Source organism: Kribbella sp. CCNWLW201 (genome assembly GCF_037203805.1).
Lineage (GTDB): Bacteria > Actinomycetota > Actinomycetes > Propionibacteriales > Kribbellaceae > Kribbella.
On the sequence record NZ_JBBCBQ010000003.1, the window covers coordinates 389222 to 489483 of the forward strand.

The following is a 100262-nucleotide window of genomic DNA, read 5'->3' on the forward strand; positions in this document are numbered from 1 at the left end:
CGGGCCGGAGCACATCGCGCGGCTGGACCTGGTGCGGGAGCTGCAGGCGCACGGGTTCACGTTGTCGGCGATCGAGGGGTACCTGGAACGGATCCCGGCCGACGCGACGCCACAGGACATCGCGCTGCACCGGACGCTGCTGACGCCCTGGATGCGCGACCTGCCGGAGACCCTGGACCGGCCTGCGCTGGTACGTCGTACCGGACGCGAACTCACCGATGACGACATCGAGATGCTGGTCGCCCTCGGAGTGGTCGAGCCGACCCCGGACGAAGACGTCTTCCAGGTCGCGACCGCACACCTGAGCCTCGGCGTCGAGCTGCTCGACCTGGATCTGCCGGTCGAGGCGGTGCTCGACGCCGGCCGCATCTTCACCGAGCACGGCCGGGCGATCGCCGAGGAACTCACCGAGGTCTTCCGCACCAAGGTCTGGCCGCACTACCGCGATTCAGGCGGTCCCCCGGAGCACATCCAGCAACTGGTCGAGCGTTTCAAACCTGTCACCATCCAGGGCCTGATCCTCGCCTACGAACGAGCCGTAGGCGAGACCCAGCGCGACACCATCCGCCGTACTGGAACCAGACCACCCCGCCGCTAGGTCCGCCGCGCGCCCACCATTTCAGGGGTCAACCCCTTGGTTTGTGGGTTGCGGAGACAGATTTTGCCTCCGCAACCCACCACATGAGGGGTTGACCCCTCAAATGGCGGGCGGCGGGGGTGAGCCCGTCCTACGCGCGGCCGTGAGACGTTCGGGTACGGCGGGCCAGTGAGTCGACGCCCACTGCGAGCAGCAGTACGACGCCGGTGACGAAGAAGCGGTAAGAGGAGTCGAGGCTAAGCAACGTCAATCCGCTGGAGATGGATTGGATCACCAGGACTCCCAGGACGGCGGCGAAGGCGGTGCCTCGGCCGCCGAACAACGACGTACCGCCGATGACGGCTGCGGCGATGGCGTTGAGGTTGACGTCGCCACCGCCGCTCGCCTGGTTGGCTGCGGCGAGGCGGGCGGCGCCCAGGACACCACCGTAGGCGGCGAGCGTCGTACAGATGGCGAAGGTGGACGTGTAGACGAGCCGCACGTTGATGCCGGCCCGGCGTGCCGCCTCGACGTTGCCGCCGACCGCGTAGACCGCCTTGCCCCACTTGGTCGAGGTCAGCGCATAGTGCAGCACCAACGCGAGTGCGACGAACAGGACGAACATCCAGCCGATCCCCCGCGTCCGGTTCAGGTACCAGACCGCGAACCCGAGACCCAGCGCGAGTACGCCGCTCCGCACCAACAGGAACTGGGTCGATCGGGCGGACAAGGACGCCGTACGACGTTTGCGCGCGTGCAGGAAGCCGACGGCGAAGAGCACACCCGCTGCCAGCACCACGAGGACGTAGGACAACCAGGCGGGGACGAACTGCAGTTGCGCGAATTGCACCAGTCCGGAGTCGTACGGCAGGTTCACCGACCCGATCGCGCCGAGCGCCTTCAGCTGCAACCCGAGGAACGACAACAGCCCGGCCAGCGTGATCACGAAGGTCGGAATCCCGACCCGGTTGAAGATCTCGGCGTACAGGAACCCGATCGCGCACCCGGTGACCAGCGCGAGCAGCACCGCCGCCCAGGCCGGCCAGCCCTCCTTGACGAAGAGAATCGCCATCAGCGCAGCCGACAGTCCGCTGATCGAACCGACCGACAGGTCGATCTGGCCGACCAGCAGGACGCAGACGATGCCGAGGGCAATGATCCCGACCGGGACGCATTCCATCAGCAGGTTCACCAGGTTGGTGCTGGACAGGAAGATCGGGTTCATGATCTGCAGCACCACGCAGATCACCAGCAGCCCGGCGACCACCGGGAGCACCCCGAGCTCACCGGCCCGGACCCGGTCCACCAGGGCCGTTACGGACCCGCGCAGTCCGGACGCCTGCCGGAGCCGCTCGTCGGTCAGATCGGCTGCGGTCACTGGTCGACTCCTTCGATGCTGTCCTGAACCCGGGCGGCACGTTGAGCGACCACGTTGTCCGCAGCGCCCGTGATCGCGGCCACGATGTCTTCTGACGACGTACTGCGGGCGTCGAACACCCCGTTGTTGCGGCCGAGGCGCAGTACGACGACCTGATCGGCGACTGCCCGGACGTCGGCCATGTTGTGGCTGATCATGATCACGCCGTGGCCGTTCTCGCGGAGCCGGTCGATCAGGTTCAGCACCTCGGCGGTCTGGGCGACGCCGAGGGCGGCGGTCGGCTCGTCCAGGATGATGATCTTCGGGTCGCCGAGCAGCGACCGCGCGATCGCGACCGTCTGCCGCTGACCACCGGACAGTGCCGCGACCGGCAGCCGGACGGCGGGCAGCTTGGCCGACAACTGCCGCAGCAGTTCCCAGGACTTGACCTCCATCGCGACGTGGTCGAGCCGGTACGGGCCGACCTCCTGGCCGAGGAAGAGGTTCTCGATCACGTTGAGGTTCTCGCACAGCGCGAGGTCCTGGAACACGGTCGCGATCCCGAGCTTGTGCGCCGCCGCCGGGCCCGGGATCGTCACCTCCCGGTCCTCGAAGACGATGGTGCCCGCGTCCGGCGCATGGACGCCGGACAGCACCTTGACCAGCGTGGACTTGCCCGCGCCGTTGTCGCCGACGATCGCGACCACCTGACCGGCGTCCACCGTGAGGTCGACGTCGGTCAGGGCCGCGACGGCACCGAAGTGCTTGCTGATGCCGTCCAGGTGCAGCGTCGCCATCAGCTCAGGCCCAGCTCCGTGCAGGCCGCCTTGTACTCCGCCGTGCAGACGTCGGCAATCTTCACCGCGAACCCGGGCTCCTTGAGGATCTCGGCGATGTTCTCCTTGGTCACGACAGTCGGCGTGAACAGCTCGGACGGCGTGTCGAACAGGGTCGTCTTCCCGGCCGGCTTGTTGCCCTGGGCAAACTCATGGGCGACCACCGCGGCCGCGTCGGCGACGATCTTGATCGGCTTCGAGATGGTGTTGTACTGGTCGCCGGCGATGACCCGCTGCAGCGCCGCCAACTCGGCGTCGTTGCCGGTCACCGGCGGGACCTTGGCACCGGCCGCCTTGAAGGCCGCGATCGTCGCGCCGCCGGTGCCGTCGTTCGCGGCGACCACGCCGGCGATCTGGTTCGGGAACCGGGTGATCTGACCGCTGACCCACTCCTGCGCCTTCGGCGGCGCCCAGCCCGGGGTGTCGAACTCGGAGAGCAGCCTGTAGCCACTCGGGTCGACCGCGCTGTGGATGCCCTTCTTGATCAGGCCGGCCGCGGCGTCGGTGGGCGATCCGTTCACCTGCAGGATGCCGCCGGTCGCCTTGGTCGCCTTCAGGTGGTCGACCAGCGACTGGGCGATCAGCTGGCCGATCTTCTCGTTGTCGAACGAGATGTAGTAGTCGGCCTTCTTGTCCGGGATCGGCCGGTCGTACGCGATCACCGGGACACCCTGGCTCTGCGCGGTCTGCACGATCGAGGCGGCCGCGGCGGAGTCGACCGGGTCGATCACGATCGCCTTGACGCCTTGGGCCAGCATCGAGTTCGCCTGCTGTTGTTGCTTGGCCGGATCGGCGGCGGCGTTCTGGTAGAGCACGGTGCACCCGGCGCAGAGCTCCTTCATCTTCGCCGTGAACAGCGGCGCGTCGAACAGCTCGTACCGGGTCGAGGCGATGTCCGGCATCAGGAAGGCGATCTTCGCGTCCGAACCACCGCCCGCCGTGCCGCCCTCGTCCGCACCGCACGATGCCGACGCCAGCGCCACCAGCCCAGCGACCGCCAACACCATGAACCGCCTCATCTGACCACACCTCTCAACCGATCCTGTTAACTTCGCACCAGATCGTGTTACAAAACCTCAGGTGTGTGCACGCTGTCAAGATCCAGCCACGTAAAGAAACCCCAGCCAGTCCCTGGCTGGGGTTCTCAGTGATTGCTTCAGACGGTGATCACGAAGCCGGTGTGGCCGCTCGGCCGCTCCTCGACGACGTCGACCCGCTCGACCCGGGCGTACGTCGGCCCGTGCCGGACCCACTCGACCATTCGCTCGACGTCTTCCTCGGCTCCCTCGAAGAGCGCCTCGACGGTGCCGTCAGGCGCGTTCCGCACCCATCCGCGGACGCCCGCCCGCCGCGCCTCTCGACGGCAGCTGTCCCGGAAGAACACTCCCTGGACGCGCCCGTGCACGACAACGCGACGACAGATCACTCGTTGGGCACCTTGAGGTAGGTGAGGCCACGCAGGTCCAGATAGGTGTCGGTCGGCGTGGTGACGACCCGGAGGAGTACGCCGTCGCAGCCGACGCAACGGGCGACCAGCCCAGGTGCATCGACGTACAGCCTCGTGTCGGCGAACACACCGGTCTGGCCGCACCCGGCGCAGCGAGCGATCGCCGCGGTGATGTCGACCGCGAAGAGTTCGCTCAGGGCACCCGCCGCCGCGTTGCCGTCGAGATACCTGACTTCGGTCATCGCGGGCCTCCTGTCGGGCCGAAACGTTCGGTTCTCACTCGGGCCGGGTCGTGTCCGGCCGCGACCAGCAGGTCCGCCACCGTTTCCACGAACGGCGTCGGGCCACACACGTACGTCGTCGGCGACTCCGCCGGCGTGAAGGCGAACTCCTCGATGTGGTCGGCGTCGATCCGCCCGATGCGCGGCTCCCCCGGCGGCGCTTCCCGCGTGTACACGAGGCGTACGTCGACGTGGTCCCCCGCGGCCAGCGTCTTCAGGTCGTCCACGTAGATCACCGAGGTGGGACGTCGTACCGAATAGAGGAGGCGGACGGGCGTCGTACTGTCCGCCTCTGCATGGGTGCGCAGCATTGCCATCAGCGGAACGATCCCCGATCCCCCGCCGATCAGCTGCACCGGCCCCTCCTGCTCCGGCTTCCACACGAACCAGCCGCCGACCGGCCCGCGGATCTCCAGCGGATCGCCGACCTTCAGTACATCGACCAGGTACGGCGAGACCTCGCCGTCCGGCACCTGCTCGACGGTCAGCTCGATCGTGTCACCGGTCCACGCGGACGCGATCGAGTACGACCGGGAGGCCCGATAGCCGTCCGGTGCGGTCAGCCGCACGTCGAGGTGCTGACCAGCCAGGTGCCCAGGCCACTCCGGCACGGCGAGAACGAGTGTGCGAGCGGTCTCCGTCTCACGCCGTACGTCGGTCACCGTGGCAACCTGCCAGGTCAGTCGCCGGCGTATCGCTGTTCTTTCCATGGATCTCCGTACTCGTGGTAACCGGCGGTCTCCCAGAAGCCCAGGTCCTCGCTGTCGGACAGGACAAGCCCGCGGACCCACTTGGCGCTCTTCCAGAAGTACAGATGTGGCACGAGCAGGCGGGCCGGACCACCGTGTTCGGGATCCAGCGGCTCGCCGTCGTACTCGTAGGCGATCCAGGCCTGGCCGTCGAGCAGGTCCTCCAGCGGCAGGTTGGTCGTGTAGCCGCCGTAGCTGTGCGCGAGCGCGAAGTCGGCGGCGGTCTCGACGTCGGCGAGCAAGGTGTCGAGCGAGACGCCCTTCCAGCTCGTCTCGAACTTCGACCACCTGGTCACGCAGTGGATGTCCTTGGTGATCTCCTCGGCCGGCATTCCGAGCAGGCCGGCCCAGTCCCACCGGTACGCCTCACCCGTCTCTGTCGTGACAGTGAACTCCCAGTGCTCGGTCCGGATGTGCGGTGTCGGCCCGGCGGACAGCACCGGGAAGTCCTGCGTCTGATACTGCCCCGGCGGAAGATCCGACCCACCCCGCCGACGCCCGGTGAACCCCGGCGACACGATCCCCATCGCGACCTCCCTCTTCGCACCTGAGGGAAGTCAATCACGACTCGGCCGGATGTCCAGCCCTCCGACAGGCGCGATCGACAGGCGGCGAGCGCGGGAGCGAACTAGAATTCTGGTCTCCAGACCTCGGCGGCCGCGGCTGCCGGGAGGGAAGCGCTGATGAGCGAATGGTTCGCTTTACGCCCCACTGTCGTCACCGAAGCACCGGTGCCCAAGCGAGCCACCGAGCCAGTGCCGCCGGCGGATCCCGACGCGGAGGTGACGCCGCCGAGCGAGGACGCCCCGGCGGACGAGTGACGGCTACACCCCCATCGTCCGCCCGATGATCTCCTTCATGATCTCGGTGGTGCCGCCGTAGATGGTCTGGATGCGGGTGTCGAGGTAGGCCTTGGCGATCGGGTACTCGGTCATGAAGCCGTAGCCGCCGTACAACTGCAGGCAGCGGTCGACCACCCTCTTCTGCAGCTCGGTGGTCCACCACTTCGCCATCGCGGCCTCGGCCACGGTCAGCGTGCCGGCGTTGAGTTCCTGGATGCACCGGTCGACGAAGACGCGGGCGATCTGGGTCTCGGTGGCGATCTCGGCGAGCACGAACCGGCTGTTCTGGAACGAGCCGATCGGGCGGCCGAACGCTTTGCGGTCCTTCACGTACTCGAGCGTCGTGGCCAGCAGGTTCTCGCACGCCGCGGCCGCGACCACCGCGATGGCGAGGCGTTCCTGCGGCAGCTTCTCCATCAGGTAGACGAAGCCCTTGCCCTCCTCGCCGAGCAGGTTCGCGACCGGTACCCGGACGTTGTCGAAGAACAGTTCGGCGGTGTCCTGCGCCTTGAGGCCGATCTTGTCCAGGTTGCGGCCGCGCTCGAACCCGGGCATCCCGCGCTCGACCACGAGCAGCGAGATCCCTTGAGCGCCGGCCGCCGGGTCGGTCTTCGCGACGACGATGACCAGGTCGGCCAGGATCCCGTTGGAGATGAACGTCTTCTGGCCGTTCAGCACGTAATGGTCGCCATCGCGCCGAGCCGTGGTCTGGATGCCCTGCAGGTCGCTGCCGGCACCGGGCTCGGTCATCGCGATCGCGGTGATGGTCTCACCGGAGCAGAACCCGGGCAGCCAGCGTGCCTTCTGCTCGTCGGTGGCATAGTCGAGCAGGTACGCCGAATTGATGTCGGTGTGGATCGCGAAGCCGACCCCACTCGCGCGGGCCCGGGTCAGTTCCTCGATGACGACCGCGTTGAACCGGAAGTCGCGGGCACCGCCACCGCCGTACTCCTCCGGCATCATGAAACCGAGCAGCCCCGCATGGCCGGCTGCGGTCCAGACCTCGCGCGGGACGATGCCCGCCTCCTCCCAGGCGTCGTGATGCGGCACGATCTCCTTGTCGCAGAACGCTCGCGCGGTCTCCCGGAAGGCATCGTGATCGGCGTCGAACAGCTGACGTTCCACGGGCGGTTTCCTCTCAGTCCTGAACGGCCGCGCCGGCGTTCAGCAGGTCGTCGATATCGGTGATGCCCCAGTCGGCGAGGGCTTCGCGGGTGTGTTGGCCGGCCCGGGCGGGCGGTCGGTCGAGGCTGGTCGGCGTACGGGAGAAGCGTGGGGCGGGGGCGGCCTGGCGGACGCCGTCCTTGTCCACAAAGGTGCCCCGGGCAACGAGATGGGGGTGGTCGGCGGCGAGTGGGAGAACCGGAGTGACGCAGGCGTCCGAGCCGTCGAACACGTCTGCCCACTCGGCCTGGGTGCGCTGCAGGAACGTCTCGGTCAACACCTTGCGGAGCTCGGGCCAGTTGGCCGGGTCGTTGCGATCCGGGACGGTGATGCCGAGCTTGGCGATGAGCTCGTCGTAGAACGGCTGCTCCAGGGCGCCGACCGCCACGTGCTTGCCGTCCGAGGTCTCGTACACGTCGTAGAACGGCGCACCGGTGTCGAGCAGGTTCGTGCCGCGTTCCTGCTTCCACGCGCCGGCCGCGAGGGCGCCGAGCATCATCGTGGTCAGGTGGGCGGAACCGTCGACAATCGCCGCGTCGACAATCTGACCACGGCCGCTCTGCTCTGCTTCGTGCAGTGCGGCCAGTACGCCGATGACGAGGTACAGCGAGCCACTGGCAAAGTCGCCGAGCACGTTGGCCGGCACCTGCGGCGGACCGCCCGCACGACCGATCAGGTGCAGAGCACCCGACAGCGCGATGTAGTCGATGTCGTGCCCGGCGGACTGAGCCAGCGGACCGTCCTGACCCCACCCGGTCATCCGCCCGTAGACCAACCGAGGGTTGATCGCGTGCAGGTCGTCGGGTCCGAGCCCGAGCCGCTCGGCGACTCCGGGCCGGAACCCTTCGACCAGTACATCGGCCTGCGCGACCAATCGCCGTACGACGTCGATCGCGGCCGGATTCTTCAGGTCCAGGGCCACGCTGCGGCGACCGCGGTTGACCAGGTCGAGCTCGGGCGGCCCGAAGGACAGGCCGCCGCCGGGCCGGTCGATGCGGAGGACCTCGGCGCCGAGCTCGGCCAGCATCATGCAGGCGAACGGCCCCGGGCCGATCCCGGCCAGCTCGACGATCTTGACCCCCTGGAGTGGACCCATGCCCGCTATTGTGACAGTCCTACTGTCACAGTCGTCAAGTCATCCTGCGCGCCACGACGAGAGCGCTCGCCGGAACGAGCACGCTCAGCGTGGTGACCGCGGCCAGCACGGCCGACCAGCCGGGCGAGTCACCCTCGAGGTGGCCGAGGTGGAAGAACAGGTGCGGGACCGCGAACGCCAGGTACGCGAGCAGCGCGACGACCGTGAGCAGCCGGTCGAACCGGACCGCGGCCGCGATCAGCACGATCGCCAGGCCGAGCGTCGCGCCCCCGAAGTCGCGGAACAGATGCTCGCTGTACGGCGGCGTCCAGTCGACCGTCGGCAGCTTGTAGAACTCCGCGGGGAAGAACGTCAACGCCAACCCGAGGACCACCTGGTACGCCGCGAACACGACCAGGACGGACCGCACATAGCCCCTCATCCGACGTACTCCTCGAACGTGATCCGACCGTACGACGGCCCGTCGACCAGCGCGGCACCGGACGCATACGCGCGGAACACCTTGCCGGGCACGCGGACCCCGACCACCGGTCGGCGAGAAGACCGAGCGGCCTTCCAGACCCGGGCGAGGTCAGCGACTCGCCGTCGCTCCGGACCACCGATATCGGGCGCGCGACCGTTGACCGGCAGATCGGCGACGAGTTCGGTCAGACGGACGGCGACATCCTCGACCGCGATCGGCTGCAGCGTGACCGAAGGAGCAAGAAGTACTGGAAGTCGCACGCTGAAGATCCGGTCGATCAGGTTGTGGAACTGGGTCGCCCGCAAGATCGTGTACGGCGTCCCGGAGTCCGCGACCAGCCGTTCGACCTCGAGTTTGTACCGGTAGTACGGCAGCGGGATCCGGTCGATGCCGACAATCGACATGACCACCACGTGAGTCGACGCCGGCGTGACCTGGAGCAGGTTGCGCGTCTGCGGCACGTCCCGCCGGCCGAGTGCGGTCGCGAGATGCACGATCGTGTCGACGCCATCGACAGCAGCCGCGATACCGCTGCCGCGCGTCAGGTCTCCGGTGATCACCCCCGGTCCCGTCGTACGACTGAGGACGCGGACGTCATGACCGGCCGCGCGAAGGTGTTCAACGGTGGGCCGGCCAAGGGTGCCGGTACCACCGGTGACGAGAATAGTTGCCATCTGGTGTCCTTTCGGGTTCACCAGTCCAGATCCCGCAGCCCTCCGATTCGTGACAGCTGACCGAGTGCGAACGTGAGCTTGTCCGGATTCATCACGAACTCCAGCTCGCTGACCTGGTCGCCGGCGAACTCGATGAAGCAGACCGCCTCGACACCTTCGGGGCTGACGGCAACGAGTGCCGGCCGGCCGTTCGCCTCGCCGAACCGGGCTTCGATGCCCTGGCCGAACCGCTGGAGCACGCCGACCAGGTACCGGGCGACGCGGTCGCGGCCGGTGATCGCGTTCCGGGCCGCGAACGTCTTGCCGCCGCCGTCGGCCCGCGACACGACGTCCTCGGCGAGCAACGCCTCCAGCTCGCCGATCTCACCGAGCCGGGCGGCCGCGATGAACCGCTCGACCAGCTTCCGCCACTCCCCCGGATCGACCTCGCGCTCCTGCGGTTGCTCGGCGGCCACCCGCTTGGCCGCACGGGACGCGAGTTGCCGGGCGTTGGCCTCGGAGGTGCCGATCAGCTCGGCGACCTCGCGATGGCTGTAACCGAAGGCCTCCCTCAGGACGTACGCCGCTCGCTCGGCCGGAGTCAGCCGTTCGAGCAGGAGGAGCAAGGCGAACGACACCGACTCGCGCTCGGCAACCAGCTCCAGCGGGCCGAGCTCGCTGAAATACCGGCCGGTGAGCACCGGCTCCGGTAACCACTCCCCGACGTACGTCTCCCGCCGTACCCGAGCCGACGTCAGCTGCTTGATCGACAAGTTGGTGACCACCTTCGCCAGGAACGCGCCGGGATCCTTCACCGCCTCCTGGTCGACGCCCTGCCACCGCAGCCACGCCTCCTGAACGATCTCCTCGGCATCGCTCGCCGTACCGAGCATCCGATACGCGATCCCGAACAACCGTCCGCGCACCCGCTGGAAAGCCGTCAGCCCGTCACTCACCCCACCAGTCTTGCGGATCACTCCGTCGAGGGCCGACGGGCCAGCCGCTCGTCGGCCACCGCGTCCGCTGCGAGGCGAGCCCGTGGATCACAGCCCAAGGCGGCCAGGAAGGCGTCCCGGTCCAGGGTTCGGGCCGAGACGCGCGACGTCGCGGTCGCCGTCGCGGTCCGCGGCGTGTCACGAAGCAGCGCGATCTCACCGAACGCGGCGCCGGTCTCGAGTACGTTGATGACAGCGCCTCCTTGGCTGAACGTCACGGTCCCGTCGGCGATCAGCACGTAGCGGTCGCCGTACTCCCCCTCGGCCATGATCACGTCGCCCTCACTGAACTCGGCCCGCCCCAGCCGCGTCCCAAGGTTGTCCAGCACCGGAATCGGCAGGCCGGCGAACAACGACTGCCGTCGCAACAGATCCACCTCGACATCATGCCGTTCCAGCCGCGCGTCGAACCGGCGCAGCCACGGCACCGCCACCACGGCGGCAACCGGCAGGAACACTCCGATGCTCACCAGCGCACCGCGGACGCCGATCAGGTCGACGAGCACTCCGGCGAGCGCGGCCCCGAGCGCCATCCCGACCTGGAACAGCGCCTCGAGCAGGCCGAACGCCTTCGCCTGGGCGTGGTCGGGCACCGCACGCGGCAACGCGCTGAACGCGCTGACATCGAGCAGAACGTTGCCGACACCAACGATCGCGAACAGCACCGCGGCCACGGCGAAATGGGGGAACGCCGCTGCCAGGGCGAGGGGCGTACCCCAGAGCACCAGGCCGATCCCGAGCGAGCGGTACAGCCGGCCGACACCGGCGATGGCGAGCGCCGCGGGCAGGCCAAGCATGCCGCCAACTCCGATCGCGCCGAGCAGCAACCCGATCGCGCTGTCGTCGAGGTGCAAGGACTCGATCACGAAGACGACGACGATGACGTTCAGGGCACCGCGAACGATCGTCTGGCAAGGCACCAGTACGGCGATCACGGCAGCCTCCGGCTTGCCGAACAACGCGCGGACCGCAGCCGCCCGCCGCGGGGTCTCGGCAGCGGGAGCCAGCATGGCCGGTGCCTGCAGCCGTCCGGCCAGCAACCCGGCAGCGATCAGCAACACCGCGGTGACGGCGATCGTCCACATCGGCCCGCCGACAGCCAGCAGTAAGCCGGCCAGCAGCGGACCCAGCAGAGTCGTCGCACCGTCCAGGAACCCGGCCGCCGCCGTACAGGCGACAAGCTCGGACGGTTTCGTCACCAGGCACGGCATCAAGGCCGAGGTGACCGGCCGGAACGACCCGTCCGCGACGCCGATCAGGGCCGCCAGAGCGAGGAGCACCCAGAGTGGACCGTCCGCGATCATCGTCACCACGACGCCGATCGAGGCCGCCGCCGACAGCCCGGCCATTGCCCGCAGCAACGGACCGTGGCCGAGCCTCCCGGTCAGAGCGGTGGCGATCGGCACGCCGACCGCGGGTACGACGGTGCGCAACACGCCGTACACCGCAACACCGCCCAGGCCGTTCTGCTCGAACAGGTACGCCGAGATGGCCACCAACTGGGCCAGGTCCGCGGTCCGCACCAGCGCCAACGAGAGTTGGCAGTTCCGTAATGAGCGGCTGGCGAACACCACCCGGACCGACGCGAACCGACGACCGGAGACCCCCAGCCGACGGATCGCCATGTGCTGATAGTGACGCGGGCAAGCGGTTTCGGCAACCGTTACCATCGTGCCCAGGATCGCGGTGAGGGGAGGGGGCGCGGTGTCCGCACTCAATCAGGAGACTCGTCTGCCTCCAACCGGTGTGGTCACCTTCCTGTTCACCGATATCGAAGGCAGCACCAGGAACTGGGAGCGGCATCCGGACCAGATGCGCACCGCCCTGGGCCGCCACAACGCGTTGCTGCGTACGGCGATCGCGGACAACGACGGCCTCGTCTTCGAGACCGCGGGCGACAGCTTCGTCGCGATCTTCGAGCGGCCGCTCGACGCGGTCCAGGCCGCGGTCGATGCCCAGAGCACCCTGCTCGAGGCCGAGTGGCCCGAGCCGATCGGCCCGCTCAAGGTACGGATGGCAGTGCACACCGGGCCGGCCGAGCAGCAGGCCGACGGGTACTACGCACAGCACACGCTGTCCCGGCTGTCACGGATCCTTGCCACCTGCCACGGCGGACAGATCCTGCTCTCGGCCGTGACCGAGGCACTGGTCCGCGACGCGTTGCCGGAGGCCGTCGAACTGGTTGCCCTCGGCGAGCACCGGCTGCGGGACCTGATCGCACCGCAACAGGTCTTCCAGCTCAACGCCCCCGGGCTTGCGGACTCGTTCCCGCCGCTGCGCTCTCTCGACATCCGGCCGAACAATCTGCCGGTGCAGCTGACCGCGCTGATCGGCCGGGAGAAGGAAGTCGACGCGGTGGTCACGCTGCTGTCGCGACCCGAGGCGCGCGACACCCACATCCTGACGCTGACCGGGCCGGGCGGCACCGGCAAGACCCGCGTCGGCCTGCAGGCAGCGGCCGAGCTGATCGACCGATTCGACCACGGAGTGAGCTTCGTCAACCTGGCGCCGGTCACCGACGCCGAGCTGGTCGCGCCGGCGATGGCGCTCGCCCTCGGGGTGAAGGAGGTGGCCGGCGAGCCGATCATCGACACCTTGAAGACGAATCTGCGGGACAAGCGGATGCTGCTGCTGGTCGACAACTTCGAGCAGGTGACCGCGGCGGCTCCGCAGGTCGGCGAGCTCGCCTCGGCCGCGCCCGGCGTCAAGGTGCTGGTCACCAGCCGGGTGCCGCTGCGCATCACCGGCGAGAACGAGTACCCGGTCCCGCCGCTCGCGCTGCCCGATACCGCCCGGTTGCCGGCACCGGCCGAGCTGACCCGCTGCGAAGCGGTCCGGCTGTTCCTCGAACGGGCCACCGCGATCAAGCCGGGCTTCCGGCTGACCGCCGAGAACTCGGCCGCGATCGCGGAGATCTGCGTCCGGCTCGACGGTCTCCCGCTGGCAATCGAGCTGGCCGCGGCCCGAATCCGGCTGCTCACGCCACAGGCGATGCTGGCCCGGTTGCAGAACCGGCTGAAACTGCTCACCAGCGGCGCCCGGGACGCGTCCGACCGGCAGCGAACGTTGCGTGGCGCGATCAACTGGAGCTACGAGCTGCTCTCCCCACCCGAGCGGCAGCTGTTCCGGCGGCTCGCGGTGTTCACCGGTGTGCGGACGCTGGAGGCGATCGAGGCAGTCTGCGCCGACGGCCTGGAGATCGACGTACTGGACGGGGTCGAGTCGCTGGTCGAGAACAACCTGGTCAACCACCACGAGAGCGCGGACGGCGAGCCCCGGTTCACCATGCTCGAGACGATCTACGAGTTTGCCCGGGAGATGCTGACCGGCAGCGGCGAGCTCGCCGAGTTGCAACGCCGGCACGCGGAGTACTACGCCGAGTTCGCCCGGAACGCCCGGTTGGAGCCAAGTGGGAAGCCGGGCGAGGGCGACGACCTCGAGCTGCTGGAGCTCGAGCACGACAACTTCCGCGGCGCACTCGAATGGGCTGTCGCAGACATCGAGCGGGCTGCCCTGGCCGCTGGACTCGCCCAATCGCTCAGGCGGTTCTGGTACGTCCGGGGCCACTGGGCCGAAGGGGCGGAGTGGCTCGCGAAAGCACTGACCGTCACCGCCGGGCAGGACATCCCGGTCCGGGCCGAGCTGCTGTACGGCGCGGGAGTGATGGCGGTGGAACGCGGGGACCACCTCGCCGCCCGCCGCTTTCTGGAACAATCCCTGCAGGCCTACCGCGAGCAGGGTGACGAACGCTGGGTCGCGGTCGCGCTGACCAAACTCGGGGACGCGTTCTACGCCGGTGGTGACTACGACACCGCGCGCCGGCTGATCCAGGAAGCCCTCGAACAGTCTCGCCGGCTCGGCGACCTGTCGCACGCCGGCCGGGTCCTGACCAATCTCGGTGAGGTGTTCCGGGCGCAGGGCGAGCATGCGGCGGCCCGAAAACTCTACGAGGAGGCGATCGCCGCAGGCGTGGCCGATCAGACCGGGTCGACAGCCGATATCGTCGTCCACTCCAACCTCGGCTTCGTGGTCCATCGGCAGGGCGAGCTGCAGCTGGCGATGACGCTGTTCCGGGACGTGCTGACGAAGGCGGAGAGGTTGGGCTACCAGCAGAGCATCGCGCTGTCGTTCGTCGGACTGGCCGGGGTGGCGGCCTCGTTCGGCACCGCGAACCGGGCCGCGCGGTTGATCGGCGCGGCGGACCGGCTGCTCGACGAGATCGGCGCGAAGCTGTGGCCCGCGGATCGGCTCGCCTACGACCACAACGTCGCCGCCGTCCGCGCGGAACTCGACGAGGCCGAGTTCCGCCGGCAGCACGACCTCGGGCGCGCGATGACGACCGCGGAGGCGGCCGACTACGCCCTCAACCGCTGAGGCTCAGCGGAACGTCTCGGCAGCGCGCTGGATCTTGGTGTAGAAGTCGGTCCAGGCGGCTTCGTCCATCAGGTCGGCGTCGCGGCCGCCCTGACCGTCGATCATTTCGCGGACGATGTCGGCGTGACCGGCGTGGTGGGCGGTCTCGTCGACGACCCGGACCAGTAGAGCGCCGAACGTCGTACTGCGCTTGCGCTCGGCCCAGTGCGGGACCTCGGCCGGGGTGTCCAGTGGGAGCTCGGCGATGCTGCGGTCGCTGTGGGCGCACGCGGCTCGGTAGAGGCCGGTGATGTACTCGGTGCTCTCGGACGGCAGGGCCCACATGTCGGCGCCTTCCCACACCGTGCCGTCCTCTTCCCACGGCAGCAGCTTCTCCGGCGGGCGGCCCACGCTGGTCCCGAGGTAGACGTACTCGATCCCGACGAGGTGCTTGACCAGGCCGAGCAGGTTGGTCCCCGACGGCACCAGCGGGCGGCGCCGGTCGTACTCCGACAGCCCGTCCAGTTTCGCCAGCAGCAACGCGCGCGTGTCCTGGAGGTACTTCTGCAGCTCGGTCGCCAGAGGATCCGTCATGCCGAGGACAGTAATAGGACGCTCAGACAGTTTTCGGCGCACCCGGTGGGATGAAAGGTGCCCCAGTCGGGCCGCCCTCGATCAGCTTCATCAGAGCGCCCGTGTCGACGTGTGCGTCGATGGCGTCCGCGAGCCGATCGAGGCGAGACTCGCGAAGCGCGGCGAACGAAACCGTGCCGTCGGGGGCGGGTTTGCCGGTCAGCTCGGCGACCTCGGTCAGGAACGCATGCCGCGCCGCATCGTCATCGAGCAGCCCGTGCCAGATCGTGCCCCACGCGTTCCCAACCCGGCATCCACCCGGGAAGTCAGCCGCCTCCCCCGTGACCGTCACGACGCCGTGATGGATCTCGTACGCCGTCGGCGCCGGCCGAGCCAACACCTTCTCAGCGGCAAATACCGTTGCTACCGGCAACAGCTCGAGACCGGTGTGCTCGCCACCATCCTCGACACCGTGCGGATCCGAGATCGCACCACCCAGCAACTGATACCCACCACAGATCCCCAGCACCGGCCGCCCGGCGGCAACCCGAGCGGCCACCGCATCCGCCAGACCGTGCTCCCGCAACCACTCCAAGTCCGCCACGGTCGCCCGCGACCCAGGGAGTACGACGAGATCCGCGTCCCGCACCTCGGCCGAGCTCGTCGTGAAGAACACATTGTTGGTCGGCTCGACCGCGAGCGCATCGAGATCGGTGAAGTTGCTGATCCTGGGGAACCGGACCACGGCGACCGTGAGTACGTCGGCCGAGGTGGTCCGCCGTACGGGGATGTCCAACGCGTCCTCGGAGTCCAGCCACAGCTCGGGCAGCCACGGGAGCACGCCGTACGTCGGCCGGCCGGTCACGGTCGTCAGCATGTCGATCCCCGGTTGGAGCAGCGACACGTCACCGCGGAACTTGTTCACCAGGAACCCACTGAGCAGCGCCTGATCAGAGGCATCCAGCAGCGCGACCGTGCCGAACATCGACGCGAACACTCCCCCGCGATCGATGTCGCCGACAACGACCACCGGCGCCTGGGCATGCTGCGCGAGCCCCATGTTCACGTAGTCGGACTGCCGCAGGTTGATCTCCGTCGGGCTGCCCGCGCCCTCGCTGATCACCACGTCGTATCTCGACGCCAGATCGTCGTACGCCGCGAAGGCCGCCTTGGCCAGCTCGGCCCGCTCGGTCAGGAACCCGCGCGCGGTGAGCTCACCCCACGGCTCCCCCATCAGGACGACGTGGCTGCGGCGATCGCTGCCCGGTTTGAGCAGCACCGGATTCATCGCGGCCTCCGGCTCGGCACCGGCGGCGACGGCCTGGATCCACTGGGCCCGGCCGATCTCGGCGCCGTCGGCACAGACCATCGAGTTGTTCGACATGTTCTGTGCCTTGTACGGCGCCACCCGCACACCCTGACGCGCCAGCCACCGGCACAGCCCGGTCACCACGGTTGTCTTGCCCGCGTCGGACGTCGTACCGGCAATCAGGAGTGAACCCACGCGGGCTACCTTAATGCGCGCATCACCAGGGCCAGATAGAGCCGGAAGCGGCCGTTGGGATTGCCGAGTTCGAAGCCGAGCACGCTCTCCGCGTGCTCCAGGCGGTAGGCCACGGTGCTGTGATGGCGGTAGACGAGCGCGGCGGCCTTCCGGACCGAGTCGGTGAAGCAGTACGCGCGCAGGATGGCGAGGAGGTCGTCACCTCCTGACTCGGCCGCGATGCGGTCGAGAGCAGCCACGTCGGGTGAGGCCGCGATGTCCTCCGGACGCAACCGCTCGGCCAGGACCAGGAGACCGCCGAGATCATCGGTCCTGATCACGGGCTCCTCGGGCGACGCGAGCCGCAAGGCGGTGCACGCGTCCCGCCAGGACTCGGCCGCGTGGATCGCAGGCAGGGCCGGCCCGATCCCAGTCCGAACCCCGGTTGCCGCCGAGACTGGTACGTCGCCCGGCCACAGGCTCACCACCTGGTCACCGACGACTGCCGAGACCGAGCGCATCGCGGGCGGGCCGGTCGAGACCGCCACCCGAAGTGACGCGGTCGGCGCGATGCCGAGCAGGTGCAAGGCGCGGGAGCGTTCGGCGATGCCGGCGGAGGCCGAGACGACCAGCGCGACCAGGGCCGGATCACCGACCGCCGGGAGGCTGCTCACGGTCCGGTCGAGCAGGATCGACCCGGCCAGAGCGAACCGCTCGAGCACGATCTCGTCGAGTGACAGCGAGGCTCCGTCCCGGGCCAGCCAGAACGACGCATCGCCGTACTCACGCATTTGGGCGACGGCGGGCGGTCCGGCGATGTCGATGGCGCCGGACGGGTCGGCCCGAAGCACGAGGCCGCGACCGGCCGCCTCGATCCCGACCGGGCACTCGGCCAGCGCCGCCGTACTCTTCAGCAGGGTGGTCAGATCGGCCTTGCCGGTCATCAGGGCGTCGAAGAACCCGATCACGCGGACGGCACTCTCCGCATCGGCGTCCAGACCGGACAGCCGCAGTAACAGGCCCTTCATGAATCGAGGCTACCGGGCCGGACCCGGTCCGGCGTCCTCCGACGTACGGCGGAATCCGGGGCCTGGATCCCCGCCAACCGGCGGCTGCGGCGTGACATGGTGGAAACGCATGCTCGACTCACCTCGAGCAAGGAGACAGCGCGATGACTGACTACCCGATCGACCCCGAACTTCAGCCCTGGGTGGCGATGCTGCCCGAGATCAACCTGGCCGACATCGTCGCCAGCCGCGACCAGGCCACCGAGCTGGTCAGTCAGCTTCCGCCCGTCCAGGTGCCTGACAGCATCGAGATCCGCGAGGTCTCGATTCCCGGTCGCGACGGCGCCCCCGAGGTCCGGGCGCGGATCTACGCGCCGATCGAGCCGTCGAGCACGCCGCGGCCCGGATACGTGCAGATCCACGGCGGCGGTTTCGTACTGGGTGACCTCGACACGTTCGAGCAGGCGCCGGTCGACATCGCGGCGGGATTGGGCGCCGTCGTGATCGCTCCCGACTACCGGCTCGCGCCGGAGCACCCGTTCCCGGCCGGCCTCGAGGACTGCTACGCCGCCCTCGAGTGGCTGGCCGCGAACGCCGGTGAGCTGGGCGTCGACACCGACCGGATCGGCGTCGGCGGGGAGAGCGCGGGTGGCGGACTCGCCGCCGGCGTCGCCCTCCTCGCCCGCGACCGGAACGGCCCGGCGCTCCGCTTCCAACTGCTCGACATTCCCGAGCTCGACGACCGGCTCGACACTCCGTCGATGATCGAGTTCGTCGACACTCCGCTCTGGAACCGGCCCGCCGCCGAGCTGAGCTGGAAGTACTACCTGTCCGGTACGCCGGACGACCTCGGACTCAAGTACGCCGCTCCGTCCCGCGCCGAGGACCTCACCGGCCTGCCGCCCGCGTTCGTGTCGACGTGTGAGTTCGACCCGCTGCGCGACGAGGGCCTGATCTACGCGCAGCGCCTGGTCGCGGCCGGAGTCCGCACCGAGCTGCACCTCTACCCGGGCACGTTCCACGGCTCGTCGATGGTCCACGGCGCAGCCATCACCCGCCGGATGGAAGCCGACAAACTCGACGCCCTCCGCCGAGCTCTCGGCTGAGCCGCGGGTCTGTCAGCTGACGGGTGAGGCGAGCTGTAGTACCTCGGCGGTCGGGAGCTTGGCGAGGTCGGCGCCGTCGACGAGCAGCTTGGACCCACGGATGCCGCTGCCGATCACGACCGGTCCGGCATCCGCGACCGCCTCGTCGACCAGGATCGGCCAGTCCGCGGGCAGTCCGATCGGCGTGATCCCGCCGTACTCCATCTTGGTCGAGCTGACCGCGTCGTCCTGGGCGGCGAAGGAGATCTTCCGGACGCCGAGGTGCTTGCGGATCACGCCGTTCACATCCGCCCGGTGGGTGGCAAGCACCATCACCGCGGCGTACGTCGACTCACCTGCCCGTTTGCCGTGGACGATCACGCAGTTCGCCGACGCGGCCATCGGTACGTCGTACTCCGCGCAGAACGCGGCCGTGTCCGCGAGACCGGGATCGATCGCGGCCGCGTACCCCACGAGCGACCCGAGGCCGTCACGCACCGGCTCCGCGAGCAACTCCGGCACCTCGGCAGCCGGCTGCCAGTCAAGCTTGCCCAGCACCGGCCCGCTCACTCACCCTCCCGCTTCACGAGGTCGGCGTACTGGGGGTTCTCCTCGAGGAAGTCCTGGTAGAACGGGCAGGCCGGTTTGACCCGCAGCCCGAGCGCCCGTGCGTCGTCCAGCGACTTCGTGGCGATGTCCCCAGCCACCCCGCGACCGCGGAAATCGGGCAGCGTCTCGGCATGCAGGAAGGTGATCACCCCGGGGTACAGCTTGTAGTCGACGAAGCCCATCAGGTTGCCCTCGGAGTCGACCGCTTCGTACCGGCTCCGGTCTTTCGCGTCCACCACGTTGATCTCGTTCTCCATGCCCGCCACTGTAGCCAGGCCGCCCCGGCCGTGCCCTAGTGTGCCGCGGTGCACAACTCACCACCTGGGTTCGCGGAGCTCCCTCCGGCCGCGAGCGGTCCTGACCAGTTCCTGACGGCACTGCGGAACGCCGACTGGTCTGCGTTCGAGCCCTCTCGTGACCTGCCTCCACTGCGCACGGCGCTCGCCGAGCTCCAGCAGGAGTACGGCGTGACGGACGCGCACCGGTTCGCGACCGAGCAGATCAGGTCGGCCGGTGCGGTACTCCGCCACCCCGACGGTCATCTGGTCGAGATCGACGCCCTGGCGTTGAGTCCCTGCGGGCGCTACCTCGCGGTCGGCTCGTGGGTCGGCGACGACTACGACCGCGGAGGTGTGCTGCAGGTCTGGGAGCTCGACACCGGCCGCTGTGTCAACAAGCTGGACGGAATCCCCGGTGGCGTGGGCTGGCCCGGGTACGCGCGCAGCATTCAATGGTCGCCGGACGGACAGCGGGTCGCGTTGGCGTTCAACACGAACATGGTGGGGTTGTGGGACCCGTTCGGTGCGGACGGCGAGGAGCCGATCGGCGATGCCTCCGTGACCGACGGCGGTTCGCGTCCGCCGGACTTCGCGTTCGCGCCCGACGGAACGCGCGCCTACATCGGGATGCGGGCGCCGCGCGAGGTACACGGCTGCATCGCGCCGCTAGAGGAGAGACATTTCTTCTACAACGCGTACGACGAGCACGGTCTGCAGCCCACGTGGCTGGCCGAGTCCCTGCCGGCATCGATCAAGGAACAGCTCGGCGATAACGAACTCTTCTTCGAGCAGGTCTTCTGGTCACGGGACGGATCGCGGATCTACGGCTACAGCCGGCGCAAGTGGGCGGCGTCGATCGACGTTCGCAGCGGCCAGGTGGTGTGGCTCGAAGGCGCCGAGACGCACGGCCAGGCTCCGGCCTGGAGCCTCGACGAGCGCCTGCTGGCGGTTCACCTGGACGGGCGCCTGCTGATCGCCGACGCCCAGACCGGTGCGCTGATGGCCGAGCTCCCCGGAATGCCGGGGGCCCAGCTGAGCTGGGGAGCCCGTGGCCGGCTGGCCGTGGTCCTGACCGACCGCTACTTCCCTCGCGTCGTTGTGCACGACCCCGACGGACGCAGCCACCACCTCCACGTGGCGCCGAAGGAGGCGGACTGGGAGCTTCCCGACGTCACCCCGTGGGCCTGGTCGCCGGACGGCGATTTCGCCGCCTGCCTCACCTCGGCCGATCAGATCGAGATCTGGTCGCCTGGGGAACATCCGGAGTGCGTGGACGTCTTCGACGTACCCGAGGACATCGCCGGTGTGCTCTGGGGCGCCGACGGCGTGATCGTCGCGGCCGGCCGGACCAGCCTTCGATTCATCGAGGCGTCTACTGGCGACGTGCTCGGCGACTTCCGCTTCCTGCGCGAGCCGTACGCCTCGCGTCCGCTCGAGCTCGACGGTGACGACATCGGCGCTGACCTCCAGTACGAGGAGCACGGAGACCCCTCGTTCGTCCTCGACGAGGACACCTGGGCGGCGGCGTTCGCACCGGGACTGGTGATCGCCCCCGATGACCGGCGCGACGACCTGGACGAGCTGCTCGCCTGGGTGGTCGACCGGCGGTACTCCTGGCCCACGTGGTGGGGCGAGCTGGACATCGTTCCGGACGCGGAGACCGCGGCCGGTCGTCTCGGAGCGCCGTACGACGACTATCTCGAGCCATTCGTCGGCGCACCCGAACCCGCGCCCGCCGAGACCTGGCCGCCGCCGAACACAGCGACCGTGGAAGACCTGTTCCAGCTCGCATTGGAGTCGGTCCGGCCGTTGCACACGGGCTGGGATCACCATGTCAGCGAGAGCCTCCGCTACGCGGCCCGGTTGCGCGCGCGGCGCGGTGAAGCGCAGGGCGCGATGGAACTGCTCGCGGCCGTTCCCACTCCGAGCCAGCGGCTCCGCGGCACGGCCGACGTCGCGCTGATCCTGGCCGCCGCCGGCCGGCTCGACGAGGCTCGGGCCGTCTTCACCATCACCGACGCCGACACCGACGCCGTACTCGACGAGTACAACGTGGCGTTCATCGCGTCGTCGATCGCCGGTGCGTACACCGCGCTCGGCGACACCGCCCGAGGTGATGCCTGGTTCGCCCGGGCCGCGATCGAGCCCGAGACCAATCCGGGCGAGCATCGCCTGGCCGTTGCGTGGGCGCTGGTCGAATGCGGCCGCGTCGACGAGGCCCGCACCGTCTGGCAGGGCGTAACCACCACGCCGTCGACGTTCTTCAGCACCCCCTTCCTGGCGTACCTGGTGCGAACCGGACGAGACGACCTCGCCCGGGAACTGTTCACCCTCAAGACCACGTCGGCTTCGGACTACGTCTCCTACTCAAACGACGGCGCGCAGGAATACCTGGGGCACCTCGAGGAGGGCTGGTACGACGGCTGGGAAGGCGTGCAGGTGCTCGCGGCCCTCGGGCGTCCGGACCTGATTCGTGACTGGGCGCGGATCTTCGGCGATGGATACGCGTACGAGGACGTACTCGAAAAGGCCGAGGCCAAAGCGCGCGACCGAGGTCCCCGGCCGACGCCGGCCGAGATCTCCGGGCTGGTGGACGAGTACGGCACCCTGCTGAAGACGCCGCGTGCCAGGCGTGGGCACCCGACCCAGGTGCTCGTCCGGCAGGCCGCCGAATGCGGTCACCTCGGCGCGGTGCTGAACCTGATCCCGGCGTTGCCGGACGACGACTTCAACGGTCGAGCCGGATCCGCCTTCCGTGCCCTCTGGATCGCGGCGACGGGCGCCGACGTCGAACCCTGGTGACCTACCGCGAGTAACTTGTGGACGGCTTACCGCCTGTTGCCGTGGACAGGCGGTAGCATCGCGGGCTGAAATGGGTGAGTGGACGGGTGCGGGGCTTCGGCTCCGACCCCGAGTGAAGCGAGGGTGTGGGCTTGACGGTGGCTGGTGGAGACGGCGGACCGACCGCTCTCCGGATCATGCTCGGCGGACAGCTGCGGCGGATGCGGGAGCAGGCCGGGATCAGTCGCGCCGACGCCGGCTGGCAGATCCGCGCCTCCGAGTCCAAGGTCAGCCGGATGGAACTCGGCCGGGTCGGGTTCAAGGAACGCGACGTCAGTGACCTGCTCGAGCTCTACGGCATGCAGGACGAGGACGAGCGCTTCCGGCTGATGGAGCTGGCCCGGGCGGCCAACAACCCCGGCTGGTGGTCCCGGTACGGCGACGTGATGCCGAGCTGGTTCACCAACTACGTCGGCCTGGAGGTCGCGGCGACGCTGATCCGGACCTACGAGGTGATGTTCGTCCCGGGGCTGCTGCAGACCGAGGAGTACGCGCGGGCCGTCGTACAGATGGGCAAGGCGTACCTGCCGGCCGAGGAGATCGAGCAGCGGGTCGCCCTGCGGGTGACCCGGCAGCAGGTCCTCAACCGGGTGAACCCGGCCCGCCTCTGGGTGGTCATCGACGAGTCCGTGCTCCGCCGGCCGGTCGGCGGCGAGGACATCATGCGGGCGCAGATCGAGCACCTGATGAAGTGGGCCCAGCAGCCGAACCTCACCCTGCAGATCATGCCGTTCAGCAGCGTCGGGTATCCGGGCGCGGGCGGCGCGTTCAGCATCCTGCGGTTCCCCGAGGGCGACCTGCCCGACATCGTCTACATCGAGCACGCGGCCAGCGCGCTGTACCTGGACAAGCTGGAAGAGGTCGACGAGTACGTCGCGATCATGGAGGCCCTCACCATCGCGGCGGCACCGGTGTCGCAGACCGAAGCCCTGCTGCGCGAAGCCCTGGCCCGGATGGACTGAACCCCCGGGACCCTCAGGTTCCCAGGGGTTCATCGCGTCTCGGTGACGCTCAGGCTTTGAGGCTCAGGCGACCTTGAGGTCGACCTTGATGTTGCCGCGGGTGGCGTTGGAGTACGGGCAGACGTCGTGGGCCTTGGCCACCAGCTCCTCGGCGACGGCGCGGTCGATGCCGGGCAGGCTCACCTCGAGCACGACCTCCAGGCCGTAGCCGGTGCCGCCGTTGATCGGGCCGATGCCGACCTCCGCGGTGACGGTCGAGCCGTCGGAGTCCTGCCGGGCCTTGCGGGCGACCAGCTTGAGCGCGCTGTGGAAACAGGCTGCGTAGCCGGCCGCGAACAGCTGCTCCGGGTTGGTGCCCTGACCGCTGCCACCCATCTCGGCCGGCGGTACGACGACGACGTCGAGCTTGCCGTCGTTCGTCGCGACCTTGCCGTCACGACCGCCGTGGGCGGTGGCCTTCGCGGTGTACAGAACCTTCTCTACTGCAATGGTCATTTTCGAAGTTCTCCTGGGAGGGATCAGCGGGTGGGGTCGAGCACGAGCTTGCCGACGGTCCGGCGGGCTCGCAGGTCTTCGTGGGCGGTGGCGATGGCGGACAGCGCGTACTCGCCGCCGACGATCGGGGTGAGCTTGCCGCTCGCGGTCAGATCGAACAGCTCGGCCAGCGGGTCGGCCAGCAGGGCCGGGTTCTGGAAGCAGTCGGCCAGCCAGAAGCCGGCGATCGTCTTCGAGCCCTTCATCAACCGGCTCGAGTCGATCGGCGCAGCAGCCTGGCGGGACGCGGCACCGAAGGTGACCAGGCGACCGAAGCGACCGAGCGCCGCGAAGGACTCGTCGAACGTCGGTCCGCCGACCATCTCCAGCACGATGTCGACCGGCTTGCCACCGTTCGCCTCGAGGATCCGGGCCTTCAGACCTTCCGGCTCACCGTCGATCGCCACGTCGGCGCCGAGCTCGAGCACCTGCTTGCGCTTCTCCTCGCTGGACGCGGTCGCGATCACGCGGCCCGCACCCCACAGCTTCGCGAGCTGCACGGCGAGAGACCCGACACCACCGGCGCCGGCGTGCACCAGCACGGACTCACCAGGCTGCAGACGCGTAGACGTCTTCAGCAGGTGCCAGGCCGTGGTGCCCTGCAGTACAAGCGCGAGCGCCTGACCGTCGGTGACGCCTTCCGGAACATCCCACGCGTACGGCGCGTGCGCGACAGCCTTCTCGGCATAGCCACCGGATCCGAGCAGCGCGACCACCCGACGGCCGTCGCCGGTCCTGCCGACGACCTCGCCACCGGGGATCAACGGGAGCACGGTCTTGGACAGGTACGAGTTCTCGACCTGGTGCGTGTCCGCGTAGTTGATGCCGGCGCGATCGACCGTGATCAGCACCTGCCCGTCACCGGCAACCGGCTCCGGCACGTCGCTGACCTTGAGGACCTCGGGCCCTCCGAACTCAGTGATCTCTATCGCTCGCATACACCGTACTATACACTGTACGTTATGGATGTCGAAGGGAGGTGCGTCACATGGCGAGGACACCACGCAACACGCTCAGCTCCGAGCTGATCGTGCGTACCGCGCTGGACGTGATGGAGTCGAAGGGCGCCGACGCGTTCAGCCTGCGCGGCCTGGCCGCCGAGCTGGGCGTCGGCCCGATGGCGCTCTACACCTACTTCCGGAACAAGGACGACCTGTACGACGCCGTCCGCAACCACCTGATGGCTCTGCTGCCCGCCGTACCGGAGGATCTGCCGTGGCCGGATCAGGTGCGGGCGGTGTGTCGCGGGCTGCGGCTGCTGATGCTGCAACATCCTTGCCTTGCGCAACTTCTGGCCGGCCGGCCGCTGAGCGGGCAGGAGACGGCCCGGGTCGCCGAAGGGCTGCTCGGCGTCCTGCGGAAGGCCGGGTTCGACCCGGAGACGGCGGCGCGGACGCACACCACGTTGTTCACCTACGTGCTCGGGGCAACGTCCTGGGAGATCCAGATGGCGGCCGAGCGCCGGGACCCGGAAGCCTGGCGACGGTTGCGGACGACGATGGAGTCACTGTCGGCACGGGAGTTCCCCACCGTCGTCGACCTCGCGCCCGAGTTGGCCCGGACGACGGGCGGCGACGAGCAGTTCGACTACGGTCTCGACCTGCTGCTGGCCGGGCTGAAGGTCAGAACACCATCGTGACGATGGCGACGATGCCGATGCAGACGATGAGCGCGCGGAGTGCGACCGGCGGGAGCTTGCGGCCGTAGCGGGCGCCGAGGAAACCGCCGATGGTGGAGCCGACCGCGATCAGGCCGGCGGCCAGCCAGTCGACGTCGGCGACGATGATGAACAGCACCGCGGCGACGGTGTTCACCACCGTGGCCAGCACGTTCTTCAAGCCGTTCATCCGCTGCAGGTTCGAGTCCAGGCCCAGACCCAGGATCGCCATCAGCAGTACGCCCTGGGCGGCACCGAAATACCCGCCGTAGATGCCGGTGGCAAACACTGCGGGAATCACCCACCACGCGCCACGGTGCAGATGCGACGGGGCACTGATCCACCGCGACAGCCAGGGCTGGAAGGCGACCAGCACGCACCCGAGCAGGATCAGGACCGGTACGACGGCGTGGAACGCGGAGTCGGGCAAGGTCAACAGCAGGACTCCCCCGACGACACCGCCGAGCAACGACGCGGGGACCAGGCGGATCATCCGGCCGCGCTGCCCTTCCAGCTCACGCCGGTAGCCGATGGCTCCCGCCGCCGTGCCCGGCGCGAGGCCGACGGTGTTGCTGACGTTCGCGAGCACCGGCGGGATGCCGACGGCAAGCAACGCGGGGAAGGTCAGCAGCGTGCCCGATCCCACCACGGCGTTGATCGTGCCCGCGCCAACCCCTGCCAGCAGGACGAACAGCGCCTCGAACCATGTCATCGCTGCCAGACTTTACGCACCTGACCGGTCGCCCCGCTCACCCGTCCGTCCGTTGAGCAGACAACCTTGTCGTGCGCAACGCAGAAGGCCCTCCGAGGTTTCCCTCGGAGGGCCTTGTTTTCAGCGTGTTTCAGCGCTCGAGCGGAGGCTCCGGCGACGGCGGGACCGGGGGCTCCGGGTTCTGGCCGACGGCCGGCGTGGCCGGCTGCTGGCTGCGGGTGCTGACGGCCGCGTTCTGCGCGGCGGCGATCGCCTCCGCGACGGCATTGTCGGCCTCGGCGACCGCTGCGTCCGGCGTGCTGTCCGAAACGCCCTCGATCTCGGGCACGTGGCCGTCGGCGAGCTCCGGCGCCTGCCAGGAACCCTCGGCCTTCTGCGGGATGCCGGCCACCTGGCCGACCGCACTGCCGAGACCCTTGAGCGCGTCGCCGATCTCGCTCGGCACGATCCACAGCTTGTTCGCGTCGCCCTGAGCGATCGACGGCAGCATCTGCAGGTACTGGTACGCGAGCAGACCCTGGTCCGGCTTGCCGGCGTGGATCGCGTTGAAGACCGTGGTGATGGCCTGCGCCTCACCCTGCGCCTTCAGGATCCGGGCCTCCCGCTCGGCCTGTGCACGCAGGATCCGGGACTCCTTGTCACCCTGGGCGGTCAGGATCGCGGACTGCTTCTGGCCCTCGGCCGACAGGACGGCGGACTGCCGCATACCTTCGGCGGTCAGGATCGCGGCGCGCTTGTCGCGGTCGGCGCGCATCTGCTTCTCCATCGAGTCCTGGATCGACGGCGGCGGGTCGATCGAGCGCAACTCGACCCGGTTGACCCGGATACCCCACTTGCCGGTCGCCTCGTCCAGCACATAGCGGAGCTTCTCGTTGATCTCCTCACGCGAGGTCAGCGTCTGCTCCAGGTCCATGCCACCGATGATGTTCCGCAGCGTCGTCATGGTCAGCTGCTCGATCGCCTGGATGTAGTTCGAGATCTCGTACGTCGCCCGGACCGGGTCGTTCACCTGGAAGTAGATGACGGAGTCGATCGACACCATCAGGTTGTCCTCGGTGATGACGCCCTGGGGCGGGAACGCGACGACCTGCTCGCGCATGTCGATGGTGTAGCGGACCTTGTCGACGAACGGCGTCAGCAGGTTCAGGCCGGGCTGCAGACCCGTCTTGAACTTGCCGAACCGCTCGACGATCCCAACGGTCTGCTGCTGCACCACCCGGACCGACTTGACCAGCGTGACGATCACCAGCAAGGCGACCAATGCCAGCACTACGAGGAACGCGGTCACTTTTGACCCTCCACTCGACAGAACCCTCAGGACGGACAGTCTTTCCTATCGACGGTCCACTCGCCGTACCGGTTCCCCGGCGCGTCGGCTGCCTGATCGCGCAGGTACTTCTGTCGTCCTCCCGCCACCGACACTACTGTGAACTCACCCCCGCACAACCGAGGGTCGCCGTACGGCGGTATCGGCTGTGTATCAGTTCTGCGGCGGGTCGGTGGGCTTCGGATCCTGGCCGGGTTGCGGGTTGCCGGGATGCGGGAGTTGGTGGAGAGAATCGCCGACCGGATAGACGACCGCGGTGGCGCCGTCGATCGACATGATCTCGACCCGCGTCCCCGGGGCGATCGTGGACACCTCGTCGAACGGGCGGGCCGTCCACAGCTCGCCGCCGATCTTGATCGAACCGCCGCCGTCGGGGTGGATCTCCTTGACCACGGTGCCGGTCCGGCCGATGACGTGCGCGGAGCCGGTCTTCAGCTCCGTGCCGTGGTGGAACTTGCGGGCCAGCAACGGACGGATCGCGACCAGCATCGCCGCGGAGGTGATCAACCCGACGACGATCTGCAGCCACAGCAACCCCGGCACGACGGCACTCACCCCGGCGGCGGTCAGCGCACCGGCCGCCAGCATCAGCAGGGTGAAGTCGAGCGACGCCAGTTCGGCCAGACCGAGGACGGCGGCAACTGTCAGCCACGCCGCCCAAATGTTGTCCCGCAGCCAGTCCATCATCTGCCAAGCCTATCCAGGTTGAGGGCCCCAAGCAGGCCAACAACCTGTCGGACGCACCACGACTTCCGCCGGATCCGACCCCGCGCTGGTGGGTTAGCCAACCAGAGTGTGGGTTGGCGCCCCGGATTCCGGGTGTTCAACCCACACTTTGGTGGGCTGACCCACTCGAGGGGGTGGTGGTGGGGTCAAAGGGCTCGGGCGGTGTAGCGGCCGTCTTCCTGCTTGAGGGAGAGGGCCAGGTCGAAGGTCTCGCTGAGGGTTTCGGAGGTGAGGGCTTCGTCCATCGGGCCGGCCGAGACGATCCGGCCCTGCTTGAGCAGCAGGGCGTGGGTGAAGCCGGGTGGGATCTCCTCGACGTGGTGGGTGACGAGGACCATCGCCGGTGCCCCGGCCGCGGTCGCGATCGAGCTGAGCGAGCGGACCAGTTGCTCGCGCCCGGTGAGGTCGAGACCGGCCGCGGGCTCGTCCATCAGCATCAGCTCGGGGTCCGTCATCAGCGCGCGGGCGATCTGGACCCGCTTGCGCTCCCCCTCGGACAACGTGCCGAACGTCCGGTCGCCGAGGTGGCCGATGCCGAGCTCGGTCAGCAGCTCCTTGGCCCGCTGGTGGTCCAACTCGTCGTACTCCTCACGCCACCGGCCGAGTACGGCGTACGACGCGGAGACCACCACGTCCGACACGCGTTCGCCGCGCGGAAGCCGGTCGGCGAGGGCTGCACTGGTCAGGCCGATCCGCGGCCGCAACTCGAACACGTCGACCGCTCCAAGCACCTCGCCGAGCAGGCCGGCAACTCCGGAGGTCGGGTGGATGTGCGCCGCGAGGATCTGCAGCAGCGTCGTCTTGCCGGCGCCGTTCGGGCCGATCACCACCCACCGGTCGGCTTCGTCGACGGTCCAGTCGATCCCGTCGAGCAGCCGCGCCTCACCACGAACGATCGACACCTCGGCCAGCTCCACCACTGCAGTCATGCCCCAAAACCTACGGGGTCGCTCCCCCACTCCCGCCGCCCACCCTGCTGATGTCGTACGGCGACCAGTGGGGTGGGAGACTGGCGGGCGTGTTGACGACCTCCGCCTCGGTTCGGTTCACCGTGTGGACCAACGCGATGCTGACCGGTGCCTGCGACCCGGACACGGCCGCCTTGAAGATCCTGGCTGACGATGTCGGCCACCACGTCGCGGGCCTGGCCGCGCATCCGGCGCCGGCGACGTTGCCGGTCGCCCTCAACCTGTTGCGCGCGGCTGGTGCGACCCAGGCACACCTCGCGTTGCCGATCCCAGGTGATCCGATCGGTCTGGCCGGGCCACCGACCTTCAACGAGGCCGCGCTCGAGTCGGGTGAGGCCGTCGTACTGACGGGCGCTGAGATCGGCCTCGTTCCGGCGTACGTCGGTCCGGCCGTGCAGTGGACCGTGATGGCGGCGTCGAGTCCGCTGCCGGCCGACTTCGGTGAGGCCGACCGTGGACTGCGGCTGGCGTTGATCGAGGCGGCCGAGTCGCTCGCGGCCCTGGACGTCGCCCGCTGGAAGCCGGAGATCGCGGACGCGCTGATCGACATCCGCAAGATCGGCAGTGGACGCAACGACGACCTTGCCCCCGGCTACCAGCCCCGCGCGGTCAAGGCCGCGGCCACCGCTCGGCGCTGTCTCGCCATCGCCGACGCGGCCCTCGAGGACGACGGCGCCGCGGTCACCGGCGCCGAGGCCGACGCCCGGCGGCGCGCGCTCACGGATCTGGCCGCCGCCGCCCGCCGTGCTCTCGTCGCGGCATGTGGACCGCCCGTCCACGACTGACCCGGTTTAGGTAGCGTTCGTGCTGCCATGACTGGACAGGCTGAGTTCGAGACGCATGCATCCGATCGCCCGACGCTGCTGGTCACCTTGACCGGTACGGACCGCCCGGGCCTGACTTCCGCTGTGCTCTCGACGCTCGCCACCCGCGGGCTCGAGGTGATCGACGCCGAGCAGGTGGTCCTCCGGGGCCGCCTGGTCCTCGGTGTGCTGGTGTCCGCACCGCGCGATCACAAGAACCTCAAAGAGGAACTGAAGGCGCTCGAGGCGGTCCTCGACGTCGACATCTCGGTGAAGAAGGGCATCGGCGACAACGAGCCCCGGCGCAAGGGCCGTAGCCAGGTGACGGTGATCGGGCACCCGCTGACCGCTGCCGGACTGGCCGCGATCGCCGGCCGGATCGCCGACACCGGCGCGAACATCGACCGGATCAGCCGGATGGCGCGCTACCCGGTGACCGCGATGGAGATCGCCGTCTCCGGCGCGGATCCGGATCAGCTCCGGACCGTGCTCGCGCTGGAAGGTGTCCGGCAGGAGCTCGATGTCGCCGTTCAGGCCGGCGGGTTGTACCGGCGGGCCAAGCGGCTGATCGTGATGGACGTCGACTCGACCCTGATCCAGGGCGAGGTCATCGAGATGCTGGCCGAGCACGCCGGCCGGCTGGCCGAAGTTGCCGCGGTCACCGAACAGGCGATGCGCGGTGAGCTCGACTTCACCGAGTCGCTGCATCACCGGGTCGCCGAGCTGGCGGGCCTGCCGGAGTCCGCGCTGGACGAGGTGTACCACGCGATCCAGTTGGCGCCCGGAGCGCGCACGCTGGTGCGGACGCTGAAGCGGCTCGGGTACCAGTTCGCCATCGTCAGCGGCGGGTTCAGCCAGATCACCGACAAGCTGGCCGCCGACCTCGGCATCGACTACGCCAAGGCGAACGAGCTGGAGATCGTCGACGGCAAGCTGACCGGCCGGGTGATCGGCGACGTCGTCGACCGGGCCGGCAAGGCCGTCGCACTGCGCGAGTTCGCGGGGAAGTCCGGTACGCCGCTGTCGCAGACGGTCGCGATCGGAGACGGCGCCAACGACCTCGACATGCTCGCGGCCGCCGGGCTCGGTGTCGCCTTCAACGCCAAGCCAGTCGTGCGCGCGGCGGCCGACACCCACCTGAGCCACCCCTACCTGGACACGATCCTGTACCTGCTGGGCATCAGCCGCGAGGAAGTCGAGGCGGCCGACGCGGACAACCCGGCCTGACTCAGATCATCGCGCGGGTGCGCGATGATCTGACGCATGCTGCCTCACGGGTTCACGAGCCGTTCCGCGACGATCGATGACGCAGACGCGATCTACCGGCTGATGGCCGCGGGCGAGATCCGCTGGCATGGCCAGGCCGAGATCGTGCCGGATCGGGTCGCGGCGGATCTGCAGCGGCCCGAGCTGGACCTGTCGCGCGACACCCTGGTCGTCGAGGCGGCCACCGGTGACCTCGCCGGATCGGCCTGGATCCACCGGGGTAAACGCGCTCAGATCGACGTGCATCCGTCGTACCAAGGGCTCGGGATCGGTACGGCGCTGCTCGACTGGGCGGAAGGGCGGTCGCGCGAAGAGGGCAGCGAGTGGCTGGCGCAGACCGTGGATGACGCGGACAAGGCCGGGACCGACCTGGTCCGGAGCCGCGGGTACGAGGTGCTCGCGACCAACTGGCTGCTCGAACGCCCGATCACCGCGCCCGAGCCGCGCACGCTGCCGCCCGGCATCAGTCTCAGTCCGTACGACGAGGCGCGGGCGCATGCGGTGCACGAGCTGATCGAGGCGGCTTTCGGCGAGTTTCAGCAGCGACAGAAGCCGTACGACGAGTGGGCCAAGCTGACCGTGGAGCGGCCGACCTTCCGGCCGAACGCGTCGACGCTGGCGTACGCGGGTGACGAGCTCATCGGTGCCGTCATCGCGTTCGACCTGCCGGAGACCGACGAGGGGTACGTCGAGCAGCTCGCCGTCCGCTCGGATCAGCGGGGCAAGGGCGTGGCGCGAGCGATGCTCGACGACACCTGTGCCGAGTTCCACCGGCTCGGCCGGCGCGACTGCATCCTCTGGACGCATTCCGGCACCGGCGCCCTCGGGATGTACGAACGCCTCGGCATGCGAGTCAGGCGCAGTACGACGGTCTATCGCAGTACGCGCTGAACTCCGGCTGTGACGAGCTGTTGACACTCGGGCATGAGAGCGCTCCCATTGGGTAACCCCTGAAGGAGGTCAACCAATGCGTTCCGCCCCGAACCGCTCCCGACGCCGTACCCTCCTGGCCGCATTGCTCGCCCCGGTGCTGGTCGCCGTACCCTTGACCATCGCAGCTCAAGCAAGCGTCCCACCGCCTCCGGCCGGCTGGTCGACCGTCTGGAGTGACGACTTCGACGGACCCAGCAATACGCTGCCGTCGAGTGCCAACTGGATCATCGACACCGGCCACGGCTACCCGGGCGGCCCCACGAACTGGGGTACCGGCGAGATCCAGAACTACACGAACAGCACGAACAACCTGGCCCTCGACGGCACCGGCAACCTGCGGATCACGCCGCGCCGGGACGCGGCCGGCAACTGGACGTCGGCCCGGATCGAGACCCAGCGCAGTGACTTCAAACCGCCGAGCGGCGGTGTGCTCGCGATCGAGAGCCGGATCCAGATGCCGAACGTCACCGGCAACGCGGCCCTCGGGTACTGGCCCGCGTTCTGGGCGCTCGGAGCGCCGTACCGCGGCAACTACTGGAACTGGCCCGGCATCGGCGAGTTCGACATCATGGAGAACGTCAACGGGATCAACTCCGTCTGGGGTGTGCTGCACTGCGGCGTGAACCCGGGCGGCCCGTGCAACGAGACCAGCGGCCTCGGCGCCAGCCGTGCGTGCCCGGGCTCCAGCTGCCAGTCCGGGTTCCACACCTATCGGTTCGAGTGGGACACGAGCATCTCGCCGAACCAGTTGCGTTGGTACGTCGACGGGCAGCAGTTCCACTCGGTCAGCCAAGGCCAGTTGCCTGCCGACACGTGGACGAACATGACCTCGCACGCCGGCTACTTCATCCTCCTGAACGTCGCCGTCGGAGGTGCCTTCCCAGACGCCCTCAACGGACCGACTCCACGCCCTGAGACCGTCCCGGGCCACCCGATGATCGTCGACTACGTCGCGGTGACCTCTCGAGGTGGCGGTACGACTCCCCCGACCACGCCGCCTCCGGGTGGCGGCAGCGCCTACAGCACCATCCAGGCCGAGTCGTCCAGCCAGCAGTCCGGCATGGGCGTCGAGACCACGACCGACACCGGTGGCGGTCAGAACCTGATGCAGGTCGGCAACGGCGACTGGGCGCTCTACCGCGGACTCGACTTCGGCAGTACGGCGGCCACACAGTTCGTCGCCCGGGTCGCGTCCGGTGCGGCTGGCGGGGTCAGCGGGCTGGTCGAAGTACGCCTCGACAGTCGGTCGAACGCCCCGATCGGCAGCTTCGCGATCGCCAACACCGGCGGCTGGCAGTCCTGGCGAACCGTCCCGGCCAACATCAGCGCCGTCACCGGCGTCCACGACGTCTACCTCACCTTCACCAGCGGCCAACCAGCCGACTTCGTCAACCTCAACTGGTTCACCTTCGGCCACTAACACTCGTCGACGCGGTGCCGGGCTGACGAAGCCCGGCCCCCGCCGTACCGTCGGAAGGGTGTTGGCTCTCACGAAGGCAGGGTCGTCGGTCGCGTTGGCGACCGTCCCCGACCCGGTGCCGCTGTCGCACGAGGCGATCGTGCGGGTCAACACCTTCTGCCTGAACCGCCGGGAGTTGCTCGACCTCGCGAAGCTGCCGGATGGCTCGGTGCCCGGGTCGGACTTCGCCGGCACGCTCCGGGAGTACCCGGCCGTCATCGGTGACACGGCCAAGCTCAGAGCAGTCCAAGGCGCGCGCGTTGTTGGCACGGTTCGACAGGGTGCGTGGGCCGAGCTGGTGGCGGTGCCTTACACCCGTCTCGCCGGGATCCCCCACAACGTGGCCGACGTACAGGCCTCGACGCTCCCAACCGCAGGGCTGGCGGCACTGCGCTCGTTGGAGATCGGCGGTTTCCTCATCGGCAAACGAGTGCTCGTCACGGGCGCGAGAGGTGATGTCGGGCGTCTCACTTGCCAGCTGGCCCACCTCGCGGGCGCTCACGTCACCGCCTTTGTGCGGCCGGAGGAACGGGCTCCACGCAGTTACCGGCCGTTGGACCAGGTCCCCGGTGCCGACCTGGTCACGGAGCACCTCCCGGGTCGCTTCGACCTGGTCATCGACACCGTCGGCGGTGAGATCCTCGGTGAGGCGATCGAGTGGCTCGAGCCGCAAGGTGTCCTGGTCGCGGTGGCGACGCCTGAACTCGACGGGCGGGTGAGCTTCCGGACCTGGCGCGCCGACCACTCTGCGGGTGTCCGGATCCAGTTTCTGGACGAGTTCGACGAGGTCACCGCTCATGACCGCATCCATACCGATCTGATGCGGCTGCTCGAGCTGGTCTCCACCTTCAAGCTGGACGTCGGCGTCGGGCTCGAGGAGCCGTGGCAGAACGCCCCGGAGGTGATCCAGGCGGTCCTTGACGGCCGGATCACCGGCCGGGCCGTGCTGCGGGTTCGGACGGTCGGGCTCTGACCGGATTACGGGTGGACCCGGGGGCAGCACCTATCCTTCGGACTATGTCTGAACAGCAGGGTGGGGTGAGCAGCGGGCCGGGGGCCCTGTTCGCCATCGGTGGCGCCGAGGACAAGCTGAAGAAGCGGACGGTGCTGCAGGAGTTCGTCGAGGCGGCCGGCGGGTCGAAGGCGCGGATCGTGGTCGTGCCGACCGCGTCCGCGCTCGGCCCGGACGTCGTCGACGTCTACCACGCGCTGTTCGCCGCCCTCGGCGCCGAGAGCGTCGTCGGGGTGCGCCCGGAGAACCGGGAAGACGCCGACGACCCCGCCTTCATCGAGCCGCTGCACAACGCCACCGGCATCTTCATGACCGGCGGCAACCAATTGAAGCTGGCCGGTGTCGTCACCGGTACGGCGTTCGGCCAGGCGGTCACCGCCGCCCACGCGCGCGGTGCCGCGGTCGGAGGTACGTCGGCCGGCGCGAGCATCCTGGCCGAGCACATGATCGCGTTCGGCCGGTCCGGTGCGACCCCGCGGCAGCGGATGAGCCAGTTGGCCGGCGGCCTCGGCCTGGTCCAGGGTGCGATCGTGGACCAGCACTTCGCCCAGCGGAACCGGTACGGCCGGCTGCTGTCGCTCGTCGCCCAGTCCCCCGGCCTGCTCGGCATCGGCGTCGACGAGGACACCGCCGCCGTCGTACGCGGAACTCATCTGGAGGTCGTCGGCCGTGGTGCGGTGACGATCTTCGACGGCAGCCGGATCACGTCGAACGCGCACCACGCCAAGCGGTCCGAGCCGATCCTGGCGTCGGGCGTCGTACTGCATGTGTTGCCGGCGACCGCGACGTTCGACCTGCGAGACCGGGTGCTGCTGTCGTACGGGCCGCAGCCGCCGGCCGAGGAGATCGCCGAGATGCAGGCCGCCGAGGCGGATCTGCGCAAGCTCGCCAAGGAGATCGCCGCCGAGGGGGTGTCACCCAAGTACTACGCGGACCGCAAGCGGCGGGCCGGACGCCGGACCGCGGCCGCCACGTCGAAACGGTCCACCGCCGCCGGGGAGTCCAGACCGGAGGCGACCGAGCCGATCACGGCCGGCGCCGAACTCGACTCCCCCGACCGCACACAATCAGGCAGTGAGACCGCATGACCGAAACGCACGGCACCCCCAGCCCGGACCTGAAGATCATCGAGACCCGCGTGTACCGCGGGCCGAACGTGTGGAGCTACGACCCGGCCATCCACCTCGTCGTCGACCTGGGTTCGCTGGAGAACTTCCCCTCGAACACCATCCCCGGCTTCAGCGAGCGGCTGCTCGAATACCTGCCCCGGCTCGACCAGCACCACTGCTCGCGCGGCCGCAAGGGCGGCTTCATCGAGCGGCTGCACGAGGGCACCTGGCTCGGCCACATCGCCGAGCACGTCTCGCTGCAACTCCAGCAGGAGGCCGGGCACGACATGCGCCGCGGTAAGACGCGCCAGGTCAAGGGGATCCCGGGCCGCTACAACATCACTTACGCGTACGCCGACGAGTTCGTCGGACTCGCCGCGGGTGAGCTCGCCGTACGGTTCGTGAATCATCTGGTCCAGCCGGACCCGGCGTTCGACTTCACCACCGAGCTGGAGAAGTTCATCAAGCAGGCCGAGCGGACCGCGTTCGGTCCGTCGACGCAGGCGATCGTGGACGAGGCGGTGTCCCGCGACATCCCGTGGATCCGGCTGAACAAGGCCAGCCTGGTCCAGCTCGGCCAGGGCGTCCACGCGAAGCGGATCCGGGCGACGATGACGTCGGAGACCGGTTCGATCTCGGTCGACATCGCCAGCGACAAGGACCTGACCACGCGACTGCTCGCGTCAGCCGGCCTGCCGGTGCCGCGGTCGGAGTCGATCCGCACGGTCGAGGAAGCGGTCTCAGTCGCCAACAAGATCGGCTACCCGGTGGTGTGCAAGCCGCTCGACGGCAACCACGGCCGGGGCGTGTGCCTGAACCTGCAGAACGCGGACGCCGTCCGGGAGGCGTTCCCGACCGCGGCCGAGCAGTCGCGTCGCGGCTGGGTGATCGTGGAGAACTTCGTCACCGGCAAGGACTACCGCTGCCTGATCATCAACGGCCGGATGGAGGCGATCGCCGAACGCGTGCCGGCGCACGTGGTCGGCGACGGCATCCACACCGTGGCCGAGCTGGTCGACATCACCAACGCCGACCCGCGCCGTGGTGTCGGGCACGAGAAGATCCTGACCCGGATCACGATCAACAACGCCGCCCGGGAGCTGGTCCGCGGCCAGGGGTTCGAGCTGGACGACGTACCGCCCGAGGACACCATGGTCAAGCTGACGCTGACCGGGAACATGTCCACCGGCGGGATCTCGATCGACCGGACCTTCGAGGCGCACCCGGAGAACGTCGAGATCGCCGAGGAGGCGGCCCGGATGATCGGGCTGGACATCGCCGGGATCGACTTCATCTGCCCGGACATCACCCAGCCGGTGCGCGAGACCGGCGGCGCGATCTGCGAGGTGAACGCGGCGCCGGGGTTCCGGATGCACACGAACCCGACGATCGGCGAACCGCAGTACATCGCCAAGCCGGTCGTCGACATGCTGTTCCCGCCCGGTGCGACCAGCCGGATCCCGATCGTCGCGGTGACCGGGACGAACGGCAAGACCACCACCGCGCGGATGATCAGCCACGTCTTCAAGGGCATCGGCCGCAAGGTCGGGATGACGTCGACCGACGGCATCGTGATCGACGAGCGGCTGGTGATCCGCGCCGACGCGTCCGGGCCGAAGTCCGCCCGGATGGTGCTGCAGAACCCGCGCGTCGACTTCGCGGTGTTCGAGGTCGCGCGGGGCGGGATCCTGCGTGAGGGTCTCGGCTACGAGCGCAACGACGTGGCCGTCGTACTGAACATCCAGCCCGATCACCTCGGTCTACGTGGCGTGGACACGCTCGAGCAGCTGGCCGACGTGAAGGCGGTGCTCGTCGAGGCCGTGCCGCGGACTGGGTACGCCGTACTGAACGCTGACGACCCGTTGGTCCGCAAGATGCGGCGGAAGTGTTCCGGCCAGGTGGTGTGGTTCAGCATGGCCGAGCCGGGCAGTGAGGTGCGCGACTACATCGAGGGCCACTGCCGGCGTGGTGGGCGGGCCGTCGTCCTGGAGCGGTCGGATCTGGGCGACATGATCGTCGTCAAGCACGGCCGCCGGTCGATGCAGCTGGCCTGGACACACTTGCTGCCGGCAACGTTCGGCGGGCGGGCGATGATGAACGTGCAGAACTCGATGGCCGCCGCGGCAGCCGCGTTCGCTGCTGGTGCGCCGCTGCACGACATCCGGCAGGGCCTGCGGACGTTCAGTACGTCGTACTACCTGTCTCCCGGCCGATTGAACGAGATCGACGTGGACGGTCGGACGGTGATCGTCGACTACTGTCACAACGCGCCGGCGATGCGGATGCTCGGTGACTTCGTCGACCGGCTCGGTGAAAGCCTGAACGCGTCCTCGGAGCTCGGCCGGCCATCGCGAATCGGCGTGGTCGCGACCGCTGGTGACCGGCGCGACGACGACATGCGGGAGCTCGGTGAGGTCGCCGCCCAGCACTTCGACGTGGTCATCGTCCGCGAGGACGTCCGGCTGCGTGGGCGCAAGCGCGGTGAGTCGGCGGCGTTGGTGGCGGCGGGTGTCCGGGCCGCGATGGAGAACGGCGCGCGCTGCCGCCAGGTCGATATCGAGCTGGAAGAGCTGGCGGCGATGCGGCATGCGCTGGCCCGGTCCAACCGGGGCGACCTCGTCGTACTGTGCGTCGATCAGCATCAGACCGTGCTCGCGGAGCTCGAGTCGGTGTCGCATCTCGCACAGGCGGGCGCTCGCTCGGGTGACGAGGGTGGCGATCCCGACTTCGTCAAGCCCGACGAGGAGTCCACCGACGATTAGGGGGAACTTGCCCTGGGCAAGGCTCGTTGGCTTTCCCGTGAAGCTGAAGTTGCTGACGGCCGCGGCCACCTCCCACGACCTGACCGTCCCGGTCAAAGCGTTCACCGAGGAAGAAGAGCACTACCACCCGAGCGAGACACCATCCGCCAAGTGACTAGTAGGCCTTCCAGGCGGCAGCTCTTCGGGTACGCCGGAGCAGCTGCCGCAGGTGCGGCTGTCTCCGGCGGTGCGGTGGTCGCCCTCGACAACGACAAACCCCAGCAACAGCCCGTATCCCGGCTCATCAGCCCGTACGGCGACCACCAACCGGCAATCACAGCTCCGTCGCCGCGACACGCTGAGCTGGTAGCGCTGAACCTGCTGCCCGGGACGGACAAGGCGGCACTCGGGCGGTTGATGCGGTTGTGGAGCAACGACATCGTTGCTCTGGCCAACGGGCGGCCGGCACCCGGCGACACGGCGCCGGAGCTGGCGGTGGCGAATGTCGCGCTGACCACGACCGTCGGCTTCGGTCCGCGCGTCTTCGAGCTGACCGGAAACAAGCCGGCCGGGCTCGACGATCTGCCCGTGATGAAACACGATCGGCTCGACCCGGCCTGGTCCGGTGGGGATCTGCTCCTGATGGTCGGCGCGGACGACGCGGTGAGCGTCGTGCACGCCGTACGACGGCTCGTCGCTGACGCGAAGCCGTTCGCCACCCCGCTCTGGCGGCAGACCGGGCTCTGGAACGGGACCGGCTCCGACGGCCGACCCGTGACCGGCCGGAACCTCTTCGGCCAGGTCGACGGCACGGGCAACCCAACCGTCGGTACGCCGGAGTTCGACAGCACGGTGTGGTCCTCCGACGGCCCTGACTGGTTCCGCGGTGGTACGACGCTCGTCGTACGGCGGATCCGGATGAACCTGGACACCTGGGACGAACTGACCCGATCGGAACAGGAACGCGCGGTCGGCCGGACCCTCTCGAACGGCGCACCTTTGACCGGCACCGCCGAGCACGACGAACTCGACCTGGAGGCCCGGGACTCCGACGGCCGACTCGTGATCGCCGAGAACTCCCATGCCCGGCTCTCACATCACTCGGAGAACGACGGCCGCCGGATCTTCCGAAAGGGCCTCAACTACGTCCAGGACAACGGCCCCAGCCGTGAGTCCGGGCTGATCTTCCTCAGCCACCAGGCCGACGTCGCCGGCCAGTTCCTCCCGCTGCTCGCCCGCCTCGACGCGGCCGACGCCCTCAACGAGTGGACCACCACCATCGGCTCCGCCGTCTTCGCGCTCCCACCCGGCTTCCAGCCCGGCGGCTGGCTGGCGCAGAAACTTCTCGGCTGACCTGTCACCCTGGGACGCTGATGACGGCGTTCTAGGGGGTGACAGAGAGGATGCCGATGAGATCAAACCCCGGCGGCGAGGACTTCGACGCCTTTGTGCGGGCTCGCTGGACCGCGACGGCGCGGCTTGCCTATGCGCTCACCCTGGACCACCAGAAGGCCGAAGACCTCGCTCAGGAGGCCTTCACCAAGCTGTGGTTCCACTGGCGCAAGGTGAGCGGTGGGAACCCCGAGGCGTATCTGCGCAAGATCGTCACGACCACGTTCCTGTCCGCGCGCCGCCGCCGCTGGATCGGCGAGCGCCCGACAGAGACGCCACCCGACACCGCGGTCGGTCCGGCCACCGGGCAGGTGGATGAGCGGCTCGCTCTTCGCGCGGCGATGGCGCGGCTGAGTGCACGGCAGCGCGCCGCGGTCTACCTGCGGTACGCCGAGGATCTGTCCGAGAAATCCGTCGCCGACCTGCTCGGCTGCTCGGTCAGCGCCGTCAAACAGCACACCCGGCGCGGCCTGGACGCGCTCCGCACCAACCAGAACTTCACCGCACCCGACGAACTGGCCGATCTGGCCGGAAGGGGGATCTCATGACCGACGACCTGAGCACGAAGCTCGCCGTACTGACCGACGACCGTCCGGAGCCGGCCGACCCGGCCGCGCCGATCCGCCTCCGCATCAAGCGCCGCCAACGCCGCCGCCGCGGTGCCGCGGTCGTGGTGGCGACCGCCGCGGCCACAGCCGCCGTCCTCGCCGCCGGTCCGGTCCTCAACAACATCCGATCGGCCGGCAACGAACCCGGTGTGGCCGGCTTCAATCCCTCGATCCCGATGCTGACGGCAGCGCCCACGGTTCTGCCGCCGCCTTGGTCGGACGAGGTCTTCACCAAGCTGCCGGTCGCGAATTCCTACAAACCGAAGGCCTACTACGTCGCGAAGGGCACGATCCCGACCGAGAGCTGGGCGATGCTCGCCTTCTCGGAGTACGGCTGCATGGTCAGCTACGAGGTCCCGGCGAACAGCTTCGGCCGCCCGTGGGTCTGCTTCAACGAATGGAAGCCCGGCCAGCGCGTCGACCATCGTGTCATTCAGGGGCACTTGAAGGAGAAGGACGCCCCCAAGATCGACCAGACCCTCGTGTTCGGTGCCGTCTCCGCCGATGCGCGCAAGGTCGCGATCAAGGCCGGCGGGAAATCCTACACCGCCGACGCGGTCGGCACCCCGGCCACCGACCGGCTGCGCTTCTTCGCTCTGGTGATTCCACGCAGGGATCTGCAGGTGACCGAGGTGACGCCACTCGACGCGGACAACAAACTCGCCGACGCACCTACCGGAGTCCCCACCGCCATTCCGTGCAACCCTCCAGACTGCGCGATCGCTACACCGGTCAAATAACTGGATCTCGCCTCGGGAGGAGTCGGCGCTTCGGCTCCTCCTGGTCGATCCAGTCGAGGTCGTCCGAGAGTACGGCGTCGTTCGAGCGCTCGGCGTACGGGTCGGGCGGCGGCGGGGGTGTCGGGAGGGCGCGGAGCTTGAGCGCGGTCATCGGGACCGCGAGCAACACCGCCAGCACCAGCCAGGGCCAGTACTCCCGCAGCATCGGCTCGAAGGATTCGAAGAACGCTGCGGTCGCCGCGTCGGCGGTCTGGTCTGTCGGCTGGCCCGACGGCGCGCGGCTGATGGTCCGGATGCCGGCCACGATCCCGAAGGAGGTCAGGTAGAAGCCCGCCAACGGAACCCAGGAGTACGCCGATCTCCAGCCGCGCCGCCAACAGGCGACGTACAGGAGGATGGCCAGCCCCGCCGCGACCAGCAGACCGTTCAGTTGCCAGAGCCAACGCCAGTCCTGCAACTGGTTCGCCGGGCGGAGCGCCAGCCAGGCGAACGGGATGGCCAGGGCGAACGCGGCGACCACCGAGCTCCTGGCGCCCCAGGCACCGAACAGGCCGCCGACAGCGCTTGCCACCAGCAACGTGATCAGGAACGCCTTGTCGGTGAACGAGTTCCCGGTCAGCCACCACATGCCGGTGGCAACGACCAGGACAAGCGGAAGAGTGAACCGGATCCGGCCGACGAACAGCCCGGCCGTGACCCCACCGGCGAACCCGCCCAGCACGAGCAGGTCCAGCCTGGCCGGCACGAACAGCGTCGTACCGTCCGGGAGTCCCTTCAGGTACGTGGCGGCGAAACCCGCCACGAACCAGGCGACGACCGCGGACGGCACCGTCCACAAGTAGCGCATGTCACCCCGTTCCCGCCCCAACCGCGGGCGGGCGGGGCTAGTGCTGGGCTCTCTCGACCTTGGCCTTCAAGGTCTCCGGTGTGTCGACGGTAGCTCCCTCGGCCCGCAACCAGGCGTCAAGACTCGCCCGATCCTGCAGAGACATCACCGCGACCACGTCCCCGGGCTTCGCCTCGCCCACCAGCGCCTGCGCCGCCTCGAGTTCGGTCGGGTACGCCGGTACGTCGTCCACGCCGACAGATGCGGCGCCCTCGCGGAACACCGCCTCGAGCTCCGACGGCGGCCGGCCGCGCAGGTACTCGCTCTTGTGGCCGATCATCACCCGATCGGCACCGCGGGCACCGATCGCACCCAGCGCGGAGACCATGTCGTCGGCCCGGTCCCCCGGCGAACCGAGGGCCAGCAGCAACCGGCCGCCCGGCTCCCGGACGCCGTTCATGATCTCGAGCAGCGCCTCCAGACCGGCCTCGTTGTGGGCGAGGTCGATCACCACGGTGAAGTCGCGCAGCGAGTACATGTTCATCCGGCCGGGGTTGTTCTCGTTCGGGGCGAACGAGCTCAGCCCCTCGATCACCGCAGCCCGCGGCAGCCCGAGCCCGAGCGCCGCCGACGCCGCGGCCAGCGCGTTCTCCAGGTTGTAGTGGGACAGGCCGGACAGGGTCATCGGTATGTCGACGACCTTCAGCAACGGCTCCGGATCGCTGGCCTGGTCGAGCACCGTGATGAACCCGTCCAGCACCGTCGTCGCCCGGCCGCCCTCGTCCAGCACGGTCCGGATCGACGGCGAGTCGGCATCGCGGGAGAACACCCAGCACTTGGCCGGTGAGCCGAGCCGCATCGCGAACGTCCGCGGGTCGTCGCCGTTCACCACGCACCAGCCGCGCGGCTTGGTGATCTGGGTGATCACGGCCTTCACCTCGGCCAACTGGTCGACGGTGTCGATCCCGCCCAGGCCGAGGTGGTCCGCGGTGACGTTGGTGACCACCGAGACGTCGTTCGAGGCCACGCCGACGCCGCGCCGGAGGATGCCGCCACGGGCGGTCTCGGTGACCGCGAGCTGGATCCCCGGCTGGGACAGCACCTGACCGGCACCGCTCGGACCGGAGAAGTCCCCGTACTTGACCAGCTTGCCGTCGAAGTAGACGCCGTCGGTACTGGACCAGCCGACGTGCAGGCCGGCGGCGCGGCCGATGTGCGCGATCATCCGCGAGGTCGTGGTCTTGCCATTCGTCCCGGTGACCGCGACCACCGGCACCTTCGGCCGCAGGGTCGGCGGCGCGTTGCCCGGCGGCTCGTTCCGGACCCGATCCCCGACCGACGCGATCAGCTCGCTGAGGTCGTCCGCGCCGAACGCGTCCAACACCTCCACGATCGCTGCGCCGAGCGCCCGGGCCCGGTCCTCGTGTGCCCACGGGAAGGCAACGACGAGACGTCGTACGTCGGACTCCGGGCGGACCCGGACGCCGATCCGGCCGATGCCGGCCTCGCGCGCGATGCGTCGTACGACGTGACCTACGACCCGGATCGCGTACCGCTGCCGGAACCCGGAGCCGATCCGGCCGGGCCGGGTGGAGCCGAGACCGATGGCCTGGGCGAACGCCTTCGCGGCCGGAGCCGGGGCGTCGACGAGTGCGGACACGTCGAGCGTGAGCTTGACGGCAGCACGACTGAAATAGAGGTTGGCGCCGTCCAGGACCCGGAGCTCAACCAGAGATGTGGCCAACCCCTACGCTCCCATCGCGTGGTAGCCGCCATCGACGTGCACGATCTCGCCGGTGGTCGCGGGGAAGAAGTCACTCAGCAGGGCGACGATGGTCCGCCCGGTGGGCTCGAGGTCGGACGGGTCCCAGCCCAGCGGGGCGCGGTCCAGCCACGGCTCCTCGAACTTCTCGAAGCCCGGGATCGCCTTGGCGGCCAGGGTCTTCAGCGGACCGGCCGAGACCAGATTGCACCGGATGCCCTGGGCACCGAGGTCGCGAGCCAGGTACCGGTTCGTCGACTCCAGGGCGGCCTTGGCCACCCCCATCCAGTCGTACCCGGGCCAGGCCACGGTCGCGTCGAACGTCAGCCCGACGACGCTGCCGCCGCGGTTCATCAACGGCGCGCAGGTGACCGCGAGCGCCTTCAGCGAGTACGCCGAGACGTGGACAGCCTGCGCCACGTCCTCCCACGGACCGTCCAGGAACTTGCCGCCCAGGATCGTCTCCGGGTTGCCGTAGGCGATCGAGTGCACGACGCCGTCCAGGCCGTCGACATGCTCGCGTACGGCGTCCGGCAGCGCCGCGAGGTGGTCGGCATTCGTGACGTCCAGCTCCAGCACGGGAGGCTCGACCGGCAGGCGTTTCGCGATCCGTTTGGTGATGCTCAGCGCGCGGCCGAAGTTCGAGATCAGCACGGTGGCGCCTTGTTCCTGCGCCACTTTGGCGGTCGCGAAACCGATCGAGGAGTCGAGCGTGACGCCCGCGACCAGGATGCGTTTACCGTCGAGGATGCCCACCGGCATGCCCTCCTAAGAATCGAACACAGTCAGTCAAGAGGTGAGTTAGTTGCCCATGCCGATGCCGCCGTCGACCGGGATCACCGCTCCGGTGATGTAACCGGCCTCGTCGGAGGCGAGCCAGCGGACCGCGTTGGCGATCTCCTCGGTCAGGCCGAACCGGCCGAGCGGGATCTGGCTCATGTACTGCTTCTGGGTCTCTTCCGGCAGCACCGCGGTCATGTCGGTCTCCACGAAGCCGGGGGCGACCACGTTCGCGGTGATGCCGCGGCTGCCGAGTTCCCGGGCGATCGACCGGGACATCCCGATCAGGCCGGACTTGCTGGCCGCGTAGTTCACCTGGCCGGGCGAGCCGAGCATGCCGACGACCGAGGAGATGAAGACGATCCGGCCGCGGCGCAGTCGCAGCATCCCCTTGGCGGCCCGCCGGGCGACCCGGAAGGAACCGGTGAGGTTCGTGTCGATCACCGAGGACCAGTCGTCGTCGGACATCCGCAGCAGCAGCGTGTCGCGGGTGATGCCGGCGTTCGCCACCAGCACCTCGACCGGGCCCTGCTCCTCCTGGATCTGGTCGAACGCCGCGTCCACCTGCTCGGCGTCGGTGATGTCGCACTTCACCGCGAGAAAGCCCTCCGGCGGGGGGCTGCTGTTGTAGGTGACCGCGACCTGGTCACCGGCCTCCCGGAACGCGGTTGCGATCGCCAGCCCGATCCCCCGGTTGCCACCGGTCACCAACACCGACCTGCTCACAAGCCCTCCTCACACGACACCAGTCGGACGAACGCTATCGCGGCCGGCCATCCCCATCGTTCGAGGGGTTATCCCCTCGAACGATGGGTTCTCTGTCCGTGTACGAGGGGAGAACCCGGCAGTCGCGCGGATATCCCTCGCAGATCAGGAGTCTTCGAGGCGGAAGCCGACCTTCATGCCCACCTGGTAGTGGTCGATCTGGTTGTCGACGATGTGGCCGCGGATCTCGGTGACCTCGAACCAGTCGAGGTGCCGCAGCGTCTCGCCGGCCCGGCTGATCCCGTTGGTGATCGCCTCTTTCACGCCTTCCCTCGACGTCCCCACGATCTCGGTCACGCGGTAGGTGCGGTCGGTCATTCGCCCGTCCTCTCAATTCAACGCAGCCCTTCCATCCTGGCTGCGCCCGTGCCGCAGGCACGGCGTACCGTTGGTCTTGGTGAGGAGGATAGATGTCGAAACGCCGTGAGCGGGCCGACGAGGCCGTCATCTCGGTGACGAGTGCGCAGCCGGGCCGGTCCGAGGATCTGGAAGGCCGGATCGTTCGCTACGCGTGGATGATGTCGATCCGGATCGTCTGCTTCGTGCTCGCCGTCCTCACCCCGTCGCCGTGGCGCTGGATGTTCATCGTCGCGGCCGTGTTCCTGCCCTACATCGCGGTGGTGCTGGCGAACGCACAGCGGACCACGACGGTGTCCAGCGCCGCCCCCTTCATCGCCCCCGCTCGCACTGCGATCGGGTCGCATCCCGGTGTCGTCACGCAGCCGGATCCAGACCCCGAACCGGACCTTGATCCGGGTGCGAAGATCGACACCGAAAAGTGATCGGTGCCGGGACTGGATTCTTCTGCGCCATCCGTGTCAGAATCTCCCGCGTGCTCTGAAGTTCATGGCTGAAATTCAGGGACTTGATGCGGCGTCGGACGGCTCCCCCCGTGGCTGTCCGACGTCGCTTCATTTCCCCATCGTTTTGATTATTGAGTGGTCAGGAACAATTCCCCTGCACCCTCAGGAATGGTTCGCGTGATGACCGAAGAGCCCCTGCCGTCCACCTGCTCTGCCAGGGGCTGCGGCGCGCCGGCGCAGTGGGCGCTGCTGTGGAACAACCCGAAGATCCACACGCCGGACCGGCGCAAGACCTGGCTGGCCTGTGACGAACACAAGGACAGCTTGTCCGACTTCCTCGCCCGCCGGTCATTCCTGCGCGAGGTCGAGCCTTTCTCCGAGTAAAGGCCCGGCACCGAAAAAGCACATTTCCGGATTGGGCCGGTTTGGCGTTCAGCCGCCGATCGCGGACATCGGCCGGGTCGGCTGCAGGAAGCTCGGGTCGTTGATGCCATGGCCGGGAAGTTTGTTCCGCATCGCCCGGCGCCACCGGTCGGCCAGTTCCTGGTCATCGGCGCCGGAACGCAACGCCGTCCGCAGATCCGATTCGGTCCGGGCAAAGAGGCAGTCGCGGACCTGGCCGTCGGCGGTCAGCCGGACCCGGTCACAGTCGCCGCAGAACGGCCGGGTGACGGACGCGATGATGCCAACGGTCTGCGGCCCGCCGCGGACCGTGAACGACTCGGCCGGCGCACTCCCCCGGGCCGCCGCGTCGGTCGGCTCGAGCCCGAACGGCTCGGACAGCTCGGCGAGGATCTCGTCGGCGGTGACCATGGTGGCGCGGTTCCAGCCGTGCTGGGCGTCCAGCGGCATCTGCTCGATGAACCGCAGCTCGTAGTCGTGCTCGAGGCAGAACTCCAGCAACTCCGGCGCCTGCTTGTCGTTCACGCCGCGCATCAGCACCGCGTTGACCTTCACCGGGGTCAGGCCGACTGCCTGGGCCGCTTCGAGCCCAGCCAGCACGTCCTTGACCCGGTCCCGCCGGGCGAGCTGCTGGAACGTGTCCGGCCGAATCGTATCGAGGCTCACATTCACCCGGTCCAGACCGGCGTCCTTGAGCGCCTGGGCCTGCCGGGCCAGGCCGATCCCGTTCGTGGTCAGCGACACCTGGGGTCGTGGCAGCAGTTGCGTCGTACGGGCGATGATGCCGACCAGGCCGCGGCGGAGCAGTGGCTCGCCGCCGGTGAAGCGGATTTCGTGTACGCCGAGTAGCCGGACCGCCACGGAGACGAGACGAACCACCTCGTCGTCGGTGAGCAGCTCCGGCTTGGCCAGCCAGTCCAGGCCCTCCTCGGGCATGCAGTAGGAGCAGCGCAGGTTGCAACGGTCCGTCAGGGACACCCGCAGATCCGTGGCGACGCGGCCGAACCTGTCCGCCAGGCCCAGCTGAGTCACCTCTTCAGTCGCTGTCACGGCTCCAGCCTACGTGCCGGGCACCGACTGTTTCAGGGGATGGCTTAAGTTCGAGATGTGCGTCGTCTGATGAATGTCCGCTGGATCGCCACCGCACTGGCGGTTCTGGTGCTCGCGGGAGTGTGCGTCCAGCTCGGTCGCTGGCAGTTCCACCGCCTCGACGAGCGCAAGGCGCGCAACGACGTCACCCGTACCAACCTGGCCGCGCCGCCGGCGCCGATCGACCAGATCGTCGGCCAGGACGGAGTCGTCGGCGACCAGCACGCCTGGCGGACGGCGGTCGTCACCGGCCGGTACGACGCCTCGAAGCAGATCGTGCTGCGATACCGGAACGTGAACGACCGGCCCGGGTTCGAGATCGTCACCCCGCTGATGCTCCCCGACGGCAAGGCCGTGCTGGTGGACCGAGGGTTCCTGGCTCGCCAGGGCGCTGAACTCGCGCCGCTCAAGATCCCCGCCGTACCGACCGGCGAGGTGACCATCACCGGCCGCCTGCAGCGCAGCGAACGCGGCGGGCACACCACCGGCGGTACGCCGGACGACGGTACGGCGCGACTCATCAACGGACCCGACTTCGCCAAGGCCCTCAGCCTGGACCTGTACGACGGCTACCTGACCATCGACAAGCAGGAGCCGGCGAACGACCCGGCGTTCGGCGCGTTCCCGGGTCCGGAGATCGACGACGGGCCACACTTCTTCTACGGGCTGCAATGGTTCTTCTTCGCCCTGCTCGCCCTCGGCGGGCTGGTCTACTTCTCCCGACAGGAAGTACGCGGTGGTGACTCCTCCGAAGGCGACTCCTCCGACACCGCCCGCCCCGAAGTCCGTGCCGGCGCGGCGGATTGAGGACTATGCGCTGATCGGCGACACCCAGACCGCGGCTCTGGTGTCGAAGCAGGGCTCGATCGATTGGCTGTGCTTGCCGCGGTTCGACTCGCCGGCCTGCTTCGCCGCGCTCCTCGGCACCGATGACAACGGCCACTGGCGGATCGCTCCACGCGATGCCGACGCGCGGAGCAGTCGCCACTATCGCGGTGACACGCTCGTCCTCGAGACCGAGTGGTCGACGTCGACCGGCTCGGTCCGGGTGATCGACTTCATGCCACCGCGTGACAAGGCGCCGGACGTCGTACGCATCGTGCAAGGCCTCAGCGGGCGGGTCGCGATGCGGTCCGAACTGCGGCTGCGGTTCGACTACGGACAGGTCATCCCGTGGGTCCGCAGGGTCGACGGTCAGGTGGTGGCGATTGCCGGTCCGGACGCGGTGTCGTTGCGGTCCGACGTACACCAGTACGGGCGGGACTTCGCGACGTACGCGGATTTCGAGGTGTCGGCCGGCGACCAGGCCTGGTTCGTCCTCACCTGGCATCCGTCGCACGAGCCGGTACCGAGGGCGATCGACGCAATCTCCGCGCTCCAGCCGACCGAGACGTACTGGACCGAGTGGATCGCCGACTGCACCGAAGCGAGCGGGTTCGAGGAGGAGGTGACCCGGTCGCTGCTCACGCTGAAGGCGCTGACCTACTCGCCGTCCGGCGGCCTGGTCGCGGCGCCGACCACCTCGTTGCCTGAGGCACTCGGTGGCGAGCGCAACTGGGACTACCGGTTCTGCTGGTTGCGGGACGCGACGATGACGCTGACCGCGATGCTGCGATCCGGGTTCACCGAGGAGGCGAAGGCCTGGCGCGACTGGCTGCTCCGGGCCATCGCGGGCTCGCCGAACGACCTGCAGATCATGTACGGCGTGACCGGCGAACGACGGTTGACCGAGTTCGAGGTGGACTGGCTGCCCGGATTCGGCGGCTCCAAGCCGGTCCGGATCGGGAACGCGGCCGCGGATCAGCTGCAACTTGACGTGTTCGGCGAGGTGATGGACGTTCTCGCCCTCGCCCGGGAGACGCAGATCGGGCCGAGCGACGACCAGTGGGCGATGCAGCGCGGCCTGATGCGGCACCTGACCACCGTCTGGAACCAGCCGGACGAAGGCATCTGGGAGGTCCGCGGCGGCCGGCAGCACTTCACCTACTCGAAGGTGATGGCGTGGGTCGCGTTCGACCGGGCCGCGCGGGCGGTCGAGCGATTCGGGATGACCGGTCCTGCCACGCAGTGGCGAGCGACCGCGGACGAGATCCACAGGGAGGTCTGCGAGAAGGCGTTCGACTCCGACCGCGGCACGTTCACCCAGGCGTACGGCAGCAAGGCGCTGGACGCAGCGGTGCTGCTCATCCCGCAGGTCGGGTTCCTGCCACCGGACGACCCACGCGTGATCGGCACCGTCGAGACGGTGCAGAAGGAACTCGCGTACGACGGCTTCGTCCGCCGGTACATCACCCAACACGTCGACGACGGGCTGGCCGACGACGAGGGCACATTCTTGATCTGCTCGTTCTGGCTGGCCGACTCGCTGGCGCTGATCGGCCGGGTCGGCGAGGCTCGTGCGCTGTACGACCGGCTCGTTGCCCTGCGCAACGATGTGGGACTGCTGGCGGAGGAGTACGACCCGGTCAGCGGCCGGATGCTGGGCAACTTCCCGCAGGCGTTCTCCCATCTCGGGCTGGTCAACACCGCCTGGCATCTGAACAGCACCGAGACTCCGTTGCGTCGGTCGGCGTACTAGTGCCTCGTCAAAGAACTTGCCGTCGGCCACCAACTGGCCGTCGGCGTGCGAGATCGGGTGTGGTGAGGCAGGATGGTGCCCGTGGACCTCGGACTGCGCGATCGCACGTACATCGTCACCGGCGCCAGCGCCGGCCTCGGCTTCGCCACTGCGAAGGCCCTGGCCGCGGAAGGTGCCCGGCTCGTCATCTCCAGCCGGAACGAGGAGTCGATCACGCGCGCCGCGGCCGAGCTCGGCGAGAACGTGGTCGGCATCTCGGTCGACAACGCCGACCCGGAGAGCGCCGAGCGACTGGCCGCGACCGCGATCGCCAAGTGGGGTGCGCTGCACGGCGCCCTGATCAGCGTCGGCGGCCCCCGCCCCGGGACGGCCCTCGACACCGACGAGGAGGACTGGCGGAACGCCTTCGACAGCGTCTTCCTCGGCGGACTGCGGATCGCCCGCTCGGTCGCCCGCGCCGGTTCGGACGGTACGTCGATCGCCTTCGTCCTGTCGTCGTCGGTGAAGTCCCCGATCCCCGGCCTGGCCATCTCCAACGGCCTTCGCCCGGGTCTGGCGATGGTCGCGAAGACCCTGGCCGACGAGCTCGGCCCGAACGGCATCCGCGTCAACGGCCTGATGCCCGGCCGGATCGCCACCGACCGCCTCAAGGAACTCGACGCCAAGGGCGGCGACCCCGAAGCCTCCCGCCGCGCCTCCGAAAAGACCATCCCCCTCCGCCGCTACGGCACCCCCGACGAATTCGGCCGCGTAGCCGCCTTCATCCTCTCCCCCGCCGCCTCCTACATCACCGGCGCCATCCTCCCCATAGACGGCGGCGCCCTCCGCAGTATCTAGGGGCAGTCCTAGGGCGCGATCCGGTTGCCTTCGTCGTCCCAGTGATCGGCGACCTTCTTGCTCGGCTGCACACGCGGCGGCTCACCCGGCATCTTCGGGTAATCCGGCGGGAAGTTCAGCTCCCCGCCCGGCAGCTCCTCCCACAGCCGCAGCAGCGGGTCGAGCGAGTAGGCCGTCTCGTCCATATCCGCCCACGGGTCACCACCAGTGAGGTACTCCGGGACGGTGTGCAGGTTGAATGCCCGCGGATCGTCGACCTCGGCCAGCCGCTCCCACGTCATGGGCGTACTGACCGGCGCACCGGGCCGCGGCCGGAGCGACCACGCACCGGCGACCGTGCGGTCGCGCAGGTTCTGGTTGAAGTCGAGGAACACCGCAGCGTCGCCGCGCTCCTCCTTCCACCAGGCGGTGGTGACGCCGTCGTCGCGGCGCTCCAGCTCCCGTCCGAGGCCGATCGCCGCGTGCCGGGTCTCGTCGAACGACCACTCCGGCCGGATCCGCACGTAGATGTGGATCCCCCGGTTGCCGCTGGTCTTCGGATACCCGCGAAGACCCAGCTCCTCGAGCAACTCACGGGCGATGCCGGCTACCCGCCGGGCGTCGGCGAAGGTCGCCCCCGGCTGCGGGTCGAGGTCGATCCGCAGCTCGTCCGGATGGTCGAGATCGCTCTTGCGCACCGCCCACGGGTGGAAGGTCAGGGTGCCCATCTGGGCCGCCCACACCGCGGCCCCGATCTCAGTGAGGCAAAGCTCATCGATCGGGCGGTCGTTCGGCGTGAGCACCCTGCAGGTCTCGAGCCAGTCCGGGGCGCCCTTCGGCAGGCGCTTTGAGTAGAAGCCGTCGCCGGTCTGCCGACCGGTCGCGTCGACGGACAGCGTCATCCCCTCTCGCCAGCCGCCGGGCCAGCGCTCCAGCGCCACCGGGCGGTCGCCCGATGCATGCATGAACGCGGCGCCGACGCCGATGAAGTACTCACAGACCTGGAGCTTGGTGACCTCCGGAGTCCACTCGGTCGCTTCGTAGACCACCCGCTCCGGGCTGGTGACGCGGACTTCCCGGTCCCCTGCGGGGATCATCACCGCTGTGGTCTTCGCCATGGCGTGACGGTATCGCCCGGGACCGACCAAAAGCTGGAGCCTGCTCGGAAAATGACCGGGAGCGCGCGGGAAAGGCAACTTTTCCCGACCTCTGGCCACGGTAGGTGACCGAGCGGTAACGTGCCTGCACCTCGTTCCTGGGGCGTGAGGCCCCCGGGACACCTCTGAAGGAGCGCGAGGATGAACAGATCCGCCCTGTTCGCCGCTGCCACCGCAGTGGCGACCGCAACCGCCCTCGGGCTGACCAGCGCCACCACCGCCACCGGTGCGCCGACGGCAGACCCGATCCCCACCCCAAGCGCGGCGGTTGCCCGCGCCAAAGCCGCGATCGGCGACAATCTCGCCGCCTTGCGGGCCACCGGTACCGACGCGTTCGTCGTACGGGACGTCATCGTCGACCCGGATGGGAGCAGCCACGTCCGGATGGACCGGACCATCGGCGGGCTCAAGGTGCTCGGCGGCGATGTCGTCGTCCACCAGGCCAAGGACGGCAGCTGGAAAGGTGCCAGCCTGAGCCTGACCCGGACCGCCGACGTCAGCCGGACCCCGAAGCTCAGCATCGCCACCGCCACCTCGAAGGCTGTCGGCCGCGGCCAGAGGGCCGAGGGCAAGCCGACGCTGGTCATCGAGGCCCGCAAGGGTGCGCCTCGGCTGGCCTACCTGGTCACCACGGCCGGGACCCAGGCGGACGGTACGCCGAGCCACATCACCACCACCATCGACGCACTGACCGGGGCGAAGCTCGTCTCCGAGCAGCACGTCCAGACAGCGACCGGCGACGGCCAGAGCCTGTACAGCGGGACGGTGCCGATCGACAGTACGCCGGCCACCGGTGGGTTCACGCTGACCGACCCGGTCCGCGGCAACGGCTACACCGCCGACGCGAACAACAAGACCGACTCGATCTGGTGCCAGATCTTCGGCCTCGGCTGCCCGGTGCCGACCCGGTTCACCGACGCGGACAACCACTGGGGCAACGGCCTGAACACCAACCGGCAGACCGCCGCCGTCGACGCGCACTACGGTGCCGCGACGACGTGGGACTACTTCAAGATCCAGCACAACCGGAACGGCATCTTCAACGACGGCAAGGGTGTCCCGAGCCGGGTTCACTACGGCACGAACTACGTGAACGCCTTCTGGGACGGCAAGCAGATGACGTACGGCGACGGCGACGGTGTGGTGGCCGGTCCGCTGGTGTCGATCGACGTGGCCGGTCACGAGATGTCCCACGGCGTCACATCCGCGACCGCGAACCTCACCTACTCCGGTGAGTCCGGCGGCCTGAACGAGGCGACCAGCGACATCTTCGGCACCTTCGTCGAGTTCTACTCCAACAAGGCCTCCGACCCGGGTGACTACTACATCGGCGAGGAGATCATGAAGGACCGGCCGGCGCTGCGGTACATGGACAAGCCGAGTAAGGACGGCAACTCCCCCGACTGCTGGTACTCCGGTATCGGCAACCTGGACGTGCACTACTCCTCCGGCGTGGCGAACCACTTCGCCTACCTCGCCTCCGAGGGCAGCGGCGCCAAGGTGATCGGCGGACTGCAGCACAACTCGCCGACCTGCAACGGCTCGACCATCACCGGCATCGGCAACGCCAAGGTCGGCAAGATCTGGTACCGCGCACTGACCACCTACATGACCACCGGTACGACGTACGCGCAGGCCCGGACCGCGACGCTGAACGCGGCCACCGACCTGTACGGCGCCAGCAGCAACGAGCGCGCCGTGGTCGCCGCGGCGTGGTCCGCGGTGAGCGTCAACTGACCGTTTGAACCTCGCCGGTCCTGTCCCACTGGGGCGGACAGGACCGGCGATTCAAACGTTTTGTCCATTGCCCATCGGTTGAGGCGCACCTACCGTCGAACGCATGGGAGGGGAACCCGGGGGTAGGTCCAGCCTGCGTGAGGCGCGGCCGTTGTTGCTGGTCGTCGACGCGGATCCGATGCAGCTGGAACGCAGTGAGACGGAGCTCGAGCGCGCGTTCGGCGTCGATTTCCGCGTCCGAGGCGAGCTGACCGTCGCGGCAGCGTCTGATTGTCTACAACTCGCGCACGAGCTGGAGCAGCGAGTGGCCGTCGTACTGGTCGATCACGCGATCGCCGAGGATGAACGGACCACGATCTTCGACCTGTCGCGGACGCTGCATCCCGATGCGCGCCGGGCGATGCTGATCGAGTGGGGATCCTGGGCGGACCGGTCGACGGCGTCGGCGATCTTGTCGGCGATGGCGGTCGGCGACATCAACTACTACGTGCTGAAGCCGTGGATCGAGCGCGACGAGCTGTTCCACCGGACGGTCGCGGAGTTCATCCAGGAGTGGTCCCGGTACGAGGTCGCGAACCTGCGTGAGGTGGTGGTGATCGCCTCCGACCACTCGGTCCGTGGTCAGGCGATCCGCAGTCTGCTGGCGCGCAACGGGATCCCGAGCGCCTTCCGGGTCAGCGGTTCGCCGTTGGCGGACGCCGCACTGCGCTGGATCGACGAGCCGGATCCCGGTGACGGGGTCCTCGTGTGGATGCCCGCGGTCGGAGGCGCCGTACTGCATGATCCGACCGATGCGGAGATCGCCGAGGCGTGGGGCGTGCCGACGACGCTGGCCGACGGCGAGGACTCGTTCGACGTCCTGGTGATCGGGGCCGGTCCGGGTGGGCTGGCCGCGGCTGTGTACGCGTCGTCGGAGGGGTTGCGCACGCTGGTGGTGGAGCGTGAGTCCATCGGCGGGCAGGCGGGGACGAGTTCGCTGATCCGGAACTATCTCGGGTTCTCGCGTGGGATCCGGGGCTCCGAGTTGGCGCAGCGTGGATACCAGCAGGCGTGGGTCTTCGGGGCGCACTTCGTGCTGATGCGGTCGATCGTCTCGCTGGAGAAGCGGGACGACCACTTCCGCGCTGTCATCGGTGACGTGGGTGAGGTGACGGCCAGGGCGGTCGTGCTGGCGACCGGGGTGTCGTACCGGCGGCTGGACGTCCCGTCCCTGGAGAAGTTGATGGGGAACGGCGTGTACTACGGCGCGAGTGTGTCGGAAGCCCATGGTTTGCAGGGGCTCGACGCGTGCGTGGTCGGCGGCGGGAACTCGGCCGGTCAGGCGGTGCTGCATCTGGCCCGCTACTGCCGCCAGGTGACTCTGGTGATCCGGGGCAACGACCTGACCTCGAGCATGTCGCAGTACCTGATCGACACCATCGACGCCGCGGCCAACGTGACGGTCCGGGCCAACAGCGAGGTCGTCGGCGGTGGCGGTGACGGGCGGCTCGAGCACATCACGGTGCGCGACCGGCTGACCGGTGCCGAGGAGTCGCTCCCGTCCAACGGGCTGTTTGTGATGATCGGCGCCGTACCTGGGACGGACTGGCTGCCGGACAAGGTCGGCCGGGATGGTCGTGGCTTCGTGCTGAGCGGGTCGGATGCCGCCGCCGATCCACAGTGGAACGAGTCACGACCGCCGCAGCCGTACGAGACGACGCTGCCCGGGCTCTTCGCCATCGGGGACGTTCGCTGCGGCTCGGTCAAGCGCGTCGCGTCGGCGGTCGGCGAGGGTTCGGTCGTGGTGTCCCAGATCCACACGCACCTCAAGGTCTCCGCGGATGGCTGAACGGCGGTTCGTCTACACGCCGGCGATGATCGTCCTGACCGCGCTGGTTCTGCTGGTGCCGCCGGCGGGGTTGCTCCTGCTGTTGCGGCGACCGCAGTTGGATGTGCATTGGGAGCACCACCCGGCCCATTTCTGGCTGGTGTTGCTGACGGCTGCGCTGAGCGCCGTACTGGCTTATCTGACCGGTACGGCGGCGCTCCGGCGTGGTGATCCTCGAGTGCTGTTGGTGTCGCTGGCGTTCCTGTCGGCGGCCGGGTTTCTCGGGCTGCACGCGCTGGCGACGCCGAAGGTGCTGCTCGACACCCCGAACGCCGGGTTCACCCTCGCGACACCGGTCGGCGTCGCGCTGGCTTCGGTCTTCGCGGTCCTGTCCAGCCTGAACCTGTCCGGCGAGCGGGCGGTCTCCGCGGTCCGATGGGGACGCTGGCTCCGGGTGGGGCTGCTGTTGCTGATGGCGTTGTGGGCGGCGGCCTCGGTACTGCGATTGCCTCCGCTGCACGACACCGCCGTACCGGAGGTTGCCGATGGCATCCTGAGCGCGCTCGCCGTACCGGCCATCGTCCTCTATGCAGTCGCGGCCGGGCGGTATCTGCGGACGTGGTGGGAACGCCCGTCACTGATGCTGCTGTCGATGATCGCCGCGTTCGTCCTGCTGGCCGAGGCGATGGTGGCGCTGGTGTTCGCCCGGAACTGGGCGCTGTCGTGGTGGGAGTGGCACGTGCTGATGCTCGCCGCCTTCGTCCTGGTCGTGGTCGGCGTACGGATCCAGTGGTACGAGGAGCGGTTCGCGGACCTCTACCTCGAGGACACGGTGTCCGGGCAGCGGGAGCTGAGCGTCCTGTTCGCCGATCTGCAGGGGTTCACCACGTTCTCCGAGCGCCACGACTCAGCCGAGGTCACCGCGATGCTGAACACGTACTTCCAGGTCGTCGTACCTCCAGTGGTACGACGACATGGCGGCGACGTCGACCGGATCATCGGCGACGCGTTGATGGTCACCTTCAACAAGCGCGGCAACCAGCCGGACCACGCGGCGCGGGCCGCCGCGGCCGGGCTGGCGCTGCAGGAGGCGGCAACGGCCGTCCAGATGGCGCACCCGCAGTGGCCGCGGTTCCGGGTCGGCATCAACAGCGGCGTCGCCTCGGTCAGCCTGCTCGGCACCGAGGGCGGCCGCACCCACACGGTCATCGGCGACACCGTGAACGTTGCCTCCCGCATCGAGGGCAAGGCCCCCGGTGGTGGCGTCGCCATCGGCCCCGCGACCAAGGCCCTCCTGCCCGACGCCGTCACCGAGTCCCTGGGCTTGCTGGAGCTCAAAGGCAAGGCCGAACCGCTCGAGGTCTACCGCCTGGTCGCCCTCCCTGGCGAATGATCACCCGTGCCTTTCGGCGACATACCTGGTGTTCACGTGTTGGACCTTGGCCGGGACCAGTGCGGGTGTGAGAATCCGGCCATGTCTGCCCTGAACCGACCACGGCGCCGCCTGGGCGCCCTCGTGGTCACCTCGAGTCTCATCTTCTCCGGCGCGGCGGTCGCATTCGTCGCCGCACCGGCGGACGCCGCCTCGTCCACCGTGGTCATCACCGAGGTGTACGGCGGTGGCGGCAACACCGGCGCGCCGTACACGAACGACTTCATCGAGCTGACCAACAACAGCAGCTCGCCGATCGACCTGAGCGGCTGGTCGGTCCAGTACGCGTCCGCGGCCGGCACCACCTGGGCAGTCACCCCCTTGACCGGCAGCCTCGCTCCGGGCGCCGCCTACCTCGTGCAGGAGGGCGCGGGCGCCGGCGCCGGTCAGCCGATGCCGACCCCGGACGCGACCGGCAGCATCGCCATGTCCGCGACGAACGGCAAGGTCGCCCTGGTCTCGGCGGCCACCCCCTTGACCTGTACGACGGGCTGCCCGACCGCACCCGGTGTGGTCGACTTCGTCGGCTACGGATCGGCCAGCGAGTTCGAGACCGCGCCGGCGCCGGCGCTCTCCAACACCACCTCGGCCACCCGCAAGGTCCCGACCACGGACGCGGACAACAACGGCGCCGAGTTCGCCGCGGTCAACCCGTCGCCGAAGACGCTGACCTCGACGCCGCCGGACCCGGACCCGATCGACGCCAAGATCCACGACATCCAGGGCTCGGCCCACCTGTCGCCGCTGAACGGCAAGCTCGTCGCCAACGTGACCGGTGTGGTCACCGCGAAGAGCAACAACGGCTTCTGGTTCCAGGACCCGCAGCCGGATGCCGACCCGGCCACCAGCGAAGGCCTGTTCGTGTTCACCAGCTCGGCGCCGACCGTGGCCGTCGGTGACGCCGTCACGGTCAAGGGCACGGTCGTCGAGTTCCGTCCCGGCGGCTCGGGCGGCACCGACAACCTGACCACCACCGAGATCACCAACCCGACGATCACCGTGACCGGCGCCGCGGCCGTGCCGGCGCCGACGATCGTGGGCCCGGGCGGCCGCGTGCCGCCGTCGACCGTGATCGACGACGACTCCAACGGTGACGTCGAGACGACCGGTACGTTCCAGCCGGCCACCGACGGCATCGACTTCTGGGAGTCGCTGGAAGGCATGTGGCTGGGCATCGACCAGCCCCAGGTCACCGGCCCCACCAGCTCGTTCCGCGAACTGTCCGTCGTACCGGCCGGCTCGAGCGTCCGGACCGTCCGCGGCGGCATCGTGCTGCAGAAGGCCGACAGCAACCCGGAGCGCGTGCTGCTGGACGACGTCCTGACTCCGATCCCGACGGCGAAGACCGGGGACAAGCTGGCCGGCGTCGTGGCCGGAGTACTGGACTACTCGTTCGGCAACTTCAAGTTCCTGCCGACGCAGACCCCGACCGTCGTCGACGGCGGCGTCCAGCGCGAGACGACCAAGGCCTCGTCGCCGCTGCAGGTCTCGGTGGCGACGTTCAACGTGGAGAACCTGGACCCGTCCGACGGCGCCGCCAAGTTCGACGGACTCGCACAGGCAGTGGTGAAGAACCTCGCCTCGCCGGACATCCTCGGTCTGGAGGAAGTGCAGGACAACGACGGCGCCACGAACTCCGGTACGACGGCCGCCAACGTCACCCTGGACATGCTCGCGGCCGCAATCGTGAAGGCCGGCGGACCGGAGTACGCCTACCGCCAGATCGACCCGGTGAACAACGCCGAAGGTGGTGAGCCGGGCGGCAACATCCGGGTCGCGTTCATGTACCGCACCGACAGGCCGGTCCAGTTCGTCGACCGTCCCGGCGGCGGCTCGACGGTCGCGACCACGATCACCACCGACCGGTTCGGCCGGCCGCACCTGAGTTCCTCGCCCGGCCGGGTCGACCCGGCCAACCCTGCCTGGGCAGCTGCCCGCGTCCCGCTGGCCGGCGAGTTCAAGTGGCGCGGCCAGAGCATGTTCGTGGTGGTCAACCACTTCAGCTCGAAGAACGGCGACGACCCGCTGTGGGGCCGGACCCAGCCGCCGGTGCAGGTGACCGCGGCGAAGCGGCACCAGCAGGCCGAGTCGGTGCGTGGGTTCGTGGACCAGATCCTGGCCAAGGACACCGGCGCCAACGTGATCGTGCTCGGCGACATCAACGACTTCGACTTCTCGCAGACGACCGACATCCTGGTCGGCGCCGGGAAGACGGCGCTGATCGACATGCCGCGGACGCTGCCGCTGCCGGAGCGCTACAGCTACGTGTTCGAGGGCAACAGCCAGATCCTGGACCAGATCCTGATCTCGCAGAACCTGAAGCCGGCCTCGTCGTACGACATCGTGCACATGAACGCCGAGTACCCGGACCAGATCAGCGACCACGACCCGCAGGTGGTGCGCGTCGTACCGCTGCCTTCCTGGGTGCGCTGATTTCGGGAGTCTTACGTGCGGTCGCCCGGGCGGGGTTTTCCTTGCCCGGGCGCCGATACTGGACTCGTGACCGATGACACCAAGCAGTACGCCGTACAGAAGTCAGACGCGGAGTGGAAGGCGCAGCTCTCCCCCGCCGAGTTCCAGGTACTGCGCAAGGCCGGCACCGAGCGGCCGTTCACGGGTGAGTACACCGACACCAAGACGGTCGGCGTGTACAAGTGCCGGGCCTGTGATGCGGAGCTGTTCCGCAGCGAGACCAAGTTCGACTCGCACTGCGGCTGGCCGTCCTTCTTCGCGCCGCTGGCCGAGGAGCGGGTCGAGTACATCGAGGACAGCACGCTGGGCATGAAGCGGGTCGAGGTCCGCTGCGCCAACTGCGGCTCCCACCTCGGCCACGTCTTCGAAGGCGAGGGCTACGGCACCCCGACCGACCTCCGCTACTGCATCAACAGCATCAGCCTCACCCTCACCCCCGCGTGAGGGCGGGGTTTCGGCCGCCGACACACTAGAGTGATCCGCCGCAAGGTGCCTTACGGCGGAGAGGATGCATGTGGCTGTCGACACCCGGAGACCGCGTGTTCTGGACGTCCTCGCTGCCGAGCAGCCCTGGGAAGTGCCAGATGAGTGGGTGGCCGGTGTACGCGGCCAACTGCGGGCGTGGGCCGAGGACACGAGCACGCTGCGGCCGCTGCGGGCAGACGCCTTCCCGGACTTCGCCAAAGGAACGCCTGCCGCGGTGTGGTTCACCCATCAGGTCTCGCCACTGCTGACTGGGTGGATCCCCGTGCTCCACGGCGAGTACGCCGATATTGCCGCCGTATTGACCCGGGACTTCTACAGGCCTTCGGTCCGGTACGGCGGTGCCGGACATCTGATCCGGGTCGCGGCGACCGACTGGCCGCTGCAGGCTGTGTCCGGCGCGCGGGGCTTCCGTGAAGACGGGCGTCGGCAGGCGCTGCAGTTGTCTCGGGACGTGGTGAGCTTGTTCGTCGACGCGCCGCCGATGGCGGCTCGCGCTCGGGCCCTGACCAGCGCGTTCGATCGGGTGCTGGCGGACCGTGAGGCGACCCGGATGCACACGGCTGCGGACTACGAGACGATCGCCCAGTTCTGGCGGACTGCCGCGCTCAGCGACGACGAACGGGCGGTGCTGCCGGAGCTCGCCGGGCCCACGTCGGCCTTGCAGTACACGCTCAACGCGCTGCGGGACGCGCACGCCAAGCTGGTGATGGCGGTTCCGGCCGATGACGCCGGCGACTTTGCGCAACTGCTGGCACGGTTGATCCTGGCCAACGGGCTCGGCGGCCAGCCTCCGGCCGTGGCTCAGACTCTGGGCGTCGCCGGCTGGGACGTGGAGAACGCCCTGGCCGACCTCAGAGGCGGCTTCGACCCGCAGGACTGGTTGGCCCGCAATGCCGAGTGGCTGGCTCGCGCGGTACGGCGGGATCAGCAGGTGCTGGCGCGGTCCTGGGCGGCCGCGGCGACCCGGATGTCGGTCCACCTGGCCGGCGTGCTCGAGGAGTCGCCGTGGCCTGAGCCGCAGGTGCCCGACCTCAACGCGTTCTTCCGGGTTCTCGACCAGCCGACTGTCGAAGCCGTCCCCGAACCTGTGGCCAGGGTGGTGCCGGTGGCCGAGATCGTCCCTGAGCCCGCGGCGGATGTCGAGCCGGCGGCGGATGTCGCGCCCAAGCCCACGGTGCGGTCCGAGCCTGCTGTTCCGGTGGCCGTCGGCGATGACCCGCTTGCCGAGTTGGACTTGTTGGTCGGGCTGGATTCGGTGAAGGACTCGGTCCGGCGGATGGTGGCTGAGATCAGGACCAACCTGCGCCGCAAGGAGCTCGGTCTGCCGAGTCACGAGCGCGCCCGGCACATGGTGTTCGTCGGTAAGCCCGGTACCGCCAAGACCACGATCGCCCGGTTGCTCAGCCGGGTCTACAAGCACCTCGGCGTACTCGAGAAGGGCCACGTGGTCGAGGTCGACCGGTCCGACCTGGTCGGCCCCAGCGTCGGCACCACCGCGCCGATGACCGCGGCCAAGTTCCGCGAGGCGATCGGCGGAGTGCTGTTCGTCGACGAGGCCTACACCCTGGTGCCGGAGAACAGCCCGGGCGACTTCGGCCTCGAAGCCGTGGCCACCATCCTGAAGATGATGGAGGACCACCGCAACGACTGCGTCGTGATCGTCGCCGGGTACCACCGCGAGATGCAGCGCTTCATGGAGTCCAACACCGGGCTGGCGTCACGGTTCCCGAAGCTGCTGTCCTTCAGCGAGTACGACACCGACCAGCTCGTCGCCATCTTCGAACTCCAGGCCCGGCAGAAGGGCATGCTCTACACCGACGGGGTGCTGGACGTGGTCCGCAAGGTCATCCCGCCGGCACCGCGAGGCCACAACTTCGGCAACGGCCGGTTCATCCGGAACGTGCTCGAAGAAGCGATCTCCAACCAGGCGACCCGGCTCTCGGAGCGCGACCCGGACAGCCTGACCGAGCGCGACCTGCGGGAACTCCAGCCGGAGGACGTCAAGCCACCCACCTCGATGCGCGCCCAGGACTACCTCCTGCAGAAGCCGGGCACCTGAGGCTCAGATCGGGGTGGCGAGGGCTACCGGGTTGCCGTCGGGGTCGGCCACATAGGCCTGGCGTTCGCCCCAGGGCATGGTGGCCGGCTCCTGCAGGATCGAGTGGCCGGCGGCCCGGAAGGTCTCCACGTCGGCGTCGACGTTGTCGACGTACACGAAGAGCTCGAAGCGCGGGGCGGTGCCGACAGTGATGCCGAGCTGGGCTTCGGGCCAGTTGGAGTCGGCGATGCCGAGGGAGGAATCACCGCGCTCCAGGCCGACATAGTGCGGGTCGCCCTCCAGCGGGAACTGGTACGTCTGTCGATACCCGAGCAGGGCGTAGAACTCGACGGACCGGCGGACGTTCCCGACGTAGAGCACCGGGAAGGCCTTGCGGTGCCCAGAATCCAAACCGGAATGAGACCCAGAGTCAGCCACGCGGATCAGGCGAGGTTGGCGACCAGCTCGCCGAGCTCGGTCCGCTTGCCGGTGTAGAACGGCACTTCCTCACGCACATGCCGCCGCGCGGTGGACGCCCGCAGATCACGCATCAGGTCGACCATCCGGTGCAGCTCGTCCGACTCGAACGCCAGCATCCACTCGTAGTCGCCGAGCGCGAACGAGGCGACCGTGTTCGCCCGGACGTCGGGATAGGTGCGGGCCATCTTCCCGTGCTCGGCCAGCATGAACCGGCGCTCCTCGTCCGGCAACAGGTACCACTCGTACGAGCGCACGAACGGGTACACGCACACGTAGGCCCGCGGCTCCTCGTCGGCCAGGAACGCCGGGATGTGGCTCTTGTTGAACTCGGCCGGCCGGTGCAGCGCCAGCTGTGACCAGATCGGCGCCAGGTGCCGCCCTAGCCGGGACCGGCGCAGCGCGTGGTACGCCTTCTGCAGCGCGTCCGACGTCGGCGCGTGCCACCAGATCATGAAGTCCGCGTCGGCCCGGAATCCTTCGACGTCGTAGATCCCGCGGATCACCACATCGTCCGTCGACAGCTTCGAGACCAGCTCGGACAGCTCGGCGGTCAACTCGTCCCGGTCCGCGTCACCCAGCGGGGTCTCCACCTTGAAGACCGACCACATGGTGTAGCGGATCACATTGTTCAGTTCACGCGCCTTCGGCTTCTCTGTCACGGACCCATTGTCGCCAATGCGTCCAGGCGTGCCTGCACCCGGGTTGCCGCCTTGGTGCCCGAGGCGACGCAGGCAGCGATGCCCACACCTCGGTACGCCGCTCCACACACGGCCAGACCAGGCATGGCCGCCACAGCCGCCTCAATGCGGTCTACACGGTCTAAATGCCCCACTGCGTACTGCGGAAGCCCACCACCCCACCTGGTCACCAGAGAGCCCACCACGGGCGCCTGCAAGCCCACTGCACGCTCTAGGTCCGCAGTAGCCAATGCCACCAGCTCCTCGTCGGGCCGCTGCAGCACGTACTCCTCCCCGAGCCGCCCCACCGAGGCACGCAGTACTGCCAGCTCTCCCCCGGCATCACCCGACCACTGCCACTTCGCGTGCGAGTACGTCGACGCCTTGATCGTCCGCCCCTCCACCGACGGCACCAGGAACCCAGAGCCCGTGGCACCCTCCGGCCAGTCCCGCTTGCGCACCGCCAGCGTCACGATCGCCATGCTCGCGTACTCGATCGTCGCCAGCTCAGTCGAAGCCGCAGGCACCAGCTCCGCCAGCATCCGGGCCGCAGGAGACGCCGGTACGGCGACGATCACGGCATCCGCGGTCAGCCGGGTCGGAGCCGGCACCGGACCGGCCTCCAGCGCGTAACCATCGGCCGTCCGCGTGATCCGCCGTACCGCCAGCTGGCGTCTGATCTCGACGCCCCGAGCCGTCAGGTCCTTCTCGAGTCTGGAGATCAGCCGGTTGACCCCACCGACGACGCCCGCGAACACCGGCTCCCCCGCCCGCCGCTGACCCGCCTCCCGCAGCTCGGCGGTCGCCGCGAGCAGGCTCGGCGCGGTCCGCAGCTTCGCATACAACTCGGGTACGGCGGCCGCGAGTGAGATCTCCTCGGCACGCCCGGCATACACCCCGCCCAGCAACGGGTCGATCAGCTTGTCCGTGACCGCCGACCCCATGCGCTCAGCGACAAACCTGCCAATCGCCACATCCTCAGTCAACGCAGGCGCCGGCAACTCAGCCTCGTGCGCAACCGCGTCGGCAGCCGAGGAGCCCAGTACGTCGATCGTCGCCGCAGGGTCGACCGGAACGCCCATCACCGTCGGCGGGATCGCGCGGATCCGGTCGCCGATCCAGATTCCGGCCGACGTGGTCGCCGGGTGCACCAGGTCGTCGGCGAGCCCGACCGCCTTGATCAGGTCGACCGCCTCCGGCCGCCGGGCGAGCACCGACTCCGCACCGAGGTCGACCGGAACGCCTTCGAGCTCGTCACCGGCGAGCTTGCCGCCGAGCCGAGGCGACCCCTCCAGCACCGTGATCCGCGGCGGGTTCGGCCCGGTCGCGAGCGCGTACGCGGCCGCCAGCCCGCTGATGCCGCCACCGACCACGACAACCGAAGTCACGCATCCTCCAGCTTCAGCTCGTACACCCGCTGATCCCCGTCGTCGCCGACCAGCCGGAACCCGGCCCGCTCGAGCACCCGCTGCGATGCCACGTTCCGGACTGACGTCCCCGCCCGCAGCGCCGTCAGCCCGTACTCCGAGGCGGCGAGCCCCACGAGCGCCCGTGCCGCGGCCGAGGCGAGCCCTTTCCCGGCTGCCTTCTCCGCGATCCTGTAGCCGAGCTCCGCCGAGCCGTCCTCGATGTCGACGAGATTCACCCGCCCGACCACGGCGCCGGAGTTGTCCACCAAGACGTGGAACTGGCACTCCCCGGCCTCCTGCTCAGCCAGCCGGGCCGCATGCACCTCGGCGAACTCCTCGAAGAAGGCGTCCCCGCGATCCTGGATCGAGGCCGCGAAGTACGCGCGGTTCTCCCGCTCGAAGGCGAGCACGGCGTCCGCGTGTGCGTCGGTCAGGCGCTCCAGCGTCACCTCCTGGTCAGGCAGGTACACGGGCCGACCTGGTCTGGACGTGCCGGACGATGCGGTGCAGCACCTCGGGATCGGTGTCCGGCGGCACCCCGTGGCCGAGGTTGAAGATATGGCCGGGAGCCGCCTTCCCCTCCGCGAGGATGCGGTCGATCTCCGGCTCCAACGCGTCCCAGCCGGCGAACAGCAGCGCCGGATCCAGGTTGCCCTGGACCGGCTTCGGACCCGATCCGGCCCTGGCAATCCGCTGTACCGCCTCATCCAGCGGCACCCGCCAGTCGACCCCGACGACGTCCGCGCCGGCCTCGCTCATCAGACCGAGCAGCTCGCCCGTGTTCACGCCGAAGTGGAGCCTTGGTACGCCGTACGACGCCAGGGCCTCGAACACCTTGGCCGAGTGCGGCTGGACGAACTGGGCGTAGTCACGGGCCGAGAGCCCACCCGCCCACGAGTCGAACAGCTGGATCGCGGACGCGCCCGCCTCGATCTGCACCGACAGGTACGCGATCGCCACGTCGGCCAGCCGGTCCGCCAGCGCGTGCCACAGCTTCGGGTTGCCGTGCATGAGCGCCTTCGTCTTGGCGTGGTCCTTGCTCGGCCCGCCTTCGACCAGGTACGACGCCACCGTGAAGGGCGCACCGGCGAAGCCGATCAGCGGCGTGCCGTCGAGCTCGGAGACCAGCTGCTTCACCGAGTCCGAGGTGTACGGCACATCCGTGGGAGTGACCGGGCGGACCGTTTCCAGACCGGCCGCGTCGCGGATCGGCGCGGCGACCACCGGGCCGACGCCGGGCTTGATCTCGATGTCGAAGCCGACCGCCTTCAGCGGCAGCACGATGTCGGAGTAGAAGATGGCCGCGTCGACGCCGTAACGGCGTACCGGCTGCAGCGTTATCTCGACGACGAGGTCGGGACGCATACAGGACTCGAGCATCGTGGTGCCCTCACGGACCGCCCGATATTCGGGCAGCGACCGCCCGGCCTGGCGCATGAACCACACCGGCGTATGCGGACCGGGCTCACCCCGCGCCGCGAGCAGAAAGGGAGATCGGTCGGTCGCGCTGGGTGATGGCGGCTGGTTCAGGGGCACACAGCGATAATCCCACGCGGCTGTGGAGCAGCGGCCTCGGGCAGGCTGGAAAGCGGGGTATGCGCGTCGTCGCGGCCTGTTATCGGCGCGTCGTCACAGGCGTCGGTGAGTAATCAGTCGTAGGCTGCGAAGCATGGGTGCCCGCAAGCAGGTCGACGCGCCACCCGCGGAGTTCGCCGAGGCAGTCACGCAGTTGCGTGGTGCCCGGTTCCGGCCCGAGGTATTCGTCGAGGAGATGCCCGCACCGCAGCGGATCGCACCGCATGCGGCGGCGGTCAGCGCCGACGTGACGGTCGACGGTGACGATGTCGCCACCGGCCGCCTGGTCATCCTCTACGACCCGGACGGGAACGACGCCTGGCAGTCGACCTTCCGCTGTGTCGCGTACGTGCGTGCGGCCGTCGAGCCGGAAATGGTGACCGACGCGCTGCTCGGCGGCGTGGGCTGGACCTGGTTGATGGAGGCGCTGACCGACCGGGGTGCCGACTTCCTGGCCCCGAGCGGTACCGTCACCAGGGTGGTATCCGAAAGCTTCGGCGGGATGGCCGACGACGACGCGACGGCGGAGATCGAGATCCGCGCGTCCTGGAGTCCGGTACCGGGACCTGGTGGCCTGGTGGACGTGACCCCGCACGCGGAGGCGTGGGGCGAGGTGCTCTGCACGGCGGCCGGCCTGCCGCCGGTGCCGCCGGGGGTGGTGGCGATGCCGACCCGGCGCGGACAGCGGGGCCGATGAGCCCGGCAGAGACCCAGCAGCCGCCCGTCCCGGACGACCCGACCGCACACCAGCCCCTGCTCGAGCTCCGTGACGGCCTCTCCGACGTCGTCGACACCGACCCCGCGTTGACCGACGTGGTCGAGGCGTTCCGGTCCGGCTCCGGCCCGGTGGCCGTCGATGCCGAGCGTGCCTCCGGCTACCGCTACTCGCATCGCGCCTACCTCGTCCAGCTCCGCCGTGAAGGTGCCGGCTCGGCCCTGGTCGACCCGATCCCGTTCGGCGACCTGTCCGCGCTCGGCGACGCGATAGTCGACGCCGAGTGGATCATCCACGCCGCGAACCAGGACCTGGCCTGTCTGGCCGAGGTCGGGATGGTGCCGCGGAAGGTGTTCGACACCGAGCTGGCCGGCCGCCTGCTCGGCTACCCGAAGGTCGGCCTGGCCTCGCTGGTCAGCGAGGTGCTGGGCTACCGGATGCGCAAGGAGCATTCCGCGGCCGACTGGTCGACCCGCCCGCTGCCCGGGCCCTGGCTGATCTACGCCGCGCTCGACGTCGAGATGCTGATCGAGCTGCGCAACGCGATCGAGGCCGAGCTGCGTCGCGAGGGCAAATGGGAGTGGGCCGAGCAGGAGTTCGCCGCGATTCTGTCCGCTCCCCCGCGTGAGCCGAAGCCGGACCCCTGGCGTCGTACGTCGGGGATGCATCGGGTCCGCAATCGCCGCAGTCTGTCCGTCGTACGGGCGTTGTGGGAGGCGCGCGACCAGATCGCGGAAGCCGCCGACATCTCCCCCGGCCGGATCCTGCCGGACGCCGCGATCGTGGAGGCCGCGTCGGCGATGCCGGCCGACCGGGACACGCTGCAGCGACTGACCGCGTTCAAGGGTCGTGGCGCCCACCGGCACATGCGCACGTGGTGGGAGGCGATCGACCACGCGCGACGGCTGCCCGAGTCCGAGCTCCCGAAGCAGGGCCCGCGGTACGACGGCCCACCGCCGGCGCGAGCTTGGGCCGACCGGGACCCCGACGCGGCCGCTCGTCTGTCGGCCGCCCGATCCGGTGTCGGCGAGATCGCCGAAGCGCATCGCCTCCCGACCGAGAATCTGATGGCGCCGGACACGATCCGCCGCCTGGCCTGGTCCCCGCCGTCCGACCCGACGCTGGAAGTGGTCAGCAACTTCCTGCGTGACCACGGCGCCCGCGAGTGGCAGATCGGCCTCACGGCCCAAGTCCTCACAGACGCCATGGCAGCAGAAGCCCCGGCGAAACCTCTGGACTAGGTCGTGGCTGGCGATCCGTGCCGTGCCGAGTGCCGCGCAGTAGGCGCGGGATCGCCAGGCACGGCCTAGCGCGGCAGCTGGGCCTCGATCGCTTCGACGACCTCGGGCGACTCCGGCTCGGTGCGAGGGCGGAAGCGCGCGGCGACCGTGCCCTCGGGGCTGACCAGGAACTTCTCGAAGTTCCACTGGATGTCCCCGGCCTCGCCCGCCGCGTCCGGGGTCGCCGTGAGCTCGTCGTACAGCGGGTGGCGGCCCTCACCGTTGACCTCGAGCTTGTCGAGCATCGGGAAGGTCACGCCGTACGTCGTCGAGCAGAAGGTGGAGATCTCCTCCGACGAGCCCGGCTCCTGGCCGCCGAACTGGTTGCAAGGTGCGCCGAGGACGGTGAAACCACGGGAGGCGTAGGTCTTCTGGAGGTTCTCCAGGCCCTCGTACTGCGGGGTGAGACCGCACTTCGAGGCGACATTCACGATGAGGACGGCCTTGCCCTTGTACTCGCCGAGGGAGGTCGCGGCGCCGGAGAGGGTGGTCAGCGGGATGTCGTACAGGCTCATTCGGATCCTTGGGAGGTAGGAAGGTGACGGGAGAGGAACGCGACAGTACGGCGCCACGCCAGCTCGGAGGCTTCGGCGTGGTGGAAATCGGGCAACGGGTTGTCGAACGCGTGACCGGCGCCGGGATAACGATGGACCTCGGCATTACGCAGTACGGCGACGAGGTCATCGACCGGGAGATACTCGTCGGCGTCGCCGAAGTGATGCAGGCTCTTCGCGTCCACCTTCGGCGCGAGGTCCAGCAACCGGGGTAGGGCCGAGCCGTAGTAGCTCACCAGCACGTCCGTCGGGGACATCGCGGCAACGTTGAACCCGAGCCCGCCGCCGAAGCAGAACCCGATCACACCGGTCCCGGCGTCCCGGCTGCGCAGGTACTCCAGCGCGGCGACCGAGTCCGAGACAGCCAGATCCCAGTCGAGCCGGCCGACGATCGCCATCGCCTGCTTCAGCAGCTCCGGAGAGGACTCGTCCAGCTCGGTGTCGTCCAGCCGCCAGTAGATCTCCGGCGCGATCACGTAGTACCCGAGATCGGCCAGATCCTGGCCGCGCTGCTTGATGTAGTCCGAAACGCCGAAGATCTCCTGCAACAGCAGGAGACCCGGGCCGGACCCTTCCCAGACGTGCACCGGCATCAGCCCGGAATCCGTGTCGATTTCGAGAGTCACACAGCCGAGCCTACGTCGCCGGGCCGGCAAAGCCCGGCGACATCAGCCACGAGTCCGGTTCAGCGGATCTCGATCGACTCCCGGCGGACGAACTCGACCGGTGCGGGCTTGGGCATCCAGGCCTTGCACTCGTCGATCGCCGCGGTGAGCAGGTTGTACAGCCGGTCGTCCGGGTCCGTCACGCACGCCTGCGAGATGCCCTCGACCGCACACGACACGGCCCGTGGTGCGGTCCGCTTCGCGAAGTCCGGCGTACCCCGGTGACCGCGGGAGGTGAAGGACCGCGCCCACTTGGTCGCGGACGGGACCGATTCGAGCGCCTCCCGCGAGGCCGGCTCGAGGTCGTCCAGTGGACGCCCGTCCAGCGAGGCCAGGTGCCGCTCCCCCACCAGCAGCGCCACCGCGAGGATGTACTGCCGTTCCTGCGACACGATCGGCAGCGCGTGCTGGATGCAGCGCGCCGTCACCCGCGGTACGACGTGTGGGTCGTCCGGAGTCAGCCCGATCACGGAGGGGATCAGTGGAGCCAGTCTGGTCCGGCCTGCGTCCGTCGTGCAGTCGTTGACGTCCCGCGCCACGCCGGCCAGCAGCGGGTGGGTGCAGGACGGGTGGTCCGACCACGGCTCGCCGGCCAGGTAAGAGGCGAACTCCATGAAGCAGGCGCCTTTGCGCGGATTGCGGTGTTTGCCCCGGCTCAGCACCGGTACGGCGAGATCAAGGTTGTTCATAGAGCGTCTCCCCATAGCTACCTGCCACCAGCATGCGCCGATTCCCGCGCGGATGCCACGGGTAACCGGACCTGCGCCACTCACCAACTTCCCACCGCTGCGATCAGTCACGCTCAGCCAGCACGCGGGAGCACTCCGAGGTAGGGCTTGGTGAGTGCCAGCCGTCCGCCCTGTGAGCAGCCGCACAGGGCGGGGTGCTTTGGGACTTCTGTTACCCATGGGTAGCATCGGGGTAGATTTCCCGACCCCCAGAGGAGCCCTCGTGCCCCGTGAGATCCGCGATGTCGTGTTCGTCGACGGCGTTCGCACCCCGTTCGGCAAGGCCAAGGGCCAGTACGCCGAGACGCGCGCCGACGACCTGGTGATCAAGTGCATCCGGGAGCTGCTGCGGCGGAACCCGGAGCTCCCGCCGGAGCGGGTGGACGAGGTCGCGATCGCGGCCACCACCCAGATCGGCGACCAGGGCCTGACCATCGGCCGGACCGCGGCCCTGCTGGCCGGTCTGCCGAACACCACGCCCGGCTACGCCATCGACCGGATGTGCGCCGGCGCGATGACCGCCGTCACCACCACCGCCGCCGGGATCGCCTTCGGTGCGTACGACGTGGTCGTGGCCGGCGGGGTCGAGCACATGGGCCGGCACCCGATGGGTGAGGGCGTCGACCCGAACCCGCGGATCATCTCCGAGAAGCTGGTCGACACCTCTGCCCTGGTGATGGGGTCGACCGCGGAGAACCTGCACGACCGCTTCCCGACCATCACCAAGCAGCGCGCGGACGCGTTCGCCGTAGCATCCCAGGAGCGCGCCGCCAAGGCCTACGCGAACGACCTGATCCAGCCCGACCTGGTCCCGATCGCGACCCGGTCGGCCGAGCAGGGCTGGGGCTACGCGAGCACCGACGAGCCGATGCGACCGGGTACGACGGTCGAGGACCTGGCCGGCCTGAAGACGCCGTTCCGTCCGCACGGCCGGGTGACGGCCGGCAACTCGGCCGGGATCAACGACGGCGCCACCGCGTGCGTGCTCGCCTCCGCCGAGGCGGCCGCGGAGCTCGGGCTGACCCCGAAGATGAAGCTGGTCTCGTACGGCTTCGCCGGCGTCGAGCCCGAGGTGATGGGCGTCGGCCCGGTCCCGGCAACCGAGAAGGCACTCAAGCTCGCCGGGCTGACGATCGACGACATCCAGGCGTTCGAGGTGAACGAGGCGTTCGCCGTCCAGGTGCTGGCGTTCCTGGAGCACTACGGCATCGCCGACGACGACCCGCGGGTCAACCCGTACGGCGGTGCGATCGCCTACGGCCACCCGCTGGCGTCCAGCGGCGTCCGGCTGATGAACCAGCTGGCCAAGCAGTTCGAGCAGCGCCCGGAGGTCCGGTACGGCCTGACCACCATGTGCGTCGGCCTCGGCATGGGCGGAACGGTCATCTGGGAGAACCCGAACTGGGAAGGGGCGGCCTCGTGAGCGAGCGCACGCGAGTGAACCAAGTAGCACAGCAGCCTCCCGCTCACTTGGGCGCCGAGCGAAGCGAGGAGTCCAAGTGAGCCTCCAAGACTTGATTGACGAAGCGGTCGCGATCGAGACCGACGAGGTCGTCACCCTCGCGCACTCCCGCGACGTCGTGCTGCCGGGCAAGGCCGGCACGATGGCGCTGATCACGCTCGACAACGGGCACGACCACACCAAGCCGAACACGTTCGGCCCGAAGGGGCTGGCGTCGCTGAACACCGCGATCGACGCCGCCCTGGCGCGCGACGACATCGCCGCGATCGGTGTCACCGGCAAGCCGTTCATCCTGGCCGCCGGCGCGGATCTGACCGGCGTACCGAAGCTGACCGACCGGGAGCAGGCGCTGAACCTGGGCCGGATCGGGCACGGCGTGATGCGCAAGCTGGTCGACGGCGGCAAGCCGTCGTTCGCGTTCGTGAACGGTGTCGCGCTCGGCGGTGGTCTCGAGGTCGCGCTGCACGCCACCTACCGCACCGTCTCGGTCGCGGCCGGAATGCTGTCGACGCCCGAGGTGTTCCTCGGCCTGATCCCGGGCTGGGGCGGCAACTTCCTGCTGCCGAACCTGATCGGCGCGGATCACGCGGTGAAGGTCGTCGTCGAGAACGCCCTGAACCAGAACAAGATGCTCAGCGGCCCGGAGGCGGTCAAGCTCGGCATCGGCGACGTCCTGCTCGACTCGGCCGACTTCCTCGAGCAGTCGCTGCTGTGGGCGAGCAAGGTGCTCAAGGGCGACATCACGGTCGAGCGCGCCGAGATCGACCGTGGCGACGCGTGGGACGCGGCGGTTGCCCGGGGTAAGGCGTTTGCCGACCTCAAGGTCAGCGGTGCGGCCCCGGCGCCGTACCGGGCCCTGGACCTGATCGCGGCGGCGAAGGACAACGACCGCGACCGTGGGTTCGCGGCCGAGGACGAGGCGCTCGCCGACCTGATCATGAGCGAGGAGCTGCGCAGCGGTCTCTACGCCTTCGACCTGGTGAACAAGCGGGCCAAGCGCCCCGCCGGAGCGCCGGACAAGTCGCTCGCCCGCCCGGTCGGCAAGGTCGGCGTCGTCGGTGCAGGCCTGATGGCGGGCCAGTTGGCCCTGCTGTTCGTACGGCGCCTCGAGGTGCCCGTCGTACTCACGGACCTGGACCAGGAGCGGGTGGACCGCGGGGTCGGGTACGTGCACGGTGAGATCGACAAGCTGCTCGGCAAGGGCCGGATCCGGCCGGACAAGGCGAACCAGCTGAAGGCGCTCGTCACCGGGTCGGTGGACCGGGCCGTCTTCGCGGACGCGGACTTCGTGATCGAGGCGGTGTTCGAGGAACTGCAGCTGAAGAAGACGATCTTCGCCGATCTGGAGAAGATCATCCGGCCGGACGCGGTGCTGGCGACGAACACCTCGTCCCTGTCCGTCACCGAGATGGCCGCGGACCTCGAGCACCCCGAGCGGGTGGTCGGGTTCCACTTCTTCAACCCGGTCGCGGTGCTGCCACTGCTGGAGATCATCCGCGCGGACCAGACCGACGACGCGACGCTGGCCACCGCGTTCGCGGTCGGCAAGACGCTGAAGAAGTCCTGTGTGCTGGTGAAGGACGCGCCGGCGTTCGTGGTGAACCGGCTGCTGACCCGCTTCCTGGGTGAGGTCAGCGCAGCAGTGGACGAAGGTACGCCGATCCCCGCGGCGGACAAGGCGTTGTCGGCGCTGGGTCTGCCGATGCCGCCGTTCGTGCTGCTGCAGCTGGTCGGGTTGCCGGTCGCGCTGCACGTGGCGGAGACGATGAACCGGGCCTACCCGGACCGGTTCGCGGTGTCGGAGAACCTGGCCAAGGTGGTTGCCGCTGGCAAGGGTTCGTTCTACGTCTGGCCGGAGGGCAAGCCGGTCGTCGACCCGGAGGTCGAGGCGCTGGTGACGGTCGGCGACAAGCCGTCGACGGCCGAGGAGCTGCGCACCCGGGTGCTGACCGCGCTGGCCGAGGAGATCCGGATCATGCTCGAGGAGGGCGTGGTCGCGGAGGCGCAGGACATCGATCTGTGCCTGCTGCTCGGCGCCGGCTGGCCGTTCCACCTCGGCGGCATCACGCCGTACCTGGACCGGACCGGTCTCGCCGAGAAGACCAACGGCGCGCGCTTCCTCCCGAAGGGCATCGCCAGCCTCGCCTAGACCGCTGGGGGTCGGTGCGGAGCCGGAAGCCCGCTCCGGCCCCCAGCAGCTGTCCTAGCCGATCCGTTCCCGGACGGCGGGGGCGAAGGGGCTCCAGAGGAACCAGGTCGGCAGAGCCCTGGTGAGCCGTGGTGGGCCGGTCATGGCGACAGTGCCTTCCGCGGCGGCTTGACGCATGCTGACGATGCCGGAGAAGACTCGCATCAGGTCCACCGGCTCGGTGGTGACGACGACGTCCGAGTCGAAGCCAGGGTGGTCTGTGCACACCGAAGCTTCCAGCCGGTCGAGGATCAGCCAGATGCGGGTCGGGTCGTCGCCGCGGTACTCGAACTCGACGGTGACCCGCTGCCTGGGCAGCTTCTCGAAATCGACGCGGCGCGACATCCACCAGGTGAGGGTGACGGGATCGACCTCGCGGGGCTGCGGCTCGGAGAACATCCACCGCACCGCCCACTCCCCGATCGCCATGATCACGCCCTCGAGGTCCCGGCCGGCCGGGGTGAGCTGGTACTCGTGGCCGCGGGCGACCGGAATCAGCTCCAGCACACCCTTGCGTTCCAGGTGGTTGAGGCGTTGCTTGAGCAGCGTGCGGGAGATGCCGGGCAGACCGCGGTCGATGTCGTTGAACCGCCGGCTCCCGAGCACGAGCTCGCGCACGATCAGGGGCGTCCAGCGGTCCGCCAGCACTTCGCTGGCCAACGCCACCGGACAGTACTGGCCGTAGTCTCGCATGGCTCATTGTGTGCCCAGGTCCAAGATGTGTACCACTTGAGTCCAGAACCAGTACTAGTTTCCCCACCGGCTCGGCTGCTGGGCTGGAACCCTCACACAGGAGGGGAAACCATGACCGTCACTTTCGACCCGAAGGTCTACAAGCAGACCACCCGCGCGCAGTGGGAGGACGCCGCGGAGGCCTGGCACCGTTGGGGCCCGACGATCGAGGACTGGCTCGGCGACGCCACCGCAGCCATGGTCGGCGCGGCCGGCATCGGCGCCGGTGACCGCGTCCTCGATGTGGCCGCCGGCGCCGGCGGCCAGACGCTCGCCGCGGCAAAGCTCGCAGGCCCCAGCGGCCACGTGCTCGCGACCGACATCTCGCCGGCCATCCTCGGGTACGCCGCCCAACTGGCGGCCGAGGCCGGGATGTCGACCGTGGAAACACTGGAGGCCGACGGCGAGGATCTGTCCGCGCTCGACGAAGGCAGCTTCGACGCCGCCATCTCCCGCGTCGGCCTGATCTACTTCCCGGACCAGCAGGCTGCTCTGCGCGGCATCCACCGGGCGCTGCGACCGGGTGGGAGGTTCTCCGCGGTGGTCTACTCGACACCGGACCGGAACGGCTTCTTCTCGATCCCGGTCGGCATCATCCGCCGCCGGGCCGAACTCCCGCCACCGGCACCCGGTCAGCCCGGTCCGTTCAGCCTGGGGGCGCCAGGCGTCGCCGAGCAGGCCTTCACCGCGGCCGGGTTCCACGACATCACCGTGGACGTCGTACCGTCGCCGGTCCGGCTGCCCACCGCCGCCGACTGCGTCCGCTTCGAACGCGAGTCCTTCGGCGCCCTGCATCAGATGCTGTCGGGCCTCGACGAGGCCGGACGGACCGAGGCCTGGCAGGAGATCACCGACCAACTCACCCAGTTCGAAACCCCGAACGGCTTCGCCGGCCCCTGCGAAATGCTCGTCGTCACCGGCACGCGCTGAATGTGCTCAGCCTTTGAACTTCTTGGCAGCGGCCACCAACTGGGGAGCCGTCTTCCCGGTGTGCTTCTTCAGGATGGCGGCGTACTGGGTCTGGCTGGTGTTGTGCTGGGCGAGATCGGTGTAGAGCGACGCCACACCCTTCTCGCCCAGTTCGTCGACCAGGTACGACGTGATCCACCAGCTCTGGCCGTACGACTGATCCCCCGCCGCGTCGAACTCCGCCTGACTCGGCAGCACCTTCATCGAGGACAGGTACTTGGTCCGGACCGTCTTGCGATACGGGTCGACCGTCCAGTGCGGATCGTCCTCGATCGAGGCGCAGCGGACGTACTCCGCGATCCCTTCGACCAGCCAGAGCGGGGTCTTGATCCCCAGCCGGAGCGTCGCGACGTGCGTCATCTCGTGCACCAGCAGATCCTGGTCCAGCTTCGTCCGCAGCGCCGGGTTGACGACGATCCGGCTGCTCACCGGTGGGAGCGACCGCTGCGCCCACGGCTCGCCGTCGTACAGGGAGACCGCCTTGGCCGCGATGGTCCAGCCGTACCCGCTGCCCGCGGTCCAGACGGTCGCCATCACCCGCGGCTCGGACATCGCGACCACCATCACGGCACCGTTCCACGGTCGGCGCCAGTGCCGTCGTACACCGTCGACCGCGCCCTGCGACGCCTTGGCGATCTTCTCGCCGAGAGCCTGCTCGCCCTTGTCGACCACGACGAACACCCGGCCCTTCCGGATCACCGAGATCTCCTGGAAGTCCCACGGCTGCCGGTGTCCGTCCGGGCTGAGCGTCTCCTCGATGGCGCTGTCGTCGACCAGGATCCAGCTGCCGGCGCGCTCGACGAAGGCGTAGCCCAGGTCGGTCTGCACCGGCTTCGCGTCCAGGTCGGTGAGCTGGTAGCGCATCATCACCCGGGTCGAGAAGGTGTACGCGCCGTACTTGTCGATCAGGACCTTCGACGGCCGCTCGTCCGCGACGAAATACTTCAGGGTCGTGAACTGGAACTTGCGGAGGTTGGTGAACAGCATCCGCTGCCGCGCGACCAACTGCGGCTGCTTCGGGTCGACGGCCGCCAGGAAGCCTTTCAGATCGCCCTTCAGCACCGCGGTGGAGCGCTTCGCGAGAATCGCGTCGACGGCAGTCTTCCGGGCCGCCTTCTGCGCGTCGGTCAGCTGTCCCGGCGTGGCCGTCGCCTTGACCGCGGCCGCGCTGCTGCCCACCGTCGAGCCACCCTGCTGCAGGCGTACGGCGACCACCCCGGCCGTCCCCGCCAGCACAAGCGCGGCGACACCCGCGAAGAGGCGTCGCGGGTGCTTCATCAGATCCCCTCCAGAGGTCGGCTGACGGATCTTACCGCCAGCCGCCCCCGGAGTGGTCTAGCCCTACGCCCGGGTGCTCTCGCCGGTGCGTTCTTCCTCGCCGACGCGGCTCTTGCGGTAGCCGTAGACGAAGTAGATCACGAAGCCGATCGCCATCCAGATGGCGAAGCGCAGCCAGGTCTCCAGCGTCAGGTTCAGCATCAGGTAGATGCAGATCAGCGCGGCCAGGATCGGGATCACCGGGCTGCCCGGCACCCGGAACGAGCGCTGGATGTCCGGCCGGCGCTTGCGCAGGATCGGTACGGCGATCGAGACCAGGGTGAACGCGGCCAGCGTGCCGATGTTCACCATCTCCTCGAGTTTGCCGATCGGGGTGACCCCGGCGACGATCGCGACCACGATGCCGATCGCGATGGTGAGGCGGTACGGCGTACCCCACTTCGGATGCGTCTTGCCGAGCTCACGCGGCATCAGGTGGTCACGGCTCATCGCGAACACGACCCGGGCCGCACCGATCATCAGCGTCAGCACCACCGTGGTCAGACCGGCCACCGCACCGGCGGAGATCAGCGTCGCGAAACTCGGCCGGCCGACCGACCGGAACGCCTCGGCCAGCGCCGCCTCGCTGTTGATGTCGGTGTACTTGATCATGCCGGTGATCACGATGCAGACCAGCACGTACAGCACGGTGCAGATCGCCAGCGAGCCGATGATGCCGCGGGGCAGGTCGCGCTGCGGGTTCCGCGCCTCCTCGGCGGTGGTCGCGACCACGTCGAACCCGATGAACGCGAAGAACACCAGCGACGCACCCGACACCAGGCCCATCACGCCGAACGTCGACGGGGCGAACCCGAACAGCGCCTGGAACAGCGGCGTGGTGATGGTGACCTCGGGATCCGGGTTCGGCACGCTCGGCGGGATGAACGGCGTCAGGTTCGAGCCCTTGATGTAGAACAGGCCGGCCACGATCACGAACAGCACCACGAAGAGCTTGATCGCGACCAGCACCAGGTTGACCCGCAGCGACTCCTTGATCCCGATCGTCGCCAGTGTCGCGAGGACGACGACGAGCAGCATCGCCAGCACGTTCACACTGCTGTCCGGACCGATCGATTCGGGCCAGCCCAATCCGATCTGATCCAGGAACAAAGCGGCGTACGTCGACCATCCCTGGGCCACCACGCTTGCCCCGAGCATCAACTCCAGCAGCAGGTCCCAGCCGATGATCCAGGCGAAGATCTCACCGAGGGAGAAGTACGAGAAGGTGTACGCCGATCCCGATACCGGGACCGTGGATGAGAACTCGGCGTAGCACAGTGCGGCCAGGGCGCAGCAGATCGCGGCGAGTACGAACGAGAGTGCGATACCCGGCCCGGCGTACGCCTTCGCCGCCCGGCCGGTCAGGGTGAAGATGCCGGCACCGATGATGACGCCGATTCCGAAGACCGTCAGATCGACGGCGGTGAGGCGTTTCTTGAGCTGGTACTCAGGCTCGTCGGTGTCCGCGATCGACTGCTCGATCGTCTTCTTCCGCAACAGACTCATCTGCGCCTCCTCGCATTGGACGGAACCCAATCGAGATTGCCCCTCTGACAACGCGAGGTCAAACCGCCACTCAGCGTTGCGGCTGGTAGGTCTTCAATGAGGTCCACAGGGTCACTTCGGTGAGGCCGCTGCGGCTGAGGAGGATGCGGTCCCGGGAGGCCTGGTCGATGCCGTGCATCGCCATGTCCTCGTACAGCTCCTCGACCTTGTCGAGTCCGATCCGCTGGACCAGGAAGCGTACGGCGAGCCAACTGACGCCGTACACGTCGGCGCTGTTCTGGTAGAAACCGGCGTCACTCGGCAGCGAGGCCAGCACCGGCAGGGCGTCGTCGATGACCTCCTGCTCCCACTTGCCGACTTCACCCGGGCCGCTGATCGCCTCGATCCCCCGCCACGACACGTACTCGGCCGCACCTTCGGCCAGCCAAAGTGGTTCGTAGCCGCCGAGGTCCGCGGTGGCCACGTGGGTGATCTCGTGCGACAGCAGGATCTCGTCGACCCGGTCGCGTTCATTCGGGTTGATCACGATGTACGCGCCTGCCACGGTGCCGTCGGCCGTGTCCTGACCAGGCAGCGAGGAGAACGTCGACCCCGCGCTCGCGGCCGACTCGATGTCCTCGTCGGCAAACCGCGCATCCCGTACGTCGGTCTCGTCGAGTGCGATCACCAACACCGAACCGCGCCACTTCCGCGGCCAGTACTCCGTCACCTGGGCAAGCGCCTCGGTCGCCTCGTTGACGATCGCCCGTCCGCGCTTCGTGTCACCCTTCTCCACCACCGCGAGCACCCGCGCACCCCGGTACACCTCGATCCGGCCGAGGTCCCACGCCTCCTGGTGCGCGCCCGGCCCGAGGTCCTTGTCGAGGTCGTCGTCGTCCGTGATCACCCAGCGGCCTCGGACGTTGATGAACGTGTAGCCGAGCTCGGTGGTGACCGGGGTCAGGTCGACCTTGGGGATCTGGTACCGCATCAGGATGCGCACGAGGTACGTCGTACGCCCGTGAGACTTGGCCACGGCCGGGTCGAAGCGCTCCTCGGCCTGGCTGTAGCCGAGCTCGGCGAAGCCCATCTCGACCAGGTTCGCGAACAGCACCTTCTGCTCGGCCCGCAGCGCCCGGTCGGCCGGGTCGATGTCCTGCAGGAACAACGCTTCGTTGACGGACTGCACCGCCTGGGCCCGGCGGATCAGGATCGTGTCGATGGCAACCCGGCGAGCGGCGATCGCGGCGGCGGTCTTCGACGGTTTGGTGGCCTGGTTCGGGCCCGGCGAGGCCAACGTCGTGGTGGGCCTGGCCCGGGCATCCCGTTCCCGGTCTTCAACGGTGTAGACCACGCCGCCCGAGACGAGCGCAACCGCGACCAGCAACCCGAGCCAGCGCCGGGGCCCATGGGGCGGAACCTGAGCGCCTGGCGGTTCGGCGCTAGGGATGGTCACACTCACGTCGGGTCGTTCCTCCGAGTACCCGTCTGCTACAGCCCGGCTACCCTACTCGGTTCCCCGGATTCCACCACCGACACGCCGTCACGCGGCGGCGGCCTTGAGGGCCTCGAAGAGGCCGGCCTCGGTCATCCCGACGTGCTCGAGCATGATCCGGTCCCGCTCGGCCTGGGTCGAACCGAGAGCCGCCATCTCCTGGTACAGCGTGCCGACCTCGGTCCCACCGAAGCGTTCGAAGAGGTACGCGACGGCCAGCCAGGCCAGCGGGTACGAGCTGTCGGACTGCTCGAAGAACACCGCGTCGGCCGGCAGGCTCTTCGCCTTCATCAGGTACTTCGTCCGGACCTCCTGCCGGTACTGGTCCAGCGCGAGGTTCTTCGCACCATCCATCGGCAGGAACTCGACGTACGTCGCCGCACCTTCGACCAGCCAGCGTGGTGCATGGGCGCCGTACGGGGCGGTCGCGACATGGGTGAACTCGTGGGCCAACGTGCGGGCGTCGACCTTCGAGCGGTTGCGCGGGTTGATGACGACGTACGAGTCGGCCCGTTGGCCGTCGCCGGAGACCTCACCGGGCAGCGTGCGGTACACCCAGGTCGCCATCGCGATCGCGTCCTCGGCGTTCTTCGGTGCGCTGTAGTCGGCGCCGCGGACCACCTTGTCGTCGAGGGCGATCACCACGCCGGCACCGTTCCAGCCACCCGGCCAGCTCTTGGTCACCGCTTTCACCGCGCTGCTCGCCTTGCCCAGCAGGCTGTTCGCGAGCTGGTCCTGACCCTTCTCGACGACCACGAGGACCCGAGGGCCGCGCTTGACCAATACGTCGCCGGTGTCCCACGCCTCCTGATGCGAACCGCGTGGCAGCCGCTTGTCGAGGTCGGTATCCGACACCAGCATCCAGCCGCCGTTCGGCCGCTCGGTGAACGTGTACCCGAGCATCGCCCGGACGGGTACGGCGTCGATGCCGCGGATCTGGTACGTCATCGCGATCGCGACCAAGTACGTCGACGGGCCGTACTTCTGCGTGACGGCTTCGTCGTACTGCTGGCTCAGCTGCTGGTAGACGAGCCGGGCGAAGCCGAACTGGCGCAGGTTCGCGAACAGGGTGCGCTGCCGGGCGACGAGGCTCTTGTTCCCCGGATCGACGTCGGCGAGAAAGGCCGTCGGGTTGTCCTGGAGCACGGCCTGGGCGCGCTTCCTGAGCACCAGATCCACTGCCGCGGCACGGGCGGCCAGGTCGATGTCCGGCGTATTCGGCGTCGCCTGGTCGGCGCCGTCAGCGCGGTGGCTCGACTCGTGCAGAGCGAGACCGCCGGCGACCGCCACGGTGACAAGCACCAGGGACAGCAGCAGCGGCCAGACCCGGGTGCCCTTGGCCGCGGCATGCCGTCTTCCCGATGGCGACGAGTGTCTCGGGGGCGACGAGTGCCGCCCCGACCCGGTCATGCGGGGCGGCTCAGGCGCCGCCCGGCCGGCCGCTCGCCGGGTCGGGCTCGTTCAGCGCGTCACCGGAGTGCTGCGCGATCAGCTCGGTGATGTCCCGGGCCAACTCCTGGCCGGTCAGCCCGATCTCCTGCAGTACGGCGGGACGCTTGGCGTGATCCAGGAACTGCTGCGGGATGCCGAAATCGCGGACCGGTGTCGTCACCCCGGCGTCGCGGAGCGCCTGCGCGATCATCGACCCGCAACCACCGGCCCGGCCGTTGTCCTCGATGGTGACGACGAACTTGAACTTCGCCGCCAGCTCGACCAGCTTCGGGTCGACCGGCTTGACCCACCGCGGGTCGACCACGGTCACGCCGAAGCCCTGCGCCTCGAGCCGCTGCGCCACGTCCAGCGCGGTCGCCGCCATCGAGCCGATCCCGACCAGCAGTACGTCGGTGCCGGAGCGCTCGAGGACGTCGAGGTCGCCGATCCGGTCGATCGCGTCGATGTCCGGGAACACCTCGCCCTTGGCATACCGCAGTACGGTCGGGGCGTCGGAGACGTCGACCGCCTCGTTCAGCAGCTCCTCCAGCCGCTTGCCGTCGCGCGGCGCGGCGAGCCGGAGCCCGGGGACGACCTGCAGGATCGACATGTCCCACATGCCGTTGTGGCTCGCGCCGTCGTCACCGGTGACACCCGCGCGGTCGAGCACGAAGGTGACGCCGCACTTGTGCAGCGCGACGTCGAGCAGCAGCTGGTCGAACGCCCGGTTGAGGAACGTCGCGTAGAGGCCAACCACCGGGTGCAGACCGCCCATCGCCAGGCCGGCCGCGCTCGTGACCGCGTGCTGCTCGGCGATGCCGACGTCGAAGATCCGGTCCGGGAACTCCTGCGCGAACGGCGCCAGTCCGGTCGGGTGCAGCATCGCCGCGGTGATCGCGACCACGTCCGGGCGGCGGTGACCGATCCGGATCAGCTCGTCGGCGAACACGTCGGTCCAGCCGCGCGGCTTGTTGGCCGGGCGGACCTGGTGGAAGTTGTCTTCCTCGTCCTGCTCGGCGGCGGCGTACCCGAAGCCCTTCTGGGTCACCGCGTGCACGATCACCGGACCGCCGAACGCCTTCGCGTTGCGGAGCGCGTCCTCCATCGCCTGACGGTCGTGCCCGTCGACGGGACCGACGTACTTGAGGCCGAGATCCTCGAACATGCCCTGCGGGGCGAGCAGGTCCTTCAGGCCCTTCTTCACCCCGTGCAGCACCTCGTACATCGGCGGGCCGACATACGGCGTACGGCCGAGGTTCTTCTTGATCAGGTCGAGGATCTTCTCGTACCGCGGGTTGGTGCGCAGGCTGGTCAGGTGGGTGGCCAGGCCGCCGACCGTCGGGCTGTAGGAACGGCCGTTGTCGTTGACGATGATGACGAGCTTCAGGTCCTTGGCGGCGGCGATGTTGTTCAGCGCCTCCCAGGCCATCCCGCCGGTCAGGCCGCCGTCGCCGATCAGCGCAACGACATGGCGGTCCTCCTTGCGCAGCCGGTACGCCTTGGCCAGGCCGTCGGCGTACGACAGAGCGGTCGAGGCGTGGCTGTTCTCGACGAGGTCGTGCTCGGACTCGGCCTGGCTCGGGTACCCACTCAGGCCGCCCTGCTGACGGAGCGTGTCGAACTTCGGCGCCCGGCCGGTCAGCAACTTGTGCACGTACGTCTGGTGACCGGTGTCATAGACGAGGCGGTCCCGGGGCGAGTCGAACACCCGGTGCATCGCCAGCGTGATCTCGACCATGCCCAGGTTCGGCCCCAGGTGGCCGCCGGTGCGTGACACCGTCTCGACCAGCACGTCCCGGATCTCGGCCGCGAGATCGGTGAGCTGCTGACCGGTCAGCTTCTTGAGGTCCGCCGGCCCTCCGACCGTCTCCAGCACGCGCATCGAGCTCCTCCCGCAGGTCGTCCTCGAATGCTTGAGTCTATGCACCCGCCGCCCGGTTTCCGAACTCACCAGTGCCCCCGGACGAATCTCACACTCCAAGACGTCCCCTGGGCTCGATTGGTTCGGTCTTCACCTACAGTAATCGGCATGGAAATGGTGAGGACGCTGTTCCGGAAGTACGACGGACAGCCGCATCGCCTGGTGGAAGCAGTCCGGCTCGGCGAGGACGAGCACGGCCTGTGGGTCGGCTCGGTGCCCGGTACCCGCGGCCAGCGCGCCGACGGCAGCTGGACCACCATCGACCACCACCGCGTCCGCCTCTTCCCGCACGGCAAGTGGTGGAGCGCCCTGTTCAACGACGACCCGCACAAGACGCGCATCTACTGCGACATCACCATGCCCGCGGAGTTCGGCGTCGACACAGTCACCGCTGTCGACCTGGACCTCGACATCCGCCTGATGCGCGACGGCAGCGTGCGCGTCATGGACGAGGACGAGTTCCACGCCCACCAGGTGAAGTACAACTACCCACCCCAGGTAGTAGCCACCGCCCAAGCCACCTGCGCCTGGCTGGCCACCCACATCACCACCACAGAACCCTTCACCACCGCCTACAAGCCGTACCTCGACCAGACCCGAGCCCTCACCAACTGAAGACAGCAATCGGCCCCCACCGGCTAGGAGCCCCCCTGAGCCGACGAGGGCCGATCAAGCCGCCACCAACAGGCCGCGACCGAACCATGCTCAACCCCCACCCGCGCCCGATCCACCCCTCCGCGAAGAATTGCAGCTTTTGACATCCGGCGGTGGTAGCACCCCGGCGGGATAGGTTGGGGGTTATGCGTGATGTCCGGGTGGTGTATCGGAAGTACGACGAGAAGCTGCATTGGCATCAGTGGATGCGGTATTTGGGGGAGGACGAGTTCGGGGTGTGGCTGGGGGCGCCGGCTGATTCGGTGTCGCAGCGGGGGTCTGAGCCCGAGGTGACGCATTCGCAGGCGCATGTGCAGTTGTTCCCGCGGGACCAGTGGTTCACCGCGATCTTCAACGACGAGCCGCGGTCGACGGAGATCTACTGCGACATCACCACTCCGGTGGAGTTCGGCGAGGACGTGTTCACGATGGTCGATCTCGACCTGGACGTGATCAAGAAGCGCGACGGGTCGGTCATCATCGACGACGAGGACGAGTTCGCAGAGCACCAGGTCAAGTACGGCTACTCGGCCGACGTGATCGAGACCGCCCAGGCGACGTGCGACCGGCTGGCCGACGCGGTCACCACCGAGGAACCGTTCCTGACCGTCTACAAGACCTATCTCGACAGAGTCCGGTGAACGCTCAGCGTCGCGTCCTTCAGCAGTAGCGCCCCGGGCAGCGGTCCGCGCTGGCCGGCGAACATGTCGGCGACCGGGGTGACGGTGAGGTAGAGGTTCTTCCCGGCCGGTACGTCGACAGCGACCGCCGGCAACTCGATCGATCGCCGCTCCCCCTTCACCACCCGCTTCTCCCGCAGCGGCATCGTGTTGTTCTGCACGACCTTCGCAGTGAGGGGATTCGTCCCGACGCTCAAAGCGAAGAAGGCGCCCGCGTCCGGTAGCAAGGTATAGACGTCAGCGTTCAGCCGCGGCACGCCCGCCACGGTCAGCGGTCCAGTCGCGACCTTGAGGTTGAGCGGCAACCCGGCGCCGGTCGGAACGAGGATCTTGCCGAGCTTGTAGCGGGCGTTCGCGGCCAGGCTCTGTTGCGTCAGGCAACGACCGTCCGCGGTCGCCAGGTGATAGCCGCCGTACCCCGAGAGAGCCGTTGCCTTGCCCAACAGTTTGGTGGACATGAAGCGCAGCGCGAGGCCGGAGAAGCCGGCCGATCCCAACGCGATCGAACACGGATCGCCCGGGGTGGCGAAACCGGGCGGCAGCACACTCGGCAGCGTGTGACCGCCGTTGTAACCGACGAAGATCGACCGCGCCCGGGCCCGTGGGGTCAGCGCCCGCTCGAAGTTCGCGAGCCCCTGGTTGAGGTTGAACAGGTTGTCCGAGATCCCTTGACCGAACAGCACCGGGATGTCCAGTTTCCGCCCCTGCGCGACATGCCAGGCCGGTCCGTTCCTGGCGAAGAACGCATCCAAATCCCGACCGGCCTTCCCGGGCGGCCACGCTCCGGTGGCGATCAGTACGACGAACGCCGCCGAGACCTCAGGTGGAAGATGCGTGCCGCCACCGGCGTACAGCAAAGACAGCCACATCGTCCGCGCGGCCTCGTCCGGGGCGAGGCTCTGCTTGAGGTCCCACCAGGTCACCTCAGGAGCTAGTGCGTCGAACCTGGTCCGGCCGCTGTCCCGCAGCTCGGTGAACGCACCGGCGAACTGGAACCCACCGCCGTACGATCCGCCGATCGCACCGATCAGCGGATCGCCAGGCCGTTGTTTGGTCACCCAGTCCAGGCCGGCCACGAGGTCGACCAGCTTGATCACGTCCCGGCCCTCGAAGTCGGGGTTCATCACGTGCGCGACGCCGGTGCTGTCGCCGAAGCTGCGCTGGTCGAAGCTGAGCACGCCGAAGCCCGCGTCGAGCCAGGACTTGAAGGCCGCCGGGTCCTTGGTCCGGCTGCCGCCCCAGCCATGACTGTGCAGGATCAACGGGACCGGATGCGCCGCAGACGCGCCGGCGGGTTTGAAGAGCGAATAACAGATCCGCACCGGTGTCGTCGTACCAGGCTCGGGCACGGACGCCACGCACCCCGTGACGGCGGCAGCAGGTACGGCGACCAACGAGGAAACCAGTAGCCCGAGCACACCGGCCAGGGCGGCCACACGACGACGCATCAGTCACTCCCCGTGATCGACGAATCCCGCTGCGCACACGCTAGACGACCGCGCGCACGCTGACCAGCTCCCGGCTCCGCTGTGGGCGAACCAAGGGGCCGAAGCTGCGAGACTGTGCTCCGTGGAAATCGCGATCGAGGTCGTGGCCCTCGTCGCCGTGGTGGCGGCCGGGGCCGCACTGGCCCGGCGGCTCGGCATCTCGGCCCCTCTGTTCCTCGTGGTCATCGGGGTCGCCGCGTCGTACCTCCCGTTCGTCCCGCGGGTCGAGCTCGAGCCCGAGGTCGTCCTGGTCGGCTTCCTGCCGCCGCTCCTGTACGCCGCGGCGATCAGGACCAGCCTGGTCGACTTCACCAAGCACCGGCGTTCGATCGGCTTGCTCTCAGTCGGCCTGGTCGCGTTCACCGCGCTCGGCGTCGGTCTGGTCGCCTGGTGGCTGCTCGGCGCGGTCGCCGAAGGGATGGGCCAGGAGCCGCTGCCGTTCTGGGCCGCCTTCGCGATCGGCGCCGTGGTCGCGCCGCCGGATGCCGTCGCCGCGACGGCGATCGCCAAACGCGTCGGTCTCCCCCGCCGCGTGGTCACGATCCTCGAGGGCGAGAGCCTGGTCAACGACGCGACCGCCCTGGTTTGCCTGCGTACGGCGATCGCCGCCGCGGCCGTCACGCCGACGGTCCTCGACGTCGGGCTCGACTTCCTCCGGGCGGCCGGTGGTGGGGTCCTGGTCGGCCTGATCGTGGCGATCGTGCTGGCCAAGGTCCGTCGGCGCTTCACCGACCCGGTGCTCGACACCACGCTCAGCCTGACCGCGCCGTTCATCGCCTACATCGCGGCGGAGAACCACTACGTCCACGCGTCCGGCGTACTGGCCGTGGTCGTCACCGGCCTGCTGCTCGGCCACAAGGCGCCGATCATCCAGTCGGCCAAGTCGCGGATGTCGGAGCGGACCAACTGGCGGACGTTCCAGTTCCTGCTGGAGAACACCGTCTTCCTGCTGATCGGCCTGCAGACCAGGTGGATCCTCGACGACCTGGCCGAGAGCCCGCTGCCGGGCTGGCTGATCGCCGCCGCCACGCTCGCCGTGTTCGCAGCCGTCGTCCTGCTGCGGCCGATCTGGATCATCCCGACCACGTTCGTGTCCCGGCGGGTCCTCGGGCGGTCCCGGCCCGGGCCGGTCTCCTTCCAGAGCCTGGTCGTCGTCTCGTGGGCGGGTATGCGCGGCGTGGTCACGCTGGCGGCCGTGTTCACGCTGCCCGAGGACACCCCGCATCGCGAGGTCCTGGTCTTCATCGCCTTGGCCGTCACCGCGGGCACGCTGCTGCTGCAGGGCTCGACCCTTCCCTGGCTGGTACGACGTCTGCGCCTGCCCGGCCCGGATCCGGCGGAGGATGCGCTGCAGGAGGCCGCCGTACTGCAAGGAGCTCATCGGGCGGCGATGGAGAAGCTGCACGAAGTCTCGACAGCAGACGATCCGCAGGACGTGATCGAGGTGCTCCGGCGCCGCGGTGAGTCGCGGGCCGAGGCCGCCTGGGAGCGACTCGGTCGGCCCGAGACCGAATACGAGACGCCGAGTGAGGCTTACCGCCGGTTGCGGATGGTGATGCTGGAGGCCGAGCGGGCGCACATCCTGAAGGTCCGCGACGCCGGCCTGGTCGCCGACGAGGTGCTGCAGCGGGCGCAGATCGCGCTCGACGTCGAGGAGTCCATGCTGGATCGCGCCGAGGACGACGACGTGGGTGGGCGGTCGGAGGACCTGCGCGTCCCACCGCCACCGGGTGGTGCCTGCACGCACCTGGAGAGCGCGCCGATGGTGCTGACCCCGAACACGCCGGAGGGCTGCGAGGAGTGCCTGGCAGAGGGCGGGACGTGGGTCCACCTGCGACTCTGCCTGGATTGCGGGCACGTCGGCTGCTGTGACTCGTCGCCGATGAAGCACGCCAGCAAGCACTTCGACTCCAGCCGCCATCCGGTGATGCGGAGCTTCGAGCCGGGTGAGACGTGGCGCTGGTGCTTCGTGGACGAGAGGCTGGGCTGATGGCCGACTGTCTGTTCTGCTCGATCATCGCCGGTACGACGCCGGCTCAGATCGTCCTGGAAACTCCAGATGTGGTCGGATTTCTCGACGTACGACCGGTGTTCAAGGGGCACACCCTGCTGGTGCCGCGCGAACATGTGCCGACGCTGGTGGAACTGCCGGACGAGCTGAGCGTGCCCCTGTTCGGCGCGGCCCGCTCACTCGCCGCCGCGGTGCGTACGGCGTTCGACGCGCAGGGATCATTTGTTGCCGTCAACAACGTGGTGTCACAGTCCGTCCCCCACCTCCATGTGCACGTGGTGCCACGGACGAAGGGGGACGGACTGCGCGGCTTCTTCTGGCCCCGGACCAAGTACGCCGACGACGCCGAAGCAGCGGAGTACGCCGGGAAGCTCCGGGCTGCTCTGGGCGACTAGGGACGAACTGTTTCCCAGGCGACCGTGTCGGTCTCGGCTGCTGCGAGAGTGCGCGCGGCCGCTGCGGCCGGCGGGTTGTCGGCGGTCAGGTTGAGCCCGGGCTTGCGGTCCTCGATGGTGAACTGGGCCCGGGTGAAGACCTCGGCGTCCTTCGTCTGCACCTTGCGGACGGTGCGGAAGTCGGCGACCAGGGACTCGCGGGTGATCGTGGTGTTCACGTAGCCGCGGAGGTTGTTCTGGAACCGCAGGTGCGGGTTCCACGCGAACCACGGGTGCGAGCCGGTCGCCGAGTCGGCACCGTCGCCACCACTGGTGATCGACGAGCACACCAGCTCCGACCCCACCGTCCGCGACGTCGGGTCGTCGTAGTCCAGCTTCAGGTCCGACGCCCAGTGCGCGTGCACGTCACCGGTCAGTACGACGGGGTTCCGCACCCGCGCGTCGACCCAGCCGCGGGTGATCCGGTCGCGGGATGCGACGTACCCGTCCCACGAATCCATCGAGGTCACCTTCAGCGGTCCCGAGTTGTTGTCGCGCTGGGCGAAGAACACCTGCTGGCCGAGGATGTCCCAGCGTGCCTCGGAACGTCGGAAGCCGTCGATCAGCCACTTCTCCTGCCGCTCACCGGTGATCGAGCGCTTCGGGTCGACCGCCGCCGGGCAGTCCTTGTAGCCGTCGCCACAGCCCTGGTCGTCGCGGTACTGCCGGGTGTCGAGCATGTGGAACGTTGCCAGCTCACCCCACTTGACCCGCCGAAACAGCTGCATGTCGATCCCCCGCGGCTTCGACGACGCGCGCAGCGGCATGTTCTCGTAGTACGCCTGGAACGCGGCCGCGCGGCGAGCCAGGAAGTCCGGCTGCGGGATCTCCGGCTTCTCGTAGACCTCGTCGGCCCAGTTGTTGTCGAGCTCGTGGTCGTCCCAGACCACCAGCCACGGCGCGACCGCGTGCGCCGCCTGCAGGTCCAGGTCGGTCTTGTACTGCGCGTGCCGCTGCCGGTACGACGCCAGGTCGGTGGTCTCCGGTCCGTCGTGATCACGGACGTTCCCACCCGGAGCGACGTACGCGCCCTTCGTGTACTCGTACTGGTAGTCGCCGAGGTGGAGGACGAGGTCCGGGTGATCCTCAGCCAGCCGCCGGTACGCCGTGAACCAGCCGTGCTCGAACTGGGAGCACGAGACGAACGACATCGAGAGCTCGCGCGGCGTCGTACCGCGGGCGGGTGACGTGAGAGTCCGGCCGGTGGTGGACACGTGGCCCTCGGCGCGAAAGCGGTAGTAGTACTCGCGGCCGGGCTGCAGTCCCTGCACGGTCACGTGGATCGCGTGCGCGTGCTCCGGCCGCGCGACGGCGACACCGGCCTTGACCACGTGGTGGAAGCGCTCGTCGGTCGCCACCTGCCACTGGACGGCGTACGCGCGACTCGGCATGCCGCCGAGGCCGTCCGGCGCGACCGGGTCGACAGCGAGACGGGTCCACAGCACGAACCCGTCCGGCCACGGGTCGCCGCTGGCGATGCCGAGCGTGAACGGGTTCTGCCGGACCGGCGTCGCGGCGGCGGTGGTCGGAGTGGTGAGGGCGGTGGTCAGGCCGGCGACGGCCGCAGTGGAAGCCAGACCGGCTTTCAGGACGGATCTACGGGAGGTTTCCATGGGCCCGACCGTTCCCGCTCCGGGCGGCCAACGACTGACATCCAGGTGTCCAATGAGTGACACCGATTCACGAGTCTTCGTCGACTGCCCGATCCAGCTTCATCGCCAGCCGTTCCGTCGCCCGCTCGACCGCTGCCCGCACGGCGATGTCCGGGTCGTCCCGCAACTCCCGCACTGCCTTCAGGTGCTCGTACTCCCCCGCGGCACCCAACGCCCGTACGCCGGCCGCCCGCACGCGTGGCAGCTCGTGATCCAGCAACGGCACCAGCAAATCGACCAGCTGACCGAGCTCGCGTTGGGCCGTAATGCGGGCGACGTGTTCACGGACCCGCCAGGCCGGGTCGTCGGCGACTGCGCGGAGTGCATCGACGGCGTCGTCGCGCCAGACGTACAGGAAGACGCGGGCGGCCCAGACCCTGATCCAGTAGTAGTTCACCGGATCGACCGGCTGCGACCAGCCGCCCGGGTTGGCCATCCCCGTGATCGCCACGAGCTTCGGCAGGTCGGCGCCGTACGCCTCTTCCCCGGAGATCTCCCCGGTCAGGAAGGCGATGCACCAGTCGATCACGGTGTCCTCGCCGTACTTGGCGCACGCCGCCCGGACGACCTCGCGCGGCGACTTCCGATCGGTCATGTCCCCAGTAGAACCCGGGCCGCCGACAATTCCTGCCTGACCCGGCCTCCTCGATAGGTTCGGAGGATGGCACTCCTGGATCGGTCGTCGGAGGAATACCGGGTCGTCGCCGGGCTCATCCGCTCGGCCCAGCGCCGGGTCGGGGCAACTGAGTCCCAGCGCTGGAATGGCGACATCGCCGTACTCTCGCCGCTCTCCCGGCAGCGCAGCCGCTCGGACCTCGACGGCACCATCCACCTGCACCCGCGGAACGTGATCGGTCCGCTGATGCGGGCACAGGCCGGCCAGGGCGGCCGGTGGTGGTATCCCCGGGCCGCGCGCGACGCGGCGTACAACGTGATCTACGAGGCACTCCGGCAGAGCAGCAAGACCGCGGTCGACCCACCTCCCGCCGAGCCTGGCAAGTCGCTCGACAGCGTCCTGGCTCCCGGTGCGCGCAGTCTCGACATGGCGCTCGCGGAGCAACGGACGTACGAGATCACCCACGCGGTCATGTCCGACAACGGCATGGCTCACGCGTACTCCGACGATCCGCCTGAAGCGACCGCCATCGCCGGCCACGGTCTCTCGGCGGGCGCGGTCACGCCCTTCCGGCTGACCCCCTTCTCCACGACGACAACCGCCGCGGCCAGAGGCTTCGTCGACGGTGTTCAGGCTGCCAGCGGCCTCGACCACGAGGAGGTGTTCGACCGCCTGCTCACGGAGGCCAAGGGATCACGATGGAGCCAGGCATTCAAGCTGGTGGCTGATCAGCGCCACCCCGGACTGCTGTCGGAGCTGCCGGCAGAGCGCCAGATGGCGGTCTACAGAGACGTGAGCCGGCAGGCCGTCCGCGAATGGAGCCGGGAGTCGTCGGCTCGGCGCGTCACGATCAGCACGGTCGATGCAGCCTCTGAATGGGGCTACGCAATCGGCCGCGACACAGCAGACCTCGTAGTCGGACTGGCACAAGACCTCGACAAGCCAGCTGCCGCAGAGCCTACCGAGGAAGCATCAAGGTCCACGGCCCACCGGGAAATGTCTCCGAGCGAAATCTTCGGAGCACAGGCGCCTCTCACCGCAGTGACTCGGCCCTCCTCCACACCGACCGCAAGCCCTGGTACGACAGGAGCCGAGCAGCAGACGCCCCGGATCGAGAAGTAGACCTGTAACGCCCGGCGTCCTGCCGGACATGGAGTAGGTATGACGAGCACGCCGAGTCCACCGAGGCCGGTGGAGCTTCGGCCCGTTCCGGATCACGAACTCCGTTTCCGCGAGTTATTCGCCAATCACTTCCGCACCTTGCTCGGCTATGCGCTCCGGCGGGTGGGTTCACCCGAGGACGCGGCCGACATCGTCGCCGAGACGATGCTGGTGGCCTGGCGCCGGATCGACGAAGTACCGGCGGACGACACGGCGCGGCTGTATCTGTACGGCGTGGCGCGCCGCGTACTCGCGAACCACCGGCGCGGCCAGCTCCGGCGAGACCGGCTGGCCGAGCGACTGCGGCTGCAACTGGCCGAGGTCACGCCTGACCCGGCCGCCTTCTCCGACTCCGCCACTGTGATCCGGGATGGCCTGGCCCAGCTGACGGACGACGATCGCGAGCTCATCATGCTGACCGCCTGGGACGGCCTGGGTCCCCGCGAGGCCGCTGTCGTGCTCGGCCTGCCGTCGCGCACGGTCCGGACCAGGCTGCATCGGGCCCGGGCTCGATTGCGCAAAGCGGTCGGAGACGCTTTCGCCGATGACGGACATGTACGGGAAGACCAGCACGCGCGACCGGTTCAGGAGGAGCGATGAACGACCACGAGCTCGACCGGCTGCTCGCGCGGGCCAACCCGTTCGGCGACGACACGGTCCGGCGACTGCCGGCCGATGCCGCCGCGTCCGACCTGTTGGAGGAGATCGTGACCACCACCGCACCGACCCCCGAGCTCAGACCGAACCGCCGGCGCCGCACCCTCGTGCTCGTCGCGGCCGCGGCGGCCATCGTCGTCGCCCTGACCGGGGTGTTCTTCCCGCGTGGCAACCCGGCAGCGCCGGCCTCGGCGTACGGCGCCGAAGTCCGCGCGGTGGCGGAGGCGAACCAGCGGCTGCTGCTCGACGCGCCGGGCTGGAAGGTCAGCCGGGTGGATGAATTCACCGCCGCGGAAGGCGAGATGTCGTTCGCCAACGGCAAGAAGCAGCTCGACGTGCACTGGCGGCCGGCGGCGTACTACGACTCGTTCCTCGCCGACCGCGCGCACGGGAACACAAAGCAGCCGATCACGTTGCTCGGGCAGAACGGGACGATGTTCCGGTACGGCACGACGACGGACTACACCACGATCCTGCCCGTGAAGGGGCCGAACTTCCTCGAGATCCGGGCTGACGTCGGCTCGGAGGCGGCGTACAAGGAGCTGATCGGGAAGCTCAAGCCGGTCGGCGTCGAGGAATGGCTGGATGCGATGCCGGCATCGGCGGTGAAGCCGGAGGAGAACAAGAAGGTCGTCGACGGGATGCTCGAGGGGCTGCCGGTGCCGACCGGGTTCGACAAGGCACCGCTCTACCAGCAGACCGTCAACGACCGGTACCAGGTCGGGGCGCGCGTGACCGGCGCCGTCAGCTGCGCGTGGCTGGACCAGTGGACCGCCGCGAAGAAGTCCGGTGACACCGCCAAGGCCACCGAAGCCGTCACCGCGATGAAGACCAGCTCTGGCTGGCCGATCCTGAAGGAGATGGACAAGGAGGGCGACTACCCGGAGGTGATCTGGGAGTACGCCGACCTGATCGCCAAGGACCAGACGCCGACCGGCTACGTCGACGGACTCGGCTGCAAGTAGTCCACAGACGAGTACGGCGTACTCCGGCGAGGGGCCGGGGTACGCCGTACTTCTGTTGCTGTCAGCTCGCGATCAGGGACCGCAGGACGTACTGCAGGATGCCGCCGTTGCGGTAGTAGTCGGCCTCACCCGGGGTGTCGATCCGGACGACCGCGTCGAACTCCTTCTCCGACCCGTCGGGCGCGGTGACCTTGACGTGGACCGTGCGCGGGATGGTGCCGTCGTTCAGCGCGGTGACGCCGGTGATGTCGAACGTCTCCTCGCCGGTCAGCCCGAGCGACTCCGCGTTCTCACCCTCCGGGTACTGCAGCGGCAGCACACCCATGCCGATCAGGTTCGACCGGTGGATGCGCTCGAACGACTCGGTGATCACGGCCTTCGCACCGAGCAACGCCGTACCCTTGGCCGCCCAGTCGCGCGACGAACCCGAGCCGTACTCCTTGCCGGCCAGGATCACCAGCGGCGTGTCGGCGGCGGCGTACGCCTGCGCAGCGTCGTAGATCGTGGTGACCGGCGCGTCGGCCTGGGTGAAGTCGCGGGTGAACCCGCCCTCGGTGCCGGGGGCGATCTGGTTGCGCAGCCGGATGTTCGCGAACGTGCCGCGGATCATCACCTCGTGGTTGCCGCGCCGCGACCCGTACGAGTTGAAGTCCTTGCGGTCGACTCCGTGCTCGGCCAGGTACTTGCCGGCCGGGCTGTCGGCCTTGATCGAACCGGCCGGGGAGATGTGGTCGGTGGTGACCGAGTCGCCCAGCTTGGCCAGCACCCGCGCGCCGGCGATGTCGGTGACCGGCGACGGGTCCTTCGGCATGCCGTCGAAGTACGGAGGCTTGCGCACGTAGGTCGACTCCGCGTCCCAGGCGAACGTCTTGCCCTCCGGCGTCGGCAGCGACTGCCAGCGCTCGTCACCGGCGAACACGTCGGCGTAGTCCTTGGTGAACATCTCCTTGTTGATCGAGGAGGCGATCACCTTCTCGACCTCGTCGGCGGCCGGCCAGATGTCCTTCAGGAACACGTCGTTGCCGTCGGTGTCCTTGCCCAGGGCATCGGTCTCGAAGTCGAAGTCCATCGTCCCGGCCAGCGCGTAGGCGATCACCAGCGGCGGCGAGGCGAGGTAGTTCATCTTCACGTCCGGGTTGATCCGGCCCTCGAAGTTCCGGTTGCCGGACAGCACCGAGACGACCGCCAGGTCGGCTTCCTGCACACCGGCCGAGACCTCCTCGGGCAGCGGGCCCGAGTTGCCGATGCAGGTGGTGCAGCCGTAGCCGACCAGGTGGAACCCGAGCTTCTCCAGGTACGGCGTGACGCCGGCCTTCTCGTAGTAGTCGGTGACGACCTTCGAACCCGGCGCGAGTGACGTCTTCACCCAGGGCTTGCTGGACAGGCCCTTGTCGACGGCGTTCTTCGCCAGCAGCGCGGCGGCGAGCATCACCGAAGGGTTCGAGGTGTTGGTGCAGGAGGTGATGCTGGCGATCACGACGTGGCCGTGGTCGAGCTCGACCTCCTGGCCGTTCAGGCTGATCTTGGTCTTCTTCGACGGGCGGCCGTTGCCACTGCCGTGCGGCACGTGCGGCTCGTCGTTCACGTTGCCGTGGCCGTTCGGCGCGTCACTGGCCGGGAAGCTGCCGGTCTCCGACGGGTCGACGTCCAGTTCCTCGGTGGCGTAGTCGACCAGCGCGCCGCGGAAGCCTTCCTTGGCCTCGCTCAGCGCGACCCGGTCCTGCGGCCGCTTCGGGCCGGCGATCGACGGGACCACGGTCGACAGGTCGAGCTCGAGGTACTCGGAGAACCGCGGCTCGACCGCCGGGTTGTGCCACAGGCCCTGCTCCTTGGCGTACGCCTCGACCAGCGCGACGTCGTCGTCGGAGCGGCCGGTCAGCCGCAGGTACTCCAGCGTCACGTCGTCGATCGGGAAGATCGCGCAGGTGGAGCCGAACTCGGGGCTCATGTTGCCGATCGTGGCCCGGTTCGCCAGCGGCACCGCGGCGACACCGTCACCGTAGAACTCGACGAACTTGCCGACCACACCGTGCTTGCGCAGCATCTGGGTGATGGTCAGTACGACGTCGGTCGCGGTCGCACCGGCCGGGACGGACCCGGTCAGCTTGAAGCCGACCACCTTCGGGATCAGCATCGACACCGGCTGGCCGAGCATGGCCGCCTCGGCCTCGATACCGCCGACACCCCAGCCGAGGACGCCGAGGCCGTTGACCATCGTGGTGTGCGAGTCGGTGCCGACACAGGTGTCCGGGTACGCCTGGCCGTTGCGGACCATCACGGTCCGGGCCAGGTGCTCGATGTTCACCTGGTGCACGATGCCGGTACCGGGCGGGACCACCTTGAACTCGTCGAACGCGGTCTGGCCCCAGCGGAGGAACTGGTAGCGCTCGCGGTTGCGCTCGTACTCCAGCTCGACGTTGCGCTCGAACGCGTCCTGCCGGCCGAACACGTCGATGATGACCGAGTGGTCGATGACCAGCTCGGCCGGGGCGAGCGGGTTGATCTTGGTCGGGTCACCACCCAGCTCGGCGACCGCCTCGCGCATGGTGGCCAGGTCGACCACACACGGCACACCGGTGAAGTCCTGCATGATCACCCGGGCCGGGGTGAACTGGATCTCGGTGTCGGGCGCCGCGCTCGGGTCCCAGTTGCCGAGCTTGGAGATGTGCTCGGCGGTGATGTTCGCACCGTCCTCGGTGCGCAGCAGGTTCTCCAGCAGCACCTTGAGCGAGTAGGGCAGCGTCTCCGCGCCCTCGATTCCCGCCAACCTGAAGATCTCGTAGGACTGTCCGCTGACCTCGAGTGCACCTTTGGCACCGAAGCTGTCGACGCTCGCCATCAACCTGCTCCTCTATCCGGTCCTGTTCCGCTGTGCCCATCCTGCCGAGCGCCCGGCCCGGCCGCGAGGTCAGGTCCCCCTAACCTCGCCCAAAACTCTCTCGACATCAAGATACACGACATCGAGCCACCCCCGCACTCCAGCAGCGAACTCGCGGACGGACGCGCCGACCGCCGTACCCGGGTCGGAGGAGTTATTCCGACTCAGGCGGTCTAAGTCGGAATAACTCCTCTGTTGTTCCGACTTAGGCAGCCTTCATCCGGCCCGGCGTGCTGCTCAGGAGACCTGGGGGAGGACTTCGGCGGCTATGAGGTCGAGGTGGGCCAGGTCTTGGAGGTCCATGATCTGGACGTATTGGCGGGTGGAGCCGACGGCGGCGAACTGGCCGAGGCGGTCGACCACCTCGGCGGGGGTGCCGGCGATGGCGCCGGACTTGAGCTCTTCGACGTCGCGACCGATGGCTGCGGCGCGTTGTTTGACCTCGGCGTCGTCCTTGCCGACGACGACGGTGTGGGCGGTGGACAATGCGAGCGTCTTGGGGTCGCGGCCGATCGCTTCGCACGCGGCCTGGACGCGCTTGAACAGGGTGTCGGTCACCTCGACCGAGCGGAAGCCGGCGTTGAACTCGGCCGCGTGCTGTGCGGCGAGGGACGGCGTACGCTTCTTGCCCGCACCGCCGACGATGATCGGCGGGTGCGGCTGCTGGACCGGCTTCGGCAGCGCCGGGGAGTCGGTCAGCTGGTAGTGCTTGCCGGCGAAGTTGTACTTCTCCCCCACCGGCGTGTCCCACAGCCCGGTGATCAGCTCCAGTTGCTCGGTGAGCAGGTCGAACCGGCCCGGCGTGTCCGGGAACTCGAGCCCGTACGCCTTGTGCTCGGCTTCGAACCAACCGGCGCCGAGCCCGAGCTCCGCGCGGCCGCCGCTCATCTGGTCGACCTGGGCGACGGTGATCGCGAGTACGCCGGGGTTGCGGAACGTCGCGGAGCTGACGAGCGTACCGAGCTTGATCCGCTTGGTCTCACGCGCCAGCCCGGCCAGCGCGATCCACGCGTCGGTCGGGCCGGGCAGACCGTCGGTGTCGCCCATCGCCAGGTAGTGGTCCGAACGGAAGAACGCGTCGAACCCGTTCTCTTCGGTCTTGCGTGCCACCGCGAGCAGATCGTCGTACGAGGCACCTTGCTGGGGTTCGGTGAAGATCCTGAGAAGCATGCGGACCACGCTATCTCGCGGTGGTGTACAACCTCTCCAGGTACGACGGCTGCCACTCGGGACCGCGGTCGTGCAGCCGCCGGACCAGACCGTGTACGTCGAGCCGCGGCTCCACCGGATTGTCCCACCAGTCGGGCACCTGGTCGTACCACCGGTCGATCCGCAACGTCCGCCCGGCCGCGTCGATCCGGGCGAACAACCAGCCACCCTGCTCACCCGACGCCTCGCTGATCCACAGATCGCCGAGCAACCCGCTCAGCTTGTCGGCGCCGAACTCCGGGTCGTCCACGTCCGGCGGCTCCAGATCGAACCGGTACGACGGAGCGCCCGGATCAAGCACTTGGACCTGGATGGTGAACCCGGAGGGCACGACCGCGGTCCGGGCGCGGCACCAGGCATGCAGAGCCTTGAACGCCTCGGACTCCTGCGGCCGCGGCCTCGGCCGCTCGATCTCGGACCGCATGGCCTCCTCGATCGACCCCGGCGGCACCTCGATCCGCGGCCCGTCGGTCCCGACCAACCCCAACCCGGGAATGGACATCCGCACCGCCGCAGCCACATCCGCCGCATCCCCCAACCGCCCCACCGGCCCCGGCCCATCCTCCTCCACCAGAGGAATGAACCCGGTCGGCTCATCATCATCAAACCCCGACCCAAACGCAGCCGCAGGCTCATAAGCCCCGCCCCGCCCCGCCTCCTCAGCCCGACCCGCCGGCTCCTCGCGCACGGCGCCCCGACCCGCGCCGCCATACGCGAAGTCGTCCACCACGTTCGCACCAGACCCACGCGCGTCGTCAAACCGAGCCGCCTGCTCTACCCCTGGGGCAGCCCGGCTCGCGTCCTCGAACCCGGCCGCGTGCCCCACCTCTGCGGCGCCCCGGCGCCCGTCCTCGAACCCGGCCGCGTGCTCCGGCTGCGTTGCTGGGCCGCTGCGCGCCTCGAACTGAGCCGCCTGCGTGCCTGGGTTCCCCGAGCTGTCGTCCTCGGCCCACGACCGCGCGTCCTCCGCAGGCCCGAGGGCGTCCCCACCGCGGGACCACGCGTCCGCCCCCTCAACCCGGGCCGCCTGCGTGGCAGGGCTTCCCGAGCTGTCCTCCTCGGCCCACGACCGCGCATCCTCCGCGGGCGCGGGGGCGTCGCCACTGCGCGACCATTCCTCGGGCCTGTCAACCCGAGCCGCCGGCTCCTCACGTACCGCGGCCTGGCTCAGACCGTCGTACGTGACCTCGTCCTCCACGTGCGCACCTGGCCGCGCCGGGGCGTCGTGTGCGGTCGGCTGGGTTGGGCCGTCGTAGTCGGGCTCGTCCTCGAGGTGGGCGGCGGGATGGTCTGGGGTGTCGTGCCGGGCCGCGTGGGTGGTGGGCTCGGGGCGCGGCATGGGTTCTGGCTGCGGGGACGGCTCCGGCTCCGGCCAGGGGGTTGGCTCGGGCTCGGGTTGTGGGGCCGGTTCTGGCTCGGGCTCCGGCCATGGCTTGGGTTCCGGCTGAGGAGTCGGCTCGGGTTGGGGCCAGGGGGTGGGTTCCGGGCCCGGGATCGGGCCTGGCGTGGGGCCGGGCTCCGGGCCTGGCTGTGGTTCTGGGGACGGGCCGGGCGTCGGCTCGCGGTGCGGGTCGGGCTCGGGCCAGGGGGCCGGGCGGGGCTCAGGTTGGGGCCAGGGCTCGGGACGGGGTTGCGGCTCGGGCCAGGGCTCTGGTTGAGGGTGAGGCTCCACCTGAGCTTTAGCCGCCGGAGCCCCAAAGATCTCGTCTTCCGCGGCGTCCGGATCCACCGGCACGTCGAACCGCATCGCAGGCACCGCAGGCTCCGGCGCAGGCAGCTCCGGTGCGGCAGCGTCGGCACCTGCCGCCGACAAATCGTCCGCCACCACGGGGATCTCCGCGGTGAGGTCGTCCTCGAACTCATCGAACTCCCCGGAGGCCGCCGCAACGTCGCCCGCCGAGTCGTGCGACTGCGCGCGAGGCCCGGCCGCCTGGGCCGCTGGAGCGTCACGTTGCGCCGGAGGTGCAGAAGCCTCGGCTGCGGAGTCGCGGACGTACGTCGCAGACGCAGAAGGCCCGGCCGCCGTGTTGCCTCCGTACGTCGCAGGGTCGGAGGGCCTGGCCGCCGTGTCGCGGAGGTACGTCTCAGACTCAGACCGCTCGGCCGTGGTGCGGTCGACGTACGTCGCAGAGTCGGAGGGCTCGGCCGCCGTGTTGCGGGCGTACGTCTCAGACTCAGACCGCTCGG

Annotated in this window: 91 protein-coding genes (1 of these 91 cut by a window edge); 40 read left to right on the forward strand and 51 right to left on the reverse strand. The window is 69.0% G+C overall.

The genetic code is table 11. From position 1 onward, the window contains the following. Positions 1-598: the 3' portion of a MerR family transcriptional regulator gene (locus V9K99_RS17275; RefSeq protein WP_336999967.1), read on the forward strand. Its footprint begins 143 nt before the window's first position; the window shows 598 of its 741 coding nt (coding positions 144-741); its start codon lies beyond the left edge, outside the window; it ends in the stop codon at positions 596-598. A gap of 130 nt (positions 599-728) precedes the next feature. On the opposite strand, the gene V9K99_RS17280 is transcribed toward V9K99_RS17275, so the two are convergent. The 7 genes from V9K99_RS17280 to V9K99_RS17310 all read right to left on the reverse strand — a co-directional run bounded on the left by V9K99_RS17280 (position 729) and on the right by V9K99_RS17310 (position 5774). Further along, the gene (locus V9K99_RS17280; protein ID WP_336999966.1) at positions 729-1955 is read right to left on the reverse strand and encodes a sugar ABC transporter permease; all 1227 of its coding nucleotides are present in this window, start codon (positions 1953-1955) and stop codon (positions 729-731) included. After that, positions 1952-2731 carry an ATP-binding cassette domain-containing protein gene (locus tag V9K99_RS17285; RefSeq protein ID WP_336999965.1) on the reverse strand — a complete coding sequence of 260 codons (780 nt, stop codon included), beginning with the start codon at positions 2729-2731 and terminating at the stop codon, positions 1952-1954. Before V9K99_RS17285 ends, V9K99_RS17280 begins: the two co-directional genes overlap by 4 nt. Further along, entirely contained in the window at positions 2731-3789 is a 1059-nt protein-coding gene (locus tag V9K99_RS17290; RefSeq protein ID WP_336999964.1) for an ABC transporter substrate-binding protein, read from the reverse strand. Before V9K99_RS17290 ends, V9K99_RS17285 begins: the two co-directional genes overlap by 1 nt. 137 nt (positions 3790-3926) lie before the next feature. Further along, entirely contained in the window at positions 3927-4196 is a 270-nt protein-coding gene (locus tag V9K99_RS17295; RefSeq protein ID WP_336999963.1) for an acylphosphatase, read from the reverse strand. Then, entirely contained in the window at positions 4193-4459 is a 267-nt protein-coding gene (locus tag V9K99_RS17300) for a DUF6510 family protein (protein ID WP_336999962.1), read from the reverse strand. Before V9K99_RS17300 ends, V9K99_RS17295 begins: the two co-directional genes overlap by 4 nt. Next, complete coding sequence (locus V9K99_RS17305) at positions 4456-5208, reverse strand: ferredoxin reductase (protein WP_336999961.1); 753 nt, start codon at positions 5206-5208, stop codon at positions 4456-4458. Before V9K99_RS17305 ends, V9K99_RS17300 begins: the two co-directional genes overlap by 4 nt. Then, positions 5178-5774: a sulfite oxidase-like oxidoreductase gene (locus V9K99_RS17310; protein WP_336999960.1), complete on the reverse strand. Its 597-nt coding sequence runs from the start codon at positions 5772-5774 to the stop codon at positions 5178-5180. The genes V9K99_RS17305 and V9K99_RS17310 overlap by 31 nt, the downstream gene beginning before the upstream one ends. Before the next feature lie 156 nt (positions 5775-5930). On the opposite strand from V9K99_RS17310, the gene V9K99_RS17315 reads away from it, so the two are divergent. Next, complete coding sequence (locus tag V9K99_RS17315) at positions 5931-6068, forward strand: hypothetical protein (RefSeq protein WP_336999959.1); 138 nt, start codon at positions 5931-5933, stop codon at positions 6066-6068. A 3-nt stretch (positions 6069-6071) separates the two neighbouring features. Here the strand turns inward: V9K99_RS17315 and V9K99_RS17320 are convergent, their stop codons facing one another. The 6 genes from V9K99_RS17320 to V9K99_RS17345 are packed head-to-tail and all read right to left on the reverse strand — an operon-like array spanning position 6072 to position 12085. Beyond that, the gene (locus tag V9K99_RS17320; protein ID WP_336999958.1) at positions 6072-7214 is read right to left on the reverse strand and encodes an acyl-CoA dehydrogenase family protein; all 1143 of its coding nucleotides are present in this window, start codon (positions 7212-7214) and stop codon (positions 6072-6074) included. 13 nt (positions 7215-7227) lie between these two features. Further along, positions 7228-8349, reverse strand: coding sequence for a CaiB/BaiF CoA transferase family protein (locus tag V9K99_RS17325; protein ID WP_336999957.1), 1122 nt, complete (start codon positions 8347-8349; stop codon positions 7228-7230). A 34-nt stretch (positions 8350-8383) separates the two neighbouring features. Then, positions 8384-8770, reverse strand: coding sequence for a hypothetical protein (locus V9K99_RS17330; protein ID WP_336999956.1), 387 nt, complete (start codon positions 8768-8770; stop codon positions 8384-8386). Continuing rightward, on the reverse strand, positions 8767-9486 hold the full coding sequence (locus tag V9K99_RS17335; RefSeq protein ID WP_336999955.1) for an SDR family oxidoreductase: 720 nt from the start codon (positions 9484-9486) through the stop codon (positions 8767-8769). The genes V9K99_RS17330 and V9K99_RS17335 overlap by 4 nt, the downstream gene beginning before the upstream one ends. A 17-nt stretch (positions 9487-9503) precedes the next feature. Next, a complete protein-coding gene (locus V9K99_RS17340) occupies positions 9504-10421 on the reverse strand; it encodes an RNA polymerase sigma-70 factor (RefSeq protein WP_336999954.1) in 918 nt (305 codons plus the stop codon). Between the two features lie 17 nt (positions 10422-10438). After that, positions 10439-12085 (reverse strand): cyclic nucleotide-binding domain-containing protein, encoded by a 1647-nt coding sequence (locus V9K99_RS17345; protein ID WP_336999953.1) that lies wholly within the window; start codon positions 12083-12085, stop codon positions 10439-10441. Positions 12086-12164: 79 nt separating this feature from the next. Here V9K99_RS17345 and V9K99_RS17350 point away from each other — a divergent pair, with 79 nt between their 5' ends. Then, positions 12165-14834, forward strand: coding sequence for an ATP-binding protein (locus V9K99_RS17350; RefSeq protein ID WP_336999952.1), 2670 nt, complete (start codon positions 12165-12167; stop codon positions 14832-14834). Positions 14835-14837: 3 nt separating this feature from the next. On the opposite strand, the gene V9K99_RS17355 is transcribed toward V9K99_RS17350, so the two are convergent. From V9K99_RS17355 to V9K99_RS17365, 3 genes are read right to left on the reverse strand one after another with little or no spacing between them, the layout of a single operon-like run. Next, on the reverse strand, positions 14838-15407 hold the full coding sequence (locus V9K99_RS17355; RefSeq protein ID WP_336999951.1) for a DinB family protein: 570 nt from the start codon (positions 15405-15407) through the stop codon (positions 14838-14840). A gap of 22 nt (positions 15408-15429) precedes the next feature. Beyond that, on the reverse strand, positions 15430-16890 hold the full coding sequence (locus tag V9K99_RS17360; protein ID WP_336999950.1) for a cobyric acid synthase: 1461 nt from the start codon (positions 16888-16890) through the stop codon (positions 15430-15432). Between the two features lie 5 nt (positions 16891-16895). Next, positions 16896-17897: a PucR family transcriptional regulator gene (locus V9K99_RS17365; RefSeq protein WP_336999948.1), complete on the reverse strand. Its 1002-nt coding sequence runs from the start codon at positions 17895-17897 to the stop codon at positions 16896-16898. A 143-nt stretch (positions 17898-18040) separates the two neighbouring features. On the opposite strand from V9K99_RS17365, the gene V9K99_RS17370 reads away from it, so the two are divergent. Then, positions 18041-18982 carry an alpha/beta hydrolase gene (locus tag V9K99_RS17370; protein WP_336999946.1) on the forward strand — a complete coding sequence of 314 codons (942 nt, stop codon included), beginning with the start codon at positions 18041-18043 and terminating at the stop codon, positions 18980-18982. Positions 18983-18994: 12 nt separating this feature from the next. Here V9K99_RS17370 and V9K99_RS17375 read toward each other — a convergent pair whose 3' ends face one another. Further along, positions 18995-19531, reverse strand: coding sequence for a YbaK/EbsC family protein (locus tag V9K99_RS17375; protein ID WP_336999944.1), 537 nt, complete (start codon positions 19529-19531; stop codon positions 18995-18997). Then, positions 19528-19827 (reverse strand): GNAT family N-acetyltransferase, encoded by a 300-nt coding sequence (locus tag V9K99_RS17380; RefSeq protein WP_336999942.1) that lies wholly within the window; start codon positions 19825-19827, stop codon positions 19528-19530. Before V9K99_RS17380 ends, V9K99_RS17375 begins: the two co-directional genes overlap by 4 nt. Positions 19828-19875: 48 nt before the next feature. On the opposite strand from V9K99_RS17380, the gene V9K99_RS17385 reads away from it, so the two are divergent. Both V9K99_RS17385 and V9K99_RS17390 read left to right on the forward strand, forming a co-directional pair. Further along, positions 19876-22650, forward strand: a complete 2775-nt coding sequence (locus tag V9K99_RS17385; protein ID WP_336999940.1) for a WD40 repeat domain-containing protein — start codon at positions 19876-19878, stop codon at positions 22648-22650. 176 nt (positions 22651-22826) lie between these two features. After that, entirely contained in the window at positions 22827-23651 is an 825-nt protein-coding gene (locus tag V9K99_RS17390) for a helix-turn-helix domain-containing protein (protein WP_337000293.1), read from the forward strand. 63 nt (positions 23652-23714) lie between these two features. Here the strand turns inward: V9K99_RS17390 and V9K99_RS17395 are convergent, their stop codons facing one another. Both V9K99_RS17395 and V9K99_RS17400 read right to left on the reverse strand, forming a co-directional pair. After that, positions 23715-24146 carry an organic hydroperoxide resistance protein gene (locus V9K99_RS17395; protein ID WP_336999938.1) on the reverse strand — a complete coding sequence of 144 codons (432 nt, stop codon included), beginning with the start codon at positions 24144-24146 and terminating at the stop codon, positions 23715-23717. Between the two features lie 23 nt (positions 24147-24169). Further along, positions 24170-25123: a quinone oxidoreductase family protein gene (locus tag V9K99_RS17400; protein WP_336999936.1), complete on the reverse strand. Its 954-nt coding sequence runs from the start codon at positions 25121-25123 to the stop codon at positions 24170-24172. Between the two features lie 50 nt (positions 25124-25173). Between V9K99_RS17400 and V9K99_RS17405 the strand changes: the two genes are divergently transcribed. After that, positions 25174-25824, forward strand: coding sequence for a TetR/AcrR family transcriptional regulator (locus V9K99_RS17405; protein WP_336999934.1), 651 nt, complete (start codon positions 25174-25176; stop codon positions 25822-25824). Here V9K99_RS17405 and V9K99_RS17410 read toward each other — a convergent pair. The 4 genes from V9K99_RS17410 to V9K99_RS17425 all read right to left on the reverse strand — a co-directional run bounded on the left by V9K99_RS17410 (position 25808) and on the right by V9K99_RS17425 (position 29536). Then, entirely contained in the window at positions 25808-26554 is a 747-nt protein-coding gene (locus V9K99_RS17410) for a sulfite exporter TauE/SafE family protein (RefSeq protein WP_336999932.1), read from the reverse strand. The two genes, V9K99_RS17405 and V9K99_RS17410, sit on opposite strands and share 17 nt — an antisense overlap. 130 nt (positions 26555-26684) lie before the next feature. Further along, positions 26685-27842, reverse strand: coding sequence for an SPFH domain-containing protein (locus V9K99_RS17415; RefSeq protein ID WP_336999930.1), 1158 nt, complete (start codon positions 27840-27842; stop codon positions 26685-26687). 192 nt (positions 27843-28034) lie between these two features. Further along, positions 28035-28568, reverse strand: coding sequence for an NfeD family protein (locus V9K99_RS17420; RefSeq protein ID WP_336999927.1), 534 nt, complete (start codon positions 28566-28568; stop codon positions 28035-28037). Between the two features lie 185 nt (positions 28569-28753). Next, entirely contained in the window at positions 28754-29536 is a 783-nt protein-coding gene (locus V9K99_RS17425; protein ID WP_336999926.1) for an ABC transporter ATP-binding protein, read from the reverse strand. A gap of 89 nt (positions 29537-29625) precedes the next feature. On the opposite strand from V9K99_RS17425, the gene V9K99_RS17430 reads away from it, so the two are divergent. From V9K99_RS17430 to V9K99_RS17475, 10 genes are all read left to right on the forward strand, one after another. Further along, entirely contained in the window at positions 29626-30360 is a 735-nt protein-coding gene (locus V9K99_RS17430; RefSeq protein ID WP_336999924.1) for a hypothetical protein, read from the forward strand. Between the two features lie 27 nt (positions 30361-30387). After that, positions 30388-31605 (forward strand): phosphoserine phosphatase SerB, encoded by a 1218-nt coding sequence (serB, locus tag V9K99_RS17435; protein ID WP_336999922.1) that lies wholly within the window; start codon positions 30388-30390, stop codon positions 31603-31605. Positions 31606-31641: 36 nt separating this feature from the next. Next, positions 31642-32535: a GNAT family N-acetyltransferase gene (locus tag V9K99_RS17440; protein WP_336999921.1), complete on the forward strand. Its 894-nt coding sequence runs from the start codon at positions 31642-31644 to the stop codon at positions 32533-32535. A gap of 76 nt (positions 32536-32611) precedes the next feature. Continuing rightward, entirely contained in the window at positions 32612-33997 is a 1386-nt protein-coding gene (locus tag V9K99_RS17445; protein WP_336999919.1) for a carbohydrate-binding protein, read from the forward strand. 58 nt (positions 33998-34055) lie between these two features. Continuing rightward, complete coding sequence (locus tag V9K99_RS17450; RefSeq protein WP_336999917.1) at positions 34056-35009, forward strand: zinc-binding dehydrogenase; 954 nt, start codon at positions 34056-34058, stop codon at positions 35007-35009. A 44-nt stretch (positions 35010-35053) separates the two neighbouring features. Next, on the forward strand, positions 35054-36136 hold the full coding sequence (locus V9K99_RS17455; RefSeq protein WP_336999915.1) for a cyanophycinase: 1083 nt from the start codon (positions 35054-35056) through the stop codon (positions 36134-36136). Further along, on the forward strand, positions 36133-38919 hold the full coding sequence (gene cphA, locus V9K99_RS17460) for a cyanophycin synthetase (protein ID WP_336999913.1): 2787 nt from the start codon (positions 36133-36135) through the stop codon (positions 38917-38919). Before V9K99_RS17455 ends, cphA begins: the two co-directional genes overlap by 4 nt. A 150-nt stretch (positions 38920-39069) precedes the next feature. Next, positions 39070-40251 (forward strand): Dyp-type peroxidase, encoded by a 1182-nt coding sequence (locus V9K99_RS17465; RefSeq protein WP_336999912.1) that lies wholly within the window; start codon positions 39070-39072, stop codon positions 40249-40251. Positions 40252-40307: 56 nt separating this feature from the next. Next, on the forward strand, positions 40308-40838 hold the full coding sequence (locus V9K99_RS17470) for a SigE family RNA polymerase sigma factor (RefSeq protein WP_336999910.1): 531 nt from the start codon (positions 40308-40310) through the stop codon (positions 40836-40838). After that, positions 40835-41638, forward strand: a complete 804-nt coding sequence (locus V9K99_RS17475; protein ID WP_336999908.1) for a hypothetical protein — start codon at positions 40835-40837, stop codon at positions 41636-41638. Before V9K99_RS17470 ends, V9K99_RS17475 begins: the two co-directional genes overlap by 4 nt. Here the strand turns inward: V9K99_RS17475 and V9K99_RS17480 are convergent. From V9K99_RS17480 to V9K99_RS17500, 5 genes are all read right to left on the reverse strand, one after another. Further along, positions 41631-42485: a hypothetical protein gene (locus tag V9K99_RS17480; protein WP_336999906.1), complete on the reverse strand. Its 855-nt coding sequence runs from the start codon at positions 42483-42485 to the stop codon at positions 41631-41633. The genes V9K99_RS17475 and V9K99_RS17480 overlap by 8 nt on opposite strands. A 37-nt stretch (positions 42486-42522) precedes the next feature. After that, on the reverse strand, positions 42523-44208 hold the full coding sequence (locus V9K99_RS17485) for a Mur ligase family protein (protein WP_336999904.1): 1686 nt from the start codon (positions 44206-44208) through the stop codon (positions 42523-42525). Positions 44209-44211: 3 nt separating this feature from the next. Further along, positions 44212-44982 (reverse strand): enoyl-ACP reductase FabI, encoded by a 771-nt coding sequence (gene fabI, locus V9K99_RS17490; protein ID WP_442914697.1) that lies wholly within the window; start codon positions 44980-44982, stop codon positions 44212-44214. A gap of 45 nt (positions 44983-45027) precedes the next feature. Beyond that, positions 45028-45732, reverse strand: a complete 705-nt coding sequence (fabG, locus tag V9K99_RS17495) for a 3-oxoacyl-[acyl-carrier-protein] reductase (protein ID WP_336999900.1) — start codon at positions 45730-45732, stop codon at positions 45028-45030. Positions 45733-45876: 144 nt separating this feature from the next. Continuing rightward, a complete protein-coding gene (locus V9K99_RS17500) occupies positions 45877-46089 on the reverse strand; it encodes a dodecin (protein WP_336999898.1) in 213 nt (70 codons plus the stop codon). Between the two features lie 92 nt (positions 46090-46181). Between V9K99_RS17500 and V9K99_RS17505 the strand changes: the two genes are divergently transcribed. Both V9K99_RS17505 and V9K99_RS17510 read left to right on the forward strand, forming a co-directional pair. Next, positions 46182-46553 (forward strand): DUF3099 domain-containing protein, encoded by a 372-nt coding sequence (locus tag V9K99_RS17505; RefSeq protein ID WP_336999896.1) that lies wholly within the window; start codon positions 46182-46184, stop codon positions 46551-46553. 201 nt (positions 46554-46754) lie between these two features. After that, complete coding sequence (locus tag V9K99_RS17510; RefSeq protein ID WP_336999894.1) at positions 46755-46958, forward strand: hypothetical protein; 204 nt, start codon at positions 46755-46757, stop codon at positions 46956-46958. Between the two features lie 48 nt (positions 46959-47006). Here V9K99_RS17510 and moaA read toward each other — a convergent pair whose 3' ends face one another. Next, entirely contained in the window at positions 47007-48026 is a 1020-nt protein-coding gene (moaA, locus tag V9K99_RS17515; RefSeq protein WP_336999892.1) for a GTP 3',8-cyclase MoaA, read from the reverse strand. A 57-nt stretch (positions 48027-48083) separates the two neighbouring features. Between moaA and V9K99_RS17520 the strand changes: the two genes are divergently transcribed. The 3 genes from V9K99_RS17520 to V9K99_RS17530 all read left to right on the forward strand — a co-directional run bounded on the left by V9K99_RS17520 (position 48084) and on the right by V9K99_RS17530 (position 51480). Next, the gene (locus tag V9K99_RS17520) at positions 48084-48872 is read left to right on the forward strand and encodes an SURF1 family cytochrome oxidase biogenesis protein (protein ID WP_336999890.1); all 789 of its coding nucleotides are present in this window, start codon (positions 48084-48086) and stop codon (positions 48870-48872) included. Then, positions 48802-50643 carry a glycoside hydrolase family 15 protein gene (locus V9K99_RS17525; RefSeq protein ID WP_336999888.1) on the forward strand — a complete coding sequence of 614 codons (1842 nt, stop codon included), beginning with the start codon at positions 48802-48804 and terminating at the stop codon, positions 50641-50643. Before V9K99_RS17520 ends, V9K99_RS17525 begins: the two co-directional genes overlap by 71 nt. Positions 50644-50715: 72 nt before the next feature. Further along, positions 50716-51480 (forward strand): SDR family oxidoreductase, encoded by a 765-nt coding sequence (locus tag V9K99_RS17530; RefSeq protein ID WP_336999886.1) that lies wholly within the window; start codon positions 50716-50718, stop codon positions 51478-51480. An 8-nt stretch (positions 51481-51488) separates the two neighbouring features. Here the strand turns inward: V9K99_RS17530 and V9K99_RS17535 are convergent, their stop codons facing one another. Next, the gene (locus V9K99_RS17535) at positions 51489-52577 is read right to left on the reverse strand and encodes a DNA polymerase domain-containing protein (RefSeq protein WP_336999884.1); all 1089 of its coding nucleotides are present in this window, start codon (positions 52575-52577) and stop codon (positions 51489-51491) included. 180 nt (positions 52578-52757) lie between these two features. On the opposite strand from V9K99_RS17535, the gene V9K99_RS17540 reads away from it, so the two are divergent. The 6 genes from V9K99_RS17540 (at position 52758) to V9K99_RS17565 (ending at position 62609) form a co-directional block, all read left to right on the forward strand. After that, on the forward strand, positions 52758-54353 hold the full coding sequence (locus V9K99_RS17540; protein WP_336999883.1) for a M4 family metallopeptidase: 1596 nt from the start codon (positions 52758-52760) through the stop codon (positions 54351-54353). A 103-nt stretch (positions 54354-54456) separates the two neighbouring features. Next, positions 54457-56181: an FAD-dependent oxidoreductase gene (locus V9K99_RS17545; protein WP_336999881.1), complete on the forward strand. Its 1725-nt coding sequence runs from the start codon at positions 54457-54459 to the stop codon at positions 56179-56181. Continuing rightward, entirely contained in the window at positions 56174-57553 is a 1380-nt protein-coding gene (locus V9K99_RS17550) for an adenylate/guanylate cyclase domain-containing protein (RefSeq protein ID WP_336999879.1), read from the forward strand. Before V9K99_RS17545 ends, V9K99_RS17550 begins: the two co-directional genes overlap by 8 nt. Before the next feature lie 81 nt (positions 57554-57634). Then, positions 57635-60025, forward strand: a complete 2391-nt coding sequence (locus V9K99_RS17555; RefSeq protein ID WP_336999877.1) for a lamin tail domain-containing protein — start codon at positions 57635-57637, stop codon at positions 60023-60025. A gap of 66 nt (positions 60026-60091) precedes the next feature. Next, the gene (gene msrB / locus V9K99_RS17560) at positions 60092-60508 is read left to right on the forward strand and encodes a peptide-methionine (R)-S-oxide reductase MsrB (protein WP_336999875.1); all 417 of its coding nucleotides are present in this window, start codon (positions 60092-60094) and stop codon (positions 60506-60508) included. A 133-nt stretch (positions 60509-60641) separates the two neighbouring features. Beyond that, the gene (locus V9K99_RS17565) at positions 60642-62609 is read left to right on the forward strand and encodes an AAA family ATPase (protein WP_337336399.1); all 1968 of its coding nucleotides are present in this window, start codon (positions 60642-60644) and stop codon (positions 62607-62609) included. 3 nt (positions 62610-62612) lie between these two features. Here V9K99_RS17565 and V9K99_RS17570 read toward each other — a convergent pair whose 3' ends face one another. From V9K99_RS17570 to hemE, 5 genes are read right to left on the reverse strand one after another with little or no spacing between them, the layout of a single operon-like run. Next, a complete protein-coding gene (locus V9K99_RS17570; protein WP_336999870.1) occupies positions 62613-62999 on the reverse strand; it encodes a VOC family protein in 387 nt (128 codons plus the stop codon). Positions 63000-63031: 32 nt separating this feature from the next. Further along, complete coding sequence (gene hemQ, locus V9K99_RS17575; RefSeq protein WP_336999869.1) at positions 63032-63727, reverse strand: hydrogen peroxide-dependent heme synthase; 696 nt, start codon at positions 63725-63727, stop codon at positions 63032-63034. After that, positions 63724-65133, reverse strand: coding sequence for a protoporphyrinogen oxidase (gene hemG, locus V9K99_RS17580; protein WP_336999867.1), 1410 nt, complete (start codon positions 65131-65133; stop codon positions 63724-63726). The genes hemQ and hemG overlap by 4 nt, the downstream gene beginning before the upstream one ends. Next, positions 65130-65624 carry a GNAT family N-acetyltransferase gene (locus V9K99_RS17585; protein WP_336999865.1) on the reverse strand — a complete coding sequence of 165 codons (495 nt, stop codon included), beginning with the start codon at positions 65622-65624 and terminating at the stop codon, positions 65130-65132. The genes hemG and V9K99_RS17585 overlap by 4 nt, the downstream gene beginning before the upstream one ends. Further along, positions 65611-66690: a uroporphyrinogen decarboxylase gene (hemE, locus tag V9K99_RS17590; protein ID WP_336999863.1), complete on the reverse strand. Its 1080-nt coding sequence runs from the start codon at positions 66688-66690 to the stop codon at positions 65611-65613. Before hemE ends, V9K99_RS17585 begins: the two co-directional genes overlap by 14 nt. 133 nt (positions 66691-66823) lie before the next feature. Here hemE and V9K99_RS17595 point away from each other — a divergent pair, with 133 nt between their 5' ends. Beyond that, positions 66824-67426, forward strand: coding sequence for a DUF3000 domain-containing protein (locus V9K99_RS17595; RefSeq protein ID WP_336999861.1), 603 nt, complete (start codon positions 66824-66826; stop codon positions 67424-67426). Beyond that, positions 67423-68685, forward strand: coding sequence for a ribonuclease D (locus V9K99_RS17600; protein ID WP_336999859.1), 1263 nt, complete (start codon positions 67423-67425; stop codon positions 68683-68685). Before V9K99_RS17595 ends, V9K99_RS17600 begins: the two co-directional genes overlap by 4 nt. Before the next feature lie 65 nt (positions 68686-68750). On the opposite strand, the gene V9K99_RS17605 is transcribed toward V9K99_RS17600, so the two are convergent. Genes V9K99_RS17605 through V9K99_RS17615 form a run of 3 tightly spaced genes read right to left on the reverse strand, consistent with a single transcriptional unit; the run spans position 68751 to position 70632 of the window. After that, the gene (locus V9K99_RS17605) at positions 68751-69239 is read right to left on the reverse strand and encodes a glutathione peroxidase (RefSeq protein ID WP_336999858.1); all 489 of its coding nucleotides are present in this window, start codon (positions 69237-69239) and stop codon (positions 68751-68753) included. Then, positions 69236-69904 (reverse strand): dienelactone hydrolase family protein, encoded by a 669-nt coding sequence (locus V9K99_RS17610; protein ID WP_336999856.1) that lies wholly within the window; start codon positions 69902-69904, stop codon positions 69236-69238. Before V9K99_RS17610 ends, V9K99_RS17605 begins: the two co-directional genes overlap by 4 nt. Before the next feature lie 59 nt (positions 69905-69963). Next, complete coding sequence (locus V9K99_RS17615; protein WP_336999854.1) at positions 69964-70632, reverse strand: hypothetical protein; 669 nt, start codon at positions 70630-70632, stop codon at positions 69964-69966. Between the two features lie 262 nt (positions 70633-70894). On the opposite strand from V9K99_RS17615, the gene V9K99_RS17620 reads away from it, so the two are divergent. Together V9K99_RS17620 and V9K99_RS17625 are read left to right on the forward strand one after the other, a co-directional pair. Further along, on the forward strand, positions 70895-72094 hold the full coding sequence (locus V9K99_RS17620; protein WP_336999852.1) for a thiolase family protein: 1200 nt from the start codon (positions 70895-70897) through the stop codon (positions 72092-72094). 76 nt (positions 72095-72170) lie between these two features. Beyond that, entirely contained in the window at positions 72171-74282 is a 2112-nt protein-coding gene (locus tag V9K99_RS17625) for a 3-hydroxyacyl-CoA dehydrogenase NAD-binding domain-containing protein (protein ID WP_336999850.1), read from the forward strand. Between the two features lie 54 nt (positions 74283-74336). Here V9K99_RS17625 and V9K99_RS17630 read toward each other — a convergent pair whose 3' ends face one another. Next, positions 74337-75014 carry a winged helix-turn-helix transcriptional regulator gene (locus tag V9K99_RS17630; protein ID WP_336999848.1) on the reverse strand — a complete coding sequence of 226 codons (678 nt, stop codon included), beginning with the start codon at positions 75012-75014 and terminating at the stop codon, positions 74337-74339. 111 nt (positions 75015-75125) lie between these two features. Here V9K99_RS17630 and V9K99_RS17635 point away from each other — a divergent pair, with 111 nt between their 5' ends. Beyond that, positions 75126-75983: a class I SAM-dependent methyltransferase gene (locus V9K99_RS17635; RefSeq protein WP_336999846.1), complete on the forward strand. Its 858-nt coding sequence runs from the start codon at positions 75126-75128 to the stop codon at positions 75981-75983. Positions 75984-75989: 6 nt separating this feature from the next. Here V9K99_RS17635 and V9K99_RS17640 read toward each other — a convergent pair whose 3' ends face one another. The 5 genes from V9K99_RS17640 to dxs all read right to left on the reverse strand — a co-directional run bounded on the left by V9K99_RS17640 (position 75990) and on the right by dxs (position 83632). After that, positions 75990-77300 carry a peptidase MA family metallohydrolase gene (locus tag V9K99_RS17640; protein ID WP_336999844.1) on the reverse strand — a complete coding sequence of 437 codons (1311 nt, stop codon included), beginning with the start codon at positions 77298-77300 and terminating at the stop codon, positions 75990-75992. 63 nt (positions 77301-77363) lie between these two features. Further along, a complete protein-coding gene (locus V9K99_RS17645; RefSeq protein ID WP_336999842.1) occupies positions 77364-78845 on the reverse strand; it encodes an amino acid permease in 1482 nt (493 codons plus the stop codon). A 70-nt stretch (positions 78846-78915) separates the two neighbouring features. Continuing rightward, entirely contained in the window at positions 78916-80286 is a 1371-nt protein-coding gene (locus tag V9K99_RS17650) for a hypothetical protein (protein WP_336999840.1), read from the reverse strand. 81 nt (positions 80287-80367) lie between these two features. Continuing rightward, a complete protein-coding gene (locus tag V9K99_RS17655; protein WP_336999838.1) occupies positions 80368-81729 on the reverse strand; it encodes a hypothetical protein in 1362 nt (453 codons plus the stop codon). 10 nt (positions 81730-81739) lie between these two features. After that, positions 81740-83632 carry a 1-deoxy-D-xylulose-5-phosphate synthase gene (gene dxs, locus V9K99_RS17660; protein ID WP_336999836.1) on the reverse strand — a complete coding sequence of 631 codons (1893 nt, stop codon included), beginning with the start codon at positions 83630-83632 and terminating at the stop codon, positions 81740-81742. 147 nt (positions 83633-83779) lie between these two features. Here dxs and V9K99_RS17665 point away from each other — a divergent pair, with 147 nt between their 5' ends. Beyond that, positions 83780-84286 (forward strand): DUF402 domain-containing protein, encoded by a 507-nt coding sequence (locus V9K99_RS17665; RefSeq protein WP_336999834.1) that lies wholly within the window; start codon positions 83780-83782, stop codon positions 84284-84286. Positions 84287-84471: 185 nt separating this feature from the next. Further along, complete coding sequence (locus tag V9K99_RS17670) at positions 84472-84966, forward strand: DUF402 domain-containing protein (protein ID WP_336999832.1); 495 nt, start codon at positions 84472-84474, stop codon at positions 84964-84966. Here the strand turns inward: V9K99_RS17670 and V9K99_RS17675 are convergent. Next, positions 84945-86453 (reverse strand): CocE/NonD family hydrolase, encoded by a 1509-nt coding sequence (locus tag V9K99_RS17675; RefSeq protein WP_336999831.1) that lies wholly within the window; start codon positions 86451-86453, stop codon positions 84945-84947. The two genes, V9K99_RS17670 and V9K99_RS17675, sit on opposite strands and share 22 nt — an antisense overlap. 121 nt (positions 86454-86574) lie before the next feature. Here V9K99_RS17675 and V9K99_RS17680 point away from each other — a divergent pair, with 121 nt between their 5' ends. Next, complete coding sequence (locus V9K99_RS17680) at positions 86575-88482, forward strand: Na+/H+ antiporter (protein ID WP_336999829.1); 1908 nt, start codon at positions 86575-86577, stop codon at positions 88480-88482. After that, entirely contained in the window at positions 88482-88898 is a 417-nt protein-coding gene (locus V9K99_RS17685) for an HIT family protein (protein WP_336999827.1), read from the forward strand. Before V9K99_RS17680 ends, V9K99_RS17685 begins: the two co-directional genes overlap by 1 nt. Here V9K99_RS17685 and V9K99_RS17690 read toward each other — a convergent pair. Both V9K99_RS17690 and V9K99_RS17695 read right to left on the reverse strand, forming a co-directional pair. Further along, a complete protein-coding gene (locus V9K99_RS17690) occupies positions 88895-90550 on the reverse strand; it encodes an alkaline phosphatase D family protein (protein WP_336999826.1) in 1656 nt (551 codons plus the stop codon). The two genes, V9K99_RS17685 and V9K99_RS17690, sit on opposite strands and share 4 nt — an antisense overlap. Before the next feature lie 67 nt (positions 90551-90617). Next, a complete protein-coding gene (locus V9K99_RS17695; RefSeq protein ID WP_336999824.1) occupies positions 90618-91184 on the reverse strand; it encodes a HEAT repeat domain-containing protein in 567 nt (188 codons plus the stop codon). Between the two features lie 66 nt (positions 91185-91250). Between V9K99_RS17695 and V9K99_RS17700 the strand changes: the two genes are divergently transcribed. Genes V9K99_RS17700 through V9K99_RS17710 form a run of 3 tightly spaced genes read left to right on the forward strand, consistent with a single transcriptional unit; the run spans position 91251 to position 93988 of the window. Then, positions 91251-92327: a hypothetical protein gene (locus V9K99_RS17700; RefSeq protein ID WP_336999822.1), complete on the forward strand. Its 1077-nt coding sequence runs from the start codon at positions 91251-91253 to the stop codon at positions 92325-92327. Between the two features lie 39 nt (positions 92328-92366). Continuing rightward, positions 92367-92966, forward strand: coding sequence for an RNA polymerase sigma factor (locus V9K99_RS17705; RefSeq protein WP_336999820.1), 600 nt, complete (start codon positions 92367-92369; stop codon positions 92964-92966). Next, positions 92963-93988 carry a hypothetical protein gene (locus V9K99_RS17710; protein ID WP_336999818.1) on the forward strand — a complete coding sequence of 342 codons (1026 nt, stop codon included), beginning with the start codon at positions 92963-92965 and terminating at the stop codon, positions 93986-93988. Before V9K99_RS17705 ends, V9K99_RS17710 begins: the two co-directional genes overlap by 4 nt. A gap of 61 nt (positions 93989-94049) precedes the next feature. Here V9K99_RS17710 and acnA read toward each other — a convergent pair whose 3' ends face one another. From acnA to V9K99_RS17725, 3 genes are all read right to left on the reverse strand, one after another. Continuing rightward, positions 94050-96827, reverse strand: a complete 2778-nt coding sequence (gene acnA, locus V9K99_RS17715; RefSeq protein ID WP_336999816.1) for an aconitate hydratase AcnA — start codon at positions 96825-96827, stop codon at positions 94050-94052. Positions 96828-97103: 276 nt separating this feature from the next. Further along, positions 97104-98036, reverse strand: a complete 933-nt coding sequence (locus tag V9K99_RS17720; RefSeq protein WP_336999814.1) for an LLM class F420-dependent oxidoreductase — start codon at positions 98034-98036, stop codon at positions 97104-97106. Positions 98037-98046: 10 nt separating this feature from the next. Then, on the reverse strand, positions 98047-99414 hold the full coding sequence (locus V9K99_RS17725) for a hypothetical protein (RefSeq protein ID WP_336999812.1): 1368 nt from the start codon (positions 99412-99414) through the stop codon (positions 98047-98049). Positions 99415-100262: the final 848 nt, after the last annotated feature.

Coding starts and splice junctions, on each gene's coding strand:
- V9K99_RS17285 (WP_336999965.1), bottom strand. CDS start 2,731: ATGGCGACGCTGCACCTGGACGGCATCAGCAAGCACTTCGGTGCCGTC.
- V9K99_RS17290 (WP_336999964.1), bottom strand. CDS start 3,789: ATGAGGCGGTTCATGGTGTTGGCGGTCGCTGGGCTGGTGGCGCTGGCG.
- V9K99_RS17300 (WP_336999962.1), bottom strand. CDS start 4,459: ATGACCGAAGTCAGGTATCTCGACGGCAACGCGGCGGCGGGTGCCCTG.
- V9K99_RS17305 (WP_336999961.1), bottom strand. CDS start 5,208: ATGGAAAGAACAGCGATACGCCGGCGACTGACCTGGCAGGTTGCCACG.
- V9K99_RS17310 (WP_336999960.1), bottom strand. CDS start 5,774: ATGGGGATCGTGTCGCCGGGGTTCACCGGGCGTCGGCGGGGTGGGTCG.
- V9K99_RS17315 (WP_336999959.1), top strand. CDS start 5,931: ATGAGCGAATGGTTCGCTTTACGCCCCACTGTCGTCACCGAAGCACCG.
- V9K99_RS17325 (WP_336999957.1), bottom strand. CDS start 8,349: ATGGGTCCACTCCAGGGGGTCAAGATCGTCGAGCTGGCCGGGATCGGC.
- V9K99_RS17330 (WP_336999956.1), bottom strand. CDS start 8,770: ATGAGGGGCTATGTGCGGTCCGTCCTGGTCGTGTTCGCGGCGTACCAG.
- V9K99_RS17335 (WP_336999955.1), bottom strand. CDS start 9,486: ATGGCAACTATTCTCGTCACCGGTGGTACCGGCACCCTTGGCCGGCCC.
- V9K99_RS17345 (WP_336999953.1), bottom strand. CDS start 12,085: ATGGCGATCCGTCGGCTGGGGGTCTCCGGTCGTCGGTTCGCGTCGGTC.
- V9K99_RS17355 (WP_336999951.1), bottom strand. CDS start 15,407: ATGACGGATCCTCTGGCGACCGAGCTGCAGAAGTACCTCCAGGACACG.
- V9K99_RS17365 (WP_336999948.1), bottom strand. CDS start 17,897: ATGAAGGGCCTGTTACTGCGGCTGTCCGGTCTGGACGCCGATGCGGAG.
- V9K99_RS17370 (WP_336999946.1), top strand. CDS start 18,041: ATGACTGACTACCCGATCGACCCCGAACTTCAGCCCTGGGTGGCGATG.
- V9K99_RS17380 (WP_336999942.1), bottom strand. CDS start 19,827: ATGGAGAACGAGATCAACGTGGTGGACGCGAAAGACCGGAGCCGGTAC.
- V9K99_RS17390 (WP_337000293.1), top strand. CDS start 22,827: ATGCTCGGCGGACAGCTGCGGCGGATGCGGGAGCAGGCCGGGATCAGT.
- V9K99_RS17395 (WP_336999938.1), bottom strand. CDS start 24,146: ATGACCATTGCAGTAGAGAAGGTTCTGTACACCGCGAAGGCCACCGCC.
- V9K99_RS17400 (WP_336999936.1), bottom strand. CDS start 25,123: ATGCGAGCGATAGAGATCACTGAGTTCGGAGGGCCCGAGGTCCTCAAG.
- V9K99_RS17405 (WP_336999934.1), top strand. CDS start 25,174: ATGGCGAGGACACCACGCAACACGCTCAGCTCCGAGCTGATCGTGCGT.
- V9K99_RS17410 (WP_336999932.1), bottom strand. CDS start 26,554: ATGACATGGTTCGAGGCGCTGTTCGTCCTGCTGGCAGGGGTTGGCGCG.
- V9K99_RS17420 (WP_336999927.1), bottom strand. CDS start 28,568: ATGATGGACTGGCTGCGGGACAACATTTGGGCGGCGTGGCTGACAGTT.
- V9K99_RS17425 (WP_336999926.1), bottom strand. CDS start 29,536: ATGACTGCAGTGGTGGAGCTGGCCGAGGTGTCGATCGTTCGTGGTGAG.
- serB (WP_336999922.1), top strand. CDS start 30,388: ATGACTGGACAGGCTGAGTTCGAGACGCATGCATCCGATCGCCCGACG.
- V9K99_RS17440 (WP_336999921.1), top strand. CDS start 31,642: ATGCTGCCTCACGGGTTCACGAGCCGTTCCGCGACGATCGATGACGCA.
- V9K99_RS17445 (WP_336999919.1), top strand. CDS start 32,612: ATGCGTTCCGCCCCGAACCGCTCCCGACGCCGTACCCTCCTGGCCGCA.
- V9K99_RS17455 (WP_336999915.1), top strand. CDS start 35,054: ATGTCTGAACAGCAGGGTGGGGTGAGCAGCGGGCCGGGGGCCCTGTTC.
- cphA (WP_336999913.1), top strand. CDS start 36,133: ATGACCGAAACGCACGGCACCCCCAGCCCGGACCTGAAGATCATCGAG.
- V9K99_RS17470 (WP_336999910.1), top strand. CDS start 40,308: ATGAGATCAAACCCCGGCGGCGAGGACTTCGACGCCTTTGTGCGGGCT.
- V9K99_RS17475 (WP_336999908.1), top strand. CDS start 40,835: ATGACCGACGACCTGAGCACGAAGCTCGCCGTACTGACCGACGACCGT.
- V9K99_RS17480 (WP_336999906.1), bottom strand. CDS start 42,485: ATGCGCTACTTGTGGACGGTGCCGTCCGCGGTCGTCGCCTGGTTCGTG.
- V9K99_RS17500 (WP_336999898.1), bottom strand. CDS start 46,089: ATGACCGACCGCACCTACCGCGTGACCGAGATCGTGGGGACGTCGAGG.
- V9K99_RS17505 (WP_336999896.1), top strand. CDS start 46,182: ATGTCGAAACGCCGTGAGCGGGCCGACGAGGCCGTCATCTCGGTGACG.
- V9K99_RS17510 (WP_336999894.1), top strand. CDS start 46,755: ATGACCGAAGAGCCCCTGCCGTCCACCTGCTCTGCCAGGGGCTGCGGC.
- V9K99_RS17530 (WP_336999886.1), top strand. CDS start 50,716: ATGGTGCCCGTGGACCTCGGACTGCGCGATCGCACGTACATCGTCACC.
- V9K99_RS17535 (WP_336999884.1), bottom strand. CDS start 52,577: ATGGCGAAGACCACAGCGGTGATGATCCCCGCAGGGGACCGGGAAGTC.
- V9K99_RS17540 (WP_336999883.1), top strand. CDS start 52,758: ATGAACAGATCCGCCCTGTTCGCCGCTGCCACCGCAGTGGCGACCGCA.
- V9K99_RS17545 (WP_336999881.1), top strand. CDS start 54,457: ATGGGAGGGGAACCCGGGGGTAGGTCCAGCCTGCGTGAGGCGCGGCCG.
- V9K99_RS17550 (WP_336999879.1), top strand. CDS start 56,174: ATGGCTGAACGGCGGTTCGTCTACACGCCGGCGATGATCGTCCTGACC.
- V9K99_RS17555 (WP_336999877.1), top strand. CDS start 57,635: ATGTCTGCCCTGAACCGACCACGGCGCCGCCTGGGCGCCCTCGTGGTC.
- V9K99_RS17595 (WP_336999861.1), top strand. CDS start 66,824: ATGGGTGCCCGCAAGCAGGTCGACGCGCCACCCGCGGAGTTCGCCGAG.
- V9K99_RS17600 (WP_336999859.1), top strand. CDS start 67,423: ATGAGCCCGGCAGAGACCCAGCAGCCGCCCGTCCCGGACGACCCGACC.
- V9K99_RS17605 (WP_336999858.1), bottom strand. CDS start 69,239: ATGAGCCTGTACGACATCCCGCTGACCACCCTCTCCGGCGCCGCGACC.
- V9K99_RS17615 (WP_336999854.1), bottom strand. CDS start 70,632: ATGAACAACCTTGATCTCGCCGTACCGGTGCTGAGCCGGGGCAAACAC.
- V9K99_RS17630 (WP_336999848.1), bottom strand. CDS start 75,014: ATGCGAGACTACGGCCAGTACTGTCCGGTGGCGTTGGCCAGCGAAGTG.
- V9K99_RS17635 (WP_336999846.1), top strand. CDS start 75,126: ATGACCGTCACTTTCGACCCGAAGGTCTACAAGCAGACCACCCGCGCG.
- V9K99_RS17640 (WP_336999844.1), bottom strand. CDS start 77,300: ATGAAGCACCCGCGACGCCTCTTCGCGGGTGTCGCCGCGCTTGTGCTG.
- V9K99_RS17645 (WP_336999842.1), bottom strand. CDS start 78,845: ATGAGTCTGTTGCGGAAGAAGACGATCGAGCAGTCGATCGCGGACACC.
- V9K99_RS17655 (WP_336999838.1), bottom strand. CDS start 81,729: ATGACCGGGTCGGGGCGGCACTCGTCGCCCCCGAGACACTCGTCGCCA.
- dxs (WP_336999836.1), bottom strand. CDS start 83,632: ATGCGCGTGCTGGAGACGGTCGGAGGGCCGGCGGACCTCAAGAAGCTG.
- V9K99_RS17665 (WP_336999834.1), top strand. CDS start 83,780: ATGGAAATGGTGAGGACGCTGTTCCGGAAGTACGACGGACAGCCGCAT.
- V9K99_RS17670 (WP_336999832.1), top strand. CDS start 84,472: ATGCGTGATGTCCGGGTGGTGTATCGGAAGTACGACGAGAAGCTGCAT.
- V9K99_RS17675 (WP_336999831.1), bottom strand. CDS start 86,453: ATGCGTCGTCGTGTGGCCGCCCTGGCCGGTGTGCTCGGGCTACTGGTT.
- V9K99_RS17685 (WP_336999827.1), top strand. CDS start 88,482: ATGGCCGACTGTCTGTTCTGCTCGATCATCGCCGGTACGACGCCGGCT.
- V9K99_RS17690 (WP_336999826.1), bottom strand. CDS start 90,550: ATGGAAACCTCCCGTAGATCCGTCCTGAAAGCCGGTCTGGCTTCCACT.
- V9K99_RS17695 (WP_336999824.1), bottom strand. CDS start 91,184: ATGACCGATCGGAAGTCGCCGCGCGAGGTCGTCCGGGCGGCGTGCGCC.
- V9K99_RS17700 (WP_336999822.1), top strand. CDS start 91,251: ATGGCACTCCTGGATCGGTCGTCGGAGGAATACCGGGTCGTCGCCGGG.
- V9K99_RS17705 (WP_336999820.1), top strand. CDS start 92,367: ATGACGAGCACGCCGAGTCCACCGAGGCCGGTGGAGCTTCGGCCCGTT.
- V9K99_RS17710 (WP_336999818.1), top strand. CDS start 92,963: ATGAACGACCACGAGCTCGACCGGCTGCTCGCGCGGGCCAACCCGTTC.
- acnA (WP_336999816.1), bottom strand. CDS start 96,827: ATGGCGAGCGTCGACAGCTTCGGTGCCAAAGGTGCACTCGAGGTCAGC.
- V9K99_RS17720 (WP_336999814.1), bottom strand. CDS start 98,036: ATGCTTCTCAGGATCTTCACCGAACCCCAGCAAGGTGCCTCGTACGAC.
- V9K99_RS17725 (WP_336999812.1), bottom strand. CDS start 99,414: ATGCCGCGCCCCGAGCCCACCACCCACGCGGCCCGGCACGACACCCCA.